The sequence below is a fragment of the Rhizobium sp. C4 genome (assembly GCF_021026315.1).
In the GTDB taxonomy this organism is placed as follows: Bacteria; Pseudomonadota; Alphaproteobacteria; order Rhizobiales; family Rhizobiaceae; genus Ensifer_A.
Window position 1 is genome coordinate 1 of the sequence record NZ_JAJNCX010000011.1, and the last position, 102,917, is coordinate 102,917.

The window sequence follows — 102,917 nt, forward strand, 5'->3', positions numbered from 1 at the left end:
GAAACCCTTCCCGCTCGGCATGGTGCTGTCCGCCTGCCCGGAAATCGTCAATTACGGCCCCGGCGGCCATGTCACCAGCTGGCGAGACCTGATGTCGGCGGCGATCGTGGTCCGCTCCATGCTCGGCGTCTCGCCATCTGCCTATGAGGAGGCCTGCGGCATCCTCGGACCGGAAAACGCCGCCACCGTGATTGCCTGCATTCTCGAACGCGCCGGGCATATCAATTCGGCCGGCGGATACTTGCGTGACCTCTCGCGTCGTGCCGAACGCGGCGAGTTCTCGCTGGGACCGATGCTGATGGCGCAGATGCGAGGCCAGGCGGGGGCGAAGGTGGGGACGACGTCGAAGGCCGGGTGAGGCCGCTGCGGGGGCCGGCGGAACCGTGTTTTCGGCCTGATTGTGGATGGCTTTCCGGACTGGTGGTTGTTCGCATTGCGGCGGCTGCAACGCGGGTGAGGGACGGTGTCCCTTCGGCTGAACGCCGGCTGAATGTGGTCTTCAGCTTCCGTTCCAAGGCGGGGTCCTACAAGGGAGACGTTCAACCGCGGTCCCATCCGCTTCAGGAGATTACGTCATGTTCCGCACGTCTTTCATTGCCACCGCTCTCGTTGCGCTTGTCGGCTTCAATGTTGCCGCTCCCGCCATGGCCAACGATGTCCGTATCGAACAATATGGCTGGAGGAACTCTGCCGGCGGCGCGCAGGAAGGCTATTCGAACCGGATCAGGACCTACCAGAACGGCGACTACAACCGGCTGGTCGGTCGCCAGAATGGCCGGCACAATCTGTCTGCCATCGGCCAGGAAGGCTATAACAACTATGGCGCCACCTATCAGAACGGCAACCGCAACACGGCCGGGATCGGCCAGTTCGGCTCCAACCACACGACCATCCTGACCCAGGACGGCAACGGCAACATCGCCGCCGGTGTTCAGGTCGGCCACGGCTGCAGCGCCAATGTCAGCCAGGGCGGCAATGGCAATGTCGCAGCCTTCGTCCAGGCCTGCCCGTAACGGGTGATGAAACGCGCGACGCGCCAGAAGGGATGACGCCCATGACCAACAATGTCACATTTCCACGACTGATGGCTGCCTGTGCACTGGTCCTCGTTCCGGTGGGCGCCGTCGCCACGATGACCGCCGCCAAGCCGATCGACGGCGCAGGCCTTTGCGAAATCAGCGCAACGCCCTCGGCAGGCATGGTCAGGCTCGATGCGCTTGTCCATGCCGACAAGGCGGTCGCCGGCAGCTACACGTTCCGGGTCGAAAAGACCGGCGGTGGCGGCAGCTCCACCATCAACCAGGGCGGCGATTTCGGCGCCAGGGCCGGGCAGACCGCAACCTTGAGCTCCGTTTCGCTCGCCGCCCGGGGCGCCGCGTACAAGGCAGCGCTTGACGTCACCATCGACGGCAAGACCGTGCGCTGCACGAAGCAGACCGGCGGCAACTGACCGGACCTCGCCCCCAACGGATCGGGCCTTGCCGCCCGCAACCACTGCCCAAGGGGCGCCGGACACCGGCGCCCTTTTTCGTTGTCCGGTCCCCGCGGCTGAACACCAACTGAACGCGTAATTCCGGCTCCGTTCAGCCTGACAATGCGAAGGTTGATCATCGCTCAGGACAGCGTTTTATGGAGAGAGAAATGACCCGCACCGCGATCAAGCTTGTGACTGTTGCCCTTCTGGCCGGCACCGTGGCCATGCCCGCATCGGCCTTTGCGGGTGGTCACATCTCGTTCAACCTCGCACCCGGCAATCAGCGGGATGCGGCGCTGTTTTCGACCGGGCTTCGCGCCTATTCGCTGTTCCGGGGCTTCAGGGATGGCGACATCCGCCAGTCGGGCAATGGCAACATGGCGGGGCTCGCCCAGGGCGGCCGGGGCAATCTCGGCTTCATCCAGCAGCAGGGCAACGGCCATTCGGCAACGCTGCGCCAGAACGGCAACAACAACGCCTATGGCATCTTCCAGTATGGCCGCAACACGGAGGACGACGTCGTGCAGAACGGCGACAACCGCAGCGGCGCCACCTTCAGCTTCGGCTGGTGAGGGACTGTTCCGGGCAGCGCTTGGCGGTTCGATTGGCCGGAGGCGGTGTCTATGGCCGCTTTGCTCCGGCTTTGAGCCGCCCGACGGAGGGCGCAAGATTTGTCACTGTTGCGCAAGGTGCTTGGATGTTGAAACTCGCTGTGGTTCGACGAATTCCAATCGATAGCGATACTCGCAAGTTATCGTGAGTGATCACTTGGAAAACCGGTGATCGATACAGTGAATCGATTTGCCCGCTTGGCTTTCCTTAACGCTCTGTTTACCATGATTTCAAGGGCTTGGCTGTGCAGGCGATCGGCTTTCCCGACAGCCAAAGCCTGCCCGTCAGGCGAGCTTCAGCGTGTGGACGATCTTCCAGTCTTCGATCGGGATCGACTGGGCGGAGTTGACGACGGCGATGGCGTCGAAGCGGATGGGGTGGCCGGAGAAGTCCTGTTCGAGCTTGGCGAGCACCGTCTGTCGCTGCTCCTCGGTCACGCCATAGGCGAGCGATATATGCGGCATGAAGGTCTCGACCGAGCCGGTGCCGAAGGCGTCGACGGCGGTGGCCTTGAGCGCCTTCAGTCGGCCTGCGGGCGCGAAGCCGGCATAGAGCGAGCGGAAGAACTGCGGTAGGCCGTGGATGCCAGTGACGGGGGCGGAGAAGGCCGTCTCGCCGGCAAAATGCGTGTCGAGAACATCGGCCAGGTCTTCCGCCGAGCGTTCCATATCCTCGACGAGCGTCAGATGCGGAATGAAGCGCTGTGTGTGCAGCCGGGCGGAGAGCCGGTCGACGGTCGCCTGAAGCCGCTCAAGATCGGCGGCGGAGGGCTGCAGCCAGATGGAATGCCAGTTCGTCATTTGGGAATACCTTTCGTCCTTCACCCGGCGGAATGTGTCCGGTCGATCTTCATCGCCCGCACCGTGTCGCGCATGATCAGCGGCACGTCGAGCTGGGAAATGATCGGCGGGGAGGCGGGGTTGTCGAGCCGCTGGTCGAGAATGCGCAGGATCTCGCGGGCCTGTTTTTCGGCGCTCTGCTGGAAGGTGGTGAGCCTGTAGGCGCCCCAGTTTGCCTCGGGGATATCGTCGAAGCCGATGACGGAGAGGTCGTCGGGAATGCGAAGCCCCAGCATGTTGCGCGCATAGTCCATGAGGCCGAGCGCCATCAGGTCGTTGACGCAGAAGACGCCCTCGACCCGCCGCGCCGGCGAGAGCAGCAGCGAGGCGGCGAGGCTGCCGCCCTCGTAGTCGGTGCGCTCCGCCCGCTCGACGAAAACCTCAAGGCCGGCATTCCGCGCCGCCTCGACATAGGCCTGTTCGCGCTCCAGCAGGTTGGGGCTGCCGACGGCGGAAGTGACCATGCCGATGCGGCTCATGCCGCGCGCGGCAAAGACCTGCACGGCGGTGGCGGCGGCGAGCGCATTGTTGACGCGGATATGGTCCGGGCCTTCCTCGTTGCGGCCGATGGCAATCAGCGGCTGGCCGTTGCGCTGGGCAAGTTCGATGAAGGCGCGCGATGGCATGCCCGAAAGCACGATGGTCGCCTGGGCGCGGTAGCGCAGGAGGTTGGCGTGGGAGGCCTGACCCGCAGCCGTGCCGTCCGTGGTGATGAGAACCGGCACGCGGCCGCTTTCGACCAGCAGCCGGGAAAGGGTCGAGATCTGCAGCGAGCGGAAGGGTGTCTCGGGATCGGAGGCGATCATGCCGACGAGCTGGCTGCGGTTTGCGAGCAGCCCGCGCGCCAGGTCGTTGACCTGATAGCCGAGCTCTTCCGCCGCCCGCAGCACCTTTTCCCGCGTCGCTTCCGAGACGCTGGCGCCATGGGTGAAGGTGCGCGACACGGCCGAGCGGGAGACGCCGGCGCGTTCTGCCACTTCATGCGCGCTGATATAGCGCGGCGATGCGTCTGTCTCGCCCTTGTCCCGCATCAGCGCCCCACCTTGGAAAGCACGTCGGCCCTGAGAAACCGTTCGATGACGAGCATGAAGGCAATCGACGGCACGAGCAGGATGAGGGCGGTGATCGAGGCGATCTGGTAATTGCCGCCGGAGCCGGCGGTGTAGAGCAGCAGCGGCAGCGTCGAGATATCCGGCGCGCCGACGAAATAGGTGCCGGTGAATTCGTCGAGCGATTCCAGGAAAACGAAGACGGCGCTGGCGAGCAGGCCGGGGGCGGCGATCGGCAGCGTCACGTCGCGGAACGTGCGGAAGGCCGAGGCGCCCATGGAGCGGGCGGCCTCCTCAAGCTCGCGGTCGATGGCCGAGAAGGCAGCCGTTGCGATCCAGACTGCATAGACGAGACCGTGCGTCACATGGACGAGGACGACGCCGACGACGGTGCCGTTGAGGCCTATCTGGTAGAAGAGGCGGGCGATGTTCACATAGACCGGCAGGTTGGGAAAGGCCTGCGGGATGAGGAGGACGAGCAGGATCGCGCCGCGGAAGGGCAGCTTCAGCCGGGCCAGCGCATAGCCGGCGGGGACGGCAAGGCCGATCGAAAAAATGACGGTGAGGCAGGCGATGATCACGCTCATCGTCAGCGAGGTCGTGGCATTGCCGCGCGGCGAAAACACGCTCACCCAGTAGGAGAAGCCGTATTGCAGCGGCAGGGCGTGTGGGAAATACCACTTTTCCGCCACGGCCCAGAGGACGAGATTGGTCAGCGGGCCGAAGATGGCGAAGGCGAGCAGGCCGAGACCGAGCGCCCGGGGTATCCACTTGAGGTCGATCATGGTCGTTCTCATCGATGTTCCCTCATCGTCTGGCGCAGATAGACCCATGCGACGAGGCTGGTCGTCAACAGCGATATGACGCCGAGCGCATTGGCGACGCCGTAATCCCCATAGGCATTGATGCGGAAGGCCATGCTGGCGGTGATCATGGTCGGCGATTGCGCGTTGATCATCAGCGGCACGGAAAGCACCGACATCATCGTCACGAAGCTGAGGATGAGGCCGACAAGCAGGGTGGGCAGCACCTGCGGCAGGATGATCTCGATGAGAATGCGCAGGCGGCTTGCGCCCAGATTGCGGGCGGATTCGATCATCGAACGGTCGAGCGAGGCCATGGCGCCGGCGAGAAGCAGGGTCACGAAGGGCGTCTGCTTCCAGACAAAGGCAATGACGATGCCACGCCAGTCGAGAAAGCTGGTCGTCTGCATGGGCGTCAGAATGCCCAGCTGCATGAGCATGCTGTTCATCAGACCGTTCTTGGCGAGGAAGGTGCGCAGGATCTGGCCGACCACGATGAAGGGCACGAAGAGCGGCCAGCGATAGAGCCAGCGCAGGATGGCGACGGCGCGCGGATTGGAGCCCAGCGTCAGGTAACCGCCGATGGCGATGGAGAGAAGCGCGATGAGGACAGCTGAAAGACTGATAATGACGATCGTGAAGACGATGTCGCTGCTGTAGAGCTCGAAGGCCTTGTGGAAATTGGCAAAGCCGAACTTGCCGTCAACCGCGAAAGCCCCGGTGATGGAACTCACCAGAGGTACGACGAAGAGAGCGAGCACGATGACCAGTGCCGGCGTGACGAGCAAAAGGCCTAGGAGCGGTATCGGCATGGGGGTTCACCCGGTTTCCGTGTTTCCTGAAATCCTGCCGCCGGTGGCGGAGGAGGGTGCCGGGCGCAGGCGTCAGCCCCCGCCCGGCGATGGGATCGATCAGTTGCCGACCTGGCGCTCATAGGCTTCCAGGATCGCCTTGTTGTAGGGCGCGATCGGGAAGGCCTTGCCGTTCTTGGCGAGGTCAGCCGGGCCGATATCGGTGAAGAGCTTGTCCCAGGTTGCCTTGTCGAGCTTCGCCTGGACGTGCTGGGCGTCGATGCCCGGATACCAGTTGAAGCGCTCGACGATGCCCTTGGCCTGGACTTCCGGGCTGGTGGCGAGGTTGACGAACTTCTCGGCCAGATCCTTGTGGGCAGCCTTTTCCGGGATCGTGTAATGCATCGGCTGGCCGGGCATGCCGGGCGCGGGGAGAACAAGCTTCATGTCCGGCGGCAGCTTGCCGGTGGCCTTCCAGCTGTAGAACATGTCCACCCAGACCGGGCCGATGGCGATTTCGCCGCGGCTCAAGAGGTCGAGCGTGCCGGCGTTGCCGGGCGTCAGCGTCGCATTGGTGGTGAATTCCTTCAGCTTGGCGAAGGCGGGCGTCCACTTTTCAGCTTCCGCGGCGTCGAACGGACCCTGCTGCAGCTTGTCGCCATCGCCGGCAAAGGCATAGATCCAGCCCATGACGAAGCTGACGCCGGAGGCGCCGCCCTTGATGCCGTTATAGCCGAACTGCTTCGGATGTTCCTTCGCCCAGGCGACGAGCTCTTCGTAGCTCTTCGGCGGAGTGGCAACGAGCGCCGGGTTGTAGGCAAGCGCCGTCTGGCTGTTGAACATCGGCATGACATAGCCGTCGACATTGGTGCCGAGCGCCATCTTGGCGTTCTCGCGCGTCACCAGCTTGCCGCTTTCGATCTTGTCGCGATACTTTTCGAGATAGTGCTTCTCGACCATCGGGCCGACGAACTTCTCGTGCACGACGGCAACGTCCGTGTCCCAGGTGGGAACATTGGCGCCGGCCTGCGCGTCGAAACGCTCGAGGATCTTCTGCGAGCCGGCGTCGCCGGGGCCCGTGCCGACGGCGCGAACCTTGACGCCCGGGTTCTGCTTTTCAAACAGCGGCCCGAGATAGTCGTTGATGTAATCGACCATGTTCTGGTCGCCGGCCGTCATGACGGTCAGCTCTTCAGCCATGAGCGGCGAGGTTGTCAGCCCGAGGGCGATCAGGGAGTAGGCGAGGGTTTTCATGTCATCTGTCCTTTTTGAGGTGATTACACACATCTGTTGAAGGGCATGCGGGGTATTGAACGAGTGATGCGGAAAGCCCGGAGAGGCTTTCCCGGTGGCAAGGCGCGCCACGCTCCTTTCGGAGGCGACGCGGCCCGCCGGCCGTCATGGGTGGGGGAAGATGTAGAGCGCCGTTTCCGGAACCGTGATCTCGACGGCCGAGCCCTCGTCGAAGCGGGTTGCGCTGTCGACAATCAGGCTGACCTCGCCGAGATGCACGACATGACGCCAGAGCCCGCCCGGATAGCTGACCTGCGCCACCGTGCCGGTGAGGACGAGCCCATCCTGAATGGAGGCGGGCGGAGCGCCGGCCGCCGCCATCTGCACCGCTTCGCTGCGGAAACGGGCAATGGCCTTGCCGGAGGAGAGCGTGCGATCGCCGCGGTTGATCACGGCCTTGCGGTTGTTGGGGCCTTCCGAAATGCCGATGCTGCTGCCGAAGACGTTGATGTTGATCTCGACAACATTCTCCGCGCCCATGAAGGCGGCGACGAAGTCGGAATTCGGCTTGTTGTAGACCTCCTGCGGGGAGCCGGCCTGGGCGATCTCGCCGCCATTCATGATGACGATGCGGTCGGCCATCACCATGGCTTCCTCGCGGTCATGCGTGACATGGACGGCGGTGATGCCGAGGCGTCGCTGCAGCGCGCTGATCTCGTGGCGCACGGTGAGGCGGATGCGGGCATCGAGGTTGGACAGCGGCTCGTCAAGCAGCAGGATATCCGGATTGATGGCAAGCGCCCGGCCGAGCGCGACGCGCTGGCGCTGGCCGCCGGAAAGTTCGGCCGGCTTGCGGCTTCCCAGCGCCTGCAGGCCGAGAAGCGCCTTCATCTCGTCGATGCGCTGGCGTGCGGTTGCGGCCTCGACGCGACGAAGCTTCAGGCCATAGCCGATATTCTGGTCGACGCTCATATGCGGCCAGAGCGCATAGGACTGGAAGACCAGTGCCATGCCGCGCTTGTCCGGCGGCTGGCGCGTGACGTCACGGCCGCCGATCGAGATCGTGCCATGGGTCGGCGTGTTGAAGCCGGCAACGGTTCTGAGCAGGGTGGTCTTGCCGCAACCCGACGAGCCGAGAAGGGCGACGAATTCGCCCTTGCGCACGGACAGGTCGATCCCTTTCAGGATTTCATTGTCGCCGTAGCGCACGCGGGTCTGCGATATATCGAGATAGCCTTCCATCGGTCCCTCCAATACCAATGAAATTTGCACAGCTGTGCAAAAGTTTTATGACACCCTTTGCTAAAACAGGATCAAAGGGTGGCTTCACGCATCGGCGCGAAAATCGGAATCGATTTTCGTAAAGCACGATGCGTCCATTCAACGCGCTAGCGCACCTTCTCCCGGGGTGCGGCAAGCGGTATGCGCATGATCTCGCTGATCGGTCCGGCGAGGCCGGGGACCGAGGCAAGCACGGGGCCGCCCTGCAGGATCTTCTCGCTGCCTTCGAAGCTGCAGACCCTCCCGCCTGCCTCCTCGACCATCAGCAATCCCGCAATGCAGTCCCAGGAATTCATATGCCGCTCGGCATAGGCCTCGTTGCGGCCGTCGGCCACGTAGGCGAGGCCCAGCGCGCCGGAGCCGGCGCGGCGGACGTTGAAGCCGAAGTCGAGCAGTCCGCTCATCGTGTCGAGATAATCCTGCTTTGCGATGCGCGACGACCAGCCGAGTTCGATCGTGGCGGCCTGTGCGGCCGAGACGCCGGACACCCGGATCGGCTTGCCGTTGAGCGTCGCGCCGCAGCCGCGCCGGGCAAAATGCAGCTCGCGGAGCACGGGATTGAAGATCGCGCCGAATTCGGCGCGGCCGTTCTCCACATAGGCAATCGCGATGCAGAAATGCGGAATGTTGCGGGCGAAATTGGCCGTGCCGTCGATCGGATCCACGACCCAGAGCGTGGCCGCATCACCGCCGCCGCCTTCCTCGCCGAAGAAACCGTCACCCGGAAAGGCCTCGGCGATGGCGCCGCGCAGGAATTTCTCGCAGCGTCCGTCGAATTCGGTCAGATAGTCCTGCGGCCCCTTCATCTCGACGGCGCGCGCCTGTCCGAAGCCGTCCATGACCAGTTCGCCGGCGCGAACGATGATCTTTCTGCAGAAATCCGCCTTGTCGGTGAGCATGTGCCTCATCCATTGAACCTGAGGCCAGGATGTTTGCACAGCCGTGCAGCGTTGTAAATGCCCGCCGCGCCGGAGCATGTCGGCAAGGCCGGCAGAAGCCCGCCCTGCGGGGCGGCTCCGGTGCTTCTCAGACCGGGGCTTCCCACAATTCGATGTAGACGTGGTCGTTGTCACCGGCCTCGGCCAGTGCGGTGCCGAAATAGACCGCCTTCCCGAGATGGCCGTGCTTGCCTTCCGGCACTTCCAGTTCGGCGCGGGTGCGGCCGAAGAAGCTGCCGTCCGGCTGCGCCACCATGCGCCCGGCATTGGTCACCATGACCGGCGTGCCGTCTTCCAGTTCCAGGCAATAGTGGGCTTCGATCGCATACGATCCATCGGGAAGTGCGCGCGCAAAGTCCGCGCCGCCGGGCAGGATGCGGCCGCTCCAGCCGGCACCCACGGCCTCGCCGCCGATGATCGGGAACATGGCGCGGGTGGTTCCTTCCGTGGTTGCGAATTCCAGCGCCGCGCCAATATCGGCGCGGATGACGCAGGCCTTGCGGAGCGTGGGGACGCCCGGTGTGCGGCTGGCGCCGAGCGTCGTCATGTCGGCAGTGAGCATCTCAGGCTTCATGGGTGATCCTCCCGTCGCAGACGGTCATGCGGATGCCGATCTCCGCGATCTGGTCAACCGGCGTGGCTTCGATATCGGCGGAGAGCAGGACGAGGTCGGCCAGCATGCCGGTGCGGAGCGTCCCCGTCTTCTCCTCCATGTGGCCGGCATAGGCGCCGTTGCAGGTGAAGGCGGCCAGCACCTCGTGGAGCGGCAGGCGCTGGTCGGGCAGGCCCGGCAGATGCGGCTCGCGCGTCAGCGCCGTCTGGATGCCGATGAGCGGATCGATGGCGACGATCGGCCAGTCGGAGGAGAAGGCGATCTTGGCGCCTGCCTCATGCAGCATCCGCCAGGCATAGGCATGAGGCGCACGCTGCGCGCCGATGCTGCGGCTCGTCGGCGTTTCGCCAACGGGAGCATGGAGCGGCTGGACGGAGGCGATGACGCCGAGTTCGGCAAAGCGCGGGATATCGGCGGGATCGATCATCTCGATATGCTCGATGCGGTGGCGGCTGTCGCGCGGCCCGTTGGCCTTGCGGGCCGCCTCGTAACCGTCGAGCGCGATGCGCACGGCAGCATCGCCGATCGCGTGGACGGCGATCTGCATGCCGCGGCGGTCGGCCTCAACGGCCGCTTCGGCAAAGGAGGCGGCATCGAAGATCGGGTTGCCGCGCAGGCCGGGACGGTCGGCATAGTCGTCGAGCATGGCGGCGGTGCCGCTTTCGATCACGCCGTCGATGAAGATCTTGACGCGGCCGCAGGTCAGCGTCTCGCCGGTAAAGTCCCGCGTCATGGCCGAAGCGCGTTCGAGTTCGCCAAGCGGCATGTCGCGCGTCAGGTGGAAGGGCACGGAAATGCGCGCCAGCAGCCCGCCTTCCGCCTCGACATCGCGCAGCAGTTCAAGGAGATGGCGGTTGCCGTCCATGTTGTGCATGGAGGTAATGCCCTTCGAGGCGGCAAACTTCATGCCTTCCTTCAGGATGTCGACGTCGTCGCGCCATTCTTCGGGCGTCGGCGCAACCGGCGGTTCGATGCCGGACATGCCGAGCATTTCGCGGCCGCCGGTGGTGCGCAGATCGAGAACCGGGAGCAGCGCGAACTTTTCGCGCAGTTCGCCGGTCGCCAGACCGTCCGCGCCGATGACGACTTCGTTGCCGACCGGCAGATCGCGGCCGTTGAGCAGGCCGGCAGCTTCCAGCGCTGCCGTGTTGGCGAAAAGCGTGTGGAAATCATAGGCCATGATTGCAATCGGCCGGTCGGGGCAGATGCGGTCGAGCACATGGCGGTCGAGCCGCGTGCCCTTGCCGAGGATTTCATAGTCGGCGCCCTGCGCCAGGAGCAACCCCTCGTCGGGCCTGGAGGCCGCAAAGGCCTGGAAGCCGGCGTTCAGCGCCTCGAAACCATAGATGCCCGGAAGCTGCAGCAGGGTCTGGCCATAGGCACCGGAAAAGAGATGCAGGTGGCTTTCGACAAAGCCCGGCATCAGGGTCGCACCATTGGCGTCGATGAAGCGGGTGTCGGGACCGGCATGGTCCATCACCGCCTCTTCGCTTCCCACCGCGATGATCTGGTTGCCGCCCACCGCGAGCGCCTCGGCATGCGGCATGCGACCGTCCATGGTCAGCACGCGGGCGTTCACGAAGATCAGCGAGGCTTTCATTCAGGTGTTCCTTTACGGATGGGATGGGAGATGCTGGCATCGTCGAAAATCATCTCGACGAGCGGCAGGATGCGGGTGCGCAGTTCCGCCTCGTGTTCGGCGAGCGTCTGATCGGCATTGGTGATCAGGCTGAAGAAGCAGGGCGCCCAGACGTCGTGAAACAGGCGGGCGAAAAAGTCCGGCGTGGCCGTCGTTCCCGACCGGGTCTTGAGCTCCAGACCACCGAAGAAATCCGCCACGACGGAGATCAGCGCCTCGGTGATGTTGCCATATTGCGAGGCAAGCTCGGTTTCCGGGTGGCGCATCGGCGCTGATTCGGCATAGCGCCAGACGCGCTTGTCGGCGATTTCCAGCGTCCGGCCCGACACGCGAACGAAGAGATTAAGGATCAGCGTGCCGAGATCCGTGTCGTCGGCCCAGTGAAGATGGCGGTCCTCTTCGCGTGCCGCCATCGTGCCTTCGCTGATCAGCGCGATCAGCACGCCATCCTTCGAGCCGAAGTAATTGAACACCGTAGGCGTTGAAATCCCGGCGGTTGCGGCGATGTCGGCCATGGTCGTCGAGTCGATCCCCTGGCGTTCGAACAGCATCTGCGCGGCCGCGATGATCTCATCGCGGCGCCTGGCCTTTTGCCGGCTGCGCAGGCCGATCTCTGCCCGGCTGGATGGACTTTGCTGAAGGGTCATATTTTCGTTATTCGCCATAAAATTTTTGTCTCGATAAAAAATTTGGTTGACTAATGTTATTTTGTCAATACGCATATTGAAAACCTATAAGGGAACGAAAAACGATGCTCGACATTCGTGGACTGTCCAAGCGGTTCGGCTATGGCAAGGGCGAGGTGACCGCCTTGCATGAAGTGTCCTTCTCGATTGCAGAAGGCGAATTCTTCACTCTTCTCGGCCCGTCGGGCTGCGGAAAGACGACGCTTCTGAGGCTGATTGCCGGTTTCACCGGCCCGAGTGGCGGCTCTCTGGTGCTCGACGGCAAGGATATCGCGGCGATGCCGCCGAACCAGCGCCCGGTCAACACCGTGTTCCAGAGCTACGCGCTCTTCCCGCACATGACCGTCGGCCAGAACGTGGCCTTCGCGCTCGAGGCGCAGGGGCGTCCCCGCTCCGAGATCGACCCGGCAGTCGACAAGATGCTGACGCTGGTGCAGCTCCTGCACCTGAAGAACCGCAAGAGCTCGGAACTGTCCGGCGGCCAGCAGCAGCGCGTGGCGCTTGCCCGCGCCCTCGTCGCCAAGCCGCGCATCCTGCTGCTCGACGAACCGCTCTCCGCACTCGACATGAAGCTGCGCAAGGACATGCAGATCGAATTGAAGCGCCTGCAGCGCGAGACGGGTCTGACCTTCATCTTCGTCACCCACGACCAGGAAGAAGCGCTCACCATGTCCGACCGCATCGCCGTGATGAGCGGCGGCCATGTGCAGCAGATCGCAACGCCCCGCGAACTCTATGACCGCCCGGCCAACCGCTTCGTGGCGGGTTTCATCGGCGAGTCCAACTTCCTCTCCGCAAAGGCCTCGGCCGGTGTTGTCGAGGTCGGTGAGGGCAGGGTCGCGCTTGCGGATGCCCCCGACGGCCCGGTCACGCTGATGATCCGGCCCGAGCATGTGGTGCTTTCGGCCAATGCGCCCGACGCTCTTGAGCTGCAGGCGACGGTTGCCCAGCTCGTCTTCTTCGGAACGGACACGCATGTGCATCTCGTTCTCGCCGACGGCACCAGGCTCGTCGCCCGCGTGCAGAACGCGCTCCATGGCGGCCAGAGCCTCAACGAAGGCGAGCGGATCACCATCTCGCTTCCCGCCAAGGCGCTGCGCGTCGTCCGGGACGAGGAGGTCGCGGCATGACCGGCGCAGACACGCTGCGCCGCTGGGCGCTCGCACTGCCCGCCGTGGTGGTGATCACGCTGTTCTCGATCCTGCCGCTCGGCGTGGTCCTCGTCTATTCCTTCCTCACGCCCGGCGATTTCGGCAACGTCAAGTGGATCTTCTCGACCGACGGCTGGTTCTCGGTCCTGTTCGAGCGCAACATCTTCGACGACACGATTGCCATTTCCGACGCCAATATCGGCATCCTCGTCCGCTCGATCGTCCTTTCCCTCATCACCACGCTGATCACCGTGATCTTCGGCCTGCCGACCGCCTGGTTCATCGCCACGCGTCCGGTGGCGCAGCGAAATTTCTGGATGTTCCTGATCACCATTCCGTTCTGGACCAACCTTCTGGTCCGCACCATTGCGGTGCAGGAGATGATCCGCTCGGACGGCGTGTTCAACCGCATCCTCCTGGGGCTCGGCATCATCCATGAGCCGATCCAGATGATGTTCAGCAATTTCGCGGTGCTGCTCGGGATGACCTATGTCTTCCTGCCGCTCATGGTCCTGCCGGTCTATGCGGCGATCGAGAAGTTCGATTTCCGCCTCGCCGAAGCCAGCTACGATCTCTACGCCTCGCGGCTCTTCACGCTCCGCCGCGTGATCCTGCCGCTGATCCGGCCGGGCGTCATTGCCGGCTCGATCCTCGTCTTCGTTCCCTCGCTTGGCGCCTATGTGACGCCGCGCATCATGGGCGGCGGCAAGTCGATGATGCTGGGCAACCTGATCGACCTGCAGTTCGGCCAGGGCCGCAACTGGCCGCTGGGCGCGGCGCTTTCGATCACGCTCACCGTCCTCGTTCTGCTGGCACTCATCTGGTACACGCGCCTCACCTCCGGACGCAAGGAGCGCAATCATGGCTAAGCGCAGCTTCGACGTCACCAGGCTGCCGGGAACGGCCGTGCTTGCGGTCGCCTGTTTCGTCATCCTCTACATCCCGATGGCAATCCTCGTCGCCTATTCCTTCAACTCCGGCAAGGTGATCGGGAACTGGGAAGGCTTGTCGCTCAAGTGGTACGGCTCGGCGATCCATAACCAGGCCTTCCTCGATGCAGCGATCAACTCGCTGATCCTGGCGGTCACGGCATCGGTCGTCTCGACGGTTTTCGCGACGATGGCCGCACTGGCCACCACCCGCACCGAAAAGTTCCGCGGCGAGGGGGCGATCCACATCATCCTCAACCAGCCGCTCATGGTGCCGGAAATCGTGCTGGCGATCGCGCTGGTGATCATCATCGGCCAGATCAAGCAGATGACCGGCTATAACGGGCTCGGCTTCCTGATCGCCGCCCACACGACCTTCTGCATCCCCTTTGCCTATCTGCCGATCCGCGCGCGGCTCGAGGGGATGGACCTCAGCCTCGAGACGGCGGCCGCCGATCTCTATGCCGGCCGGTTCTACACCTTCCGGCGGGTGACGCTGCCGCTTCTGGCGCCCGCGATCCTGTCGGGCTTCATGCTGGCCTTCGTCGTCTCGCTCGACGACCTGGTGATGAGCGACTTCCTGAAGTCGCCCGGGCAGGACACCCTGCCGACCTATCTGATGGGAGAATTGCGCCGCAATCTCACATCCGAGATCTATGCCATTTCCTCGCTTCTTCTTCTGCTCAGCGTGCTGATCGTTGCGGGGTCATGGGTAGCAACACGGAAGAAAGACTAGAAGTCCAGAGGAGAATGACATGAAATACGCAACCCGCATGGCCGCCGCCACCGCCATCCTGATGGCCACGGCACTCCCGGCACTCGCTGCCGGCCAGCTCAACATCTACAACTTCGGCCTCTACACGCCGCCGGACCTCGTCAAGAAGTTCGAGCAGGCCTATGACGTGAAGGTGACCGTCACCGAATACGATTCCAACGAAAGCGCGATCGCCAAGATCGAGGCCGGCGGACACGGCTTCGACATCATCATGCCGTCGGCTTACGTGGTCCCGACCTACATCCAGAAGGGCCTGCTCCTGAAGAGCGAGCCGTCCAGCATGTCGAACTTCAAGAATGTCGATCCCAAGTGGGTTGACGTGACCTGGGACAGCGGCCGTCACTACACGGTTCCGTGGGTCTGGGGCACGACCGGCGTGATGGTCAACACGAAGGTCTACAAGGGCGACATCAACACCTCCGCCATCATTCTCGACCCGCCGGCCGAGCTGAAGGGCAAGATCAACGTCGTCCCGGCGATGAACGACGTCATCGACATGGCGGTCGAATATGTCGGCGGCCAGCAGTGCACCACGGACAAGGCCGTCCTGAAGGCAGCCCGCGACAAGCTGATCGCAGCCAAGGCCTCCTGGGCTTCGATCGACTATGCGAGCTTCGAGAAGTTCATCAAGGAAGACCTGAACGCCTCGGTATTCTGGAGCGGTGCCGCCATGCGCATCCGCGCCGAGAACCCCGGCTTTGCCTATGGCTATCCGAAGGAAGGCTTCTCGCTGTGGCAGGACAACGTGGCGATCCTCGCCGACGCCAAGAATGTCGAGAACGCCAAGCTGTTCCTGAACTTCATCATGGCACCGGAAAATGCCGCGCTGATCTCGAACTACACGCGCTATGGCAACGCCATCGTCGGTTCGGAGAAGTTCATGGATCCGGAACTGCCGAACGCGCCTGAAATGAACATCCCGGCCAAGTTCAAGGACGCGGCGCATTTCCAGATCACCTGCCCGCCCGACGTTCAGCAGATCTACACCAAGATCTGGACCGAACTGACCAAGTAATCGCATCGATGGCCCCCAGGGGCCGGCGATCGAAGACGAGTTCACGGCAGCCAGCCCCGCTGGCTGCCGTTTTGCGTTGCGCAAAGCGGCTCAGACCGTATCGAGATAGAGCTGGTAGTCGAGCGGCGAGACATAGGCATCGAAGCGGGCGGCTTCCGCGCGCTTGATGGCCAGGAATACGCGGTGCATCGTCTCGCCCAGAACCTCCTTCAGAAAAGCAGAGGCTTCCGCCGCTTCGATGGCCTGCGCCCAGGTGCGCGGCAGTGCCGGCGCATCGCCGGGCGCCGAACCGTTGCCTTCGGCCGGTGCTCCCGGATCGCGCTGGCCGTCGAGGCCCTTCACCATCGCGGCAAGCGTGACGGCGGCGACGAGGAAGGGGTTCGCATCGACACCGGCGAGCCGCTGTTCCAGATGCCGCCCACCGGGCGAACCGGCGGGGACGCGAACCGCCACACCGCGATTGTTGATGCCCCAGTTCGGCGTGGTGGGCGCATAGCTCTGCGCCGAGAAGCGCCGCCAGGAATTGTTGTGCGGCGCCATGACCAGCATGCTTTCCGACACCGTGTCGAGCAGCCCGCCGATGGCGGCCAGAAGATCGGGCGAAAGCGCGCCGTTACGGTCGGCGAAGAGATTGCGGCCCTGGCTGTCGCAAAGGCTGGCATGCAGATGCATGCCAGAGCCGGCGCGGTCGGCGAAGGGCTTGGCCATGAAACAGGCCTGCATGCCGTGGCGCCGGGCGACGCCGCGCAGGAGGTGCTTGAGCGCCAGCAGGTTTTCCGCGGCTCTCATGACCTCGCCATGGTGCAGCGTCAGCTCGAACTGGCCCGGCGCATATTCGGAGATCAGCGTCTCGACCGGCAGGCCTTGGGCTTCCGCTGCCCGGTAGAGATCGCGGCTGAACGGCTCCAGCCGGTCCAGTTCCTCGACGCAATAGACATTGGTGCCGAAGGGGCGGCGGCCGGTGAGCGGCAGGCGGGCGGGCTCGGGGTCAAGCGATGGCCGTTCCGCGTCGATCAGGTAGAATTCCAGCTCGAAGGCCGCGATGGCGCTGAGGCCGCGGCCGGCGAGCGCGTCGATCTGGCGCTGCAGCACATGGCGCGGATCGGCCCAGACCGGGCGTCCATCCATTTCGTGAAGAGCCACCCGGAACTGGCCGCGCGGCGGATCGGTCCAGAGCGAGGGGGAAAGCGATCCGGCAATCGGCCAGGCGCAGCGGTCGGCATCGCCATCGGACCAGACAAGGCCGGTCTCGTCCACGTCCTCGCCGGTCACGTCGAGCCCGAGGATCGAGCCGGGCAGGTTGCGGCCGTTTTCCCAGATGCCTTCGATTTCGTGGCGGCGGACGATCTTGCCGCGCGCGATCCCGTTCGGATCGACCAGCATGAGATCGAAAGCCTCGATTTCGGGATGCGCGTTCAGGAAATCCTGCAATTCCTCGGCTGAGGCGCGCAGGTCTGGCGCCGTCGGACGGGCGGGCGCTTCAATCTTTCTCATCGGGCAGGCTCCAGCGGCAGGAGGTTGAGGACGTCCGCGAAGGCGGCGAGGAAGGCGGCAATGTCCGCTTCGGTGGTATCGGGGCTGACCAGCATCATGTTGTGGAACGGGGTGAGCAGGAAGCCGCGATTGAGCAGGGACACATGCAGGAAATTCTCGATGAGCACATCTCCCGCCGCCCGCGCTTCGGCGGCGTTGCGGACCGACGTCGGGCTGAAGACGACTTCGAGCCGCGCACCGACGCGCGCCGTGTGCCACGGCAGGCCATGCGTGGCGATCAGCGCCCTGATACCGGCATCCAGCTGCTCGGCGCCGGAGAGCATCCGCGCATAGTTTTCCGGCGTCATCAGCTCTTCGAGCGTCGCGCGCATGCAGGCAAGCTGCAGCGCATTGCCGGCGAGCGTCGTGCCGATGCCGGAATGGCCGTGTTCGGATTCGGGCCGGGCGGCAAAGAGCTTGTCGTTGACGGCCTGGCTCATGCCCCAGACGGCGGCCGGAACGCCACCGGCGACGGGCTTGCCGAGAACGAAGAGATCGGGCTCCAGATCATGCGCCCGGCCATAGCCGCCGGGGCCGGTGGAGATCGTGTGGGTCTCGTCGAGCAGCAGCAGCGTGCCGACCTTGCGGGTCTCGGCGCGCAGGAATTCCCAGAAGCCTTCCTCGGGAAGGATCATGCCGCAATTGGTCATGACAGGTTCTGCGATAACGCAGGCGATGTCGGTCATCGCAAGTTCCGCCAGCAATGCCGCCCGGTCGTTGAAGGGGATCATCACGGTCGTCAGGCTCGGGTCCTGCACCTGTCCGAGCAGGCTGCGGCGGGCGACCGTCTTACCGTCGACGAGATCGACCAGCGTGTCCTCGGCAGTGCCATGATAGCAGCCGTCGAACACGAGGATGCGCTTGCGGCCGGTGGCGGCACGGGCGGCGCGGAGCGCAAAGCGGTTGGCGTCGCTGGCCGTCACCGCCACCTGCCAGCAGGGCAGGCCGAAACGGTCCTGCAGCAGCTCGCCCACCCGCTCGACGTCCTCTGACGGAAGCATGTAGGTCAGGCCGCGCGTCTCCTGCCGGCGCATCGCCTCCATGACGGGGACGGGCGCATGGCCCAACATGGCGCCGGTGTCGCCAAGGCAGAAATCGACGATCTCGTTGCCGTCGATGTCGCGCAGGCGGTTGCCTTGCGCGGCTTCGATCACCATCGGGAAGGGCTGCGGCCAGTCGCGCATCCAGTGCATCGGCACGCCGCCGGAAAACCCGCCCCGGGAATTGCGGGCAGCCCGCGCAGCCGACAGCGGACGCCCAGCGCGATAGGCGGCGTTCTCTTCCGCGAGGCGGGTTTCGAGTGCGGGCCGCACCACGCTGTTGCGCGGGGTAGGGCCCGCCGAAACGGAGGTTGCCATTTTCTGTTCTCCCTTGTCCTGATCAGGCCGCGTCGCCGGACGTGCCGGACTTTCGGCCCGACCTTCCCGCAGACCGGCCCTTCGATAGCAGGCTATCGTTTGCGTCGGTAAAGATGGATTTCCCCAGCAGATCCATGCCGTCGAGGATATCCGCCTCGATGGCCAGCTTCAGCCGCGTGACATCACGCCGCTCGATGGCGTTGATGGCGATTTCGTGCTTGTCGGTCAGCCGCGCCGTGCCGACGAGACCATAGACCTTGCGCATGAACGGGCCGAACTGCATCCAGATGCTTTCCAGAAGGCGGGTCAGCACTTCCGATTGCCCGGCGCGGTAGATCTCGAAATGGAAGGCATAGTTGGCGGCCATGTAGAGCTCGGCGTCGCCGCTCTGGTAGCTGGCATTCATCTGGTCATCATGGGCGCGGATGCGGGCAAGGGCGGCCGTGTCGATGGCGCCGATCGCGCGCATGGCGCAGGCCGGCTCAAGCAGCAGGCGCGCCTGCATGAGCTGGTCGAAGCGGTCCATGGTCATTTCGGGGATGGAAACGCGGCGATTGTCATGCACGGCCAGCGCATTTTCCGCCGAAAGCCGCGCGATCGCCGCGCGCATCGGCATGACGCCGACGCCGAGATCCTCGGCCATCGCGCGCAGGCTGATGCCCTTGCCCGGCGGCAGCTTGCCGACGATGAGCGCATGGCGCAGCGTCTGATAGGCGCGATCCTGCATGGTTTCCGCCGGGGCCTGATCGTCGGTGCGGCTGACGCGCACGGTCAGGCCGGAGTTCTTCACGCTGCGCTCGGAGGGGGTGTTCAACCTGTCGCTCATGGTGATCCGGCATCGAGGAGCCGAAGGGCTCGGTTTCAAATTGTGATCACAATTATTATGAGGCCAGAGGAAATGCAAGCGGGGTGAACTGAGATTGCTCAAGGGGCATCAAGGCACTGGAATACAGGGCATTATGCTTGAAACCGCGCCATAAAGCGGCCTGAAATACATCTTCAGAATGCGGGGACGCGTTGGTTTCGTCGGAGATGAGATCACGTTTGGCCGCGAAAGTCCCGCCAACAGTCAAAATCGTGATCACAATTTTCCGGGCGAGCTGTCTTCCTTCGACCGAGACCGGCGCGACCCAAGGTCCTAGGCCATGCTCAATGCATCATGGGCGCAGGCACCCCATACGCTGATGGCGGACGTCCCGAGAGACATCCGCCATCAAGGTCTTGCGATGGTGCGTTTGCGGCGCGCCCGGATCAGAGCCCCAGCTCGGCGCGGATCGACGCGCCGTGCTCGTCCAGCATGGGCGGGGGAATGATGCCGCGTTCGGCCTCGCCGTCGAAACTGTAGGGCGCGCGCACGGTGGTGAACTGGCCCATCGTGGCATGCGGCACGGTCACGGCGATCTGCAGGTGTTTGGCCTGCGGGTCTTCCAGCGCCTCGTTGCTGTCATAGGCCGGCGAATAGGGGACCTCCGCCGTCTCGAGCCGGGCGCACCATTCGTCGCGCGGACGGGTGCGGAAGACCGGGGTGAGGATGTCGATGAGGTCGTCCTGATGTTTGATGCGTTCCAGCCGTTCGGCAAAGCGCGGATCGGTTGCCAGTTCCGTCTTCTCCGTCGCCTCCAGCAGTCCCTCCCAGAATTTCGGCGGCGAGGAGAGGTGGAAGGCGATCCACTTTCCGTCGGCGCATTCGAATGTGTAGGACTGGCTGACGACGGGGCGCGACAGCGGCCCCATCACTTCGCCTTCCGAGTAGAAATGCGTGAAGCTGTCGAGGTTGAAATGGCTCATCGCCTCCAGCATCGAAATGTCGAGCCGGCGGCCCTTGCCGGTGACGCCGCGTTCCACCAGTGCTGCCAGAATGCCGGTCGCGGCATAGTGGCCGGTGACGGCATCGGCGAGCGCCGGGCCGATGACGCGCGGCTTTTCGGGCGGGGTGACGAGGCGCAGGAAGCCGCTCGCGGCCTGCGCCACGGTGTCATAGGTCGGCCGGTCGCGGGCCGGCCCTGACGTGCCGAAGCCGGAGATGGCGCAATAGATCAGGCGCGGGTTGATGGCATGCAGCGCCTCCTCGCCGGCACCGACCTTTTCGGCGACGCCCGGACGGAAGTTCTGGATGAAGACATCCGCATTCTTGATCAGCGCCTGGAAGACCGCGAGATCGTCCTTGTTGCGCGTATCGAGCGCGATGGAACGCTTGTTGCGGTTATAGGTCTGGAAATGCGGCGAATAGAGCCCGCCCTTGAAGGCGCGGAAGGGGTCGCCTTCGCCCGGCCGCTCCACCTTGATCACGTCGGCGCCAAGGTCTGCGAGCTGCATCGCCGCCGCAGGGCCGGTGATGTAGGTGCCCATTTCGATGACGCGGATGGACTTGAGCGGCTTCATTCGGCGACCTTTCCGTCATAGCTGATCGCAAGATCGGCGTGGTTCGACATGATGAAGCCGATCGACCGCTCGCTTTCCTCGTAGAGATGCGCGGCCAAGCCTGCGGTGCGGGCCAGAAGCGGCACGGCCTTCAGCGCCGCCAGCGGCCAGCCGGCGTCGAGAATAACGGCGGGGATCGCGCCGGACACGTTGATCGGAAGCGGACGGTTCATGACCTTGGGCGCATGCTCGCCGAGATGGCGCAGCGCCGCGACATGGGCGCCGGAAATGCCGAGTTCGTCGGCGATTTCGAGCAGGCGGTTGGCGCGCGGATCGCCGCCTGAATGCTGCGGATGGCCAAGCCCCGGCACCTTCTGGCGCGCGGCCTTCAGCCCTTCGAGCGAGGCAATCGCCGCGCTGGCATCGCCACCGGCGGCCACGACCTCGGCGAGATAGCGCCCCGCGACTTCCGACGAGCCGGCCACGACCGTGCCCATGCCGAGAAGGCCGGCGGACATTGCCCCCTGCCAGGCCTCGGGCGCTGCGGCCAGCGTCATGCGGGCGGCCTGAACGGAAGGGACGAGCCCGTGTTCGGCAATTGCCACGAGGCAGGCATTCATCGCCGCCGTCTGGTGGGCATCCGGACGCACGCCGCAGACCAGCAGCCAGAAATAGTCGGTGAAGTCGATCTTGCCGATCAGGTCGCGGCAAAGATCCTCGCCCCTGACCGTGATCGAGTGTTCGTCCGACGTTGCGATCGCCGTGAAGGCGCCGTCCTGTTTTCCAATCCGCATCGATTTTCCTTTTCGGATAGCGAAAAAAAATTCACTTGCCGAATAGTAAGACCTGTTCTAGCTTGGCGTCAACCCTGATAGGGAGAAGCATGGGAAGCGGAGGACGGGCATGAGCCAAATCAATCAGTTCACGATCACGGACGCGGTGAAGGAAAGTTTCAGGACGGAAGAGGGCAGCCGGTTCAAGTTCCTGCTGGAAACCTTCATCGACCACCTGCACGACTTCACCCGCGAGGTGAACATGACCCATGACGAGTGGATGGGCATGCTGAACTTCCTTTACGACTGCGGGCAGATCTCGACGCCGGAGCGTCACGAGTTCATCCTGCTGTCCGACGTTCTCGGGCTCTCGGCGCTGGTCGACATGATCAACACGCGCGGCGGCGCGACGGAGGGCTCCAACCTCGGCCCGTTCTACCTCGACAACGCCCCGGTTCTGGAGCTCGGCGCGGATCTGGCGCGCGGCCGGGAAGGCACGACGCTGCTGGTCCACGGGATCGTGCGCGATTCGCTCGGCAATCCGCTGCCCGGCGCCATCATCGACACCTGGCAGGCCGACGGTTCGGGTACCTATCCGATCCAGGAGGTGGGCCAGGACAAATACGACCTGCGCGGCAAGATCACCGCCGACGCGCAGGGCCGGTATTATTATACGACCGTGCTGCCGAAGCCCTACACGGTTCCCTATGACGGCCCGGTCGGCCGCTTGCTGAGAGCCGGCGACCGCCACGCCTGGCGCGCGGCGCATCTGCACTACATCATCCGGGCGCCCGGCATGCGGGGGATCACGACCGAGCTGTTCTTCGAGAATACCGAATATGTCGACAACGACGCTGTTTTCGGTGTGCGAAAATCGTTGATTGCCAAACTTGAACCTGTCAAGAGGCAGGAAGAGCTGGCGTACACGCTGGAAAAGAGGCCGGACGCCAAGTGCCGCTTCGATTTCGTGCTGGCGCCGGAAGGCTGACGAGTGCTGGACAGGCTGGACATGGCTGACGATCGCAAACGCCCCGCGGAATATGTCGAAGGGCTGGCGAAGGGGATCGCGGTGATCGAATGTTTCGACGCTGCGCATTCCGAAATGACGCTGAGCGAGATCGCCCGGCGCGTCGGCCTGTCGCCGGCCGCCGCCCGTCGCAGCCTCTTCACGCTTGCCGATCTCGGCTATGTCGGCGTCAGCGGCAAGCGCTATCACCTGCGCCCGAAGGTCATGACGCTTGGCTCCGGCTTCTATTTCGCCGCCCGGATCGACGAGCTTCTGTTGCCGGAACTGCGCGTGATCGTCGAGACCCATGGCGATGCCGCCTCGGTGGCGACGCTCGACGGCCATGATGTCATCTATATCGCGCATCATTCGACGCAGCGCGCCCGCCGGGCGACGGCGGTGGTCGGGGCGCGTTATCCGGCGCATGCCACCTCGCTTGGCCGCGTTCTGCTGGCGGGTCTGGGCGATGCGGAACTCGACGACTATTTCTCCTCGGTCGAGCCGAAGCCTCTGACGTCGCGCACGGTCGTGTCGAAGGAAGAGCTTCGCCGGCTGATCTGGAAGGTCCGCGAACTCGGCTACGCCACCACCGTCGATCAGCTCGACTACGGGATCACCGCGCTTGCCGTACCGATCCGCAATGCAGAGGGCCGCATCACCGCGGCCGTCAACTCGTCCGGCTATTCCGGTCTCGTCAGCGCCGACCAGATGGTGGCCGAACGGCTGGAAGACCTGCGCTCCGTTGCCAGCCGCATCGGGGTTGCCGCCTTGCGTGCGCCGGCGCTCGCAGCCGCCTTGTCGTCAAAGTGAACATGTGAGGCCCGGTTATCCGGAGAGGATGGCTGACGGCCTGAAAAAATTGCGAAATTAATTTCGGTATTCGAAAAAATGGGAGGTCATCATGTGCAAGTTCTGTGATCTGAGGCTACGGGCGCCGGCGGAAGCCGGGGGAGGCCACGCGCCGTCATTCTCGGCAAGGCGCGAGGCCGGGCCCGCTCCGGCGGGCATCGGGCAGGCCGGTCGCAAGACGCTGATCAAGGGTGGAACGATCCTGTCGATGGATAGCCAGGTCGGCAACTTCGCCGTCGGCGACGTGCTGATCGAGGGCAGCAAGATCCTCGCCGTCGGCCCGTCGCTCAGCGCTGCGGATGCGGCGGTGATCGACGCCGCCGGCATGATCGTCATGCCCGGCTTCGTCGATACGCATCACCACCAGTTCGAGACGGCGCTGCGCAGCCTGCTGCCCGATGCGATCCTGATCAATGACGGCCGCCCGGAAAGTGCGGCCAACTATTACGAATGGATGCTGCAGAAATTCTCGAACGTCTACCGGCCGGAAGATGTCCATATCTCCGAGCTCTTCGGCGGGATTGCCCAGATCGACGCCGGCGTGACCACGGTCATGGATGTCAGCCAGATCCATCACTCGCCCGAACATTCCGATGCGGCCATTCAGGCGCTGCGCGACACCGGCCGCCGGGCCGTGTTCGGCTATTTCGAGGGCTGGGGCGAGAAGGCGAAATATCCGGGCGACGCGCGCCGCATCAAGGTGGAGCATTTTGCCAGCGACGACCAGCTTCTCTCCATGGTCATGGGCGGCGAGATCTACCTGCCGTTTTATGAGGAGGCCTGGGCGACCGGGCGCGAGCTGAACATCCCGATCGCGCTGCATGTCGTCGGCACGTTCGGCATGCGCCCGACCTTCGATGATCTGGCAAAAGCCGGCAAGTTCGGCTCCGACAACATCTTCATCCATATGACGGGGATGAGCGAATTCGCCTGGAAGACGGCGGCGGATGCCGGCGCGCATATCTCGCTTTCGGTGCCGATCGAAATGCAGATGCGCCATGGCGAGCCGCCGCTGCAGACGGCGCTCGACCTCGGCCTCAAGCCGTCGCTCTCGACCGATGTCGAATGCACGATGACGGCGGACATGTTCACGCAGATGCGCTCGGCCATCACGCTCCAGCGCATGATCGCCAACGAAAAGGCACTGCGCAGCGAAGAGTATCCGAAGCTGCTCTCGGCCATGGACGTCATCGGCTTTGCGACCATCGAGGGCGCCAGGGGTCTGAAACTCGATCACAAGACGGGCAGCCTGACGCCGGGCAAGGAAGCCGACATCATCCTGCTCGACGCCAACGCCATCAACGTCGCGCCGCTGAACCATGCCGCCGGCGCGGTGGTCACGCTGATGGAGCGCAGCAACGTCTCGACCGTGATCTGCGCCGGTCAGGTCCGCAAGTGGCAGGGCCAGCTTCTCGGCCACGATATCGAGAAGCTCCGCCGCGAGCTGGAAGCAAGCCGCGACTATCTCTTCAAGGCGGCGGGTGTCGAACAGGACCTGTTCCGCGACTAAGCATCGGTGACGGGCGGGGCGACATGCGTGTCATCCCGCCCGTCGTCAGCTTTTCTTCAGCTTTATTTTGCCGCTTCCCGATCTATTCGTCGTGGCAAATCCCGCAAACGCGCACGACGCGGCTGCGGGCGTACGCGGCCGTTTCATCCCCAATTCCCGTCTCCTTACGTGTCCCGGTCGGCCATGCGCGCGGCGCGGGTGCGGGCGTTGACCAGTTGCGGATCCATTCGATTTCCAATATGGGCACTTTTCGTGACGTCGACGACGCCTGCGAACTGACGTGCACGTGAGAAGCCAATCTGGAGAGGCGAGACGCCCATGTCCGATGAGACCGTGTCCAATCCCGTTCTGCACTCCATTGTGACGACGGAAAAGCGCATGAAGAAAGACTGGCCGTTTTACTGGGTCTCCCGGGTGAATGCGCGCTACGTTCATGTGCTGGAACGCCGCCTCAAGCCGCTCGATCTCGACATGGCGCGCTGGCGCGTGCTGATGTCGCTCTACGAGGACGAGCATCTGAGCGTGTCCGAGATCGCCGACTATTCCGTCATCAAGCTCAACACCGCCACCAAGATCGTCCAGCGCATGATTGCCGACGGACTTGTCGTCACCCGCGTCCGCCCGACCGATGGCCGCGTGACGGATGTCTGCCTGACGCCCGAGGGCGATCGGCTGCGGCGCCTCGCCCGCAAGGAGGCCGACGAGGTCTTCGCATCAAGCTTCGTCAACATCTCGTCCGACGAGCTGGCCCAGCTGAACGGCCTGCTGGAAAAGGTCTTCCTGCAGCTCGAAGGGGCGTAAGGGCCAGAAGCGAAAACGGCAGCGGCTGCGGCGCGTTTCTTCTCTGTAACGGCGCGCTTCCGCAACTGCCCGCGTCGGCCCGATCGGTTTGCCGTGACCGCAAGCGAAACCGGCGGCAGGCGCGTCCGGATCTCTCTCTCAGCGTGCCCAGCGCGGCGGGGTCTTCGAGAGGAAGGCTTCGATGCCGTGGCTGGCTTCCTCGGTTTCCCAGGTGTCGGCGAGGGCGGCAATCGTTGCCTCGATCACGTCGGGTTCGATGCGCGGTCCGAGCGAGCGGGCGAGCCGCTTGGAGGCTGCGACGGCCCCGGAGGCGACGGTGAGATAGGGCGCAACTTCCGCCTCGATCGCCGCATCGAGTTCGCCGGCCGGGACTGTTCTCGCCAGAAGATCGAGCGCCACGGCTTCCTGCGCCGGGAAAAGCCGCGCCGACATGAAGACGCGCCGCGCCTTGCCTTCGCCCATGCGGGCAATGACGTAGGGGCTGATCGTCGCGGGGATGAGGCCAAGCCGGGTTTCGGTAAAGCCGAACTGGGCGGTTTCCGGCGCAATCGCCACATCGCAGACGCTCATCAGCCCGAGCCCGCCGCCGAAGGCGCTGCCGTTGATGCGGCCGATTAGCGGCTTATCCATCGTGTTGAGCACCTGCAGGGCATCGGCGAGACCGCGCGCCTGTTTCATGCGGGTTGGCCGGTCGGCGTTGATCTGCTGTTTCATCCAGGAGAGATCGCCCCCGGCGCAGAAGAAATCGCCCGCGCCGGTGAGGATGACCACGCGCACCGCCGGATCGGCCGACATCCGGCCGGCCATGTCGATCAGCTCCGAAAGCATCCGGTCGGTCATCGCATTGCGCTTTTCCGGCCGGTTGAGTGTGCAGGTGGCAACGCCACGCGCATCCACGCTCAGCGTCAGGGTTTCATATGTTTGCGTCATCTAGGCTCTGTCTCCCCTCACGCCGGTTCCGGCTGATATCGTGCCAGTTCGCGCTTCGCCAGTTCCTTCTTCAGGATCTTGCCGGTCGCCGTCATCGGCAGCTGCGCCATGAACTCCACCCGGCGCGGATATTTCGTCGCTGCCATGCGGTTTTTCGCCCAGGCGATGAAGTCTTCCTCCGTCAGGCTTGCGCCTGCCTTCAGCACCGCGCAGGCCTTGATCTCCTGACCGTATTTCTCGTCCGGCGAGCCGATGACGGCGACGAGCGAGATGGCGGGATGTTCGGCGAGCATCTTTTCGACCTCGGTCGGATAGACATTCTCGCCGCCGCGAATGATCATCTCCTTCAGCCGGTCGACGATATAGAGATAGCCGTCCTCGTCGAAACGGCCGATATCGCCGGTATGCAGCCAGCCGCCACGTAGCGCTGCGGCGGTCTTTTCCGGCGCGTTGAAATAGCCCTTCATGACATTGTGGCCGCGGCAGATGATTTCACCGGTCTCGCCCTGCGGCACATCGCGATCGTCGGCATCGACGATGCGTACATTGATCCCCCAGAACGGTGTTCCGACCGAGCCGATCTTGCGCGGCATTTCAAGCCGGTTGAAGGTGATGCCGGGCGAGGCTTCCGACATGCCGTAGCCCTCGATGATGGTCGTCGAGAATTTCGCCTCGAAGGCCTTCAGCGTCGGGCCGGGCATGGACTGGCCGGAGGAAATGCAGCAGCGCAGATGCGCGCCGATATGCGCGGGATCCGGCATGGTCGGGCTGTCATGATGGAGAAGCGCCCAATACATGGTCGGCGTGCCGCAGAAGACGCTGACATTCTCCCGCGCCATGGCCTGCAATACCGCTTCGGGATCGAAACGCGGCTGGATGACATGGGTGATGCCCGCAAGAATGCCGGACGACATCTGCACGATGAGCCCGAAGACGTGGAAGAGCGGCAGGACAAGCAGCGACACGTCGCTCGCCTTGTATTGCATCAGATCGCGCAGCAGGAACGTGTTCATCATCACGTTGGAATGCGTCAGTTCCGCGCCCTTCGGGTCGCCCGTCGTGCCGGACGTGTAGATGATGATGGCGGTGTCGTCCGGATGCGTCGCCTCGGGCTCTTGAAGCGGGGCGGCCGCGGCCATGACCTGCCCGAGCGTCGGGCAGCCCTCGAAGGGCGAAGCGGCGGCGGGGTCGGCGGTGATGGCGATCAGCGTGTCGCAGCCGGGCACCATCTCGAAGGCCGCATGGCCCCATGTGCCCATCGGCAGCGCCTCGGTGCCTTCGAAGCATAGAAAGGCCTTCGCCTGGCAATCGCGCAGGTGATAGGCGATTTCCTCGGTCTTCAGCAGGATATTGAGCGGCACATAGACCGCCCCGGCTTTCAGCACGCCGAACATGATCATCGGAATGTAGGGCACGTTCGGGCAGCTGACCGCGACGCGGTCGCCGCGCCCGACACCGAGCGCTTTCAGGCCGGCGGCAATGCGGTTGGCAGCCTGATCGAGTTCCCGATAGCTCCAGCGCTTGTCGCCGAAGATGAAGGCCGTCTTGTCGGGGAGCGTTCGAGCCGCATCCTCCAGAATAACGCTGTAATTGAGCATGTCTCTCCTCCCATTGGTGATGTGCTCAGGGGTCTACGTAAAGATCGAGCGCAAGCTCCTCCACTTGGCGGTCGATGCTGTAGGCGGTGAAATCGGTGACGCCGCGCGCGCGCAAAACGTCCTCGTCGATGGTGCTCTGCCCGGTATAGCCGGCGGCGGGCGAGGTCAGGATTGCGTGCGCCGCATCCGCCATGATGGCGGGCGTGCGCGAACGGGCAAGCAGGCTTGCATCCACCTCATGCTCGACGGCTGCGGTTGCAATCGTCGTCTTCGGCCACAGCGTGTTGACGGCGATACCGTCGGCTCTCAGCTCCTCCGCGAGACCGAGCGACATGATCGTCATGGCATATTTCGTGACCGTGTAGGGGATGTAGGGCTTCAGCCATTGCGTGCCGAAATTCAGCGGCGGCGACAGGCTGAGGATGTGTGGATTGGCGGATTTCTTCAGGTGAGGAAGGGCGGCTCTGGCGGTCACGAAGACCGCCCGCGCGTTGATCTGCATCATCAGGTCGAAGCGCTTGACGCTGGTTTCCGAAAGCGGGGTAAGACTGATCGCGCCGGCATTGTTGATCAGCGCATCGATGCCGCCAAAATGGTTTGCCGCTTCGGCAAGGGCTGCCTCCACCGCATCCGCATCGCGCACGTCCAGCATCAGCGCCAGTCCGCGCCCGCCGGCAGCCTCGATTTCGGCGACGGTGGAATGGATCGTGCCGGGCAGTTTCGGATGCGGCTCGGAAGTCTTGGCGGCGATGACGACATTGGCGCCGTCGGCTGCTGCCCGCAGCGCGATCTCGCGGCCGATGCCACGGCTGCCGCCGGTGATGAAGAGGGTCTTGTCTTTCAGGGATCCGGTCATATTCAATGCGCCGCTGTCTTGAGGGAAAGCTGGGCGGACAGCATCGCGCCGAACCGCCGAACCATGTTTTCCAGATGCGCCGGGTCTTCGACGAAGCGCGCATGGATGATGAGGCCGCGCAGGAAGGTGCGGGCAATCGACCAGAGAAGAGCGGCATCGTCCGCATCGCCGGTAAAGGCGGCAAAGCGCAGGCGGGCGCTTTCGGCGACCTTCGCATCCCAGGTGGTGAAGAGATCCGCCAGCGCCGATTCCAGCGCCTCGTCGGTGCGGCAGGCCACGACAATTTCGATGAAGGCGCGGCCTTCCGGCACGTTCATCACCTGCCGCCAATAGAAGAGCAGCAATTCTTCAAGGCTTTTGGCCCCGTCGCCGCGGCCCGGCCGGCCTTCCCGCGTCGGGCGAAGAGCCGCATCGAGAAGCCGTGAGGCTGTGGCGGCGATCAGGTCCTGCCGGGAGGGATAATGATGCAGGATCGCCCCGCGCGACACGCCGGCGGCATCCTGGATCGCTGAAATCGAGGTGCCGGAATAGCCATAGCGGTCGAGACAGACGACCGTTGCCGCAATCAGCCGGTCCTGCATGTCGCGCACCCGGTCTGCCTGCTTGCGCGGTCCCTTTTCGGCATCTTCGATTGTCGTCATGGCCTCCCCCTTTTCCTCGTCGTCTGCAACGGATGGCTTGACGTCTCCATCCAGCTTGTGGCAAACATACCGTACGAACGGTTTGTTTTCAAGTGCTCGACAGCAGCTTTGAAAAAGAGTTCGCTGAAGACCGGCCGCCGCAAGGCCAGTCGGGGTCAGAGGAGCGACCCCGGCAGTCCGATGAAGGCGGCCCGGATGAGATGGAGGAAGACGTGGCATTTCAAACCCAGATCGATGCCGGAGCACCGGATTTCGAGGTCAATCGCGCCGGCATGCTGGACACGGTGCGCCAGCTTCGCGCGCTCGAAGCCCGCGCCGAGACCGCCTCGGAAAAGCGACGCGCCCGTTTCGAGGAGCGCGGCCAGATCACCCCGCGCGAACGGCTCGCCCGCCTCATCGACCCCGGCCTGCCGTTTCTGAGGCTGCACAGCCTTGCCGGTTATATGGCTGACACGAAGGATGAGGCGACATCGGTTCCGGGCTCGACCTTCATCGGCGGCATCGGCTTTGTCTCCGGTGTGCGGGCCATGATCGTGGTGGACGACAGCGGCATCAATGCCGGCGCGCTCAGCCCCTTCGCGTTGCAGGCCATGCTCTCCATGCAGGAAATTGCGCTGCGCCAGAAACTGCCCTTCATCCATCTGGTGGAAAGCGCCGGCGCGAACCTGATGAACTATGTGGTGGACGACTGGGCACGCGGCGGGGCGGTGTTCCGCAATCTCGCCCGCCTCTCCGCCGCCGGCCTGCCGACCATTGCCGTGCTGCACGGGCCATCCACCGCCGGTGGGGCCTATATGCCCGGCATGTCGGATTATGTGATCGGCGTGCGCAAGAACGGCATGGCCGCACTGGCCGGTGCCGCCCTCGTTTACGCTGCGACCGGCGAAAAGGCCAAGGAGGAGGAACTGGGCGGGGCTGAAATGCACGCCACGGTCTCCGGCCTCGTCGAATATCTCACCGAAGACGATATCCACGCCATTGCCATGGCGCGCGATGTCATGGCCCGGCTCGACTGGAACCGCGACATGAAGCGCGAGGCGCGCGCCTTTGCGCCGCCGCGTCTTTCCGCCGACGAAATTGCCGGTCTCGTGCCGCTCGACATGAAAGTGCCTTATGATGTGCGCGAGCTTGCCGCGCGTCTCGTTGACGGCTCGGAATTCACCGAGTTCAAGCCGGGCTACGGCCCGCAGACGGTCTGCCTTCAGGCCTCGATCCATGGTGTGGCGGTGGGCATTCTCGGCAATAACGGGCCGATCGACCCGGCGGGCGCCACCAAGGCGACGCATTTCATACAGGCCTGCGAACAGGCCGGCACGGCACTCGTCTTCCTCAACAATACGACCGGCTACATGGTCGGCACGGCCTATGAACAGGCGGGCATGATCAAGCATGGCTCGAAGATGATCCAGGCGGTCGCCAATGCCAAGGTGCCGAAGATCACGCTCTATGTCGGCGCGAGCTTCGGGGCGGGCAATTACGGCATGGCCGGCATCGCCTTCGAGCCCGATTTCCTCTTCGCCTGGCCGAGCAGCCAGAGTGGCGTGATGGGTGGCGAACAGGCCGCGCGCACCATGTCCACCGTGGCGCGCGCCGGGGCTGCCCGGCGTGGCGACGCGCTGGACGAGGAAAAGCTCGCCGCGCAGGAAGCGGCGATCAAGTCGCTCTTCGACCGGCAATCCTCGCCCTTCTACACTTCCGGCCGCGTGCTCGACCACGGGCTGATCGACCCGCGCGACAGCCGCAGCGTGATCGCCTTTTGCCTGCTGACCTGCCTTGAGGCGCGCCAGCGCAGCCTTCGTCCTTCCAGCTTCGGGGTTGCACGCCCATGACGATGACCATGACAAACACTCGCTTTTCCTCCATCCTCATCGCCAATCGCGGCGAAATCGCCTGCCGCGTCATCCGCACCGCCCGCGCGTTGGGCTTGCGCACGGTCGCGGTCTATTCGGAAGCCGATTGCGGCGCGCCGCATGTGGCGCTGGCTGACGAGGCCGTGCTGATCGGCCCCGGCCCGGTCGGCGAAAGCTATCTGCGGCCCGAAAAGATCATCGCCGCCGCAAAAGAAAGTGGCGCCGAGGCCATCCATCCGGGCTATGGCTTCCTCTCCGAAAATGCCGCCTTTGCTCAGGCAGTCGCCGACGCCGGCCTCGTTTTCATCGGCCCGCCGATCGAGGCAATCCGCGTCATGGGCGACAAGGCGGGTGCGAAACGCGCCATGATCGCCGCCGGCGTCCCTTGCGTTCCGGGCTATGAGGGACTTGATCAGAATGACGCGACCTTCATCGCCGAGGCTGACAAGATCGGCTTTCCGGTCATGGTCAAGGCCTCTGCCGGTGGCGGTGGTCGCGGAATGCGGCTGGTCGAGGAGCCTGCGGATCTTGCGGACGCGCTGACGCGGGCACGCGCCGAGGCGCTGAGCGCCTTCGGTTCCGGCGATCTCATTCTCGAAAAGGCCGTACGCCGGCCGCGCCATGTCGAAATTCAGGTCTTTGCCGATGCGCATGGCCATGTTCTCCATTTCGGTGAGCGTGACTGCTCTGTCCAGCGCCGCCACCAGAAGGTGGTGGAGGAATCGCCCTCGCCGGTCGTTTCGCCGGAGCTGCGCGCCCGCATGGGTGCGGCGGCGGTGGAAGCCGCGCGCGCGGTGGATTATCGCGGGGCCGGCACGGTCGAATTCCTGCTCGATGCGCAAGGCGCGTTCTATTTCCTTGAAATGAACACCCGGCTTCAGGTCGAGCATCCGGTGACTGAAATGGTGACGGGCCTCGATCTCGTCGCTCTTCAGATCGCGGTTGCGCAAGGCGATCCGCTGCCGCTGACGCAGGACGATGTCCGGCTCGACGGCCACGCCATCGAAGTCCGGCTCTATGCCGAAGACCCGGCGGCGGGCTTCCTGCCGGTGACGGGCGATATCGCGCTCTGGCATCCGGCGAGTGGCGCGGGAGTGCGCATCGATGCCGGTATCGTCACCGGCCAGACCGTGTCGCCCTTCTACGATCCGATGCTCGCCAAGGTTATTGCGCACGGCCCGACGCGCGACATCGCAAGGCGGAGGCTGATCGGCGCGTTGCAGGACACGGCCGTTCTGGGGCTTGCCACCAATGCCGAATTCCTGATCGACATTCTGGAAAGGCCCGACTTTGCCGAAGGTCGCGCCACGACGGCCTTTATCGGGGAGAACTATCCCGATGGCGTGACGGAAACCGAGATTGACAGTCTGAGCCTCGCCATGGGGGCCGCGCTGAAGCTGCATCTGGAAAGCCGCAAGGCGCTCGTCGCCTCGACGCTGCCGGATGAGAGCCTGATTGGCTTCCAGTCTGCCGCACCGCTGGCCACGCGGCTCGATGTCAAACTCGCCGGCAAGCCCCGACGGCTCACCGGTGTCTGCGCCGGCAAGGTCTGGACGGTGGCAGAGGCTGGCGTGTGGCAGCACGCCATCGAGATCTCTCGCGTGGAGGGTCACGAGGCCGTGCTTCTGGCGGAAGGAAAGCGCCGGACGGTGTTGTGGCATGAGACCGGCAACGGCGCCCTGCTGCTCTCCATCGGTCCGCGCCGCTTCTCGCTGGAACCGCATCGCCCGTGGGAGGATGCCGCCGCTGCGGCGGGTTCGGGCCGGGTCGTTGCGCCCATGCCGGGTCTCGTCGTCTCCGTTCTGGTCGAGCCTGGCCAGACGGTCGAGGCCGGCGCGCCGCTGGCCGTGCTGGAGGCGATGAAGATGCAGCACACGCTGAAAGCCGCCACGCGCGGCACCGTCACCGAAGTCCGCATCGCCAAGGGCCAGCAGCTCACTGCCGGCGCGCTCATGGTCGCCATCGAGGAGGAAGCCGCATGAGCCTTGCCGAAGCCGCAGATTTTCTGGAAGAAAGCCGCACGCTGGCTGCCCTGCTCGAGCCGCAGGACGAGGCGGCTTTCGCGCGAGCCACGCAGTTCAAGGGCTGGACGATCAACGATGTCCTCGTCCACCTGCATTTCTGGAACAAGGCCGTCGATCTCGCGGCCTCCGACGAGGCCGCCTTCAAGGCACTGCTCGATCCGCTGATGGCGGCGCTCACCAAGGGCGGGTTGCGCGCTTATGAAAACGCCACGATCCCCGAACGCGGCCGTGCGCTTTTCACGCTGTGGAAAGAGACGGCGGAAGACATTGCCGCGCGCTGGGCCGCTATCGACCCGAAACAGCGCATCCCCTGGGTTGGCCCCAGCATGTCGGCGCGCTCGGCCATCACCGCAAGGCAGATGGAGACCTGGGCGCATGGCTTCGAAATCTTCGATGTGCTGGGTGCCGAACGTCCGGAGAGCGACCGGATCCGCAACCTTGTCGTGCTCGGCATCAACACGTTCGGCTGGTCGCATCAGGTCAATCGCTTGCCGGTTCCCGAAATCATGCCCGAACTGAAGCTGACGGCGCCCTCCGGCGAGGTCTGGACCTTTGGCGATGCGCAGGCCGGGCGGATTTCCGGTCCGGCGACCGATTTCGCCGCCGTCGTCACGCAGACGCGTGCGGTGGCCGATACCGCGCTCGTCATCGAAGGGGCTGTGGCGCGGACCTGGATGGACCACGCGCAATGTTTTGCCGGCCCGCCGGAAAAACCACCCGTTGCCGGCTCGCGCCATCGTGCCGCGAAGGTTTGAGAGAAGATTGGATCGCACCATGACAGTACCTGAGAACACCCCGGAAAAGGCGATCGTCACCTGCGCGCTGAACGGCGTCCTGACCGACCCGAGCCTGCACAACATCGCCGTGACACCAGCCGAATGCGCGGCCTCCGCCCGCGAGGCCTATGATGCCGGCGCGGCGATCATCCATATCCATTTCCGCCGACAGGAACCGGGCAAGGGGCATCTGCCCTCCTGGGAGCCGGCAGTGGCCGGCGAGATCGTGGCCGCCATCCGCGCCGCCTGTCCGGGCATCATCATCAATGCGACGACCGGCGTCGTCGGCCCGGATTATCAGGGGCCGCTCGATGTCGTGCGGGCGCTCAAGCCCGAAATCGCCGCCTGCAATGCCGGCACGCTCAACTACCTGAAAATCCGCTCTAACGGCGAATGGGCCTGGCCGCCCATGGTCTTCGACAATCCGCCCTCCAAGGTGCAGGATTTCCTCGATGTGATGGGCAAGACGGGCACGCTCCCGGAAATGGAGTGTTTCGACACCGGCATTGTCCGCTCGGTCGCCATGTATATCGCCAACGGCATGTTGGAGCGCGCGCAATACAATCTCGTGATGGGCGTGGCATCCGGCATGCCGGTCGATGCCCGGCTGCTGCCGATCCTGAAGGACTATCTGCAGGAGGGCGCGCGCTGGCAGGCGACCCTGATCGGCCGCGAGGAGATCTGGCCGGTCCACGCCGCCGCCGCCCGCCTTGGCGGCATGCTGCGCACCGGGCTTGAGGATACATTCTATTTGCCCGACGGGGCGCGGGCGCGGGGCAATGGCGATCTCATCGAAGCGCTTGTCACGACGGCCCGCCGCGAGGGCCGGGACATCGCCACGCCGGAGGAGGCGCGCGCGATGCTCTTTGGAGGCCGCGCCGGGTAGCGCTGGCGGCCTTCGCCGCGACACGCGGCGAGACAAGATTATCAGACGAGAGGTTTTCACGAGGAGGACGTGACATGCCGATTGCATCGCTCAGCGATATCGAAAGGCTGGAGGAAACGCCTGCGCACGAGGTCTGGGCCAGAGGCTCGGTCTATGAGCAGATCGCCCGCATTGCCGAGCGCAGCCCGCAGAAAGTGGCGATCCGCTCGCTCCTGAGCGGTGCTGCCGATGCGGCGGTGGAGACAGTCACTTATGACGGGCTGCTGAAACGCATTCACGCGATGGCGCATCTCTTCCGCCAATGCGGCGTGGAGCGCGCGGATGCCGTTGCCATGCTGCTGCCGGGTGTTCCGGATGCCTTTGCCGCCATGGTCGGCGCGCATCTGGCTGGCCGGGCCAATCCGGTCAATTTCCTGCAGGAGCCCGGGCATATTGCTGCCTTGCTCAAGGCTGCGGGAGCCAGGGTTCTGCTCGTGCCCGACGCGAGCATCCTTCCCGGCATCATCGACAAATTGCCCGCGGTTCTGGCGGCGTTCGATGCACCGCTGCATGTCTTCCGCATCGGTGGACCGGCAGAGGGCGCGGTGAAGCGCATAGACGAAGCGCTTTCGGGCCTGCCGCAGGAGCGACCGGCTTTCTGGAATGCGCCCGCGCCGCACGAGGCCGCAGCCCTCTTTCACACCGGCGGCACGACCAGCACACCGAAGCTCGCCGTCCACACCCATGGCGGCATCACGCGCCATTGCTGGGCGCTTTCCTCCGCATGGTGCGAAGGCGAAGACGAGGTGATGTTCAACGGCCTGCCGCCCTTCCATGTCGGCGGTGGCTATGCGGCGGGGCTCATGCCTTTGACGCAGGGCGCCGAAGTCGTCCTGATGACACCGGCCGGTTTTCGCAATCGCGATGTGATTGCCAATTTCTGGCGCCATGTCGAGCGCTTCAGACCGACCATCGTCGCCATGGTTCCGACGAGCTGGAGCGCGGTGATGAACGTTCCGCTTGAAGCCGCCGACATTTCGTCCTTGCGCCTGTGTCACGCCGCCGGCGCGGCCATGCCTGTCGAAACGGCCCGGCAGGTGGAGCAGCGGACGGGGCGGCGGATCGTCGAGGGCTGGGGCATGACGGAGCTGCATGGCTTCGGCGCCATGAACCCGGCGAAGGGTGATAGCCGCATCGGATCCGTCGGCTTCCCGCTGCCGTTTACCGAAATCATGGTGGCGAAGGTCGAGGCCGGGGCGATCGCACATGTCTGCGCACCGGAGGAAGTCGGTCATGTTCTCGTCCGTGGCGAGCAGGTCTTCGGCGGCTATCTCGATCCGGCGCATAATGAAAGCGCCTGGTACGACCCGCTGCCAAACGAGACGCGACCCGGCTGGAGCAAGGGCGGCCGCTGGTTCGATACCGGCGATCTCGGGCGCAAGGATGCGGAGGGCTATCTCTGGCTCACCGGCCGGTCGAAGGACATCATCATTCGCGGCGGCCACAATATCGATCCGCTGGCGATCGAGGAGGCGCTTTATCGCCATCCGGCCGTCGAGCTTGCCGCCGCCGTCGGCCAGCCGGATGCCTATGCCGGCGAACTGCCGGTCGCCTTCGTCCAGCTGCGTGCCGGGCAGGAAGCGGATGCCGAGGCGCTGCGGGCCTTCTGCGCCGAGCGGATCGCCGAGCGCGCGGCCGTGCCGGTTGCAGTCCGGATCATCCCCGCCATGCCGCTCACGGCTGTCGGCAAGATCTTCAAGCCGGCCTTGCGGGAGGCGGCTGCTGTCGCGGAGGTGCGGTCATGGGCGGGCGACATGCTCGGCACCGCCGTGACGGTGACGGCCCACCACGACAAGCGCCATGGGCTGCTTCTGACCATCCGGCCACCGGCGGGCACGCCGGCCGCGACGCTTGAAGCGCTCAAGCAGCGGCTGGCGGCCTATCATTTTGCAAGCGAGATCGACAGTCCCGCCTGACGGCTCAGAGCCCCTGCTTGCCTGCAACCATGAAGGCGAGCTTGGACGGGATGTTGAGGAGGCTCGTCGCACGCTCGACACGCTCGGGCGTGTAGTGGTGGGCGACGTCGAGGCAGTTGACGGTCCCCAGCATCTCGCCGCCGATATAGACCGGCAGGTTGATGACGGATTCGCAGCCGAGCGACTTGATCAGTTCGTAGTCGGGGAAGACCTTGGCGATGTCCTCGATCGTGTTGGCGACGAAGGCGCGGCGTTCGCCGTGCACGATGTCGAACCATTCGTTGCGATGCGTCGGCTTTGTGCCGGAGGCGGGGTAGTTCGCCGGATCGGACGTGTAGGCGCGGCGCGCAAGGCCGGCCTTCATGTCGGAGAGCATGACGGTGAAGAGCTTGGCGCCGATCACGTCGCGCACCAGCGTCTGCAGCGCGATCCAGGGCGCATCGCCCGTCGTGTCGTTGGCAATGGCGCGATCGAAGGCCGCAAGCGCGGCGGTGGTGTTGTTGTCCATGGGGGTTCTCCCGAATTGTCAGACGGCTGGAGGGGCAGAGAGCCGCAGGAGCTCCCGGCTGTATTCGTTCTGCAGATGCCCCTGTTTCAGGTTTTCGGCATCGGCGGTTTCCACGATCCGCCCGCCGCGCATGACGGCAAGACGGTCGCAAAGGAAGGAAACGATCGGCAGGTTATGCGTGACCATCAGATAGGTCAGTCCGCGCTCGCGCCGCAGTCGCTTCAGAAGGTTGAGGATTTCCGCCTGCACCGAGACGTCGAGCGCCGAGGTCGGTTCATCCAGCAGCAGCAGCTTCGGCTCGACGATCAGCGCGCGGGCAATCGCCACGCGCTGCCGCTGGCCGCCGGACAGCTGATGCGGATAGCGGAAGCGGAAACGGTTATCGAGGCCGACATCCTTGAGGATGGCGACGATGCGCTCGTTGTGGTCGGAGAGGCCCTGAATGTTCAGCGGCTCCATCAGCGTCGCGTCCACCGTCTTGCGGGGATGCAGCGAACCGTAGGGGTCCTGGAACACCATCTGGCAGGTGCGGGCGAAATCGGCGTCGATGCCGTGGCTGCGCGGCTTGCCGAAGATCTCGATCGTGCCGCGCCATTCGGGTGCCAGGCCGGCAATCGCCTTCAGTACGGTCGACTTGCCCGAGCCGCTTTCGCCGACCAGCGCGAAGCTGCCGCCTTCTTCGACATCGATGGTCACGCCATGGGTGATCTGGGTCTCGCCATAGGAGACGTCGAGGTTTTCGATATGGATTGCGGTCATGCGGCGCTCCAGGTCGTGCGGTCGATGACCGGGAGTTCGTCGCGGGTCTCATCCAGCCGTGGCTGGGCGGCGAGAAGGCCGCGCGTGTAAGGGTGCTGCGCGTTCTTCAGCTCGGATGCGGCGCAATCCTCGACCACGCGGCCGGAATTCATCACCAGAACGCGGTCGCAATAATGGGCGACGAGGTTGAGGTCGTGGCTGATCAGGATGAGGCCCATGCCCTTGTTGCGGACAAGATCATCGATGATGTCGAGCACCTGCGCCTGCACCGAGACGTCGAGCGCCGAGGTCGGCTCGTCGGCGATCAGGATATCGGGCTCGGGTATCAGCATCATCGCGATCATCACGCGCTGGCCCATGCCGCCGGAAATCTCGTGCGGGTAAAGGCCGGCGACGCGGTCGGGGTCGTTGATGCGCACGGCTTCCAGCATGGCGCGGACGCGGGCGGCGATCTCGCGGCGGGGCAGGCGCTTGTGGGCAACGAGCGCTTCGGCGATCTGCTCGCCGACCGTCATGACAGGGTTCAGCGAGAATTTCGGGTCCTGCATGACCATGGAAATGCGGGCGCCGCGGATTTTGCGCATCGCCCTGTCGCCCTGCTTGAGAAGATCGATGCCATCGAATTCCAGCCGCGTGGCGCTGACCTTGCCGGGGGTGCGCACGAGGCCGAGGATTGAGCGGCCGGTCATCGACTTGCCCGAGCCGCTTTCGCCGACAATGCCCAGCCGCTCGCGGCCGAGTTCAAAGGAAATGCCCTTGACCACATCCACCGGGCCGGACGGGCTCGGGAAGGTGACTTTCAGGTTTTCGACGACAAGAAGGGGGGCGCTCAATGCTTTTCTCCGCTCTTGGGGTCGAGAACGTCGCGCAAGCCGTCGCCGAGGAAGCAGAAGCCGAGGCTGACAACGATGATGGCGAAGCCCGGCATGGTGGCAACCCACCACTGATCGAGAATGAAGGTGCGGCCGCGCGCGATCATCGCGCCCCATTCGGGCAGCGGCGGCTGCGCGCCAAGGCCGATGAAGCCGAGACCGGCGGCGGTGAGGATGATGCCAGCCATGTCGAGCGTGACGCGGACGATCATCGAGGAGGTGCAGAGCGGCAGGATATGGCCGACGACGATGCGGAGGCTCGAGGCGCCCTGCAGGCGGCTCGCGGCGATGAAATCGGCATTCTTGAAGGTCAGCGTTTCGGCGCGTGCGATACGGGCATAGCTCGGCCAGGAGGTGATGGCGATGGCGAGAATGGCATTCTCGATGCCGGGGCCAAGGGCGGCGACCAGCGCGAGCGCGAGGATCAGCTTCGGCATCGACAGGAAGATGTCGGTGATGCCCATGAGGACGCGATCCACCCAGCCGCCGAGATAGCCGGCGGCCGCACCGATCAGCAGGCCGGCGGGGGCGGCAAGGACGGCGACCAGAATGACGATGGCGAGCGTGATGCGCGCGCCGAAGACAACGCGGGACCAGATGTCGCGGCCAAGCTCGTCCGTGCCCATCCAGTTTGCAGCGCTCGGCGGGCGAAGGCGCGCATAGGTGTCCTGGGCGATCGGGTCATGGGTGGCAATCCACGGCGCAAAGGCCGCCATGGCGATCAGCGCCAGCACGATGACAAGGCCGACCATGGCCAGCGCATTGCCGCGAAAGGCAAGCGAAATGCGGAAGATGCGGCCCCAGCGGGCCTGCCGGCGCGAGGCGGGGCTTTCGTCGAGAAGCCAGGAGCGCATATCGGTAAAGGCCATCGGATTACCTCGCGCGCGGGTCGAGGACGTTATAAAGCGCGTCGCTCAGCTTGTTGATGAAAATGAAGACCATGCCGATCAGGAGCGTCGCGCCGAGCACGGCGGCCATGTCGGCATTGAGCAGCGCCACGGTCAGGTAATTGCCGATGCCGGGCCAGGAGAAGATCGTCTCGATCATCACCGAGCCTTCGAGAAGGGCGGCATAGGAGAGCGCGCAGACGGTGATCAGCGGCACGAGGATCGGTCGGAAGGCGTGGCGCCAGATGACGATGCGCTCCGGCAGACCCTTGACGCGGGCGGTGGTGATATATTCCTGGGCGAGCTGGTCGAGCATGAAGGAGCGCGTCATGCGGGCGATATAGGCGAGGCTGAAAAAGCCGAGAATGCTGGCCGGCAGGATGAGATGGCCGATGGCATTGAAGAAGATGTCCGTTTCGCCGGCGAGAAGGCTGTCGACCAGCATCAGGCCGGTGACGGGCGTCACGAGGCCATCATAGGCGATGTCGACGCGGCCCGGTCCATCCACCCATTGCAGGCGGGCATAGAAGACGGCGAGCCCGACAAGTCCGAGCCAGAAGGCCGGGATCGCATAGCCGGCAAGACCGACGACGCGGATCACCTGGTCGGTCAGGCTGCCCTGACGGGCTGCGGCATGAACGCCCATGGGGACGCCAAGCGCAATGCCGATCAGGATGCCGAGCGTCGCCATTTCCAGCGTCGCCGGGAAGACTTCCTTCAGGTCCTGCAGCACCGGCCGCCCGGTCGAGACCGACATGCCCAGATCGCCGGTGGCAACCGCCTTCACGTAATTCACGAACTGCACGATCAGCGGCTTGTCGAGGCCGAGCTGCACGCGGGCGGCGTCATAGACGGCCTTCGGCGCCCGGTCGCCGACCACGGCGAGCGCCGGATCGATCGGCACGACGCGGCCGATGAAGAAGGTGATGGCGATGAGGCCAAGCAGGGTGATGACGAGCGAAAGCACGATCCCGCCGAGCCGCAGCGCCGCTTTCCGGCTGCGCACGCCTCCGGAACCACGCTTCGGCGCGGCACGCGGGCTCGCATCAGGGAAGGGGGTGTCAGTCGCCACGCTCAGCCTCCTCGGCTAAAAATTTTTTTAGTTCCAGTAAAATTCTGCTTGGAACATACAAATAATTTTGCTTTCATCAAACAAATTTTACTGGTTCCGGATGATGACTGCTTCACCGCTCGCTTTGACGACACAAGAACCACAGAAGCCGAAGGTCGGCGCGCTGATCCGCGCCCGGCGGCGGCAATTGCAATTGACGCTCCGCGACATCTGCGAGGCGGCGGGCATCACGCCCGGTTATCTCAGCCAGGTGGAACGCGACCTCGCCACGCCCTCGCTCGGCACGCTGGCGCAGATCGCCCACAGCCTCAATGTCGGCGTCGACTATTTCATCGCCTCGCCCGGTTCCGAAGATGCGCTGACACGGCATGGCGAGCGGGAGACCTTTTCGGTGCCCGGTTCCGAAGTGGTCTACGAGCGCGTGGCGGCCGACTTTGCCGGCAACCAGCTCTCCTCCTTCGTGCTGAACATTCCGCCGGGCTTCCATTCCGAAACCGTCAGCCACGAGGGAGAGGAGCTTCTCTTCGTGCTGGAAGGCAAGCTCACCCAGATGCTCGACGGCGCCGAATACATCATGCGGCCGGGCGACAGCCTGCATTTTCGCGGCAACCGCCCGCATGCCTGGTGGAACGACACGAAGGAAACCGTGCGCGTGCTCTGGACCGGCACGGTTCCCGTCTACCGCACCAATCCGCCGAAATCCGGCGGCCAGAAGTCCGACTGACCCCGATCTGACAACAAGAACGCCCTGAGACAGAGGAGAACGAAACCATGAAACATTTCCAAGCAGCCCTTTTCGCCGCCACGGCCCTGATGCCGCTGACGGCGCTGCAGGCCTATGCCGCGACCCCGAAGGACACGCTCGTCGTTGCCGAAAACATCGACGACATCGTCAGCATCGACCCGGCTGAAGCGTATGAATTCTCGTCCGGCGAATATGTCACCCAGACCTATGACCGTCTGGTGCAGTATGACGCCACCGACCTCGAGAAGCTTTCGCCCGGCCTTTCGACCAGCTGGAAGGCCGACGATGCGGCCAAGACGATCACCTTCACGCTGCGCGACCGCGTCAAGTTCTCGTCCGGCAACCCGCTGCGGGCCGAAGACGTCGTCTATTCCTGGAAGCGCGTCATCAAGCTCAACAAGGCGCCCGCCTTCCTTCTGACCCAGCTCGGCTGGACCGCCGACAATTTCGACAGCATGGTCAAGGCCGACGGCAAGACCGTCACCGTCAAGTATACCGGTGACTTCTCCTCTGCCTTCGTGCTCAACGTTCTCGCTTCGCGTCCGGCCTCGGTCGTCGATGGCAAGACGGTGGAAGCCAACGACAAGGGCGGCGATCTCGGCAATGCTTGGCTGAAGGCGAATTCCGCCGGCACCGGCCCGTTCGTGCTCAAGGCGTTCAAGCCCGGCCAGCTCCTCAACCTCGCCGCCAACCCGTCCTATTTCGGCGGTGCGCCGGCCGTGAAGTCGGTTGCCATCCGCCACGTCGCGGAATCGGCCACGCAGCAGCTGATGCTGAAGTCGGGCGACGTCGATATCGCCAAGAACCTGACGCCGGACCAGATCGCAGCCGTGCAGACCAGCGGCTCGTTCAAGATCGAGAGCTATCCGCAGGCCGCCGTCCACTTCCTCAGCCTGAACCAGAAGGACAAGGACCTGACCAACCCGGCCGTCTGGGAAGCCGCGCGCTACCTCGTCGACTACAAGGGCATGACGGACACGATCCTCAAGGGCCAGATGGAAACCCACCAGGCCTTCTGGCCGAAGGGCTTCCCGGGCGCGCTGAACGACACGCCCTACACCTATGATCCCGACAAGGCGAAGAAGATCCTGGCCGACGCCGGCATCAAGACGCCGATCACCGCGACGCTAGACGTCATCAACTCCTCGCCCTTCACCGACATGGCGCAGGCGCTGCAGGCAAGCTTTGCCAAGGGCGGCATCGACTTCAAGATCGTCCCCGGCACGGGCTCGCAGGTCATCACCAAGTATCGCGCCCGCACGCATGAAGCCATGCTGCTCTATTGGGGCCCGGACTTCATGGACCCGGATTCCAACGCGTCCGCCTTCGCCTACAATGCCGACAACAGCGACGGCCACTACCAGTCGACCACGACCTGGCGCAATGCCTGGGCGGTTCCGGACGAGCTGAACAAGGCAACGCTGGCGGCCCGCGCCGAAGCCGACCCGAAGAAGCGCGACGCCATGTATGTCGAGCTGCAGAAGAAGGTGCAGGCAAGCTCGCCGATCATCCTGATGTTCCAGGCCGCCAAGCAGGTTGCCATCGCCAAGAACGTCTCGGGCTATGTCAACGGCGCGCTGCCGGACTACGTCTTCTACCGTCTGGTCAAGAAGGACTGACGATCTCTGATCCGGAGAGGCCGCCGGCATTCGCCCGGCGGCCTTTTCATTTCCTTTTTCCCCCTATTGAATGACAGGAGCGATGCCGATGTTCGAGGCGCGCATGAAACGGCTGACCGTGCGGATGGCCGAAACCGGAACCGACGGCGTCTTCGTTGGCCCGACCTCCAACATGAAATGGCTGGCCGGCTTCGACCCGCATGGGGACGAGCGTCCCGTGATGCTGGTCGTCGGACCGAAATCCGCCGCCTTCCTGATGCCGGCGCTGAATGCCGATAGCGCGCGCCAGCACACGAACCTTCCCTTCGTCACCTGGTCGGATGCCGAAGGCCCGGCCAACGCCTTCGCCCGCGTGCTGGAAGAGACCGGCATTTCCGACATGACGACGCCCACCATCGCGCTCGATGAAACCATGCGCGCCGACTTCGCCATGATGATCGTCGATGCCTTTCCGGGTGCGAAACGCGAGTTTCTGGCCGACACGGTCGGAGCGCTACGCGCCGCCAAGGACGAGAGCGAATACAAGCTTCTGAAGATGAATGCGCTGATCGACGACGAGACGATGCGCGCGGCCTTTGCGGCGCTGAAACCCGGCATGAGCGAGCTGGAAGCCGCCGAAATCATCCGGCAGAAGTTCAAGGCGCAGGGTGCTGCGGCCGAATTCATCATCGTCTGCTTCGGCGAGAACGGCGCGTTTCCGCACCACCATTCCGGCGAGCGCCGGCTGAAGGCGGGCGATGCCATTCTGCTGGATATCGGCGGCCGCAAGGACGGCTATCCGAGCGACATGACCCGTGTCGGCTATTGCGGCACGCCGCCGGAAGGCTTCGAAGAGGTCGTTTCCGTCGTCGAGCGCGCCGTGCAGGCTGCCATTGCGGCAGCGCGCCCCGGCGTCAAGGCCTCCGAGGTTGACCGCGCCGCCCGCGAGACGATCGCGGCTGCCGGCTATGGCGACCGCTTCCTGCACCGGACCGGCCACGGTCTCGGCATCGACGTTCACGAGCGGCCCTATATCACGTCGACCTCGGATGTCGTGCTGCAGGCCGGTAACGTCTTCTCCATCGAGCCCGGCATCTATCTGACCGACCGTTTCGGCGTGCGGCTGGAAGAGATCGTCATCCTGGGCAAGAACGGCGCGGAAGTGTTCTCCGAACTGTCGCGCCAGCCCGTTCGAGTCGAAGGCTGAGGAGCGTCCGCCCATGTCCGGCATCGTGATCCGCAGACCCAAGGCAGAAGACGGCGACGATGTCGCCGCCATCTATGCGTTCGAGGAGGTTGTTGCCTACACGACGCAGCTTCCGCATCGTGACGTCCAGTTCTGGCGGGACTTCTACCGCAGCCGCGATCCCGAGGGCATGGAACTGGTGGCCGAGATCGACGGCCGCGTGGTCGGCCATCTCGGCATGCTGCTCAACCGTGCGCCGCGCCGCAAGCATGTCGGCAGCTTCGGCATCTGCGTCCATCCGGAGTTTCACGGAAAGGGCGTCGGCAGGGCGCTGATGGCGGAGATGATCCATCTGTCCGACAACTGGCTCAATCTCGTCCGCATCGAACTCTCCGTCGCGTCGGAAAACAGCCGCGCGATTGCGCTCTACCGCAGCTTCGGCTTCGAGGTGGAGGGTGAGCTGAAGATGGATCTGTTCCGCAACGGTCGCTACGGCAACACGACCCAGATGGCGCGGCTGCGCCTCCCGGCAGCCGCCTGATCGGCCTGCGCGCCAGCCGGGAAGGCCGGCGCGCAGGAGAGGCTATTGCCGCAGGGTCTTGCCCGATTGCGCATCGAAGAGATGCAGCTTGCCGGCGCGGGGCGCGATCGTGACCTCGTCGCCCGGCTTGAAATCGTGGCGCTCGGCGAAGACGGCGACCAGTTCGCTGTTGCCGTAGCGGAGGAAAACCATGGTTTCGTGGCCGGTCGGTTCCGTCACGTTGACGGTGGCCTTGAGGCCGGTGCCGCCGAGTTCCAGATGTTCCGGCCGCGCGCCGAGAAGCACTGCCTGTCCGTCCGTGGCCGCCGGCGTGAAGCCGAGCGCGATCTCGTCGCCGGTCTCCGACACGAAGATCTGGCCGTCAGCCTTGTACTTGCCTTTCATCAGGTTCATCGACGGCGAGCCGATGAAGGTGGCGACGAAGGTGTTGTTCGGCCAGTCGTAGAGGTCGAGCGGCGTGCCGATCTGCTCGACATGGCCGCCCTGCATGACGACGATCTTGTCGGCCATGGTCATGGCTTCCACCTGATCGTGGGTCACGTAGATGGTCGTGGTGCCCAGCCGCTGGTGCAGCTCCTTGATTTCCTTTCGCATCTGCACGCGCAGCTTGGCGTCGAGGTTCGACAGCGGCTCGTCGAAGAGGAAGACCTGCGGCGAGCGGACAATCGCCCGGCCCATGGCGACGCGCTGGCGCTGGCCGCCGGAGAGCTGGCGCGGATAGCGATCGAGATAGGGGACGAGGTCGAGCGTTTCGGCAGCCGCCTGGAGGCGCTGCTTGATCACGTCTGCGGGAAGCTTCTGCAGGCGCAGCGCGAAGACCATGTTTTCGGCCACCGTCTTGTGCGGATAGAGCGCGTAGCTCTGGAACACCATGGCGATGTCGCGATCCTTGGGCGGCAGGTTGTTGACGACGCGGCTGCCGATCGAAATCGTGCCTCCGGTAATGCTTTCAAGGCCCGCCACCATGCGCAGCAGGGTTGACTTGCCGCAGCCCGACGGGCCGACGAGAACGACAAATTCGCCGTCTTCGATGTCGATATCAATGCCGTGAAGGACCTTCAGCGCACCATAGGCTTTCTGCGCTCCGGTAATCTTGACCTCAGCCATCTCTCTCCCATCTGCCTGACGCGGATGCCCTCTTTCCGAAGACCGGCGCCGTGGCACTCCTTCAATTTTATCCACGGATTTCCGCGCACGGAACGGGCTGAAAATGCACCGATACGTGTCCTGAAACCTCGTGAAAACCTCCTCCATGAAACGTTTCATTATTGGTTGACATTTCGCCGATCCTGTCTAATTCTCGTCGCCGAGACCGAGAGGAGCGGTTTCATGCAAGCGATGAAACGTTTCATTTTCTTGCTTAACAGATAGTTCCGGCCGAGGCCAGAGCAAAAATCTGCAACGGATTTTGCCTGAACCCGCCGGAGAGTTATTCGGGAAACGTGGGAGGAGACCACATGAAAGTCGAGATTTACGATGCATTGATGCGCCGTCAGGCGAGCCGCCGCGACATCTTGCGCGGGACGGCGAGCGCTGCCGCGCTCATGGGCGTATCAACCGCCCTTGGCGGTTTGCCGACGGCTGCATTTGCCGCCGATGACGTCCGGGCCCAGATTCTGAAGATCCCCGGCGTCGGCAAGGGTTCGCCGACGGATGCCGACTGGCAGAAGGTGGGCGAGCTCTGCCTCGGCCCGACCATGGCCAATGTCAAGAAGGGCGAATTCGCCGGCGTCGAGCTGACCTTCATGGGGCTCAACAACCAGAACCTTCACAACTTCCTGTTCCGCGGCTTCCTGAAGCCTTGGGAAGCCTATACCGGCGCCAAGATCAACTGGATCGACCTGGCGCAGGCCGACTATAACGCCCGTCTGCAGCAGTCGATCGCGACCGGCACGGTGGACTTCGACATCCTGGAAATGGGCGCGCCGTTCGAAGGCGACACGGCAGGCCGCGGCCTGCTTGATGAAATGCCGGCCTGGGTGGACAAGCAGATCGAGTCCGACGATCTCGTGGCCTATCTCAAGCCGCCGGTCGGCACCTGGGGCGGCAAGAAGTATCGCGTCACCATCGACGGCGACTGCCACACCTTCGCCTACCGCAAGGACTATTTCGGCGAGGGTTCCGTGACCGGCATGGCAAAGCCGCCGAAGACCTGGCAGGAAGTCAATGCGGCCACCAAGGCCGTCATGGGCAAGAAGGATCCGCTCACCGGCCAGCCGGCCTATGGCTATCTCGACCCGCTGAAGGGCTGGGGCGGCTTCGGCTTCTACTTCCTGGAAAACCGCGCGACGGCCTATGTGAAATATCCGGGCGATCCGGCATGGCTCTTCGATCCGGACAACATGAAGCCGCTCGTCAACAACCCGGGCTGGGTTCAGGCAATCCAGGACGTCATGGATCTGATCGCGGCCAAGGCCTATCCGGCCGACCAGATCAACGCCGATCCGGGCACGACGGCCTTCTCGCAGTTCCTCGCCGGCACCGGCTCGATGCTGACCTGGTGGGGCGACGTCGGCTCCAGCGCCCGCACCTCCGATACGTCGGTGGTCGGCGATGTCGTCGCCTTCGGCATCAACCCCGGCAGCAGCAAGGTCTACAACCGCAAGACCGGCAAGTGGGAAGAAAAGTACAACGAAGCACCGAACATGGCCTATCTCGGCTGGGGCGTCTATGTCACCAAGCGCGTCAGCAGCGACGAGAAGAAGCGCAAGGCCGCATGGTCGGCTGCCGCCCATCTCGGCGGCAAGGACATCTCGCTGTGGACCTCGGCCTATCCGTCCGGCTTCCAGCCCTATCGTCAGTCGAACTTCAACTATGACGAATGGCAGAAGGCGGGCTATGACCGCGCCTATGTCGAGAACTATCTCGGCTCGAACGCGGACAGCTATAACCACAAGAACGCGGCCATCGAACCGCGCATCCCCGGCATCTTCCAGTACTACTCCGTCGCCGAAGACGAACTCGCGAAGGGCTATGCCGGCAAGTACAAGTCGGCGCAGGAAACGGCAGATGCCATTGCCGCAGCCTGGGAGAAGATCACCGACCAGATCGGCCGCGACAGCCAGCTGAAACTGTATCGGGCAAGCCTCGGGCTTTCCTGACACCTGAGTGCGCCGGCGGGGCTTTAGGCTCCGCCGGTCTTTCCATGCCATGGCGGGGACTTCCATGTCGACACTTCAAGGCGACCTGTTGCACACGGTCGAGACCGGCTCCATTTCGGCAGGCCGGCGTTTCTGGGGCCATGCGGCCCTGTGGCTCAGCGCGGCCTGGCTTGTGGCCTCCTTCGTGCTGCAGGCCTCGCATGATCTCGGCTGGACCGAGATCGGTTTCCAGACCTGGCGGCCTGTTCTCTATGCCTATTTCATCTGGGCGGTGTTTCTTTGCGTCACGCGCGTGGTGATCTACGGCGAGTCGGGCAAGAAGGCGCTCTTCGTTCTGCCGGCGGCTTTGTTCGTCGTGTCCATGGTGGTGTTTCCGCTTCTCTTCGCGCTCTGGGTCGGATTTTCGGACTGGAACCTTGCCTCGCCGACGGGCCGGCAGTTCAACGGGATCGACAATCTGCGCCACATGCTGACCGATCCGTTCTATCTCAATGCCCTCATCAACATGGTGTTCTACACGCTGGCGATCGTGGTCGAATATGCCATCGCCTTCGGTCTCGCCCTGCTCCTGAACCAGGAGATCGTCGCCCGCAAGTTCTGGCGCGTCACCTTCCTCCTGCCGCTGATGCTCTCGCCGGTGGCGGTGAGCTGGATGGTCGGCAAGTCGATGCTGGAAACGCGCTTCGGCCCGGTCGCGCGGCTTGCCCGCTGGCTCGGCTGGGAAAATCCGTCCTTCTTCGGTGATCCGCTGACTGCCAAGATCACGATCATGCTGATGGATGCCTGGACCTTCATTCCCTTCATGATGATCATGCTGCTCGCCGGCCTGCAGTCGCTGTCGCGCGAAGTGCTGGAAGCGGCGGAAGTGGATGGCGCCACCAAATGGCAGCGTTTCTGGGAGGTCATCTTCCCGCTGATGCTGCCCGTTTCGGTGACGGCCGTCATGATCCGCATTATCTTCAAGCTGAAGCTCGCCGACATCATCATCACGGTGACGGCCGGTGGGCCGGGCGGGGCGACGGATTCCGTCACCAGCTTCATCTACCGCGAATATCGCGACCGCTCGAATGTCGGTTATGGCACGCTTCTGGCGCTCGTTTATCTGGTGATCATCGTCGTTGGCATGACCGGGCTGATGAACCTTGCCGACCGCATCGTCAAGCGCATGACGGGGAGACTCTGATGGCAGCCATCGATTTCGACAAATTCGCCCGCCGTCAGCGCGCCCGCTGGTGGGCCATGCGCTTCGTCGTGTACGGGCTTCTGATCACCTGGGCTGTGGTCAGCATCTTCCCGCTGTTCTGGACGGTGTCGACCTCGTTCAAGACGGCCCCGGATGTGATGAAGGGCAACATGATCCCCTGGCTCGAATTCGCGCCAAGCTGGCTCGGCTGGCGCTCGCTCGGCCTCTCGCCGGAAGCGCTGTTCCAGACCTCGACCGTGCGCGACGAGTTCATGCATCGCCTGTTCAACAGCGCCATCATTTCCGTGACTGCTTCGGCGCTCGCCGTCTTCTTAGGGTCGCTTGCGGCTTACGGGCTCAGCCGCTTCTCCTACAAGTTCGGCCATATGCGCAATTCCGACATTTCCTTCTTCTTCCTGTCACAGCTCATCATGCCCCCGGTCGTGCTCGCCCTGCCGTTCCTAGTGCTCTACAAGCAGCTGGCGCTGCTTGACACCTATAGCGGCCTGATCGCGGTCTATACGCTGATGGTGCTGCCGATCGTCGTCTGGATCATGCGCGATCAGTTCGCGACGGTTCCGGTGGAACTGGAAGAGGCGGCGCTGGTCGATGGCCTCTCCATCTGGGGTGCGTTCAGCCGCATCATCGTGCCGCTGGTCCTGCCCGGCATGGTTGCCGCCTTCATTCTGGCGCTCATTCTCTGCTGGAACGAATATTTCTTCGCGGCGCTGCTGACCTCGACCAATACCAACACGTTGCCCGTGATGATCGCCAGCCAGACCGGCAGTCAGGGGATCAACTGGTGGTCGATGGCTGCTCTGTCCACAGCCGGCATCCTGCCTCTTGTATTCGTCGGCGTCCTGCTCGAAAAACACATCATCGCAGGCATGACCGCCGGCGCGGTGAAATAGCGGCAGTGAGTGCACATGGACAAGATACCCACAGTCAAGGATGTCGCCCTGCGGGCGGGCGTGTCTGTGGGGACGGTGTCGCGGGTGCTGGCCGGCGAGGTTGCCGTGAAGACGGCGCTGCGCGACAAGGTGAATGACGCGATCAATGCGCTCGGCTACCGGCCGAATGTGATGGCGCGGGCGCTGCGCACCTCGAAGACGGATGTGATCGGCCTGATCGTGCCGGACATCACCAACCCGTTCTTCGCGCAGATGGCGGCAAGCGCCGAGCGGGCCGCGCTCGAACATCGCCATTCGCTGATGCTGGCCAGCTCGCATAACGACCACGAGGCCGAGCAGAACCATATCGCGGCCTTTCTCGACCGTTCGGTGCGCGGCATCATCGTGGTCGCGGCCAATGTCAGCCATGCGTCGCGGGTCAGAACCAAGGTGCCGATCGTCTCGCTCGACCGCCGCTTTGCCGATTTCCCGCTGATCTCGATCAACCATGCCGAGGCGGCAGCGCTTGTCGCCGACCATCTCTACGAACTCGGCCACCGGCGCATCGCCTATATCGCCGGCTCCGCCGATACCGAGGCCGGCCGCGCCCGCCGCGAGGGCTTCGTCAATCGCATCCATGCGCTCGACGAAGCAATTGACGTCGAGATCTTCTCCGGCCGGTTCGACTACGAATCCGGCGAGGTCATTGCCCGCCGGCTGTTGTCGCAGCCGCGCGACAAGCGCCCCACGGCGATTGCAGCGGCCAGCGACCAGCAGGCCATCGGCGCTCTGCGCGCCGCGCGCGACCTGGGTCTCGACGTGCCGGGCGAATTGTCCATCGCCGGCTTCGACGACATCCACCTTGCCAATCTCGTCGTGCCGCGCCTGACGACCGTGCGCCAGCCGACCGACCAGCTGGCGCGCCGCGCGGTCGAACTGCTGCTGGAGAAGGTTGACGAACCGGAAGACGAGGCCATGAGCGCCTCGCTCGTCGTTCGCGGCTCGACCGGGCCGCCTGCCGCAGACCGGACCGCGCATTGAAACATCAAAGGCCGCAAGAGCCGCCAACAGGAGGAAACAGACAATGCTCAAAGGTATCAGGCCGGAACTCAACGGAGATATTCTCCAGGCGCTCTCCAACATGGGCCATGGCGACTATCTCGTCGTTTCGGACACCAATTTCCCGTCCGATTCCGTCGCCCGCCATTCGCTCCTCGGCCGGCTCTTGACGATCGAAAACGTCTCCGCCCCGAAGGCGATCGAGGCGATCCTCTCGGTGTTTCCGCTCGACACGCCGCTGCAGCCCTCCGTCGGGCGCATGGAAGTGATCGGCAAGCCGGACGAGATCCCGGACGTACAGAAGGAAGTGCAGGCCGTTGTCGATCGCGCCGAGGGCAAGTCCGCGCCGATGTATCCGATCGAGCGCATGGCGTTCTACGACATCGCCCGCAAGGCCTATTGCGTGATCTCGACCGGCGAGATGCGCTTCTATGGCTGCTTCATTCTGACGAAGGGCGTCATTCCGGCTGAGGATGTGGCCCGATGAGCGACCGCAAGGCAATTGTCATCCTCGGCATTTTCGCCGCCGACACGGCCTACAAGGCCAAGCGCATGCCGCAGATCGCCGAAACGTTGATCGGCTCCGGCTTCTCGCTCGGGCCGGGCGGCAAGGGTTCCAACCAGGCGATTGCCGCCGCGAAAGCCGGCGGGCAGGTCACCTTCATCTCCCGCGTCGGCAAGGACCCGTTCGGTGACATGGCGCTCTCCGCCTACAAGGACGCCGGCGTCAAAGCCAATGTCATGCGCATGGATGGCGTGTCGACGGGGGCTGCCTTTATTTTCGTCAACGAGGACAATGGCGACAACGCGATCATCGTCGCGCCGGGCGCGGCAGGCCTCATCGGCATCGAGGATGTCGACGCCAATCGCGCCGAGATCGAGGCGGCGGCGATCTTCATGACGCAGCTGGAACAGCCGCTGGAGGCCGCCAGACATGGCCTCGCCATCGCAAGACAAGCCGGCGTCACGACGATCTTCAATCCGGCGCCCGCGCAGGTCATCCCGGATGACATCTATCCGCTTTGCGACTTCATCGTCCCGAACGAGGTCGAGGCCGCTGGCATTGTCGGCCATCCGGTCGATACCGACGAACAGGCGGTGACGGCGGCGGAAACGCTGCTGCAGCGTGGCGCGAAGACGGTGATCATCACGCTGGGCGGCCGCGGCTCGCTCTACCACACGGCAGGTCACAGCGAGTTCGTCCCCGCCGTTGCCGCCGGCAAGGTGATCGACACGACCGGCGCCGGCGATGCCTTCCTCGGCGGCTTCTCCGCAGCCCTCGCCGAAGGCCGTGCGCCCATCGACGCCGTCCGCTTTGCCGCCGTCACGGCCGGCATTGCGGTTACCCGTCCCGGCACCGCGCCGGCCATGCCGTCGCGGGCGGAAATCGATGCGCTTCTGGGGTCGGCATGACGGAGCCGGCGGCGAGCATAACGGGCGCTGACGCCGGTCGCTTCGTGATCGGCGTCGATGTCGGCACGGGCAGCGTCCGCGCCGGTGTCTTCGATCTTGGCGGAAGGCTGTTCGGCGTCGCCAGGCGCGACATCGCGCTCTTTCGCGAGGCCGGAAACCTGGTCGAGCAATCGAGCCGCGACATCTGGTCGGCGGTCTGCGCGACAGTGCGCGAGGCCGTCAGCGCCAGCGGCCGCCCGGCCTCGTCCGCTGTCGGGATCGGCTTCGACGCCACCTGCTCGCTCGTCGTGCTGGGAGAGGGCGGCGAACCGCTCGCCGTCGGGCCGTCGAACGACCCCGACCGCAACATCATCGTCTGGATGGATCACCGCGCCGTCGGTCAGGCGGAGCGGATCAATGCGCGCGGCCATGCGGTTCTCGACTATGTCGGCGGCCGCATCTCGCCGGAAATGCAGACGCCGAAGCTGCTGTGGCTGAAGGAGAACCGGCCCCATGTCTTCAACGCCGCCTGGCAGTTCTTCGACCTGCCGGATTTCCTGACCTGGAAGGCGACGGGCGATCTCGCCCGCTCCACCTGCACCGTCACCTGCAAATGGACCTATCTGGCGCATGAGAAGCGCTGGGCGGCTGACTATTTCGAGGAGATCGGCCTTGGCGATCTGGCGCGCGAGGATTTCCGCCGCATCGGCCAGACCATCGTCGATCCCGGCACGGCGCTGGGCGCGGGCCTCACCGAGGCGACTGCCCGGGAGCTCGGGCTTCCGGCCGGCCTGCCGGTCAGCGCGGCACTCATCGACGCCCATGCCGGCGGCGTCGGTTCGGTGGGCGTGGGCGAGGGGGCCTTGAGCAATCTCGGCTATGTCTTCGGCACCTCCTCCTGCACCATGACCTCGACGCGCGCGCCGGTCTTCGTGCCGGGCGTCTGGGGTCCCTATTATTCGGCCATGGTGCCGGGCATGTGGCTGAGCGAAGGCGGGCAAAGTGCGGCGGGTGCGGCCATTGACCAGCTCCTGTCGTTCCACCCGCATGCCAGGCAGGCGCAGACACTTGCGGACGCGGCGGGCAAGTCGCTGCCGGTGTTTCTGGCGGATCTGGCGATCGAAAAGGCGGGCTCCGCCTCGGCGGCGGTCACGCTGGCGCGTGGGCTGCATGTCGTGCCGGAGTTCCTGGGCAATCGTGCGCCCTTTGCCGAGCCGCATGCGCGCGGGCTGATTGCCGGGCTGGGCATGGACCGCGATCTGGAGAGCCTGCTTTCGCTCTATATCGCCGGCCTCTGCGGCATCGGCTACGGCCTGCGCCAGATCATCGACGCCCAGCGGGCGGCGGGGATTTCAACCGGGAGCATCGCGATCAGCGGCGGGGCGGGGCAGCATGCCCTGACCCGGCAATTGCTCGCCGATGCCTGCGGCCTGACCGTCATTGCGCCGGCAGGTCCTGAACCGGTCCTGCTGGGCTCGGCGATGCTGGGCGCTGTTGCCGGTGGGGCGATGGAAAATCTGGAGCGCGCGATGCAGAGGATGAGCCGGGCCGAAAAGGCCTATGCGCCATCAGAGGCCACGCTTGATCTGCATGACAGGCGCTACGAGGCCTTCAGGCATCTGCAGGCGTCGGCGAGGGCTCTGCGCGAAATCTGACCGCCCGATGGGGGCGGTCCGGACGGGGCGGCTCAGGCGGTTGCTCTTCAGCCGAGGCGAAGTGCCGGGGCCTTGCCGCCAAAATGGGTGACCGTGTTGGCCGCAAAGAGATTGCCGCTGATCTGGCGAACCACCAGCTCGCGCCGCAGGCTGTCGACGACAGCCTCGCCCGAACCGGTCTGGACGACCAGCAGGTTCCGGATCCGCGCATCATAGGTCAGCAGGAAGGTGCGGCCGCGGTGGCAGCCGTCGGCGCTCTCGGCGCAGGCAATGTCCGACTGCCTGGCCTGGACCTGGACGGCGACCGGCTTAGGCGCAATCATGCGGGCGGCCGAAGCAAGGCCGAAGGCATTGGCTTCGGTGCCGGCCGAAAACGTGACGGCGGCGGCGGTCGAAAGGGCGATCAGAACAGACTTGAGCATCTCTGCCTCGTTTCTGGATGCCTCGGAGAGCATCGCTTGGGTAACCAGGGTTTCTGTGTTGAGAAGACCCTAGCAAGGACAGTTTGAATGCGGCTTAAGCCGTTTGTTAAAATTCGAACGATCGCGCAGTTTCTGTCTCAAAAGAGGCCAGCGTGCCGAGCGGCGAAGCGGCGCGGCAAGCGGCTCGCTTCATCACGACACACCACGAAATCCTCCCTGTGGCACATGCCGTACGATCTGCCGGTCGCTTTCTCTGCAGGCATGAAAGCGGTGTTGAAAGCCCAAGAGTTCAGTCAGTCTCCAGAAGATGGAGAAATGTTCCATAATACATCTTTCGAAACCTGGGCATGCGGTTGGGTGGGTTCAAGGATGAACTGCGACTTGCGAATGATGGTACATCTGCTTCCAATTTGCGCTGAGAGGCCTGCGCAGACCCGATTGTCTGGTCGAGCAGGCGGTGGATGCCTGCCTGGACGGAACGATGCAGGAGGCGGAGGCCCTGCTGCTCAAGCGCTTCGGCACGATCACGGTGGCCGATATCGCTGATGACTTCGACCTGAGGCTGGCGAGCCATCTCGCCGGGTTGGACGTGGTCCGCAGCTGCACGCAATAGCGGGCGCCATTCTGTCCGCACGTCTTTCCGCCATCCCTGGATTTCCGGCGGACCTGCGACATTTCGCGCGGGTGCGGATGGGGGCTTCAAATCCGAATGTCCGGATTGTATGCATCGTGTATGGATATCAATGCATACAATATCGGCTAGGGCCATGTGGAATGCGCGCATTGTCGGCGATGGCCGGCTGAAATATGTTGGTCTGGCAGATGCTCTGGAAGAGGACATCCGGGCGGGCAGGCTTGCCTCGGGCGAGCGCTTGCCGCCGCAACGTTCTATTGCCGAGGCGCTTGGCGTCGACCTGACGACGGTGACCCGGGCCTTCAACGAGGCACACCGCCGCGGGCTGATCGAAGCGCAGATCGGCCGGGGGACCTTCGTCAGGGACCACGCGGGCCCGCGCGCTTCGAAGGCGCGCCCCGCCGCACTCGATCTCGGCATGAACATTCCCTGCCAGCCGCAGATCATCGATTTTCAGCGGCTGATCCCCAAGGGCGTCGCTGAGGTGCTGGCGAGCAGCAAGGGGTTGATGAACCTGCATTATCAGGACAGTGCAGGTGCCGAGCCCGACCGGCAGGCGGGAACCCGTTGGCTCCGGCAGCGGATCGAGACCGTGGATTTCGATCGCGTCGTCGTGGCGGCCGGCGCCCAGAGTGCGCTTTATGCGGTCTGCGAGCTCCTGCTGTCGCGCGGTGAGGCCATCGCCGCCGGCGAATTCACCTATCCCGGGTTGAAGGCGGTCGCAGCCCAGATGCGCCTCGTCGTCGATCCGATCGCCATGGATGACGAGGGGCTGATCCCCGAGGATTTCGAGCGCAGCTGCCGGGTCAGGCCGCCGAAGCTGCTCTACGTGATCCCCAATATCGACAACCCGACGGCTGCAACGATGCCTGAAGCCCGGCGGGTGGCGATCGTCGACATTGCGCGCCGCTACGGCGTGACGATCGTGGAAGACGATCCCTACGGTCCCCTTCTCGATGCGCCACTCCGCAGCTTTGCCGATCTCATGCCCGAGGCGACCTGGCATATTGCGACACTCTCCAAATGTGCGACGCCGGCGCTGCGGGTCGCCTATGTCCTCGTGCCGAAGGCTGTCGACGCGCTTAAGCTCGCCTCCGTGACCAGAGCCATGATGCTGATGGCCCCTCCCCTCATGTCGGCACTCGCCAGCAGCTGGATCATGGATGGGACGATGGCGGAGGTGACGGCGGCGATCCGGCAGGAGGCGCGGGCACGGCAGACACTTGCGTCTTCGCGGCTCGGCGCCTTCGGTCGGTCTGCCGGCACGGCCGGCCACCATCTCTGGCTCCGCCTGCCCGGCGGCCAGCGCGCGGACGATCTGGTCGAGGCGGCGTTGCGCGCGGGCCTGCTGATCGTCGCAAGCTCCGCCTTTGCCGTCGGGACGTGCCCGACGGAGGCGGTCAGGATCTCCCTTGGCGTTGCCTCCGACCGCGCCGAGCTGGAGGACGGATTGAACCAGCTTGCCGCTCTTGTCATGCAGCCCGCCGCGCTTGCGCGGGCGATCGTCTAAACAGCCGTGTCCGACGACATGGCGTCAATCAAGAACCAGGAATAGTCAAAGCGATGGATTGGGTCCCGATAGTCCTCATTGTGTTCAAGGTCGCCGTGCTGGCCGTGGGCATGTTCTTTTCCATCAAGTGGCATTACGACCAGGACAAGTCGCGAAAGCCCGTCAATATCCTCAGGGTCGTGCTGGAGGTCGCGGTCTATGTCCTGATGATCGTGATCCTCTTCTCGCTGGTCTATGCGCTCTTCCGCCATTTCCATCTGCTGCCCGCCGGTCTCGACTTCTTCTGAGAAGGAGACGGGCAAGGCCTGATGTCAGGCGTTGCGCGGGCGGGACGTCGGCATCAGCGGCAGGCCATAGAAGCGGCTGCTGGCGATCCAGAAGGCGCTGACGAGGACGAGCGACACGTCGCCGTCGACGGCATAGTGCCAGCCGCTATAGATCGCGCCGTACTGGATGATGAGGGCATGGGTCCAGCCGAGCACGGCGCATCGGCGTCCGAAGCTGGTGAGGAACCAGGCCGACAGCGTCGCCACGGCCACATGCACGCTGGGGAAGGCGGAGATGCCTGACGCGAACATGTAGTCCTTGTGGCGATAGGCATCGAGCAGATAATCCGCATAGTCCGTGATGTTGGAGATGTAGGGGTTGCTGAGGATCGCCGGCTTGATATGGGTGAACTGCTCCGTGCCGGGATAGAACTCCTTGTAGAAGATCGGGCCGACGGACGAGAACAGGGTTGCCACCAGCGTCCCCATGACGGCGTAGACGAAGAACAGGCCCCAGGCATAGCGCTGCAGCCGCGCGCCTTCGATGAACATCAGCCCGACCAGCACGCCGAAAAGCAGAACGGCCGGCCAGACGCGCGTATAGAAGAAATCGACGATCAGCCCGGCCTGCAATGGCATTTCATGCATCGCCCGCCATGCGTTGCGGCCATAGAAGAAGCGGTCGATACCGGCGAGATAGGGATCGGCGTAAAACGGAACGATATCCGGAATATTGATCTTGTAGGTCGTATAGGCGCTCAGTCCTAGGATGAACAGCATGAGGCCGCCGGCCATGAACCGTCCCCTCTCCCGCAGCTTGCACCGCACCTCGCCCAGCGGTCGATGCGGCGCCTTCAGCAAGCTTTCCACACAGAGCACCAGCACGATGAAGGCCAGCGAAAGGACAAGCGTTTGCGACGAGGTTGCAAGCACGAAGTGCCAATAGGCGTTCGGATCAAGAACGCCGGCGCCCAGCGTGTAAAGATTGATCGCAATCAGCAGGGGAAGCCATGACCGATCGGTCGTGCTGCGCGCCGGTGATCGCCTGGTGCCGGTTGTAGAAGCCGCCCTGAAAAACCCGGCCTCCAGCATCTTTCTTCCTGAAATATATAAGTCTTTTGGTTCCTCAAAATGGCGTTGCAACCCTTACGATTATATGAACGAAAGCGCGCGAAAACTCCCATAGGTTGAAATTTGTCGCTGAAACGAAAAGAGGCCGGCGCGGGAGCCCGCGTCGGCCTCTGTCTTGTCCGGATGGCTGTGGGTACACTTATTCCGGGAAAATCCCGGTTTCGGTGGCAACGCGCCGATAGGCGGCACCGGCGGTGAAGCCGCCGTCGATGACGAAATCCTCGCCGGTGATGAAGCTCGAGGCATCGGACGACAGGAAGAAGACGAGATCGGCGATCTCTTCCGGCTTGCCGGCGCGCTTCAGCGGCGTGATCCCGATCATCGGCTTCAGATGCGGGCTGGATGCATTGAGCCCGGTAACGACGAGGCCGGGGCAGACAGCGTTGACGCGGATATTCTTCGGCGCCAGCTCCATGGCTGCACTCTTGGTCAGCCCGCGAAGGCCCCATTTGCTGGCCGTGTAGGCCGGGTCGTAATGGCCGGAATAGCCGCTGTTGGACGAGATGTTGACGATCGCGCCGCCGCCGCTTTCAGCCATCAGGGCGCTTGCCGCCTGGATGCCGAGGAAGGAGCCGGTGAGGTTGACGCGCAGGACCCGTTCCCAGGCTTCAAGCGATGTCGTCTCGACCAGCGTGCGGTTGATGATGCCGGCATTGTTGACCAGCACATCGAGCCGGCCCTTCCACGACTTCGCCAGATCGATCACAGCCGCCCAGCTTGCCGGGTCGGTGACGTCGAGGCGGATGAAGCGGGCCTCGCGGCCTTCCTTCGTCAGTTCGGCTGCCAGCGCCTCGCCCTCGTCCACGAGAACATCGGCGATGATGACAGCGGCACCCCTGGAGGCGAAGAGGCGGATTTCCGCCTCGCCCTGTCCGCGTGCGCCGCCGGTGACGATGACCAGCTTGCCTTCAAAATTGCTCATGGCTCAGTCCCTTGCTGCAATCGTGTGTTGCGTCTGGTCGCCAAGACCCTCGATGCCGAGCGTCATGACCTGGCCCACCTTGAGGAAGACCGGCTCCGGCTTGATGCCGAGACCGACACCCGGCGGCGTGCCGGTGGCGATGATGTCGCCCGGCTCCAGCGTCATGAACTGGCTGATATAGCTCACCAGATGGCGCACACCGAAGATCATGTTGGCGGTCGTGCCGGTCTGGCGGCGCACGCCGTCGACATCGAGCCAGAGCTTGAGGTTCTGCGGGTCCGGCACCTCGTCGCGTGTCACCAGCCAGGGGCCGATGGGGCCGAACGTGTCGTGGCTCTTGCCCTTGGTCCATTGGCCGCCGCGCTCCGACTGGAAGGCGCGTTCGGAGACGTCGTTGACGACGCAATAGCCGGCGACATGGTCGAGGGCCTTGTCTTCGCTGACATATTTAGCCCGCGTGCCGATGACGATGCCGAGTTCGACTTCCCAGTCGGCCTTGACCGAGTTGCGCGGAATTTCCACGTCGTCATTCGGGCCGATGATGGCGCTGGTCGCCTTCATGAACAGGATCGGCTCTTCGGGCGGGGCCTTGCCGGTTTCCTTGGCATGGTCGCTGTAGTTGAGGCCGACGCAGATGAACTTGCGCGTGCCGGCAATGCAGGGACCGATCCTGCCGGGGGAAACCTCCGGCAGGCTCTTCGGGTCGATGGCGGCGATGCGGGCGAGGCCGGCATCCGACAGGGCCTCGCCGCCGAGATCGGCGACGATGCCCGACAGGTCGCGGACCTTGCCGTCGTTGTCGAGAAGGGCGGGCTTCTCGGCGCCCGCCGGACCATGACGCAGGAGTTTCATCAGGCGCGCCGGTAACCGACGAGGATGGAATCGTCCACGTCCGGCAGGTTGATGACGATATTGTCCGGCGTACGCGTGGTCATCCAGACCAGCTCTTCCGTCGTCGACATGTTGACTTCGATATGCGGCCAGTAGGGCGGCACGAAGATGAAGTCGCCTTCTTCCATGTCGAGATATTCCTGCCAGTTCTCGCCGAAATAGATGCGGGCCTTGCCCTTCAGCACATAGCCGCCGGTTTCGGCTTCGCCATGGTGATGCGGATAGGAGCGGTAGCCCGGATCGTTGGACACCTTGCCGAACCAGATCTTGGTGGCGGGCGTGTGCTGCGGGCCGACGCCCGAGATGCGGATGCAGCCGCCGGACTGGCCGGTGTTCTTGTCTTCCTGACCCTTGCGGGTGATGACGGGCATGACGGTATTGGACATGGTTTCCTCCTGGGATTTGAGTGGTTTATGCACTTCCACGGGGATGGATGTATTTCTCAATCAGGAACGACGGCGAGCGCCTGGATCTCGATTTTCGCGCGGTCTTCCATCAGCGCGACCACCTGAACGGCGGCCATCGGCGGGAAGTGGCGGCCGATGATCTCGCGATAGGCTGCACCGATTTCGCGCATGCCCGACTTGTAGGCGTCACGGTCGGTGAAATACCAGGTCATCTGGATCAGGTGCTCGGGCTTGGCGCCGGCCTTTTCCAGAACGCTGACGATATTGATCAGCGTCTGGCGGACCTGGTCGACGAAATTGTCGGAATGGAACTGGCAGTTTTCGTCCCAGCCGATCTGGCCGCCGACCTGCACAATGCGGCCGCGTGCCGAGATGCCGTTGGAATAGCCGACGGGCTTGGCCCAGCCATCGGGTTGAATGATTTCATGCCGCATTTTCTTGCTCCAGATAACGGGTCAGGCCAGCGCGGATATCGTCCGGCCAGGCGCGGGATTTGTGGTCTTCGGTGGAGGTCAGCACGATGCGCTGGCGCACCGTCCAGATGATGTCCTGGCCGACGCGGACATCGGTTTCCAGATCGAGCGACGAGCGGCCGATGTTGCGGACATGAACGGAGAAATCGAGCACGTCGCCATAGACGGCCGGCTTGATGAACTGCAGGCTCATCGTCACGGTCGGCAGGCCGAGCCGGCGCTCGAACATGATTTCCTTCCAGGTGATGCCGAAGGAGGCAAACATCGCCTCGTTCACATCGACCAGATAGGACAGATAGGCCGGGTGATAGGCGATCCCGGTCAGGTCGCAATCGCCGAAGCGCATCGGCTTGGATATCTTGAATGGCATCTGGTTCCCTCTCAGGTTTCTTGTCTGTCAGCCCGCCAGCACTTCGCCGCCGGCGACCGCAATGGCCTGACCGTTGATCGATTGTGCGCCCGGACCCGCAAGCCATGCGACCGTGTCGGCCACCTCGTCGGGCTGTACGAGCCGTTGTTGCGGATTGTGTTTGGTGAATTCGGACAGCGCCGCTTCCGCCGTCCGGCCGGTCTTGGCGACGATCGCCTCGATCGAGCGGGCGATGATCGGCGTATCGGTAAAGCCGGGGCAGACGGCATTCACCGTCACGCCGGTCTTGGCAAGTTCCAGCGCCAGCGCCCGCGTCAGGCCGACCACGCCATGCTTGGCGGCGCAATAGGCAGACACATAGGCATAGCCGGTCAGGCCAGCCGTGGAGGCGATGTTGATGATGCGCGCGCCATGGCCAAAGGCCTTGAGATCCGAAAGCGCCGCCTTCGTCACATTGAACACGCCCGTCAGGTCGACGCCGATGACCTTTTCCCAAAGGTCGAGCTCGGTCTTCTCGAAAGGCGCGCTCGGGGCCTCGCCGGCATTGTTGACGAGGATGGAGACGGGGCCGAATTTCGCCCGCGCCGCATCGAGCCCGCGCACAATCGCCGCAGGATTGGTTACGTCGACGCCGGAGACGGCGAGCGTCCGGTCAAGGCCGAGCTCGTTTGCCAGAGCCTCAAGCGGTTCGGCGCGCCGTCCGGCGAGCGTCAGCAGCGCGCCCTCGCCCGCAAGCCTGCGGGCAATGGCCGCCCCGATGCCGCTGCCGGCACCGGTGACGAGAACATGCCTGTCTTTCAGCGGCTGTGCCACGTCAGCCTCACTTCGCCGGTGTTGCCGAACGGGCGAGGTTCGCCTCGTACTGATACTTGCCCGACACGTACTGCTTCGGCCACGCCACGTTCTTCAGGCCGATCTTGGCCGCCTCGTGCAGCGCCCAGGCCGGGTCTGCCAGATGCGGACGCGCCACGGCGCAGAGATCGGCACGGCCGGCGGCGATGACCGAGTTCGCATGGTCGGCTTCCGAGATCGCGCCGACTGCGATGGTCGGGACATGGATCTCGTTGCGGATCTTGTCGGAGAATGGCGTCTGGAAGAGACGGCCATAGACCGGCTGTTCTTCCTTCCACACCTGACCCGACGAGCAGTCGATGAGGTCGGCGCCGGCATCCTTGAACATCTGGGCAAAGATAGCCGCATCTTCCGGCGTGTTGCCGCCTTCGAACCAGTCATGGCAGGAGAGGCGCACGGAGATCGGCTTGTCGGCCGGCCAGGCTTCGCGCACCGCCTTGAACACTTCCAGCGGATAGCGTGCGCGGTTCTCGTGGCTGCCGCCATATTCGTCCTCGCGCCGGTTGGTCAGCGGCGACAGGAAGCTGGACATCAGATAGCCGTGGGCGGCATGGAATTCGAGCCAGTCAACGCCGGCTTCCGCAGCGCGCTTGGTGGCGGCAACGAAATCGGCCTTGACGCGGTCCATGTCGGCCCGGTCCATCGCCTTCGGCACCTTGCTATGCTTGAGGTAAGGCAGCGCCGAGGCCGAAAGAAGCGGCCAGTCGCCGCTTTCCAGTGGCTGGTCGATGCCTTCCCAGGCAACCTTGGTTGCCCCTTTTCGTCCGGCGTGACCGAGCTGCATGGCGACCTTGGCATTGGAATTGCCATGGACAAAGGCGACAAGCCGCTTCCAGCCTTCCAGCTGTTCGTCGTTCCAGAGACCGAGGCAGCCGGGGGTGATGCGCGCATCGGGCGACACGCAGGTCATTTCGGCAAAGACGAGGCCGGCACCGCCCAGCGCACGGCTGCCGAGATGGACCATGTGGAAGTCATCGAGCAGGCCGTCCTTGGCCGAATACATGGCCATGGGCGAGACGACGATGCGGTTCGGCAGCGTCAGGCCGCGCACCTTGTAGGGCGTGAACATCGGCGGCAGGCAGCGTTCGCCATCCTTGACATTGAGGCCCTGCTTGGCGGCAAACCAGCGTTCGTAGCCTTCCAGCCACGTCTTGTCGCGCAGGCGCAGGTTCTCGTGGCTGATGCGCTGCGAGCGGGTCAGCATGGAATACATGAACTGTTCCGGCTCCAGCGTGTCGGCATAGCGATGGCCGACGACCTCGAACCACTCCATGGCGTTGCGCGCCGCATTCTGGATGCGGGCGACGTCGACGCGGCGGATTTCCTCGTAGGTGGCCAGAACGCCCGGAATGGCATCCTTGCCGTGGCCGGCGATCTTGAACTGGTTGGCAAGCTCGATCGCGTCATCGATGGCGAGCTTGGTGCCCGAACCGATGGCGAAATGGGCGGTGTGGGCAGCGTCACCCATCAGCACGACATGCGAATTGCCGTTGAAATGGCTCCACTTGCCGCAGATGAGGCGGGTGAAGTTCAGCCAGGCAGAGCCGCGCAGATGCCGCGCATTGGTCATCAGCGACGAACCTTCGAGGCATTCGGAGAAGAGGCCTTCGCAGAACTTGATCGACTCGTCCTGCGACATCTCGCCGAGCTTGTGGGCCTGATAGGCCTCTTCGGTCGTCTCGACGATGAAGGTCGAGGTCTTGTCGTCGAACTTGTAGATATGCGCCTGGAACCAGCCGTGATCCGTCTTGCGGAAATCGAAGGTGAAGGCGTCGAACAGCTTGTTGGTGCCGAGCCAGATATAGCGGTTCGGGCGAACCAGCATGTCGGGCTGGAAGATGTCGGCATATTTGTTGCGGACCTTCGAATTCAACCCGTCGGAGGCGATGATGAGATCGGCATCGGGGAAGTCGAGATCGCTGTCGACATCCGTCTCGAACTTGAGTTCGACGCCGAGCGCTTCGCAGCGGGCCTGAAGGATGTTCAGGAGCTTCTTGCGGCCGATGCCGACGAAGCCGTGGCCCGAGGTGCGCTGGCGCGTGCCCTTGAAGAGGAGTTCGATATCGTCCCAATGGTTGAACGAGTCTTCGATCTCGGCGGCACTTTCCGGGTCCCAGATGCGCATGGACTGCATGGTCGCATCCGAGAAGACGACGCCCCAGCCGAATGTGTCATAGGGCTTGTTCCGCTCGACCACGGTGATGTCGTGCTCGGGATGAAGCTTCTTCATCAGAAGTCCGAAATAGAGGCCAGCCGGGCCTCCGCCGATACAAACGATGCGCATGTGCCGTTCCCTTCATTCCAGAAATTATTTTAAGTTTAAAGTATCGAGAGATGTTTTAAGCGTCAAGTAAAAAATGCCGCCCTGTCATCCTGTCGCACTGATTTCTTTAAACACTTGAGAAGCCGAGATTTTCCGCCACCAGCGGGCGATAGTCCCCCTGCCAGTAGACGAGCGCCGCACTGGCATCGCCGATCTCCACGGAACGCACCCGGCCGATCAGAATCGAGTGGGTTGTCCACTCGATCATGTCCTCGATGGCGCAGTCGATTGCGACCGCCGCGCCTTGAAGCAGCGGCGCGCCGGTTTCGCCCGCGCGCCACTTGCCCAGCGCATACCGATCCGCCCCCTTCACCCCGCCCTTGCCGCTGAAGCGCTCGGCAATCGGCTTCTGGTCGGGCCGCAGCGCATTGACGCCGAAATGGCGATAGCGTGCAAAAAGCGGCCACGAAGACGCGCTGCGATTGACGCAGACGAGCATCATCGCCGGCTCGACGGAAAGCGAGACGGTGGAGGTTGCGACAAGGCCGGAGCGCTCCTCGCCCTCGCCCACCGTAATGACGCTGACATTGCCGGCAAAGCTGCGCATGGCCTGCCGGAAGGCGAGGCTCATGTCCTGGTCGTTGATTGTCATGATTGTTCCCCTTTTGTAATGGGCGTAAAGCTGGGCTCCCTCTTCTCCCCTCGGGGAGAAGATGTCCGAAGGACAGATGAGGGGTTTTGGTGCGACGCATAGTCGGGGGAAAGAAAGTCCCCCTCTGGCCTGCCGGCCATCTCCCCCACAAGGGGGGGAGAGGACTCGCGGTCGCCGCCTGCCCCACAGCAGCATTGAAGGACGAGGCACTCTCAAACGTGTCGCGTGGCACCCGGAAGCACGACGGTCACTCCCCCTCCCCCTTGTGGGGAGGGTTGGGGAGGGGTCTTTGCCCCACGCTCAGAGTAAGAGTGGGGCAAATCAGCCCGCCTCAAGCCGCCTTCGCTGCCTTGGTGACTGCGCGGCGGATGCCGGCGCTTTCCAGGATCGGCAGGACCGTGTCGCGGAAATAGGGGAATTCCTCGGCATAATCGACGAAGGAAAGCGTCGTGCCGTTGAAGCCCGCCTTGTGGAGCGCGATCAGCCCTTCGGCCACCTGTTCCGGCGTGCCGACCAGCGGGAAGCCGCCATGGCCTGCGGCCATGCGGTCGCGGATCAGCGCGAGCAGATCATGCGGGAAGGAATGCGCGTGCGCGAACTGCAGCCGCACGAGATTGTCCACCGCCGCCCAGTCCGCATTGTCCTGGCCGAAATGCTGCAGATAGTCTTTCGCTTCCTTCTCCGTCGGGCGGCAGACGACATGGCTGAAGGTGAGCACGCCGACCTTCTTGCCGACGTCGCGGGCCTGCTGCTTGAGAGCGGCGATTTCCTCGCCGGAACGGGAAAGATCGATGGCGGGGGTGAAGAGGAAATCGGCATTCTTGACGGCAAAGGCCCTGCCCTCGCCGGAGCCCGCGGCATTGAGGATCGGCACTTTGCGCGAGGGGCGCGGATCGCCGAGGATGCCCTTCAGCTTGAAGAAGGCGCCATCCCAGTCGAAGGTTTCGGTGCGGGTCCACAGCGCCTTGATGACGTCGAACCATTCCTGCGCATAGGCATAGCGCTCTTCATGGCCGGCGGGCAGATCGAGCCCCAGCGCCTTGTATTCCGGCTCGTTCCAGCCGGCGACGATGTTGAGGCCGATGCGGCCACGGCTGATCTGGTCGATCGTGGCGATCTGCTTGGCAACGACGGCCGGGTGGTTGGCGGCCGTGTGGATGGTCGCAAACACATTGATGTTCTGCGTGCTGGCCAGAAGACCGGCCGCCCAGGTCATGGTTTCGAGCACGCCACCATGGAAATTGGTCTCGCCGCCATAGCCGATCCAGCGGGCAATCGGCAGCATGAAGTCGATGCCGGCATCGTCCAGAAGACGCGCAAGCTTGAGATTGTTGTCCCAGGAATTGACCCAGCGCTCGGGTACTTTGGTGACGGACATGCCGCCGGAGCAGTTGGACGCGAAGGTTCCGAGCACGAATTGGCCTTCAGCGAACATTGAGTTCTCTGTCATGGTAGTTCCCCAGAAGATTTGTTAGAATTTACGATAGAAAGTTTATTTGAAGTCTAAACTTTGTCAACGGTCAAATTCGTGAAATGTTAAGTCTGGCGAGACGCCAGAGCGCGTTTGAGCGCGGGCCGCGCCGCGGCTAGTGTAGCTACGGACGAGTCGCGTGAAGGAGTGGGACATGCAAGGCAAGGACGGAACCGGTTCGGAGAAGGACAATGGCCTCGACCGCCACTGGCATCTGGCGCGCACGCCCGTCGAGATGGATGTCGCCGAGATCGAATATGCGCTGATGCGCGCCTTCGAGGCCTTTGGCCGCTGGCAGACGGAGTGCCTGGCCACCGTGCTCGACCTGACCGCAAGCGGCCCGGAAAACGCCATGCTGCACATCATCCGCATGAACGACCGGCCGAAGACGATCAAGGACATCGCCCGCCTCTCCAACCGCGAAGACATTCCCAACATGCAATACAGCCTGCGCAAGCTGATCGGCGCAGGGCTGGTGGAGCGCACCGGCAGCGGCCGCTCCGGCGTCACCTACACCGTCACCGAGGCCGGCCGCGACGTCACCGACCGCTACGCCGACATCCGCGCCTCGCTCCTCGTCAAGGCCGTGCAATCCGTCCCCAACCTCGCCCAGAGACTGGAAGAGGCAACGGAAACGCTGGACCTGATGACGGGGATCTACGAGCAGGTGGCGCGCACGGCGGCGACGCATCGAAGGCTGCCGCGCTAGCGGCAGTCCGGGGGCACCGGAGATCGTCCCGTCACCCGCGGCCTCAGGCAGCAATCCTCAACCGATCGCCGGCTCGCGGCTCAGCCAGTCGGTCCGCGCCTCATAGGCGGCGGCGACCTGCAGCACGGCGCGGTCGGCCTGGGGCCGGCCGATGATCTGGATGCCGGCGGGCAGGCCCGCCGCGCCGAAACCGGCCGGCATGGCCGCCACCGGCAGGCCCGCCATGGTCGGGCCGATCACCACTTCCATCCAGCGGTGATAGGTGTCCATGGTCCGCCCGGCAATCTCCCTGGGCCAGGCAAGGTCGGCGGCAAAGGGAAACACCTGCGCGGAGGGCAGGATCAGGACGTCATACGTCTCGAACAGCCCGAGCAGGAAGCGGTACCAGTCGCTGCGGATCACCGATGCCGCGTAGATGTCGTTCGACGCCAGACGCTGGCCGTTTTCGATCTCCCAGATCATCTCCGGTTTCATCTGCGCGCGTCTTACCGGGTCGGCATAGTCCTTGGCCTGCCCGCCGGAGACGAAGAAATGCCTCAGCACCCGCCATCCCTGCCACAGCCGGTCCATGTCAAATCGGCTGCGAACCGCCTCGACCCTTGCGCCCATGGCGGAAAACGTGTCGAGCGATGCGGCGGCAAGGTCCAGCACGCCGGGTTCGAACGGCAGATAGCCGTCGAAGTCGCCGAGCCAGCCGACGCGCAGGCCGGATGTGTCGATCGCTTCGCCCACCGAAAGATCCTCGGCGAGCAGCGATTGCGGGTCGCGCGGATCATGCCCGGCCTGGATTGCCAGCAGCGCGGCGACGTCCGCCACCGTCCGGCCCATCGGACCGTTCACCGCCAGCTGGCTCATGAAAATCTCGGTGCCGAGCGAGGGCACGCGCCCGAAGGACGGCCTAAAGCCGACCACATTGTTGAAGCCTGCCGGATTGCGCAGCGATCCCATCATGTCGCTGCCGTCGGCAACCGGCAGCAGCCGAGCGGCGAGCGCCGCCGCCGCACCCCCGCTGGAGCCGCCGGCGCTTCGCGTCAGGTCATAAGGGTTGCGGGTGGTTCCGAAAACGGGATTGTAGGTATGCGAGCCCAGGCCCATTTCCGGCGCATTGGTCTTGCCGATGATGATGGCGCCGGCGGCGCGAATGCGCCCGACATGGATGTCGTCGAAATCCGGCACGAAATCCGCATAGATCGGCGAGCCGAATGTGCAGGGCACGCCCTTCGCCTCCGACAGATCCTTGACCGCAAACGGAAAGCCATGAAGAAAGCCACGCGTCCGGCCGGCCTCGAGTTCCCGGTCCGCAGCTGCCGCCTCCTCCATCAGCGCGCCGGCGTCCCGCAGGCTGACGATGGCATTGATCTTCGGATTGATCGCCGCGATGCGCTCCAGATAGGCCGCCATGACGGACCGGCACGATATCTCGCGGGACTGGATGGCCGCCGACAGTTCGACGGCGGACAGATGTGTAATGCCTGACAAAGCGCTTCCCTTTGATCGTTTGCGGCCAGCCTAAGGCCTGCCTGCGGCTTTGCAAATCCCGCTTTGGCTTTATCGGTTTGCGAGTACAAGAATTTGGGGTGGCTGCTTTCTTCACTCTCCGTCATGCCGGACCTGATCCGGCATCCAGCCGCGCGGAAGACTGGGCGACGTGTCTGCGCTTGACGATTCGCATCTCCTGATGCTGATCTTGCACCCGAGATCGACGTTGCGACCCGGCCCCATCGGGTGTATTCGCCGCTCATCCTTTGAAGCCGCCCGGAAAGAACAGCGCATGCTAGTGCAACAAGGTGATGCCCGTAATGAACGCATTGATCTCAATCTCGCCTGCACGCTGGCGGGCGTTGCCGGGGCGCTCAATGCGGCCGCATTCTATTCGGTTGGCTTCTTTTCGGCGAACATGACGGGCAATGTCTCGACGCTGTCGGACCATATCGCCATCGGCCAATGGCAGTCGGCGCTGTTTTATTTCAGCATCGTTTTTGCGTTTATCCTCGGGGCGGGCGTCTCGACGCTCCTGATCAACACCGGTCGGCGCCGACACATCCACGGCATTTACGCCTACAGTATTCTGACGGAAGCCATTCTCCTTGCCATGCTCGGTTTCATCGACCTCTGGCTGTTCGGGTCCTGGCGAATACCGGTGGTGGTGCTGGGCCTGGCTTTCCTGATGGGGCTGCAGAATGCGGTCGTGACGCGGATTTCCGAAGCCCGTGTCCGGACAACCCATGTGTCCGGCATGGCGACCGATATCGGGATCGAACTCGGGATCGCGTTCGATATCCTGCGCGGCCGCGATCGCGAGACCGACGCGGGAAAAAATCGCTCAAAGCTGCGCCTGCATCTTTATACGATCACGGCGTTCCTGCTGGGCGGCATTCTCGGTGTCGTTGCCTATCAGACCATCGGCGGCTGGCTGTTTGTCGCCGCCGCCGGCCTCCTGTTCGTGATTGCCTCGACCGGGATTTCGCGGTCACGGCGCATCACCGGCCCCATCGGGTCAGTCGATCTGGCGGCAGAGGCCAAGGATCCGACGCCCGTCGTTTGACGCGTCTCCTTGTTGTCCGGCAACGGAGAGAACAAAAAAGGCCGCGTCGAAACGCGGCCAGGAGGGCATTGCTGCCTTGGGAGGAAAGTCTTACGCGGCAAGCCGCGTGAGATAGGCGTCTGCCTCTTCCGGCACCGCGAACCAGGGGAAGAAGTCGCGCGGATCGTTGAAGCCGTTGGCGATGCGCTTGGCGAGCGCCGGATAGGCCTGGGCCGAACCCATGATGTTGAGCACATGCGGCGGCGGCGGCATCAGGAGCGCGTTGGTCCAGCCGACGACGAACTGGGCGTAAGACCAGTAAGCCTCGAAGGTGGCGACCATGAAGGCCTCGTCGAAGGCATTGTTTCCATGGGCGAGGATCGCGTCCATGTAGACCTTGGCGCATTTCGAGGCGTTGTTGGAGCCCTGGCCGGTGATCGGGTCGTTGAGGCAGACGGCGTCCGCCATGCCGAGAACGATCGCGCCGGAGGGCAGACGGCCAACGGGCTTGCGCACCGTGGGAGGAAACGCGCCGGCGAGAATGCCGTTGTCGTCGGTCAGTTCGATGTCCTTGCAGCGCTCGGCTTCCCAGGGCGTGAATGTTTCCAGCACCCACTTGGACTTCGCCAGATGTTCTTCCGGCGACTTGACGTCCTTCCAGCAGTCCATCGGGCCGCCGGGAATGCCTTCGAACACCATGATGTCGCAGGGGCCGGTGGTCGTCAGCGCCGGGAAGGTGAAATATTCGCCGACGGTCGGGATCAGGTTGAAGTTGACGGCCGAATGGTCGGGACGCTTTTCCATGCCCTTGACATAGGTGAGCGCGAGTGCGCGCTGCGGCTTGTCGAAGGGCGAGCGGGTGGCGTCGCGCTCGAACATCTTCGCAATGTCGCCCTTGCCGGCGGCGACAATCACCAGATCGCTCTGCTTCGAATAGGTTTCGAGGTCTTCAATGCTGGCGTCATGGATGACCATCTCGCCGCCCTGACGGACAAATTCCTTCATCCATTGCGGGATCTTGACGCGCTGGTCGACGCTCTGGGCCGGCTTGTCGAGCTTGCCGTTCCAGTCGATCGCCTTGGCGCCATTGCCTTCCGGCGACGGTACAGTGAAGCTGATGGAGTCGACCGTCGGGCAGTCGGCTTCCCAGAAATTGATGCCGAGGTCGCGCTCGTTCTGCAGTGCCTGATCGAACATGCACTGGCTGGACATTACCCTGCCCTTTTCGATGTCCTCGCCCGTGCGGTTCTGCACGATGCGCACTTCATGGCCGGCCTTCAGCAGGCCGATGCCGAGCTGCAGGCCCGACTGGCCGCCGCCGACGATGGTGAAATGTCTGGATTTCGTCATGTCATTCCCCTTTGCTGAGTTTTCTCGATTGGTCCGGATTTCAGTCCATCAGGCGCGGGATTGCGGGAACGTTGGTTTCCGGTCCCATGGCCGTGTAGCCGCCATCGACGCGGATATCCGTGCCGGTAATGAAGCTTGCATTGTCGGAAAGCAGGAAGGCGATCGCCTCGCCCACTTCGCTCGGGCTGCCGGTGCGGCCGAGCAGATGGAAATCCTTGGCCACCGCGTCTGCCTTGGCGCGCGTGTCATGCGTCAGTTCCTGCATGATGTTCGACCAGGTCCAGCCGGGCGAAACGGCGTTGACGCGAATGCCTTCGGGGGCCAGGTCCATGGCCTGGTTGCGCGTCAGCTGCAGGATCGCGGCCTTGGAGACCGGATAGACCCAGCGGCCGGTCTGCGCCACGCGGGCCGAGATCGAGCCAAAATTGACGATGGCGCCCTTGTTGGCGGCCAGATGCGGGCGCGCAGCCTGCATCAGCATGACGGAGCCGACAATGTTGACGTCGAGCGCCTTCAGCCAGTCGGTGCGGGTGGTCTCGGCGCCATTGTCGAGATAGGTGCAGGCGACGTTGACGAGGAAGTCGAGCCGGCCGGTCTTTTCGACGGTCGCCTTCACCAGCGCCTCGATCTCGGCGTCACTCGTGATGTCGGTGGCGATGAAATGCGTGTTGCCGCCAACCTTGGCCGCGGCCTTCTCGCCGGCCTCTTTATTGATGTCGGCAATGACCACCGTCACGCCGTAATTCTTCAGCACCTCGGCGATCCCTTGGCCGATCAGCGTCGCGCCGCCGGAAATGATCGCAGTTTTCCCGTTCAGTCCATTCATGATGGCTTCCCCTTGTGGTTCTATCGATGTCTTTTCTGAATGCCGGCGCGGCTCAGGCCGCAGCTTGCGCCGGCTTTTTTGCTATGCCGCAGCTTGCGCTGCCAGGCGGGCCGTCAGGAACGCCCCGTCGCCATAGATCAGCGGCGGCGTTTCGCCGTCCGCGCAGCGGGTCGAAACGACCTCGCCGATGAGGATCATATGGGTGCCGAATTCGTGGATTTCGGCGAGCTTGCAGTCGAAGGAGACGGAAGCATCGGCCAGAACCGGCGCGCCGGTGCCGTCATCGATCCATTCGCCGATGGCGAAGCGGTCTTCGCGGGCATGGCCGGTGCGGCCGGCAAAGGTTTCGGCGACCGGGCGCTGGTCTTCCGCCAGAACGTTGACGGCGAAGACGCCGCGATGTTCGACGACGGCCGCAATGGAGGTCGAGCGGTTGACGCAGGCAATCAGCGACGGTGGCTCGGTCGAGAGCGAACAGACGGCGGTTGCCGTGATGCCGCAACGGCGGCCTTCGGCGTCCAGCGAGGTGATGATGGTGACACCGCCTGCAAGACGGCGCATTCCGGCACGGAAGAGATCGCTACCCATAGTCATGTTCCCGTTTTTTAGGCGAATGGATTTTCCATTCATTTTATGTTTAAAGTAATCATGAACCGAAGTTGACAATCGGCAATCCACTTTGCGCGAGGCCTTGTCCACTTTCGGCAGATGTGGTTTGATTTCGGCTCGTCACGGGGAAACCGCCGATGTTCGATGCGCATGAGAAGCCTCTTCAGCATCACGGTCTGGTCGACACCCGCGCCGTGGACGAGGCGCGTGATGCGATCGGCCGCATCTTCTGTCCGCATTTCCTCAATGTCCGCGACCGCACCGGCAACGGTTTTCACGCCGTGCACAATGCCGTCGAGCAGCCGGGCTATTCGGTCAATTTCGTCGCTTACGGCGCGGAAGTGGAGATCGATCCGGGCGAATTGTCCGACTTCTTCCTGCTGCAATTGCCGATGCGCGGGGCAGCCAGCGTCCGCTGCGGCACCAGCGCCGTCGATGTCGCGGCCGGTCAGCGCGCCTCGCTGCTGTCGCCGACGCTCGCCTCGCGCATGGTCTGGCAGGACGATTGCGAGAAGCTGATCGTACTGATGCGCCGCCGCATGGTGGAGGATTTCTTCGAGACGCTGACGCACCGCCCGCGCGCGGCCATCGAGTTCACGCCCTCCGTTGACCTGACAACGCCCGTCGGCCGCAGCCTGCTCTCGCATGCCCGCATGATGGTCGAGGCGGCGGAAGGCGGGGCGGGTCTGCCGGACGCCTATCGCAGCATGCTGCGCGACGGGCTGATTTCGCTGCTTCTGAATGGTCTCGACAGCAATTACGCCGCACTTCTGCACCAGCCCGCGGCCGATGCCGGCTCGGCTGCCGTGCGCAAGGCCGAAGAGTTCATCCGCGCCCGCGCCGCAGACAACATCTCCATGGCCGACATCGCATCCGCCGCCGGCATTCCGCTGCGCACATTGCAGGACGCCTATCGGAAGGCCTTCGGCCGCACGCTCTCGGATGGCGTCCAGCAGGCGCGCCTGGAAAACCTGCGCAACGCGCTGCTCAAGCCCACCCCGTCACTGAATGTAGCCGACGCGGTATTGGCCTCCGGTTTCGGCCATCTGGGACGCGCGGCATCGGCCTATCGCGATGTGTATGGGGAGAGCCCGTCGGAGACGCTGAAAAGGGTGCGGGGGCGGTGAGGCGTCATGCGCGGAGATGTTTTCGCGCAGCAACTGCTGAGGTCAGTTTACACGGTCGACAGTCCCTCCCTTCCGTCATCCCGGACTTGATCCGGGATCCAGCCAGCCCGCGTCTGCGGGCTGAAAGGACTCATCAGAGTGCGTTCATTGTAAAAGAGTCTCCCGCGCGATGGACATCGCGCACTGGATCCCGGATCAAGTCCGGGATGACGGTGGGTGGGATTTGCGCCTTCGCTAAGCAAATCAGTTTGTGGGTGAGGAGCTGTTATTGAGCTTGCTGACTCACTCTTCTACACTCTCACACCCCCGGCTTCTCCGGGTTCCACAACAACACAGGGCTCGTCGCCTCATAGGCCATGCCCTTGGGATAGCTGATCGCCTCGAACTGCAAGCCCCAGGGGGCCTGGAAGTAGAGGATGGACTGGCCGGCGATCGGGCCGTCCTCGATGGGGAGCGGCCCGAGGCGGGTTTCGACGCCCATGTCGTCCAGATAGGCTTTGGCGGCGGCAATGTCGCGGACATAGAAGGCGATGTGGAAGGCGCCGATATCGCTGTTCTTCTGCTTCAGATCCCGCTGGTCGGGGGCGGAATATTCGAAGAGTTCGAGGTTGGAACCATTACCGCAGCGGATCATGGCGACGCGCTCGATGCGGGCGCGCGGATGAACGCCGAGCGCATCCGTCATGAAACTGCCTTCCTCGTCGCCGATCGGCCCGAAGGTGAGCACATGGGTGCAGCCGAGCACGCGGTCGAAGAAGTCGATCGCTTCATCGAGGTTCGGAACGGTGAGCCCGGTATGGTCGTGGCCGACGAGGCCGGGAAGGCCCTTGGTGGGTTGAGCGGTCATGGCAGGTCCTCCGATCAGGCAGCAGTTTCGAGGGATGGCGCCGGCCGCGTCAGCCAGCCGTCGTCGATTTCCGGCAGCGGAATGGCGTCGAGCAGCAGGCGCGTATAGGGCGATTGCGGGGCGTCGAAGACGGTTTCGCACGGTCCCTCCTCCACCACTTCGCCGAAGCGCATGACGGTGACGCGGTCGCAGACGGCGCGGATGACGGAAAGGTCGTGGCTGATGAAGGCCATGGATAGCCCCATTTCCTTCGACAGCGCCTTGAGAATATTGAGCACCTGCGCCTGCGTCGAAACGTCGAGGCCGGAGACGATCTCGTCGGCGAGCACGAAATCCGGCTTCATCAGCACGGCTCGCGCAATGCCGACGCGCTGGCGCTGGCCGCCGGAAAGCTCATGCGGGGCGCGGTCCAGCGTGACGGGGGCAAGCGAGACGCGGTCGAGGATCGCCCGCACCTGCCGCTCGGCATCGCGCCGGTCGGTGGCAAGACCGTGCAGGAAGAGCGGTTCGGTGAGGATCTGGCGGATCGTATGCCGCGGGTTGAGCGAGGCCATCGGGTCCTGGAAGATCATCTGCATGCGCCGGCGCAAGGGTCGCATGGCGTCCGGCGAAAGACCGGTAATGTCCTGCCCGTCAAAACGGATCGTGCCGCCGGAGACCGGAACGAGTTTCAGCAGCGCGCGGCCGAGCGTCGTCTTGCCCGAGCCGGATTCACCGACAATGCCCACCGTCTCGCCACGTTTGATGGAGAGATCGACGCCGTGCAGCACGCGCACGCCCGGCCGGCCATGGCCGAACATGCCCTTGCTCATGCCATAGGTGACTTCGACGCCCTTGGCTTCAAAGAGAAGGTCGCTCATCTCTAGATCCCTCTTTCTGCAAGGCCGACTTCGGCGCGCAATTGGCGGAAGACGGCTTCCGGAACCGGCTCCAGCCCGGCATTCGGCCGGTCATAGCGGGGACCGGCAGCAATCAGCGCGCGGGTATAGACATGTCTCGGTGCGGTCAGCATGTCGACGGTCGCGCCATGCTCGATCACCTTGCCGGCATAAAGCAACGTCACGCGGTCGCAGATCTTGGCGACCACGCCGAGATCGTGGGTGACGAAGATGACGGCGGTGCCGTGCGCCTCCTGCATGCGGCGGATCAGCCGCAGGATTTCCTTCTGCACGGTCACATCCAGCGCCGTTGTCGGCTCGTCGGCCACAACAAGCTTGGGGTTCAGCGCAAAGGCCGAGGCGATCAGGATGCGCTGGCGCATGCCGCCGGAGAGCTCATGCGGATAGGCGGCAAGCACGCGGTCCGGATTGCGGATCTGCACCTCGTCGAGAAGCTGCAAAGCCCGTTGATGCGCGTCCTTCTTGCTCATCCCGAGCTTCAGCCGAAGACCATCGGTCAGCTGCGCCTCGATGCGCCGCGCCGGGTTCAGCGCCGTCTGCGGGTCCTGCGGGATCAGGGTGATGTCGCGGCCCATGATGTCGGAAAGCTCGCGGCGCGGCATGGTAAGCAGGTCGCGCCCCTCGAAGCGGATGAAGCCGCCGGTGACTTTCACCGTGGAGGGCAGGATGCCGAGCAGCGCCTTGGCGATGGTGGATTTGCCGGCGCCGGATTCCCCGACGAGGCCGCGGACCTCGCCCTTTTCGAGCGTCAGCGAGACATCGCGCAGAACCGGCGCACCACCGTCGCGGGTGGAAATGGCGCTCAGGCCTTCGATAGCAACAAGTGGTTGGGTCATCGGCGCATCACCGGGTCCAGCGCCTTGCGCAGGCCGTTGCCAAGCTGGTTGAAGGCCAGAACGGTCGCAAAGAGCGCAATGAGAGGAAAGACGAAAACCCACCAGCCCTGATGGATCATCTGGCGGCCCTGCGCGATCATGCCGCCCCAGGTCGGGATGTCGGAGGACAGCGACAGGCCGACGAAGGAGAGGATCGCCTCGACGATGACGGCGATGCCCATTTCCAGGCTGACAAGGGCGATGAGAACGGGCGCGACATTCGGCAGGATCTCGCGCCACAGAATGTGGCTGCGCGAAAAGCCGATGGTCTCGGCGGCCATCACATAATCAAGCTGCGCCTGCGCCATGGTCTCGGCGCGCACCACGCGACAGAAGCGCGTCCAGTCGATGATGACAATGGCGGCGATCACCGAATGGAGCCCCGAGCCGAGGACGGCGACGAGCAGGACCGAGAGCAGGACCGGCGGAAAGGCCATCCAGATATCGACAAGCCGCGAAATCAGGCGATCCGCCCAGCCGCCATACCAGCCGGCGGCGAGGCCGAGAAGCGTGCCGATGATGGCCGAGAGGCTGGCGGCGACAAAGGCGACGGTGAGTGCGATCCGCGAGCCATAAAGCACGCGCGACAGCACATCGCGGCCGAGATCGTCCGTGCCGAGCCAGAAACCGGGTTCGGCGCCGGGGTAGTTGGCGGGCGGCATGTTGCCGAGCATCAGGTCCTGCTCCAGCGGGTCCTTCGGCGCGACATAGGGCGCGAAGATCGCAATCAGCAGCAGGAGGAGCAGGAAGCCGCCGGCAATCACCACCCGCGGTTCACGCAAAAGCGGTTTGAAGTTCTTCATCGGCAGGCTCCAGAGGGGGACGGGGGCGTCCGTGGTGGTGACAATCTCAGCCATGGGCATTTCTCGGGTTCAGCCAGGCGGCGATGAGATCGACAAGAATGTTCACGAGAATGAAGATCGCGCCGAAGGTCAGCACGATGCCCTGGATCAGCGGCAGGTCGCGGTTGATCACCGCGTCGATCGCCATGTTGCCGAGACCGGGATAGGAGAAGATGCGCTCCACGATGACGGTGCCGCCGATCATGAAGGTGAATTGCACGCCGGTCAGCGTCAGCGTCGGGCCGACGGCATTGCGCAGCGCCTCCTGCAGCACGAGCCGCAGCGGCGACATGCCCTTCAGCCGCGCCAGCAGGACGTAATCCTGCACCATGGCTTCGGCGAGCGCTTCCTTCAGCGTCCGCACGACAATGGCGGCGAGCGGCAGGCCCAGCGCCAGCATCGGCATGACCATGTGGGCGATGAGATCGCCGAAGGCTGAGAACTTGAAGGTCACCAGGCTTTCAATCAGATAGAAATCCGTATGAAAATACGTCGAAAGCGTCGGGTCGATGCGGCCAGACAAGGGGAAGACCGGCCAGAACACGCCGAGCAGCAGCACGAGCGCCAGCGCCCAGACGAAATCGGGAACGGCGAGAAACAGGCCGTTGATGAAGTCCAGCGCCGGATCGAGCGCAGTGCGGCGGGCGAGTGTTCCGAGCGTCGCGATCACGCCCCCGGCCAGCACGCCGAAGACGAGGGCGGCAAAGGCCAGTTCCAGTGTCGCCGGCAGGCGCTCGCCGATCAGCTCCATCACGTCGCGACGTTGCGAGATCGATGTGCCGAAATTGCCCTTCAGGACATCGGTAAACCAGATGCCGAATTGCTGCGGCAGGCCGAGATCGAGGCCGTAATGGGCGCGCAATGCGGCGATGTCTGCCGGCGTCGCGCTCGGCGAGATCATCATGGCGATCGGATCGCCCGGCACGATGCGCAACAGACAGAAGACGATGACGGCGACGCCGGCAAGCGTCAGCACCGCCATGAAAAGACGATTGAGAAGATCGGAAGCGGTCATGATGAAACCTTCCTGTTGCCGTCAGCGCCGGGGATTGACCGGGCGCACGGGTCTGCGAACAGGGGCAAGCCACGCCGTGCCCCAAGATCGGGCACGGCGCGGCTTTAATGTCAGGCCTTGGAGACCAGCGTCGGCTGCAGCGCGCTCGACACGTTCGGCGTCACCTTCAGCGAGGACTTGAAGACGATCGGCTGCACATACTGCAGGAGCGGGATCACATAGCCCTGCTCGGCAATATACTTGTCGACGGCCTTCCAGCCGGCAATGCGCTTGGCCTCGTCCTTTTCGCCCCAGAGCGGACCGATCAGGGCGTCGACATCGTCGGTCTTCCAGCCGGAATGCGGCGACTTGGAGAACATGGCAAAGCCGGTCGAGGTCGTCGGATCGCCGATTGCGTTGCCCCAGTTGTAGAAGGCAGCGGGCGCGAGCTTGTGGCCGGCGCGCAGTTCGTAATGCTTGGCGATTTCGTAGACTTCGATCTCGGCGTCGATGCCGACCTTGCGCCACATGCCGACAATCGCCTGGATCATTTCATAATCCTTGGGCTTCAGGCCGCGCGTGGTCTGGATCTTGAACTTGACCGGCTTGTCCTTGGAATAGCCCGAGGCCTTGAGAAGGGCCACGGCCTTGTCCGGGTCATAAGGAACCTTGATCGACGGATCGAAGGCGACATATTCCGGGGCTTCCAGCGTGTCGATCGGCAGGCCATAGCCACGCAGCAGCTTCTTGACGATGCCGGCCTTGTCGATGGCGTGATGGGCGGCAAGCCGCACATTCTTGTCCAGCATCGGCTCGACATTGGTGATGAAGATCATGCCGATGTCGGAGATCGGCGAGGAGACGCCGGCAAAGCCCTTCTTCGCCTTCAGGCGGTCGAATTCCTCGTAAGGAATTTCGAGCGTCACGTCGGACGAGCCGCTCTCGATTTCGGCGACACGGCTCGTCGGATCGGTCACGAACTTGAAGATGACCGTTTCAAACGCCGGCTTGCCGCCCCAGTAATGCGGGTTGGCCTTGAGACGCAGGAAGGAATTGCCTTCGTAAGCGTCGAACATGTAGGGGCCGGTGCCGATCGGCTTCTTTTCGAAACCTTCCGCGCCGACCTTTTCATAATAGGCCTTGGGCAGCACGAAGCCGGTGAGGAAGGCCATCCACTTGAAGATGGTGGGGTCGAAGTTGAGAACATCGGCGGTGATCCGCTTGCCCTCGACCTTGTAGTTGCCGATGCTGGCCCAGACGCTGGCAACCGGGTTGCCGGTTTCGGGCTTGCCGGCGCGGGTCAGCGACCAGACGATGTCTTCGGGCGTGAAGTCCGAGCCGTCATGCCACTTTACGCCTTCGCGCACATCCATCCAGACCTTGGTCTTGTCGTCGTTCCAGCCCCAGGCCGTCAGCAGGCCGGGCTCGAAGGACAGGTCCGGCTTCTGGCCGATATATTGATCGTAGATGGAGCGATAGATTGCCTGGATTGCCGGGTTCACGCCCGACAGGCCGACCGTGCCGTCGAAGGACGGCAGGTTCGAGTTGAAGGCAATCGTCAGAGTGTTCGTTTCTGCGGCCATAACCGGGATCCGGCCGGCGAGAATGCCGGTCAGAACGGTAACCGCACCCAGTCCCAGTACGCCACGACGCGTCATGTCAGTCATTTTGGACTCCTATGTTCCCCTTGACGGAATTCCGGTGGTTTCCGGATTTTGTGATTGTTTGAAACTTAAAATGAAAATCCGGATTTTGACAAGGGTCGTTTGGGCAGTTTCGCAAAAATAATATGAAATGGAATATTTCCTCGCCGCGACATATAAAGGCAATCACGCGCGTGACCGGCTGAGATTTATGCAATTGACACAATCCAAGAGATGAAATATGCATTTGCATATAACTTGCCAACAAGATGGGGAACGTCATGGCAGAGCGATCATTTGCGCGTGAAGTCGAAGACCTGAAGCTCAAGGAAGGCGATATTTTCCGAGGTGAAGGCATTCTCGCCATCACCAAGGCGCTTCTCCAGTCAGGGGTCTCCTATGTCGGTGGCTATCAGGGCTCGCCGATTTCGCATCTCATGGATGTTCTGGCCGATGCCAAGGATGTCATGGAAGAGCTGGGCATTCACTTCGAGACCTCCGCGTCCGAAGCCGCTGCCGCCGCCATGCTCTCTGCCTCGGTCATGTATCCGGTGCGCGGCGCCGTCACCTGGAAGTCCACCGCCGGCACGAACGTAGCGTCTGATGCCCTCTCCAACCTCTCGTCCGGTGGTGTCACCGGCGGTGCGCTGGTCATCATCGGCGAGGATTTCGGCGAAGGCTCCTCGATCATGCAGGAGCGCAGCCACGCCTTCGCGATGAAGTCGCAGATGTGGCTCATGACGCCCCGCCCGAACCTCCCTTCCATCGTCGAAGCCGTTGAAAAGGGCTTCGAGCTGTCGGAAGCCTCCAACACGCCGGTCATGCTGCAGGTCGGCATCCGCTCCTGCCACGTCCACGGCCATTTCGTCGCCAAGGACAACAAGCGCCCGGAATACACGCTGAAGGAAGCGCTGGAAAATCCGCGCCGCGACGTCAACCGCATCGTGCTGCCGCCGGCCTCCTTCGTGCATGAGAAGGAAAAGCTGGAGAAGCGCTGGCCCGCCGCCGTCGAATTCATCAAGGCCAACAAGCTCAACGAACATTTCGGCCCAGCTGAGGGCGAGATCGGCATCGTGCTGCAGGGTGGCGTCTATAACGGCGCGATGCGTGCGCTCCAGCATCTCGGCCTCGCCGACGTCTACGGCAATTGCCGCGTGCCGCTCTATGTCATGAACGTCTCCTATCCGATGGTCGACGACGAGCTGATCGAATTTGCCGCCGGCAAGAAGGCGATCCTCATGGTCGAGGAAGGCGCGCCGGAATATATCGAGCACACGCTGCACACGCTCTTCCGCCGCAAGGACATCCAGACGAAGGTGTCCGGCAAGGATATCCTGCCGCTCGGCGGCGAATATACGACGCCGGTGCTCATCAAGGGCCTTGGCGCCTTCATCGAGGCCAATGCCCCCGGCCTGCTCGGCAACCGCCCGCCGGTGCCGAACCCCGATCCGATCCTCACCGACCCCAAGGTCAAGGCGCTGGCCGAAGTCGTGCCGCCGCGCCCTGCCGGCTTCTGCACCGGCTGTCCGGAACGCCCGATCTTCGCCGCCATGAAGCTGGTCGAAAAGGAACTCGGCGAACACCACGTCTCGGCCGATATCGGCTGTCACCTCTTCTCCATCCTGCCGCCCTTCAATATCGGCGGCACGACGATGGGCTATGGTCTTGGCCCCGCGTCCGCCTCGGCCTTCAATGTCGAGGCCGACAAGCGCTCCATCTCGGTCATGGGCGATGGCGGCTTCTGGCATAACGGCCTTGCGACTTCGGTCGGCAACGCCGTCTTCAACAAGCAGGATGGCGTCATCCTCGTCGTCGACAACTACTATTCGGCAGCAACCGGCGGTCAGGACATCATGTCGTCGCGTGCGCTCAACCCGCGCCGCAAGACCAACAATTCCATCGTCAATGCGGTGAAGGGCATCGGCGCCACCTGGGTCCGCCAGATCGACCGCACCTATGATGTCGCCAAGATGCGCGACACGCTGAAAGAGGCGCTGACGACCAAGGAGCCGGGGCCGAAGATCATCGTCGCCTCTTCCGAATGCATGCTCAACAAGCAGCGCCGCGTGAAGCCGCAATTCGCCAAGGCGGTGAAGGACGGCAAGCGCATGGTCAAGGAGCGCTTCGGCGTGGATGAGGATGTCTGCACGGGCGATCACGCCTGCATCCGCCTCTCCGGCTGTCCCTCGCTCTCGGTCAAGCATACGGATGATCCGCTGAAGGACGATCCGGTCGCGGCGATCGACAATTCCTGCGTCGGCTGCGGCAATTGCGGCGAAGTCTCGGAAGCGGCAGTCCTCTGCCCCTCCTTCTATCGCGCCGATGTCATCCACAATCCCACCGGCTGGGACCGCTTTGCGCATCGCGTGCGCAACGCCGTCATCGGCTGGCTCCAGAAGCGCCGCGCTTCCGGCCGCGTCGTCTTTGCTGATTGAGAGGGATGAGAACCATGAACGTTCATGTTGATAATGCATTTGCCGCTCTCTCGCACGACAAGCCGCTGTCGCTGGCGATCCTCGCCATGGGCGGCCAGGGCGGCGGGGTTCTCGCCGATTGGATCGTCGATCTGGCCGAGTCTCAAGGATGGGTCGCGCAGACCACCTCCGTGCCGGGCGTTGCCCAGCGCACGGGTGCGACGATCTACTATCTCGAACTGCTGAAGGCCCGCGAAGGCGTCGAGCCGGTTCTGGCGCTGATGCCCACACCCGGCGATGTCGATATCGTTCTCGCCGCCGAGCTGATGGAAGCCGGCCGCTCCGTGCTGCGCGGTCTGGTCACGCCGGACAAGACGATGCTGATTGCCTCCACCCACCGCTCCTATGCGGTTGGCGAAAAGGAAAAGCCCGGCGACGGCACCGGCAACCCGACCGTGGTCGTGGACGCCACCGATTTCGCCGCGAAGAAGACCATCACCTTCGACATGGACACGCTGGCGACGAAGAACGGCAGCGTCATTTCCTCCTCCATGTTCGGTGCGCTTGCCGCCTCCGGCGCGCTGCCTTTCTCGAAAGAGGCTTTCGAGGCGACCGTCCGCAAGGGCGGCAAGGGTGTCGAGGCCAGCCTTCGCGCCTTCAACGCGGCCTATGACCGCGTGCTGCGCGGCGGCAATGACAAGGTCTCGGCCACATCGCCCAAGACCTTCGCCGCCATCCCGACTTCCGCCGGACACCCGGCGCTCGACAAGCTGATTGCCCGCATCAGGAATGAATTCCCGGAAAGCGTCCAGCCCATGCTCTATGCGGGCGTGAAGAAGCTGACCGATTTCCAGGATCCCGCCTATGCGGACGAATACCTGACCGAAGTCGCCAGGCTCCACGCCGCCGACAAGGCGCATGGCGGGGCGGAGAAGGAATTCGCCTTCACGGCACAGGCGGCGAAGTATGTCGCTGTTGCCATGGCCTATGACGACGTGATCCGCGTCGCCGATCTCAAGACGCGCGGCACCCGTTTCGACCGGGTGAAGAAGGAAGTCGGCGTCAAGGGCGACCAGATCCTCTACACGACCGAATATATGCATCCGCGCATGGAAGAGGTCTGCGGCACGCTGCCCAAGGGTCTCGGCAGCTTCATCGAAAACCGCCCCGGCCTCTTCAACTGGCTGAACCGCCGCATCGACAAGGGCCGCCGCGTCCAGACCGGCACGCTCTTCTGGTTCGCCGGCCTCTATTTCGTCTCGTCGCTCCGCCGCTTCCGCCGCGGCAGCCTGCGCCATTCGATCGAGACCGCGCATCGCAATGCCTGGATCGCCGAGGCGCTGAAGGTCCTGCCGCTGAACTACGACCTCGCCGCCGAAGTCCTCGGCAACCGTCGCCTCGTGAAGGGCTATTCGGACACCCATGTCCGCGGCCTTTCCAAGTTCGACCGCGTCATGTCGGCCCTGCCGATGCTGATCGGTCGCGACGATGGCGCCGCCTGGATGCGCCGGCTGCGTCAGGCCGCGCTCCTGGATGAGGGCGGCATTGCGCTCGATGGCGCGCTGAAGACGGTGGCGACGCTCTGATTGGATTTTCGCAACCGGCAGCGCCAGCAGCACCCCCCTCTGGCCTGCCGGCCATCTCCCCCGCATGGGGGGAGATCGGAAAAAGGCACCCGCCCGTTCCAACTTCAAGCACAGACCGCGGTAGACGTGCGCCAACTCACCCTGGGCGCTCAACATCTGCGAGGTGAGCGCCACAGCCAATCTCCCCCCTTGCGGGGGAGATGCCCGGCAGGGCAGAGGGGGGTTCCCCAAGACCGCCGCCCGCGAATATCGCACGGCAGCGCCGCCTCCCCTTCAGCCAGCCTTGCTCTGCTCCACAAACTCCGCCGCCGGCTTCGGCTTGCTGAACAGATAGCCCTGCCCCTTGTCGACGCCGAGGTCGCGCAGCGTCGTTTCCTCTTCCGCCGTCTCCACCCCCTCGGCCACGACCACCGTTCCCGTCCGCCTTGCATATTCCGTCAGTGCGCTGATCATGGCGATGCGCAGCGGGTCGGTGTCGATGTCGCGGGTGAGGCTCGTGTCGAACTTGATGATATCCGGCTGCAGCTTGAGAATGTGGTGCAGGCTGGCATAGCCGGCGCCGGCGTCGTCGATGGCGATCCTGACGCCCTGCGCCCGGGCGCTCTTCAGCGCGGTCTGCAGCTCGGCATAGTCGTCGACGGCGGCGTGCTCGGTGATCTCGATGACCAGCGACGCCGGATCCACGAGCGCCAGAAGCGGCTGCAGGTTGCCGGTCAGGATCGTCTTGGGCGACAGGTTGATGTTGATCGAACAATCCGCCGGCAGCGTGCGGCCTTGCGTCAGCGCGCGCTCGGCGGCCAGGAGCTCCAGCCGGCTTCCGAGCCCGGCCAGTTCCGCATCGGCAAACCACTTGTCGGGGCTGCGCGGCGGCTCGCTTGCAAAGCGCGACAGCGCCTCGAAGCCGGTGATGGCGCGGGTCCTGAGGTTGACGATCGGCTGGAAGACGATTGCCGGGTCGCCGGCGGCAATCGCCGCCTCGACCAGCTTGCGGGTGCGGCGGCGCTTCTTCTGCGCGCTGATGTCACCGGCGAGCATCCGCGCCATCAGGTCGGCAAGCTGGCGCAGCAGTACCAGCTGCGTTTCGCCGAGATCGGGACGCGGCGTGAAGGCAAAGCAGCAGAGCGTGCCGTAGATCTGCCCGTCCTCGAGTTTCAGCGGAACGCTCAGATGCGCGCCGATCGGCACCTCCGCCGTCTCGGGAATTTCGGCCGTCGCCGGCACATCGGCGGTGTTGGGGATCAGCTGCGGCAACGCGCCTTCGACCACCTTGCGACAATAGCCGGCGCCGATCGGGTGAATGTCGCCGGCGCGGATTGGCGGGTTTTCGACGAGCGAGGAGACGCCCTGAAAGATGCGGACGGCGTCGGAAAATTCCGCCAGAAACGCGACATCCATGTTCATCTGCGTGCGGATCGTATCGAGGATGAGATTGATATTGCTGGCAACAGGGGCCGACAACGGCGTCGGGCCTCTGCCGGTATCATGAAGATTGCTCACATTTCCCCCCGGAACTCGGCTTTCCCTCGACACCCCGCTCGGCAAGAGAGGCGCAAGACTTGCAAAGGCTTGTCAGACTGCGGCGGCGTCAATGCGTGGACAGGCTTCCCGGTCGCCAGAGTAATATGGTTCATATATTAGAGAAGACTTTCTGAATTCTTCTCTGGATTGCAGAATATGCCTGTGTGTCGCGATCTTTTCAACCATGACGTCTGGGGATCCTGCTTTCGATTTTGCCGGTTATCCTGTGGTGATGCGTGCAGTTGGGCTTCATCTCCGCCCGCGTGCGACTCAGGCATTCGGCCTGTCGCCGCGGCATGGTCGGCGAAGGCCGGGGCGACGAAACGGACGCTCCGGGCTTGACCGGCAGGAGGAGATTGCGATCACGCGCAAAGAGAAATTGCAGCCCTTTGGCCTTCAGTGCGCATAGGGGATCCCGTAGCGCTCGGCGAGCAGTTCGCAGAGGCGGTCGATATCGCTGACGAAGCGCGTTTCGCCAAAGCGCAGCGCATCGGCCGGCGCGGTGGCGGGGTCCGCGAAGATCAGCACCGGCAGCCCCTGGTTCTCCTCGCCGATCCGCTCGATGACGGCCGGGCGCGGGCGGGCGAAGTCGACGCGCATGACATCGACGCGGTCGTTCAGCTCGGGAAAGGTCGCGAGCAGCCCTTCGACCATATTGCATTGCGGGCAGTAATAGAGCCTGTCCGGCGAAAGCTTCGTATCCGGAAAGCCGGGCGTGATGAGAATGAGAAGATCGCGGGCCATGACATGCCTTTTTGGAAGATGAGAGGCCCGTGTCTTAGAAAGCATGGCCGAGCAAGGCAAGGGTTTGTCGTCTCCCGCGCCCGCAATGAGCGATAGCCGGCCTTTCTATAACTCACAAAATGCTGTAATCATGAGTTATAGAAACGGGTCCTATAGCTCATGCGCTGGAACTGGCAGTATCCCGATTGGCCGAATTTCACCTATGACGCGGCCGCCCTTGCGCCGCTGGAGGCGCGGTTTCGCCAGTCGTCCGGCGAGGTGATCGGCGCTGTCCGGCATTTCGGCGATGACGACCGGAGCCAGCTGCGCATCGAACTCTTGAGCGACGAGGCCGTCAAGACATCGCAGATCGAGGGCGAGTTTCTCGACCGGGCGAGCGTGCAATCCTCGCTGCGCCGGCAGTTCGGGCTCGATGCGGACAACAATCCGGTCCGGCGGGTGACGCCGCAGGAACGCGGCATCGCCGAAATGATGGCCGATGTCTATCTCAACTGGGAAGCGCCCCTTGAGCATGAAGAGCTGTTCCGCTGGCATGCCATGCTGATGGCCGGCAACCGCCATATCGAGACGGTCGGCGCCTATCGGCGGCATGACGACGCGATGCAGATCGTCTCGGGGTCGGTGGACCGGCCGGTGATCCATTTCGAGGCGCCGCCGTCGGCCCGGGTGCCGGACGAGATGGCGCGCTTCATCGACTGGTTCAACCGCACCGGCCCCGGCGGGGCGGCCCCCCTCCCCCCGCTCGCCCGTGCAGCGATCGGCCATCTCTATTTCGAAAGCATCCATCCCTTCGAGGACGGCAATGGTCGTCTGGGACGGGCATTGGCGGAAAAGTCGCTGGCCCAGACGATCGGCCAGCCGAGCCTGATCTCGCTCGCCTTCACCATCGAGCGCAACCGCAAGGCCTATTATGCCGAACTGGAGCGCCATCAGCGCCGGCTCGACATTACCGACTGGATCGTCTGGTTTGCCGAAACCGTTCTCGACGCCCAGCAGACGACGCTCGCCCGCATCGCCTTCTTCATCGCCAAGGCACGCTTCTACGACCGCTTTCGCGGGCGGCTCAACACGCGGCAGGACAAGGTCGTCGCCCGCCTCTTCCGCGAGGGCATCGGCGGGTTCGTGGGGGGCCTGAGCGCCGAAAACTACATCGCCATCACCGGCACCTCCCGCGCCACCGCGACCCGCGACCTGCAGCAGCTGGTCGAGATCGGCGCGCTTTCCCGCACCGGCGAGCGGCGCCATACGCGCTATGCGCTGCTGCTGTGAGCGATCGGAAAGGTGATACCTTTGTATTGTCCGTGAGTTACGTGGTTGCGTCGGTGGGCGGGCGCTGTATTCTCGCAGGCCGGAGGATGAGGCATGGCAGTGGAGGCATTCGATTACATCATCGTGGGCGCGGGTTCGGCGGGCTGCCTGCTCGCCAATCGCCTGAGCCGCGATAAGTCCCGCCGCGTGCTGCTGCTGGAGGCCGGCCGCAAGGATGATTACCACTGGATCCACATCCCCGTCGGCTATCTCTACTGCATCGGCAATCCGCGCACCGACTGGCTTTACAGGACCGAATCCGAAGCCGGGCTCAATGGCCGCAGCCTCGTCTATCCGCGCGGCAAGACGCTGGGCGGCTGCTCCTCCATCAACGGCATGATCTACATGCGCGGCCAGGCGCGCGACTACGACCACTGGGCCGCCCTCACCGGCGACGACAGCTGGACCTGGGACAATGTGCTTACCCATTTCAAGGCGCATGAAGACCACTATCGCCTCGACAACGGCCGCGATCCCGAAACCGGCGGCAACAGCCGCTTTTCCGATCTGCACGGCCATGGCGGCGAATGGCGGGTGGAAAAGCAGCGGCTGCGCTGGGACCTGCTCGAAGCCTTCGCCGAGGCGGCCGTCGAGGCCGGCGTGCCGAAGAGCGACGATTTCAACACCGGCGACAACGAGGGCGTCGGCTATTTCGACGTCAACCAGCGCGCCGGCTGGCGCTGGAATACCTCCAAGGCGTTTCTCCGCCCCGTCCTGTCGCGCCCCAATCTGACGGTCTGGACGCAGGCGCAGGTCGAGCGGCTGCTGTTCGAGACGGAGGACGATGGCGCGCTGGTCTGCTCCGGCGTCCGCCTTCGCCGCACCGGGGTGCCGGTCGAGGTGCGGGCGCGGCGGGAAGTGATCCTCTCGGCCGGCTCCATCGGCTCGCCGCAGATCCTGCAGCTGAGCGGGCTGGGCGAAGCCGCCTTCCTGCAGAGCCTCGGCATCCAGCCGGTCGCCGATCTTCCCGGTGTCGGCGCCAACCTGCAGGATCATCTGCAGATCCGCACCGTGTTCAAGGTGAATGGCGCCAAGACGCTGAACGCGCTCTCCTCCAGCCTCTTCGGCAAGATGGCGATCGGCATGGAATATGCGCTGAAGCGCAGCGGCCCGATGAGCATGTCGCCCTCGCAGCTCGGCGCGTTTACCCGCTCCGACGCGAGCCAGCCGCATGCCAATCTCGAATATCACGTCCAGCCGCTGAGCCTCGAAGCCTTCGGCCAGCCGCTGCATCGCGAGCCCGCCTTCACCGTCAGCGTCTGCAATCTCAATCCGACGAGCCGCGGCACGGTGCGCATCCGCTCCGGCAATGCGACCGATGCGCCGGCGATTGCGCCCAACTATCTGGCGACGGCTGAGGACCGGCATATCGCGGCTGAGAGCATCCGCCAGGCCCGCCATATCGTTTCGCAGCCGGCGCTTGCCCGCTATCAGCCGATCGAGTGGAAGCCGGGGGTGCAATACCAGAGCGACGAGGAGCTGGCGCGGCTTGCCGGCGATATCGCCAGCACCATCTTCCACCCTGTCGGCACGACGAAGATGGGCCGCGCCGACGATCCGCTCGTCGTCGTCGACAGTCGCCTCCGCGTCTACGGGGTTCGTGGCCTGCGCGTTGTGGACGCCGGCGTGATGCCGACGATCACCAGCGGCAACACCAATTCCCCGACGATCATGATCGCCGAAAAGGCGGCGGGCCATATCCTCGAAGAGGTGGAGCGCCGGACCGAATGGCCGATGAGCCCTAGCGCGCGGGCCTCGGCAGTGGCCTAGAGCGTTTCCGCGTTTCATGGAAACGCGAAGGCGCTCTATCTCTTTGTTTTCACGCAATTCCGGACGCGAAACCGGTTTCCACTTTCGCTGGAATTGCTCTAAAAGATCACCACCTGCCGGATCGCTTCGCCGGTGGCCAGCCGCTCGAAGCCTTCGTTGATCTCGTCGAGCGAGATCCGGTGCGTCATCAGCTTCTCGATCGGCAGCTTGCCGGCCTGCATCATGGCGGCGAAGCGCGGGATGTCGCGCACCGGCACGCAGGAGCCGACATAGGAGCCTTTCAGCGTCTGCTCGCCGACGGTGAGCGACACGGCGGGAATGGTGAATTCGGCCTTCGGGTTCGGCAGGCCGCCGGTCACCGTCGTGCCGCCGCGCCGTGTGATCTCGTAGGCGAATTTCAGCGCCGGCGCAGAGCCCGCCAGCTCGACGGCCAGCTCGACGCCGCCGCCGGTCCACGCCTTCACCTCGGCGACCGCGCCCTCTGCGGTCGGATCGATGGCATGGGTTGCGCCAAGTTCCAGCGCCAGCGCCCGCTTGTGCTCGGCCGGATCGACCGCGACGATCGTCTCCGCACCGGCGGCAATTGCACCCAGAAGCCCCGCAAGCCCGACGCCACCAAGCCCGACGATGGCGCAGCTTTGCCCCATCTTCAGCTCGCCCGAGTTCAGCACCGCGCCGACGCCGGTCAGCACCGCGCAGCCGAGAAGCGCCGCGCGATCGAGCGGCACGGACTTGTCGATCTTGATGCAGGAATTTTCAGACACGACCGCATGGGTCGAAAAGGCTGATACGCCGAGATGATGGTTGAGCGCCTCGCCCCGGTAGCGCAGCCGCCGCTCGCCGGCAAGCAGCGTGCCCTTGCCGGCCGCCGCCGCACCCGGTTCGCAGAGCGCCGGCCGGCCCGACGCGCAGGGCACGCAATGGCCACAGGAGGGAACGAAGACGAGAACGACATGATCGCCCGGGGAAAACCGCGTCACGCCCGGCCCGACGGCCTCGATGACGCCCGAGGCCTCGTGCCCCAGCGCCACCGGCATGTCGCGCGGCCGGTCGCCGTTGATCACCGAAAGGTCGGAATGGCAAAGGCCTGCGGCCGCCATCTTCACCCGCACCTCGCCGAAACCCGGATCCTCGAGATCCACCTCGACAATCTCGAGCGGCCTCGTCTCCTGATAGGGACGCGCCGTCCCCATCGCTCGCAACAGCGCGATCCTGGCTTTCATGCTTGCGGCCTCCCTGCCCTCTTGGGGCTAAGGTATCGCGGCAGGCCTCGCCCAAGTCAATTCGCCGACGCCCTCGGCGTCGATCCGGGGGCGTGATTTAGATATATGAAAGCGGGTGGTGGTGCCGTGTCTTGTGCGCCTCTGCCTCGAAAACCATCGTCTTCAATCGAAACGCAGAGGGACTGCGGGTGAGCGATCACGCAAGGCATCCATGCGGCCGGCTTCGTTTTCACTCAGGCCGCCTGCCTCCCGTGCGATGGATGTCAGCAACGATCCGAGCTTCAACCGCCCTTCCGGCTTGCTAGCCCAAATAAGAATGGTGCTGATTTCGGCCTCCAAGCTTCGACCGCTTGCTGTGGCCCGCACCTGAAGAGCCCGATGGACGCTGTCTGGAAGATTCGTGATGGTAATCGTCGCCATGGGAAGCTCTCAATCGGATGAGTGACGGCATTCTGCAGAATTGCCGTCACTTTCGCAATTGCGAACCGCCCTCAAGCATACCGTCTCGCCGGCTGCTGGTAGCCCTGCTGCAGCTCGAACTTTGCCACGCGGTTCTCGACGTCGCTGACGTCGTCGTTGAGCGCATGGATGGCGGCCACGGTTTCTTCGACCATGGCGGCGTTGCGCTGGGTGACCTGGTCGATCTCGCCGATCATCGTGTTGATCTCGCGGATCGAGACATTCTCGTCCTGCGCGGATTGCTCGATTTCGCCGACAGCGCGGCCGATTTCCTCGACATGGGCGGCGATGCGCGACAGTGCGCCGCCGGTTTCGCCGACGAGGTCGACGCCGTCCTTCACCTGTCGTTCGGACGTGGTCACCAGCTGGCGGATTTCCTTGGCGGCGGAGGCCGAGCGCTGGGCGAGCTCGCGCACTTCCTGGGCAACGACCGCGAAGCCCTTGCCGGCATCACCGGCACGCGCGGCTTCGACGCCGGCGTTCAGCGCCAGCAGGTTTGTCTGGAAGGCAATCTCGTCGATGACGCCGATGATCTTGCCGATTTCCGACGAGGAGCGCGAAATCTGCTCCATCGAGGCGACGGCGCGTTCGACCACGCCGTTGATCGCATGGCTGTCGCCGCGCGCCAGATCGACGAGGCCCTTGGCCTTGCGAGCAAAATCGGCCGTGGCGCTGATGCTCTCGACGATGTGCTTGAGTGAACCTGCGGCTTCCTCCAGGCTGGCGGCCTGCCGTTCGGTGCGGGAGGCCAGGTCCTTGGTGGCCGAGCCGATCTCGCGCGAGCTCTTCGACATCGAGCCGGCGACGGCGGCGATTTCGGAGATTTCCCGGCAGAGCGCCTGCGCCGCCGCGTTGAAATCCTGCCGCAGCGCCTCGGTCTTGGGGTCGAACATCTGGTCGATGGAAACGAAGAGCCTGCCGGCGGCTAGCGCCTTCAGCCCTTCGGCGAGTGCGGTGATCGTCTTCTGGTCCTGCGTGGCCTGATGGTTCATGCGCTCCATCTGCTCGGCCTCGCGGTTGCGCAGTTCGATCACCTCATCGATATCCTGCCAGACGAAGATGAGCAGCGCCTCATCGCCGCGCTGCCAGCGCATCAGTGTCACGTTGACGGAAAACTGGCTGTTGTCGGTGCGGCGGCAGCGCCATTCGAAGCGGTGATGCCCGTCCTTCATCGCCTTCTGGATATGGTCCATGGCAGCCTCGTCCGAGCGACGGCCGTCCAGCTGCATTTCCGGCGAGAAGTCCGGCGGCGTGATCCCCATCAGCGTTTCGCGCGGCTGCCGCATGATCTTGGCAAAGGCGTCGTTGAACTCGACCACCCTGCCCTCGCGCAGCACGCAGACGCAATCCGGCGAATTTTCGAAAATATAGCTCGACAGTTCCTGCCGGAAATTCTCCGGCTTGCTGAAAAGGTTCTTGAACACGCCCGCTCTCCATATGTTCAAAGTGTATTTTGGAGAGATTCTAGGGAGCGCCCGTTAAAATTGCTTTAAATATAAATCGTTAAGCATATGTCCTGTCACATCTCGTTCTTGCGGACATTGCGCAGGATCTTGTGCAGCGTGTTGAGAAACGCCCGATATTCGTCGTCGTCGATGTCGCGGAACATCTGGCGCAGCCCGTCATACATGACCGGCCAGACCTCGTTGAACACGGTGCGGCCTTCCTCGGTGATGGCGACATCGCGCACGCGCAGGTCGTCGGCGCGCGGCGTGCGGCTGATCAGCCCCTGCTCTTCCAGAGAATCCACCGTGCGGCTCATGGTCGACTGTTCGGTGACGCCGAAGACGGAGAGCTCGTTGATGGTGAGCGAGGTCGAGACGGAGAGCACGGCGAGCGCCCGCATCTTGGCGGTCGTGATGTCGCGGGCGCGCAGCTCTTCCGACAGGTTGGCGTTCCAGCGCGCCATGATGCGGTTCATGATATAGGGCGCAAAATGGTTGAGACCCATTTCGCCCAGGCTCGGCATGCGGCCGTCCTCGCTGCCCGGAGGCCCGAGAACTTCGCCGGAAAAGCCGTTCTCCATCCTGTCGTCTCCCGTTCATCGTTCACGCCCGGGGCAGATGCCTCCGGCCGGCATTCATCATTTCAAGGAGGATGCGAGCAGGAAGCCCGATCCACCGCCAAGGCCCGGCCCCGGATGGGTGGATGCTCCGATATGGTAGAGCCCCGGCACATGCGTCATGTGGTTATTCGGTCTCTTGAAGGGACGCCAGAGGAAAAACTGGTCAAGCCCACAGAAACCGCCATAGGGGTCGCCGCCCACGAGGTTCATGTTCATGGCTTCAAGATCGGCCGGCGAATAGACACGGCGGGCGATCACCGCCTCGTCGAAATTCTCGATATGGTGGCGCAGCATCGCCTCGATGCGATCGGCAAAGGCCTCGCGCAGCGCCTCGGTCCAGCGCCCGTCGGCCGGGCAGTCGAGCTGGCCCGCCGCATCGCCCTTGATGAAGCGCGGCGTGTCGGGCAGCTGCAGCCAGAGGATCGACTGGCCTTCCGGCGCGCGGCTTGGATCAAACGAGGCCGGCTGGCCGACGCAGACGGTGGGTTCCGCCGGCAGCAGCCCGCGCTCCGCCTCGTTGGACGAGCGCGACACGCCATCGAGGCCGGGCGTCAGATGCAGCAGCGCCACCTTGCCGAGCGCCTCGCCCGCTTTCCAGCGCGGCGCCGCCTTCAGCGCATAGTGGATCTGCATGTTGCCCTTGCCGTAGCGATAGGCTTTCAGCCCGTCCTTCACATAGTCCGGCAGGGCCGCGGCCCCGCTCTTCAGCAGCCGCTTGTAGATCTGGTCGGGCGTCATCGAGGCGACGACGCCGGCGCCGGCCTTGAAGCTGCGGCCGTCGGTCAGGCGCACGCCGGTGGCCTTGCCGCCCGGCCCGAGCACCACTTCATCGACATCCGCGCCGGTGATGATGTCGCCACCCTGATCGCGGATCAGCTTTTCGAACGCCTTCAGCAGGTTGACTGCGCCGCCCTTGACGATCGGGCAGCCGGCCAGCTCGATGGCAAAACCGATGACCTTGGTCATCTCCGCGCCATAGCTGCTTTCCGGTCCCAGCCCGCAATGCAGCGCCCAGGGCGCCCACAGCGCCTTGATCTCTTCGGATTGATAGGTCGTTTCCAGATAGGACCGGGCAGGCGCCAGCGCCTCGCCGAAGAAGCCGGCGAGACCCTTGAGGCCGCGCGACCACGCTTCCTTCGCCACCAGCTTGGCTGTCGCCATGGACCAGAGATTGCCGCCCAGCAGCCCGAAGACAAAACCGGCATTGCCGCCAAAGCGGTTCATCTCGCGGTCGAAGGCCTGACCGTCGCCGGCGCCGAGCTTTTCGAAATTCGCGATGTTCTCAGCGCGGTTCATGGAAAGGATAGCATGCGATCCATCGGGCCGCAGCACGCCGGTCGGGGTAGCCGTTTGGCAGAACTCCAGCCCGCGCGCTTCCAGGTCCTTGCCGAGCGCTGCAAAGGCCGGCGAGGTGATGAAGAGCACCATGGTGGTCGCCATCACGTCATGGACAAAGCCCGGCGCGGTGATTTCCTCGGTGCGCAGACATCCGCCGATCTGGCCGTTGCGCTCAAGGACCAGAACCTTCTTGCCCTTCTTGCCGAGCATCGCCGCTGCCACCAGCGCATTGATGCCGCTGCCGACGATGATGTAATCCGGATCGCTCATCTGCCTGTCTCCAATGGTGGTGATGCGTGTGTTCTTCGCTGTTCGGTGCGTTTTTGGCGGTGGTCGCGCGGCTTTCACCCTCTTCTCCCCATCGGGGAGAAGGTGGCCCGAAGGGTCGGATGAGGGGGCTTGCCGCAGCGGTCGCTCTTCCTCCCTCTTGTGGGGAGGGTTGGGGAGGGGTCTTTCCCTCCGCTCGCTCAGTGCTTGCGGTAAAGTCCCCCTCTGGCTGCCGCCATCTCCCCCTTGAAGCGAGGGAGACGGATGGGGGCACTGTTCCACTCTCTCCTTCCGTCATCCCGGACTTGATCCGGGATCCAGCCAGCCCGCGTCTGCGGGCTGAGAAGACTCCTTAAAGAGGAGTCCCGCCGCGCGATGGACATCGCGCGACTGGATGCCGGATCAAGTCCGGCATGACGGAGAACGAGGTGGCCGGTTGCGCGAGCCCAATCGGCCCGTGGCACCGCCCCTCACCTCAAGCCGCAGCCCTCAGAAAGCGCCCTGCCCTTACGCAATCAGCGCCAGCGCGCGCACCGGCGAACCCGTGCCGTTGACGAACTTCAGCGGTGCGGCGATCAGGACCGCGCCCTTGGGCGGCAGCTGGTCGAGGTTCGAGAGGCTGGCGAGGCCATACTTGTTGGCCTTGTGCATGAGGTTATGCGCCGGGAAGGGCGGGTTCATGCCACCGGCCATGCCGGCATCGGTGCCGATCGTTTCCTGGCCCCAGCCGATAATGCCCTTGGAGAGCAGATATTCGATCGCTTCCGCCGTCGGGCCGGGCGTGTGCGGGCCGGTTTCGTCGGCATTGAGGAAGGCTTCGGAAGAGCCGTTGCGCTTGTACCAGTCGGTGCGCATGACGACCCAGGTGCCGGCTTCGATCTCGCCGTGCTCGGCTTCCCATTCCTTGATGCTTTCGACCGTCAGCAGATAGTCGTGATTGGCAGCGGCTTCCTTGGAACGGTCGATGACGTTGACCGGAGCGACGAAGTTCTGCGGCGGGATGGTGTCGGTCGTGTTGCCGGGGTGGTCCTTGCCGGTGATCCAGTGGCAGGGGGCATCGAAATGCGTGCCGGTATGCTCGCCCAGTTCCAGCCAGTTCCAGGCCCAGAACGGACCGTTTTCGTCATAGGCCGAAATCTCGTGGACCTTGACGCTCGGCGTGTTCTTGCCGAACTGCGGCGGGAGGTAAAGAACAGGCGTTTCCGGGCCGAGCGGCGCGGTGAGATCAACGACCTTGACCTTGCCGGTCAGAAGATTGGCGGCGAGTTGTGAAAGTGTGCTTGTATCCGTCATGGCGTTCCCCTTTATTGGCGGATGCGCACCCGGCGGAAGCCCGGCCGGGTCCTGCATTGAGGCGACGCTAGATCAGAAAATATGTAAATGCAAGTAATTTTGCGTGCAGCTTTTCGGGCTTTTCCGTTCTCGCCTGGCGGCCTGACGCGCCTGTAACCGCGACAGGCGGGGAAATAGGGTCTGGCGCACCGATTTTCTCCGGTTCCGGAATTATTTTAAGCTTGATGCATTTTCGGGAAAATGTATGCATACAGAAATAAAACCGGAAAATCGGGGGAACGTCATGTCTGAATTCGATGCGGTCATTCTGGGCGCAGGTCACAATGGTCTTGCCGCTGCCGTCCATCTGGCGGCGAAGGGCTGGAAGGTCGCCGTCGTCGAGGCGAAGGGCACGGCCGGGGGTGCCGTGAAGACCGAGGAGCTCGTCGAGCCCGGCTTCCGCCACGACCTTGCCGCCATGAACCTTTCGATGTTCGCCGGCTCCGCCTTCCACCAGACCTATGCCGGCGAGCTTGCCGCCCACGGTCTGAAATTCGTGCCCGCGCCGCATTGCTTCGCCAGCGTCTTTCCGGACGGCACCCATCTCGGCATCGGCACCGATGCGGCGGCCAACAAGGCGGCGATTGCCGCGCTCTCGCCGAAGGATGCCGAAAGCTTTGCCGCCATGTCCGCGGATTTCGGCGCGATGGCTCCGCATCTCTTCGGCCTGCTCGGCGCCCCCATGCCGTCGCTCGGCAGCGTCAGGACAGTGTGGAAGGCCTGGCGCGCCGGCGGCGTTCCGCTGCTCACCGATCTCCTGCGCCTCCTCCTCTCCTCGCCCCGCGGTTTCCTCGACCGGCATTTCGGCAATGAGAAACTGAAGGCGATGATGGCCGCCTGGGGCCTGCATCTCGACTTCCCGCCGGATACGTCCGGTGGTGCACTCTTCCCCTATCTGGAAACGATGACCAACCAGGCTTTCGGCATGGTGATCGGTCAGGGTGGGGCGGATACGATCATCAAGGCGATGACGGGACTGCTGCAAGCCAAGGGTGGGGAACTCTTCCTCAATTCTCCGGTGACGTCCGTGGGCGTGTCCGGTGGTCGTGCAACGTCGGTGACGCTTTCCGATGGCCGCACGCTGACGGCGAAGAAGGCCGTCATCGCCAACATCCATCCGAAGCTTCTCTTCAACGGCATGGTGAAGGACAGCACCCTGCCCCGCCGCTTCGCCGATGGTCTGTCGACCTACCGCCCCGGCCCCGGCGCCATGATGATCCATCTGACGCTCGATGGCCTGCCCGACTGGTCCGCCTCGCCGGATCTGAAATCCTACGCCTATGTCCATATCGCGCCGAACCTCTCGATGATGACCCGCGTCTATGACGAGGCCGTTTCCGGCCTGCTGCCGCGCGAACCCGCCCTTGTCGTCGGCCAGCCGACCGCGCTTGACGCGAGCCGTGCGCCCGACGGCAAGCATGTGCTCTGGGTGCAGGTCCGCGTTCTCCCCGCCGAGATCAAGGGCGATGCGGCGGGCGAGATTGCCGCAACGGATTGGGCCTCGGTGAAGGACGCCTATGCCGATCGCGTTCTCTCGATCATCGAAAATTATGCGCCCGGCCTGCGCTCCAAAATCCGCGGCCGCGCCGTCTGGTCGCCGCTCGATCTGCAGACCGAAAACCCGAACCTCATCGGTGGCGACAGCCTCTCCGGCTCACATCATCTCGACCAGAATTTCCTCTTCCGCCCCGTCGCCGGCTACTCGCGCTACAAGAGCCCGGTGGATGGTCTCTATATGTGCGGCGCGGCGACATGGCCGGGCGCCGGCACGGGGGCGGGGTCCGGTTTCATGCTGGCAAAGATGCTGGCCGGCTGACGGTTGCGAAACCGCAGTGGGCAATTGTTTCAGGCCTCAAGGAAAGTCTTGACGGGGCAGGCGCATTCCCGCAGGTAAGGTCCAGCTCAACTCGAAGCATGACGGACACGCGATGGATCTCGAACTGGTTGCCAGCGACGCCCAGGAGGGCAAGAAGCAGGAGCTGAAGCTCTGGCTGCGCCTGCTTGCCACGACCAAGCTCATGTCGCAGGAAATCCGAAGACGCCTGCGCCGCGAATTCGGTGCGACGCTGCCGCAGTTCGACCTGCTCGCCCAGCTCTATCGCGAGAAGGACGGGCTTCGTCTCGGCGAGCTTTCGAGCCGCACCATGGTCACCAACGGAAACGTCACCGGCCTCGTCGAGCGTCTGGAAGCGGACGGCACGATTCTCCGCGAACGCCTCGAAGACGACAAGCGCGTCACCGTCGCCCGCCTCACCGAGAAGGGCCGCAGCTATTTCGAAGGCATGGCGGAGGCGCATGAGCGCTGGATCAAGGAGATGATGGCGGAGGTCGACCCGACCGTCATTTCCGGACTGCTGACCCATGTCGGCCATGTCAAGGAATCGGCCCAGCGCCACTTGTCCGACGAAGACTGAGGCGAGGGCACTTGCCTCCATTTCCCGAAAAGTTCCCCGCGGGGAACTTTTTGCGTTTCAGGGGGTGGCGGATCGCCCTTGCCCCGCTCGAATTCGCCTTCCCCGATCCTGCAATTTTCCGTGCTGTCCTGATCCGTCCGTGTAAAGTTCCCCGCGGGGAACTTTCGCCAGGCCTCACGCCATTTGCCGACCCTTCCCGAATCGTCGTATCACCTGTTACGCGGATTTCCGAAAATTTCGATTTTTTGCGTAGTCTCGACCCGATCAACATTTCGTTAACCATAGTCTGTAAGATGGTGGCAGTTCAAAAGGAGAGGATCGTCATTTGACTCGGCACCTGAGCAGCCTCGATTTCATGCAGACGTTTTCCGCAAAGCTCGATGTGGCTCTGCGCAACCTGTCGCTTGCCCAATATCCGCCGGATGCCCACCGCACCATGCGCAAGTTCGCCTCCTCGGAAGTCGCCCAGCTTCTCGATGTGACCGAGGCCTATATCCGCCAGATTTCGCTGAAGGGCAAAGGCCCGGAGCCGGAAGTCGCCGCCAATGGAAGGCGCCTCTATTCCGTCGAGCAGATCCTCGAACTGCGTCTTCTCCTCGCCGAAAACGGCCGCAAGAAATGGATCAATCCGCGCCGCGCCGAGGGCGAGGCCTGTCAGGTCATTGCGGTCACCAACTTCAAGGGCGGCTCCTCCAAGACCTCCACGACGATCCATCTCGGCCACTATCTGGCGCTGAAGGGCTATCGCGTTCTCGCCATCGATCTGGATCCGCAGGCTTCGCTGACGGCGCTGCACGGCGCGCTCGAAGGCTTCGATCCGCGCGAGGGCGAGACCTTCTATTCGGCGATCCGCTTCGACGATCCGGTCGCCACCGAAACGCTGATCCACAAGACCCATATTGCCGGCTTCGACGTCATCTGCGCAGGGCTTGAACTCACCGAGTTCGAAACGGCGGTCGCGCTTGAAATGCGCAACACCGGCGGCACCGGCTTCCTGCTCCGGGTCAATCAGGCGATCGAGCAGATCGCCGATCGCTACGACGTGATCCTGATGGATTCGGCCCCGTCGCTCAACTTCCTGACGCTCTCGTCGCTGACGGCTGCGACCGGCGTGCTCATCCCGGTTCCGGCCCATATGCTGGACGTGGATTCGACGGCGAAATTCCTGGAGCTCGCCGGCTCCTACATGCAGATCCTCGCCGATATCGGGGCGCCGGCGCAGTGGGATTTCGCCAAGTTCCTGATCACCAAATTCGAGCCGAACGACCACCCGCAGGCCAATATGATGGCCCTCATGCGACAGGTTTTCGGCAATGACCTGTTGTTGAACATGGTCATCAAATCCACGGCGGTCGCGGATGCGCTAACATGGAAGCAGAGCCTGTACGAGGTGCAGCGGGCGCGATTCTCCGCGCCCAAGACCTATGACCGGGCGATCGAGTCGATCAATGCGGCGAATGCCGAGATCGAGCAACTGCTGTGGAACGCGTGGGGGCGCCAATGAGCCGCAAGGATTCGAAGGGCATGTTTGCCAATGTGCTAGGCAAGCTGGGGGAGGGGGCGGCTGACGCTCCACCATCCGCTTCTGCCGGCGCGCCTGCCGGTTCCCCGGCCGCAACGGTGGCCCCCCGGCCGCTTGCCTCGCCGCATCTGATGAAGGTCGCCGCCGGCGTTCGCCAGATCCAGGAGCGCGGCGAACTCATCGACAAACTGATGAAAGAGGGGGGCCAGGTCGTCGAGCTTGACCCGGATACGGTTCTGCCGTCCGCGCTCGCCGACCGTTTCGAAGGCGCCTATGACGACACGGCGATCTCGGAGCTCGTCATCAGCATGGCTGATCGCGGCCAGATCGTTCCCGGTCTCGTGCGCCCCGCGCCCGGCGAGCCGCAGCGCTACCAGATCGTCTATGGCCGCCGGCGACTGGCCGCGGCCAAGAAGCTCGGGCTCAAGTTCAAGGCGGTGGTGCGCGAGCTTTCAGACGAGCAGGCCGTCATCTACCAGGGCGAGGAAAACACCGCCCGCAACGATCTGACCTTCATCGAGAAATGCGCCTTTGCGCTGACGATGGAAAAGGCCGGCTATTCGCGCAACACGATCGCTGCGTCGCTGTCGACCGGCAAGTCGCATATTTCGGAGATGATCCGGCTGGCCAACACGCTGCCCGACAAGCTGGTGCGCACCATCGGCCCGGCGCCCGAAATCGGCCGGCGGCGCTGGATCGAGCTGATGGAGAAGTGGATCACGCATCAGCATTCGCATGTCATGGTGCAGGAAGTGCTGGATTTCGCCGGCAAGAACATGACGAGCGAGGAGCGCTTTGCGCTGGCCATGTCGTCCATGTTCGTCAAGGCAACGAAGCCCGCGCCCAAGGACCCCGGCCCGCTGGAAGTCGTCTCGCGCGGCATCAAGCTGGTGGATGTCGCCTATGGCAAGGCGGGCGGCAGGATGGTGTTCAGCAAGTCGGTTCCGGCCGATTTCGTTGCCTATCTGGCCGAGCGCATGGAAGAACTTCACGACGCCTACCACAAGGACGCGTCGCGCAGGACGGAACAGAAACGGAGTTAAACAGAGACCCGCAAAAGAAAAAGGCCCCCAAACGGCGAACCGTGGAAGCCCTTCTCGTGTCTAGCAGCTAGAGAATCGCATTTCCCCGAATCGCAGTCAAGATGTTTCACCGTCATTTTTGGCGGGCGGCTTTCTTTTGCCTTTTGAAAGGTGAGAGCTGAGATGCAGCTGGACCATGTGACGACGCCCTTCGGGCGGCGGCCGCTGACCTATGCCATGTTGAAAGACCAGATGGCATCGGCGGAGATCGAGGAGGGCGCCCGCGCCGACAAGTGGAAGCTTTACCGGGCGCTCTGCGAAGCGCGCGAACGGCTGGGCGTCACCGACCGGGCGCTTGCGATCCTCAACGCGCTGCTCAGCTTCTATCCGAAGACCGAACTTTCGGCGGAAGACACGATGATCGTGTTTCCCTCCAATGCGCAGCTGTCGCTGAGGGCCCATGGCATGGCCGAGCAGACCATCCGCCGCCATATCGCCAGCCTCATCGACGCCGGCCTCCTGACCCGCCGCGACAGCGCCAATGGCAAGCGCTTCGTCCGCCGCGACCGCGAAGGCCAGATCGACGAGGCGTTTGGCTTTTCGCTTGCGCCGCTGCTCGCCCGGGCAGACGAGATCGAGCGCCTGGCGGCCGAGGTCGAGGCGGAGCGCCTGCATCTACAGCGCCTGAAGGAACGGCTCACCATCTGCCGGCGCGATGTCGCCAAGCTGATTGCGACCGCGATCGAAGAGGGTGCTTCCGGTGACTGGCAGGCCGCAGAGGCCGAATATCGGGCGATCCTCGCCGACTATCCGAGGAAGCCGAGCGCGCCGATGGTGACTCGAACGCTCGATGCGATGACGTTCCTGCGGGAAAACATCCTCAACCAGCTGGAAATGCAGCTGAAAACCCAAAATCAAAGCGGCAATGCCCATCACAACGAGCGGCATATACAGAATTCAAATCCCGACTCTTATTCTGAACTTGAACCGCGCTTTGAAAAGACGCAGGGGCAAAATCGGGATGAAGCCGGGCGGGATTGGGCCGAAGTGAGGGAAACGGCTGAAGGCCAGGGAACCGGGGAGGTGGGTGGCGATGCCGACCGGCGCGCGGCAGGCGAGGAAATTGCTGGGGCGGGCGCAATCCGGACGGGCCGCGGGCCCGGCGGAGAGGTCGACGACGCAGCCGCGGCTGAAATCGCCCGCCGGCGCCGTCAGGCTGCAAGAATAGCCGCAGGGCTGGCCGCAAACGGAGCAAAATCCACCGCAGGGGAGGGGGGGCCCGCCGGTTTTGCGGGCGAGACCGCGCCGGATCAGGCTGCGAGGCCGGATCTCCGCGCCGTGTCTTCGGGTGGTGCCGCGCCCGAGCGCAAGTCGCTCGACAGCATCGCGGGCCTGAAACCCTTCCCGCTCGGCATGGTGCTGTCCGCCTGCCCGGAAATCGTC

98 protein-coding genes are annotated in these 102,917 nt (G+C 63.9%); 44 read left to right on the forward strand and 54 right to left on the reverse strand.

Annotation, left to right across the window (positions count from 1 at the left end; translation table 11 throughout):
- From repC (LQK84_RS17790) to LQK84_RS17805, 4 genes are all read left to right on the forward strand, one after another.
- Window positions 1-358, forward strand: a 358-nt coding sequence (gene repC, locus LQK84_RS17790) for a plasmid replication protein RepC (protein WP_269072172.1), incomplete at its 5' end; no start/stop codon positions are given.
- Window positions 359-575: 217 nt separating this feature from the next.
- Window positions 576-1,013 carry a curlin gene (locus tag LQK84_RS17795; protein WP_230830077.1) on the forward strand — a complete coding sequence of 146 codons (438 nt, stop codon included), beginning with the start codon at window positions 576-578 and terminating at the stop codon, window positions 1,011-1,013.
- A gap of 41 nt (window positions 1,014-1,054) precedes the next feature.
- Window positions 1,055-1,450, forward strand: a complete 396-nt coding sequence (gene csgH / locus LQK84_RS17800) for a curli-like amyloid fiber formation chaperone CsgH (protein ID WP_230830078.1) — start codon at window positions 1,055-1,057, stop codon at window positions 1,448-1,450.
- A 191-nt stretch (window positions 1,451-1,641) separates the two neighbouring features.
- Window positions 1,642-2,046, forward strand: a complete 405-nt coding sequence (locus tag LQK84_RS17805; protein WP_230830079.1) for a curlin — start codon at window positions 1,642-1,644, stop codon at window positions 2,044-2,046.
- A 324-nt stretch (window positions 2,047-2,370) separates the two neighbouring features.
- Here the strand turns inward: LQK84_RS17805 and LQK84_RS17810 are convergent, their stop codons facing one another.
- From LQK84_RS17810 to LQK84_RS17855, 10 genes are all read right to left on the reverse strand, one after another.
- Window positions 2,371-2,886 (reverse strand): 2'-5' RNA ligase family protein, encoded by a 516-nt coding sequence (locus LQK84_RS17810; RefSeq protein ID WP_230830080.1) that lies wholly within the window; start codon window positions 2,884-2,886, stop codon window positions 2,371-2,373.
- A gap of 20 nt (window positions 2,887-2,906) precedes the next feature.
- On the reverse strand, window positions 2,907-3,956 hold the full coding sequence (locus tag LQK84_RS17815) for a LacI family DNA-binding transcriptional regulator (RefSeq protein WP_230830081.1): 1,050 nt from the start codon (window positions 3,954-3,956) through the stop codon (window positions 2,907-2,909).
- Window positions 3,956-4,771, reverse strand: coding sequence for an ABC transporter permease (locus LQK84_RS17820; protein ID WP_230830082.1), 816 nt, complete (start codon window positions 4,769-4,771; stop codon window positions 3,956-3,958). The genes LQK84_RS17815 and LQK84_RS17820 overlap by 1 nt, the downstream gene beginning before the upstream one ends.
- Complete coding sequence (locus tag LQK84_RS17825; protein WP_230830083.1) at window positions 4,768-5,589, reverse strand: ABC transporter permease; 822 nt, start codon at window positions 5,587-5,589, stop codon at window positions 4,768-4,770. Before LQK84_RS17825 ends, LQK84_RS17820 begins: the two co-directional genes overlap by 4 nt.
- Before the next feature lie 99 nt (window positions 5,590-5,688).
- The gene (locus LQK84_RS17830) at window positions 5,689-6,822 is read right to left on the reverse strand and encodes an ABC transporter substrate-binding protein (RefSeq protein WP_230830084.1); all 1,134 of its coding nucleotides are present in this window, start codon (window positions 6,820-6,822) and stop codon (window positions 5,689-5,691) included.
- Between the two features lie 144 nt (window positions 6,823-6,966).
- Window positions 6,967-8,043, reverse strand: coding sequence for an ABC transporter ATP-binding protein (locus tag LQK84_RS17835; RefSeq protein ID WP_230830085.1), 1,077 nt, complete (start codon window positions 8,041-8,043; stop codon window positions 6,967-6,969).
- A gap of 146 nt (window positions 8,044-8,189) precedes the next feature.
- Window positions 8,190-8,981, reverse strand: a complete 792-nt coding sequence (locus tag LQK84_RS17840; protein ID WP_230830086.1) for an inositol monophosphatase family protein — start codon at window positions 8,979-8,981, stop codon at window positions 8,190-8,192.
- Window positions 8,982-9,108: 127 nt separating this feature from the next.
- Window positions 9,109-9,594 carry a DUF3237 family protein gene (locus LQK84_RS17845; protein WP_230830087.1) on the reverse strand — a complete coding sequence of 162 codons (486 nt, stop codon included), beginning with the start codon at window positions 9,592-9,594 and terminating at the stop codon, window positions 9,109-9,111.
- The gene (locus tag LQK84_RS17850) at window positions 9,584-11,233 is read right to left on the reverse strand and encodes an amidohydrolase (RefSeq protein WP_230830088.1); all 1,650 of its coding nucleotides are present in this window, start codon (window positions 11,231-11,233) and stop codon (window positions 9,584-9,586) included. The genes LQK84_RS17845 and LQK84_RS17850 overlap by 11 nt, the downstream gene beginning before the upstream one ends.
- Window positions 11,230-11,994, reverse strand: coding sequence for a TetR/AcrR family transcriptional regulator (locus LQK84_RS17855; protein WP_230830089.1), 765 nt, complete (start codon window positions 11,992-11,994; stop codon window positions 11,230-11,232). Before LQK84_RS17855 ends, LQK84_RS17850 begins: the two co-directional genes overlap by 4 nt.
- A gap of 29 nt (window positions 11,995-12,023) precedes the next feature.
- Here LQK84_RS17855 and LQK84_RS17860 point away from each other — a divergent pair, with 29 nt between their 5' ends.
- Genes LQK84_RS17860 through LQK84_RS17875 form a run of 4 tightly spaced genes read left to right on the forward strand, consistent with a single transcriptional unit; the run spans window position 12,024 to window position 15,828 of the window.
- A complete protein-coding gene (locus LQK84_RS17860; RefSeq protein WP_230830090.1) occupies window positions 12,024-13,088 on the forward strand; it encodes an ABC transporter ATP-binding protein in 1,065 nt (354 codons plus the stop codon).
- Window positions 13,085-13,978 carry an ABC transporter permease gene (locus LQK84_RS17865; RefSeq protein ID WP_230830091.1) on the forward strand — a complete coding sequence of 298 codons (894 nt, stop codon included), beginning with the start codon at window positions 13,085-13,087 and terminating at the stop codon, window positions 13,976-13,978. The genes LQK84_RS17860 and LQK84_RS17865 overlap by 4 nt, the downstream gene beginning before the upstream one ends.
- Complete coding sequence (locus LQK84_RS17870; protein ID WP_230830092.1) at window positions 13,971-14,774, forward strand: ABC transporter permease; 804 nt, start codon at window positions 13,971-13,973, stop codon at window positions 14,772-14,774. The genes LQK84_RS17865 and LQK84_RS17870 overlap by 8 nt, the downstream gene beginning before the upstream one ends.
- A 19-nt stretch (window positions 14,775-14,793) precedes the next feature.
- Window positions 14,794-15,828 carry an extracellular solute-binding protein gene (locus LQK84_RS17875; protein ID WP_230830093.1) on the forward strand — a complete coding sequence of 345 codons (1,035 nt, stop codon included), beginning with the start codon at window positions 14,794-14,796 and terminating at the stop codon, window positions 15,826-15,828.
- A gap of 90 nt (window positions 15,829-15,918) precedes the next feature.
- Here LQK84_RS17875 and LQK84_RS17880 read toward each other — a convergent pair whose 3' ends face one another.
- The 5 genes from LQK84_RS17880 to LQK84_RS17900 form a co-directional block, all read right to left on the reverse strand.
- Window positions 15,919-17,322, reverse strand: coding sequence for a glutamine synthetase family protein (locus tag LQK84_RS17880; protein ID WP_230830094.1), 1,404 nt, complete (start codon window positions 17,320-17,322; stop codon window positions 15,919-15,921).
- Window positions 17,319-18,719, reverse strand: a complete 1,401-nt coding sequence (locus LQK84_RS17885) for a transaminase (RefSeq protein WP_230830095.1) — start codon at window positions 18,717-18,719, stop codon at window positions 17,319-17,321. Before LQK84_RS17885 ends, LQK84_RS17880 begins: the two co-directional genes overlap by 4 nt.
- Window positions 18,720-18,741: 22 nt before the next feature.
- Window positions 18,742-19,545 carry a GntR family transcriptional regulator gene (locus LQK84_RS17890; RefSeq protein ID WP_230830096.1) on the reverse strand — a complete coding sequence of 268 codons (804 nt, stop codon included), beginning with the start codon at window positions 19,543-19,545 and terminating at the stop codon, window positions 18,742-18,744.
- 425 nt (window positions 19,546-19,970) lie between these two features.
- On the reverse strand, window positions 19,971-21,101 hold the full coding sequence (locus LQK84_RS17895; RefSeq protein WP_230830097.1) for a CaiB/BaiF CoA transferase family protein: 1,131 nt from the start codon (window positions 21,099-21,101) through the stop codon (window positions 19,971-19,973).
- Entirely contained in the window at window positions 21,098-21,874 is a 777-nt protein-coding gene (locus LQK84_RS17900) for a citryl-CoA lyase (protein ID WP_230830098.1), read from the reverse strand. Before LQK84_RS17900 ends, LQK84_RS17895 begins: the two co-directional genes overlap by 4 nt.
- A gap of 109 nt (window positions 21,875-21,983) precedes the next feature.
- On the opposite strand from LQK84_RS17900, the gene LQK84_RS17905 reads away from it, so the two are divergent.
- The 5 genes from LQK84_RS17905 to LQK84_RS17925 all read left to right on the forward strand — a co-directional run bounded on the left by LQK84_RS17905 (window position 21,984) and on the right by LQK84_RS17925 (window position 26,019).
- The gene (locus LQK84_RS17905; RefSeq protein ID WP_230830099.1) at window positions 21,984-22,841 is read left to right on the forward strand and encodes a dioxygenase family protein; all 858 of its coding nucleotides are present in this window, start codon (window positions 21,984-21,986) and stop codon (window positions 22,839-22,841) included.
- A 21-nt stretch (window positions 22,842-22,862) separates the two neighbouring features.
- Window positions 22,863-23,669 carry an IclR family transcriptional regulator domain-containing protein gene (locus LQK84_RS17910; protein WP_230830100.1) on the forward strand — a complete coding sequence of 269 codons (807 nt, stop codon included), beginning with the start codon at window positions 22,863-22,865 and terminating at the stop codon, window positions 23,667-23,669.
- 91 nt (window positions 23,670-23,760) lie between these two features.
- Window positions 23,761-25,218, forward strand: a complete 1,458-nt coding sequence (locus LQK84_RS17915; RefSeq protein WP_230830101.1) for an amidohydrolase family protein — start codon at window positions 23,761-23,763, stop codon at window positions 25,216-25,218.
- Window positions 25,219-25,241: 23 nt separating this feature from the next.
- Window positions 25,242-25,508 carry a hypothetical protein gene (locus LQK84_RS17920; RefSeq protein WP_230830102.1) on the forward strand — a complete coding sequence of 89 codons (267 nt, stop codon included), beginning with the start codon at window positions 25,242-25,244 and terminating at the stop codon, window positions 25,506-25,508.
- A gap of 28 nt (window positions 25,509-25,536) precedes the next feature.
- Window positions 25,537-26,019, forward strand: a complete 483-nt coding sequence (locus LQK84_RS17925) for a MarR family winged helix-turn-helix transcriptional regulator (protein ID WP_230830103.1) — start codon at window positions 25,537-25,539, stop codon at window positions 26,017-26,019.
- A 138-nt stretch (window positions 26,020-26,157) separates the two neighbouring features.
- Here LQK84_RS17925 and LQK84_RS17930 read toward each other — a convergent pair whose 3' ends face one another.
- The 4 genes from LQK84_RS17930 to LQK84_RS17945 are packed head-to-tail and all read right to left on the reverse strand — an operon-like array spanning window position 26,158 to window position 30,044.
- Entirely contained in the window at window positions 26,158-26,949 is a 792-nt protein-coding gene (locus LQK84_RS17930; protein ID WP_230830104.1) for a crotonase/enoyl-CoA hydratase family protein, read from the reverse strand.
- A 17-nt stretch (window positions 26,950-26,966) separates the two neighbouring features.
- A complete protein-coding gene (locus tag LQK84_RS17935; protein ID WP_230830105.1) occupies window positions 26,967-28,547 on the reverse strand; it encodes a long-chain-fatty-acid--CoA ligase in 1,581 nt (526 codons plus the stop codon).
- A 25-nt stretch (window positions 28,548-28,572) separates the two neighbouring features.
- On the reverse strand, window positions 28,573-29,403 hold the full coding sequence (locus LQK84_RS17940) for an SDR family oxidoreductase (RefSeq protein WP_230830106.1): 831 nt from the start codon (window positions 29,401-29,403) through the stop codon (window positions 28,573-28,575).
- 2 nt (window positions 29,404-29,405) lie between these two features.
- Window positions 29,406-30,044, reverse strand: coding sequence for a TetR/AcrR family transcriptional regulator (locus LQK84_RS17945; protein ID WP_230830107.1), 639 nt, complete (start codon window positions 30,042-30,044; stop codon window positions 29,406-29,408).
- Between the two features lie 272 nt (window positions 30,045-30,316).
- On the opposite strand from LQK84_RS17945, the gene LQK84_RS17950 reads away from it, so the two are divergent.
- From LQK84_RS17950 to LQK84_RS17970, 5 genes are all read left to right on the forward strand, one after another.
- Complete coding sequence (locus tag LQK84_RS17950) at window positions 30,317-31,873, forward strand: carboxyl transferase domain-containing protein (protein WP_269072178.1); 1,557 nt, start codon at window positions 30,317-30,319, stop codon at window positions 31,871-31,873.
- Window positions 31,874-31,881: 8 nt separating this feature from the next.
- Window positions 31,882-33,876 (forward strand): acetyl/propionyl/methylcrotonyl-CoA carboxylase subunit alpha, encoded by a 1,995-nt coding sequence (locus tag LQK84_RS17955; RefSeq protein ID WP_230830109.1) that lies wholly within the window; start codon window positions 31,882-31,884, stop codon window positions 33,874-33,876.
- The gene (locus tag LQK84_RS17960) at window positions 33,873-34,673 is read left to right on the forward strand and encodes a TIGR03084 family metal-binding protein (RefSeq protein ID WP_230830110.1); all 801 of its coding nucleotides are present in this window, start codon (window positions 33,873-33,875) and stop codon (window positions 34,671-34,673) included. The genes LQK84_RS17955 and LQK84_RS17960 overlap by 4 nt, the downstream gene beginning before the upstream one ends.
- A 19-nt stretch (window positions 34,674-34,692) precedes the next feature.
- Window positions 34,693-35,580 carry a 3-keto-5-aminohexanoate cleavage protein gene (locus LQK84_RS17965; RefSeq protein WP_230830111.1) on the forward strand — a complete coding sequence of 296 codons (888 nt, stop codon included), beginning with the start codon at window positions 34,693-34,695 and terminating at the stop codon, window positions 35,578-35,580.
- Between the two features lie 74 nt (window positions 35,581-35,654).
- Window positions 35,655-37,535, forward strand: a complete 1,881-nt coding sequence (locus LQK84_RS17970) for an AMP-binding protein (RefSeq protein WP_230830112.1) — start codon at window positions 35,655-35,657, stop codon at window positions 37,533-37,535.
- 4 nt (window positions 37,536-37,539) lie between these two features.
- On the opposite strand, the gene LQK84_RS17975 is transcribed toward LQK84_RS17970, so the two are convergent.
- From LQK84_RS17975 to LQK84_RS17995, 5 genes are read right to left on the reverse strand one after another with little or no spacing between them, the layout of a single operon-like run.
- The gene (locus tag LQK84_RS17975; RefSeq protein ID WP_230830114.1) at window positions 37,540-38,043 is read right to left on the reverse strand and encodes a GAF domain-containing protein; all 504 of its coding nucleotides are present in this window, start codon (window positions 38,041-38,043) and stop codon (window positions 37,540-37,542) included.
- Window positions 38,044-38,061: 18 nt separating this feature from the next.
- Window positions 38,062-38,802 (reverse strand): ABC transporter ATP-binding protein, encoded by a 741-nt coding sequence (locus tag LQK84_RS17980; protein WP_230830115.1) that lies wholly within the window; start codon window positions 38,800-38,802, stop codon window positions 38,062-38,064.
- Entirely contained in the window at window positions 38,799-39,635 is an 837-nt protein-coding gene (locus tag LQK84_RS17985; protein ID WP_230830116.1) for an ABC transporter ATP-binding protein, read from the reverse strand. The genes LQK84_RS17980 and LQK84_RS17985 overlap by 4 nt, the downstream gene beginning before the upstream one ends.
- Window positions 39,632-40,543, reverse strand: a complete 912-nt coding sequence (locus tag LQK84_RS17990; protein WP_230830117.1) for an ABC transporter permease — start codon at window positions 40,541-40,543, stop codon at window positions 39,632-39,634. The genes LQK84_RS17985 and LQK84_RS17990 overlap by 4 nt, the downstream gene beginning before the upstream one ends.
- Before the next feature lie 4 nt (window positions 40,544-40,547).
- Window positions 40,548-41,567, reverse strand: coding sequence for an ABC transporter permease (locus tag LQK84_RS17995; protein WP_230830261.1), 1,020 nt, complete (start codon window positions 41,565-41,567; stop codon window positions 40,548-40,550).
- Window positions 41,568-41,733: 166 nt separating this feature from the next.
- Between LQK84_RS17995 and LQK84_RS18000 the strand changes: the two genes are divergently transcribed.
- The 4 genes from LQK84_RS18000 (at window position 41,734) to LQK84_RS18015 (ending at window position 45,703) form a co-directional block, all read left to right on the forward strand.
- The gene (locus tag LQK84_RS18000; protein WP_230830118.1) at window positions 41,734-42,357 is read left to right on the forward strand and encodes a helix-turn-helix domain-containing protein; all 624 of its coding nucleotides are present in this window, start codon (window positions 41,734-41,736) and stop codon (window positions 42,355-42,357) included.
- A gap of 47 nt (window positions 42,358-42,404) precedes the next feature.
- Entirely contained in the window at window positions 42,405-43,997 is a 1,593-nt protein-coding gene (locus LQK84_RS18005) for an ABC transporter substrate-binding protein (RefSeq protein ID WP_230830119.1), read from the forward strand.
- An 88-nt stretch (window positions 43,998-44,085) separates the two neighbouring features.
- Entirely contained in the window at window positions 44,086-45,183 is a 1,098-nt protein-coding gene (locus LQK84_RS18010; RefSeq protein WP_230830120.1) for a M24 family metallopeptidase, read from the forward strand.
- Window positions 45,184-45,196: 13 nt separating this feature from the next.
- Entirely contained in the window at window positions 45,197-45,703 is a 507-nt protein-coding gene (locus LQK84_RS18015) for a GNAT family N-acetyltransferase (protein ID WP_230830121.1), read from the forward strand.
- 42 nt (window positions 45,704-45,745) lie between these two features.
- Here the strand turns inward: LQK84_RS18015 and LQK84_RS18020 are convergent, their stop codons facing one another.
- The gene (locus LQK84_RS18020) at window positions 45,746-46,810 is read right to left on the reverse strand and encodes an ABC transporter ATP-binding protein (protein ID WP_230830122.1); all 1,065 of its coding nucleotides are present in this window, start codon (window positions 46,808-46,810) and stop codon (window positions 45,746-45,748) included.
- A gap of 350 nt (window positions 46,811-47,160) precedes the next feature.
- Here LQK84_RS18020 and LQK84_RS18025 point away from each other — a divergent pair, with 350 nt between their 5' ends.
- From LQK84_RS18025 to LQK84_RS18055, 7 genes are all read left to right on the forward strand, one after another.
- The gene (locus tag LQK84_RS18025) at window positions 47,161-48,804 is read left to right on the forward strand and encodes an extracellular solute-binding protein (RefSeq protein WP_230830123.1); all 1,644 of its coding nucleotides are present in this window, start codon (window positions 47,161-47,163) and stop codon (window positions 48,802-48,804) included.
- A gap of 64 nt (window positions 48,805-48,868) precedes the next feature.
- Window positions 48,869-49,987: a carbohydrate ABC transporter permease gene (locus LQK84_RS18030; RefSeq protein WP_230830124.1), complete on the forward strand. Its 1,119-nt coding sequence runs from the start codon at window positions 48,869-48,871 to the stop codon at window positions 49,985-49,987.
- A complete protein-coding gene (locus tag LQK84_RS18035; RefSeq protein ID WP_230830125.1) occupies window positions 49,987-50,898 on the forward strand; it encodes a carbohydrate ABC transporter permease in 912 nt (303 codons plus the stop codon). Before LQK84_RS18030 ends, LQK84_RS18035 begins: the two co-directional genes overlap by 1 nt.
- 15 nt (window positions 50,899-50,913) lie before the next feature.
- Window positions 50,914-51,918, forward strand: coding sequence for a LacI family DNA-binding transcriptional regulator (locus tag LQK84_RS18040; protein WP_230830126.1), 1,005 nt, complete (start codon window positions 50,914-50,916; stop codon window positions 51,916-51,918).
- 43 nt (window positions 51,919-51,961) lie between these two features.
- The gene (locus LQK84_RS18045) at window positions 51,962-52,423 is read left to right on the forward strand and encodes an RbsD/FucU family protein (RefSeq protein WP_230830127.1); all 462 of its coding nucleotides are present in this window, start codon (window positions 51,962-51,964) and stop codon (window positions 52,421-52,423) included.
- On the forward strand, window positions 52,420-53,349 hold the full coding sequence (rbsK, locus tag LQK84_RS18050; RefSeq protein WP_230830128.1) for a ribokinase: 930 nt from the start codon (window positions 52,420-52,422) through the stop codon (window positions 53,347-53,349). The genes LQK84_RS18045 and rbsK overlap by 4 nt, the downstream gene beginning before the upstream one ends.
- Window positions 53,346-54,983, forward strand: coding sequence for an FGGY-family carbohydrate kinase (locus LQK84_RS18055; RefSeq protein WP_230830129.1), 1,638 nt, complete (start codon window positions 53,346-53,348; stop codon window positions 54,981-54,983). Before rbsK ends, LQK84_RS18055 begins: the two co-directional genes overlap by 4 nt.
- Window positions 54,984-55,030: 47 nt before the next feature.
- On the opposite strand, the gene LQK84_RS18060 is transcribed toward LQK84_RS18055, so the two are convergent.
- A complete protein-coding gene (locus LQK84_RS18060) occupies window positions 55,031-55,405 on the reverse strand; it encodes a hypothetical protein (RefSeq protein WP_230830130.1) in 375 nt (124 codons plus the stop codon).
- Window positions 55,406-55,886: 481 nt separating this feature from the next.
- On the opposite strand from LQK84_RS18060, the gene LQK84_RS18065 reads away from it, so the two are divergent.
- The 3 genes from LQK84_RS18065 (at window position 55,887) to LQK84_RS18075 (ending at window position 57,836) form a co-directional block, all read left to right on the forward strand.
- Window positions 55,887-56,018 (forward strand): hypothetical protein, encoded by a 132-nt coding sequence (locus LQK84_RS18065; RefSeq protein WP_330166421.1) that lies wholly within the window; start codon window positions 55,887-55,889, stop codon window positions 56,016-56,018.
- A gap of 130 nt (window positions 56,019-56,148) precedes the next feature.
- The gene (locus LQK84_RS18070; RefSeq protein ID WP_230830131.1) at window positions 56,149-57,549 is read left to right on the forward strand and encodes an aminotransferase-like domain-containing protein; all 1,401 of its coding nucleotides are present in this window, start codon (window positions 56,149-56,151) and stop codon (window positions 57,547-57,549) included.
- A gap of 53 nt (window positions 57,550-57,602) precedes the next feature.
- Entirely contained in the window at window positions 57,603-57,836 is a 234-nt protein-coding gene (locus tag LQK84_RS18075; RefSeq protein ID WP_230830132.1) for a hypothetical protein, read from the forward strand.
- 24 nt (window positions 57,837-57,860) lie between these two features.
- Here the strand turns inward: LQK84_RS18075 and LQK84_RS18080 are convergent, their stop codons facing one another.
- From LQK84_RS18080 to LQK84_RS18125, 10 genes are all read right to left on the reverse strand, one after another.
- Window positions 57,861-58,907 (reverse strand): phosphatase PAP2 family protein, encoded by a 1,047-nt coding sequence (locus LQK84_RS18080; RefSeq protein ID WP_230830133.1) that lies wholly within the window; start codon window positions 58,905-58,907, stop codon window positions 57,861-57,863.
- 178 nt (window positions 58,908-59,085) lie between these two features.
- Window positions 59,086-59,868, reverse strand: a complete 783-nt coding sequence (locus LQK84_RS18085) for an SDR family NAD(P)-dependent oxidoreductase (protein ID WP_230830134.1) — start codon at window positions 59,866-59,868, stop codon at window positions 59,086-59,088.
- 3 nt (window positions 59,869-59,871) lie between these two features.
- Window positions 59,872-60,720, reverse strand: a complete 849-nt coding sequence (locus LQK84_RS18090; protein ID WP_230830135.1) for a fumarylacetoacetate hydrolase family protein — start codon at window positions 60,718-60,720, stop codon at window positions 59,872-59,874.
- Window positions 60,720-61,145, reverse strand: a complete 426-nt coding sequence (locus tag LQK84_RS18095; RefSeq protein WP_230830136.1) for a cupin domain-containing protein — start codon at window positions 61,143-61,145, stop codon at window positions 60,720-60,722. Before LQK84_RS18095 ends, LQK84_RS18090 begins: the two co-directional genes overlap by 1 nt.
- Window positions 61,146-61,201: 56 nt before the next feature.
- Entirely contained in the window at window positions 61,202-61,600 is a 399-nt protein-coding gene (locus LQK84_RS18100; RefSeq protein WP_230830137.1) for a RidA family protein, read from the reverse strand.
- Window positions 61,590-62,009, reverse strand: a complete 420-nt coding sequence (locus LQK84_RS18105) for an acyl-CoA thioesterase (RefSeq protein WP_230830138.1) — start codon at window positions 62,007-62,009, stop codon at window positions 61,590-61,592. Before LQK84_RS18105 ends, LQK84_RS18100 begins: the two co-directional genes overlap by 11 nt.
- A gap of 27 nt (window positions 62,010-62,036) precedes the next feature.
- Window positions 62,037-62,822 carry an SDR family NAD(P)-dependent oxidoreductase gene (locus LQK84_RS18110; RefSeq protein WP_230830139.1) on the reverse strand — a complete coding sequence of 262 codons (786 nt, stop codon included), beginning with the start codon at window positions 62,820-62,822 and terminating at the stop codon, window positions 62,037-62,039.
- Between the two features lie 7 nt (window positions 62,823-62,829).
- Entirely contained in the window at window positions 62,830-65,145 is a 2,316-nt protein-coding gene (locus LQK84_RS18115; RefSeq protein WP_230830140.1) for a bifunctional salicylyl-CoA 5-hydroxylase/oxidoreductase, read from the reverse strand.
- Between the two features lie 106 nt (window positions 65,146-65,251).
- Entirely contained in the window at window positions 65,252-65,776 is a 525-nt protein-coding gene (locus LQK84_RS18120) for a flavin reductase family protein (protein WP_230830141.1), read from the reverse strand.
- Window positions 65,777-66,107: 331 nt separating this feature from the next.
- Complete coding sequence (locus LQK84_RS18125; RefSeq protein ID WP_230830142.1) at window positions 66,108-67,226, reverse strand: LLM class flavin-dependent oxidoreductase; 1,119 nt, start codon at window positions 67,224-67,226, stop codon at window positions 66,108-66,110.
- 175 nt (window positions 67,227-67,401) lie between these two features.
- On the opposite strand from LQK84_RS18125, the gene LQK84_RS18130 reads away from it, so the two are divergent.
- Window positions 67,402-67,956, forward strand: a complete 555-nt coding sequence (locus LQK84_RS18130) for a winged helix DNA-binding protein (RefSeq protein ID WP_230830143.1) — start codon at window positions 67,402-67,404, stop codon at window positions 67,954-67,956.
- Between the two features lie 57 nt (window positions 67,957-68,013).
- Here the strand turns inward: LQK84_RS18130 and LQK84_RS18135 are convergent, their stop codons facing one another.
- The gene (locus tag LQK84_RS18135) at window positions 68,014-69,435 is read right to left on the reverse strand and encodes an amidase (protein WP_230830144.1); all 1,422 of its coding nucleotides are present in this window, start codon (window positions 69,433-69,435) and stop codon (window positions 68,014-68,016) included.
- A gap of 292 nt (window positions 69,436-69,727) precedes the next feature.
- Here LQK84_RS18135 and LQK84_RS18140 point away from each other — a divergent pair, with 292 nt between their 5' ends.
- Window positions 69,728-70,501: a YoaK family protein gene (locus LQK84_RS18140; protein WP_230830145.1), complete on the forward strand. Its 774-nt coding sequence runs from the start codon at window positions 69,728-69,730 to the stop codon at window positions 70,499-70,501.
- Window positions 70,502-70,591: 90 nt separating this feature from the next.
- Here LQK84_RS18140 and LQK84_RS18145 read toward each other — a convergent pair whose 3' ends face one another.
- The 3 genes from LQK84_RS18145 to LQK84_RS18155 form a co-directional block, all read right to left on the reverse strand.
- A complete protein-coding gene (locus LQK84_RS18145) occupies window positions 70,592-71,830 on the reverse strand; it encodes a styrene monooxygenase/indole monooxygenase family protein (protein ID WP_230830146.1) in 1,239 nt (412 codons plus the stop codon).
- Window positions 71,831-71,870: 40 nt separating this feature from the next.
- The gene (locus tag LQK84_RS18150) at window positions 71,871-72,656 is read right to left on the reverse strand and encodes an SDR family oxidoreductase (protein ID WP_230830147.1); all 786 of its coding nucleotides are present in this window, start codon (window positions 72,654-72,656) and stop codon (window positions 71,871-71,873) included.
- Window positions 72,657-72,737: 81 nt separating this feature from the next.
- A complete protein-coding gene (locus LQK84_RS18155) occupies window positions 72,738-73,250 on the reverse strand; it encodes a flavin reductase family protein (RefSeq protein WP_230830148.1) in 513 nt (170 codons plus the stop codon).
- 152 nt (window positions 73,251-73,402) lie between these two features.
- Between LQK84_RS18155 and LQK84_RS18160 the strand changes: the two genes are divergently transcribed.
- Complete coding sequence (locus LQK84_RS18160) at window positions 73,403-74,392, forward strand: AraC family transcriptional regulator (RefSeq protein ID WP_230830149.1); 990 nt, start codon at window positions 73,403-73,405, stop codon at window positions 74,390-74,392.
- 298 nt (window positions 74,393-74,690) lie between these two features.
- Here LQK84_RS18160 and LQK84_RS18165 read toward each other — a convergent pair whose 3' ends face one another.
- The 6 genes from LQK84_RS18165 to LQK84_RS18190 all read right to left on the reverse strand — a co-directional run bounded on the left by LQK84_RS18165 (window position 74,691) and on the right by LQK84_RS18190 (window position 80,516).
- Complete coding sequence (locus tag LQK84_RS18165; protein ID WP_230830150.1) at window positions 74,691-75,239, reverse strand: VOC family protein; 549 nt, start codon at window positions 75,237-75,239, stop codon at window positions 74,691-74,693.
- A 14-nt stretch (window positions 75,240-75,253) separates the two neighbouring features.
- Window positions 75,254-76,099, reverse strand: a complete 846-nt coding sequence (locus tag LQK84_RS18170) for an ATP-binding cassette domain-containing protein (protein ID WP_230830151.1) — start codon at window positions 76,097-76,099, stop codon at window positions 75,254-75,256.
- Window positions 76,100-76,101: 2 nt separating this feature from the next.
- Window positions 76,102-76,974 (reverse strand): ABC transporter ATP-binding protein, encoded by an 873-nt coding sequence (locus tag LQK84_RS18175; protein WP_230830152.1) that lies wholly within the window; start codon window positions 76,972-76,974, stop codon window positions 76,102-76,104.
- A complete protein-coding gene (locus tag LQK84_RS18180) occupies window positions 76,971-77,816 on the reverse strand; it encodes an ABC transporter permease (protein WP_230830262.1) in 846 nt (281 codons plus the stop codon). Before LQK84_RS18180 ends, LQK84_RS18175 begins: the two co-directional genes overlap by 4 nt.
- A gap of 46 nt (window positions 77,817-77,862) precedes the next feature.
- Window positions 77,863-78,870 carry an ABC transporter permease gene (locus LQK84_RS18185; protein WP_230830153.1) on the reverse strand — a complete coding sequence of 336 codons (1,008 nt, stop codon included), beginning with the start codon at window positions 78,868-78,870 and terminating at the stop codon, window positions 77,863-77,865.
- 110 nt (window positions 78,871-78,980) lie between these two features.
- Window positions 78,981-80,516 carry an ABC transporter substrate-binding protein gene (locus tag LQK84_RS18190; protein ID WP_230830154.1) on the reverse strand — a complete coding sequence of 512 codons (1,536 nt, stop codon included), beginning with the start codon at window positions 80,514-80,516 and terminating at the stop codon, window positions 78,981-78,983.
- Window positions 80,517-80,773: 257 nt separating this feature from the next.
- Between LQK84_RS18190 and LQK84_RS18195 the strand changes: the two genes are divergently transcribed.
- Complete coding sequence (locus tag LQK84_RS18195; RefSeq protein ID WP_230830155.1) at window positions 80,774-82,927, forward strand: indolepyruvate ferredoxin oxidoreductase subunit alpha; 2,154 nt, start codon at window positions 80,774-80,776, stop codon at window positions 82,925-82,927.
- A gap of 14 nt (window positions 82,928-82,941) precedes the next feature.
- Entirely contained in the window at window positions 82,942-84,492 is a 1,551-nt protein-coding gene (locus tag LQK84_RS18200; RefSeq protein WP_230830156.1) for an indolepyruvate oxidoreductase subunit beta family protein, read from the forward strand.
- A gap of 273 nt (window positions 84,493-84,765) precedes the next feature.
- On the opposite strand, the gene LQK84_RS18205 is transcribed toward LQK84_RS18200, so the two are convergent.
- Window positions 84,766-85,989 carry a sensor domain-containing phosphodiesterase gene (locus LQK84_RS18205; protein WP_230830157.1) on the reverse strand — a complete coding sequence of 408 codons (1,224 nt, stop codon included), beginning with the start codon at window positions 85,987-85,989 and terminating at the stop codon, window positions 84,766-84,768.
- Between the two features lie 417 nt (window positions 85,990-86,406).
- A complete protein-coding gene (locus tag LQK84_RS18210; RefSeq protein ID WP_230830158.1) occupies window positions 86,407-86,754 on the reverse strand; it encodes a DUF3088 domain-containing protein in 348 nt (115 codons plus the stop codon).
- A 159-nt stretch (window positions 86,755-86,913) separates the two neighbouring features.
- Here LQK84_RS18210 and LQK84_RS18215 point away from each other — a divergent pair, with 159 nt between their 5' ends.
- Both LQK84_RS18215 and LQK84_RS18220 read left to right on the forward strand, forming a co-directional pair.
- Window positions 86,914-88,023 carry a Fic family protein gene (locus tag LQK84_RS18215; RefSeq protein ID WP_230830159.1) on the forward strand — a complete coding sequence of 370 codons (1,110 nt, stop codon included), beginning with the start codon at window positions 86,914-86,916 and terminating at the stop codon, window positions 88,021-88,023.
- Window positions 88,024-88,116: 93 nt separating this feature from the next.
- A complete protein-coding gene (locus LQK84_RS18220) occupies window positions 88,117-89,832 on the forward strand; it encodes a GMC family oxidoreductase (protein ID WP_230830160.1) in 1,716 nt (571 codons plus the stop codon).
- Window positions 89,833-89,930: 98 nt separating this feature from the next.
- Here the strand turns inward: LQK84_RS18220 and LQK84_RS18225 are convergent, their stop codons facing one another.
- The 6 genes from LQK84_RS18225 to LQK84_RS18250 form a co-directional block, all read right to left on the reverse strand.
- Window positions 89,931-91,055, reverse strand: coding sequence for a zinc-dependent alcohol dehydrogenase family protein (locus LQK84_RS18225; RefSeq protein WP_230830161.1), 1,125 nt, complete (start codon window positions 91,053-91,055; stop codon window positions 89,931-89,933).
- A gap of 162 nt (window positions 91,056-91,217) precedes the next feature.
- A complete protein-coding gene (locus LQK84_RS18230) occupies window positions 91,218-91,475 on the reverse strand; it encodes a FitA-like ribbon-helix-helix domain-containing protein (protein ID WP_230830162.1) in 258 nt (85 codons plus the stop codon).
- Window positions 91,476-91,546: 71 nt separating this feature from the next.
- A complete protein-coding gene (locus LQK84_RS18235) occupies window positions 91,547-92,938 on the reverse strand; it encodes a methyl-accepting chemotaxis protein (RefSeq protein ID WP_230830163.1) in 1,392 nt (463 codons plus the stop codon).
- Between the two features lie 95 nt (window positions 92,939-93,033).
- Window positions 93,034-93,540, reverse strand: coding sequence for a MarR family winged helix-turn-helix transcriptional regulator (locus LQK84_RS18240; RefSeq protein ID WP_230830164.1), 507 nt, complete (start codon window positions 93,538-93,540; stop codon window positions 93,034-93,036).
- Between the two features lie 57 nt (window positions 93,541-93,597).
- Window positions 93,598-95,187 (reverse strand): phytoene desaturase family protein, encoded by a 1,590-nt coding sequence (locus LQK84_RS18245; RefSeq protein ID WP_230830165.1) that lies wholly within the window; start codon window positions 95,185-95,187, stop codon window positions 93,598-93,600.
- A 504-nt stretch (window positions 95,188-95,691) separates the two neighbouring features.
- Entirely contained in the window at window positions 95,692-96,477 is a 786-nt protein-coding gene (locus LQK84_RS18250) for a cyclase family protein (RefSeq protein WP_230830166.1), read from the reverse strand.
- 283 nt (window positions 96,478-96,760) lie between these two features.
- Here LQK84_RS18250 and LQK84_RS18255 point away from each other — a divergent pair, with 283 nt between their 5' ends.
- The 5 genes from LQK84_RS18255 to repC (LQK84_RS18275) form a co-directional block, all read left to right on the forward strand.
- Window positions 96,761-98,332 (forward strand): phytoene desaturase family protein, encoded by a 1,572-nt coding sequence (locus tag LQK84_RS18255; RefSeq protein ID WP_230830167.1) that lies wholly within the window; start codon window positions 96,761-96,763, stop codon window positions 98,330-98,332.
- Between the two features lie 112 nt (window positions 98,333-98,444).
- Entirely contained in the window at window positions 98,445-98,930 is a 486-nt protein-coding gene (locus LQK84_RS18260; RefSeq protein WP_230830168.1) for a MarR family winged helix-turn-helix transcriptional regulator, read from the forward strand.
- A 325-nt stretch (window positions 98,931-99,255) separates the two neighbouring features.
- On the forward strand, window positions 99,256-100,434 hold the full coding sequence (gene repA, locus LQK84_RS18265; protein WP_230830169.1) for a plasmid partitioning protein RepA: 1,179 nt from the start codon (window positions 99,256-99,258) through the stop codon (window positions 100,432-100,434).
- Entirely contained in the window at window positions 100,431-101,495 is a 1,065-nt protein-coding gene (repB, locus tag LQK84_RS18270; protein WP_230830170.1) for a plasmid partitioning protein RepB, read from the forward strand. The genes repA and repB overlap by 4 nt, the downstream gene beginning before the upstream one ends.
- Window positions 101,496-101,657: 162 nt before the next feature.
- The coding region (gene repC, locus LQK84_RS18275) for a plasmid replication protein RepC (protein ID WP_230830171.1) at window positions 101,658-102,917 on the forward strand (1,260 nt) is incomplete at its 3' end.

Bases quoted from the DNA above. Each gene is read 5' to 3' on its own strand.
- LQK84_RS17795 (WP_230830077.1), top strand. From the start codon at position 576: ATGTTCCGCACGTCTTTCATTGCCACCGCTCTCGTTGCGCTTGTCGGC.
- csgH (WP_230830078.1), top strand. From the start codon at position 1,055: ATGACCAACAATGTCACATTTCCACGACTGATGGCTGCCTGTGCACTG.
- LQK84_RS17805 (WP_230830079.1), top strand. From the start codon at position 1,642: ATGACCCGCACCGCGATCAAGCTTGTGACTGTTGCCCTTCTGGCCGGC.
- LQK84_RS17810 (WP_230830080.1), bottom strand. From the start codon at position 2,886: ATGACGAACTGGCATTCCATCTGGCTGCAGCCCTCCGCCGCCGATCTT.
- LQK84_RS17815 (WP_230830081.1), bottom strand. From the start codon at position 3,956: ATGCGGGACAAGGGCGAGACAGACGCATCGCCGCGCTATATCAGCGCG.
- LQK84_RS17820 (WP_230830082.1), bottom strand. From the start codon at position 4,771: ATGAGAACGACCATGATCGACCTCAAGTGGATACCCCGGGCGCTCGGT.
- LQK84_RS17825 (WP_230830083.1), bottom strand. From the start codon at position 5,589: ATGCCGATACCGCTCCTAGGCCTTTTGCTCGTCACGCCGGCACTGGTC.
- LQK84_RS17830 (WP_230830084.1), bottom strand. From the start codon at position 6,822: ATGAAAACCCTCGCCTACTCCCTGATCGCCCTCGGGCTGACAACCTCG.
- LQK84_RS17835 (WP_230830085.1), bottom strand. From the start codon at position 8,043: ATGGAAGGCTATCTCGATATATCGCAGACCCGCGTGCGCTACGGCGAC.
- LQK84_RS17840 (WP_230830086.1), bottom strand. From the start codon at position 8,981: ATGCTCACCGACAAGGCGGATTTCTGCAGAAAGATCATCGTTCGCGCC.
- LQK84_RS17845 (WP_230830087.1), bottom strand. From the start codon at position 9,594: ATGAAGCCTGAGATGCTCACTGCCGACATGACGACGCTCGGCGCCAGC.
- LQK84_RS17850 (WP_230830088.1), bottom strand. From the start codon at position 11,233: ATGAAAGCCTCGCTGATCTTCGTGAACGCCCGCGTGCTGACCATGGAC.
- LQK84_RS17855 (WP_230830089.1), bottom strand. From the start codon at position 11,994: ATGCGTATTGACAAAATAACATTAGTCAACCAAATTTTTTATCGAGAC.
- LQK84_RS17860 (WP_230830090.1), top strand. From the start codon at position 12,024: ATGCTCGACATTCGTGGACTGTCCAAGCGGTTCGGCTATGGCAAGGGC.
- LQK84_RS17865 (WP_230830091.1), top strand. From the start codon at position 13,085: ATGACCGGCGCAGACACGCTGCGCCGCTGGGCGCTCGCACTGCCCGCC.
- LQK84_RS17870 (WP_230830092.1), top strand. From the start codon at position 13,971: ATGGCTAAGCGCAGCTTCGACGTCACCAGGCTGCCGGGAACGGCCGTG.
- LQK84_RS17875 (WP_230830093.1), top strand. From the start codon at position 14,794: ATGAAATACGCAACCCGCATGGCCGCCGCCACCGCCATCCTGATGGCC.
- LQK84_RS17880 (WP_230830094.1), bottom strand. From the start codon at position 17,322: ATGAGAAAGATTGAAGCGCCCGCCCGTCCGACGGCGCCAGACCTGCGC.
- LQK84_RS17885 (WP_230830095.1), bottom strand. From the start codon at position 18,719: ATGGCAACCTCCGTTTCGGCGGGCCCTACCCCGCGCAACAGCGTGGTG.
- LQK84_RS17890 (WP_230830096.1), bottom strand. From the start codon at position 19,545: ATGAGCGACAGGTTGAACACCCCCTCCGAGCGCAGCGTGAAGAACTCC.
- LQK84_RS17895 (WP_230830097.1), bottom strand. From the start codon at position 21,101: ATGAAGCCGCTCAAGTCCATCCGCGTCATCGAAATGGGCACCTACATC.
- LQK84_RS17900 (WP_230830098.1), bottom strand. From the start codon at position 21,874: ATGCGGATTGGAAAACAGGACGGCGCCTTCACGGCGATCGCAACGTCG.
- LQK84_RS17905 (WP_230830099.1), top strand. From the start codon at position 21,984: ATGAGCCAAATCAATCAGTTCACGATCACGGACGCGGTGAAGGAAAGT.
- LQK84_RS17910 (WP_230830100.1), top strand. From the start codon at position 22,863: ATGGCTGACGATCGCAAACGCCCCGCGGAATATGTCGAAGGGCTGGCG.
- LQK84_RS17915 (WP_230830101.1), top strand. From the start codon at position 23,761: ATGTGCAAGTTCTGTGATCTGAGGCTACGGGCGCCGGCGGAAGCCGGG.
- LQK84_RS17920 (WP_230830102.1), top strand. From the start codon at position 25,242: ATGCGTGTCATCCCGCCCGTCGTCAGCTTTTCTTCAGCTTTATTTTGC.
- LQK84_RS17925 (WP_230830103.1), top strand. From the start codon at position 25,537: ATGTCCGATGAGACCGTGTCCAATCCCGTTCTGCACTCCATTGTGACG.
- LQK84_RS17930 (WP_230830104.1), bottom strand. From the start codon at position 26,949: ATGACGCAAACATATGAAACCCTGACGCTGAGCGTGGATGCGCGTGGC.
- LQK84_RS17935 (WP_230830105.1), bottom strand. From the start codon at position 28,547: ATGCTCAATTACAGCGTTATTCTGGAGGATGCGGCTCGAACGCTCCCC.
- LQK84_RS17940 (WP_230830106.1), bottom strand. From the start codon at position 29,403: ATGACCGGATCCCTGAAAGACAAGACCCTCTTCATCACCGGCGGCAGC.
- LQK84_RS17945 (WP_230830107.1), bottom strand. From the start codon at position 30,044: ATGACGACAATCGAAGATGCCGAAAAGGGACCGCGCAAGCAGGCAGAC.
- LQK84_RS17950 (WP_269072178.1), top strand. From the start codon at position 30,317: ATGCTGGACACGGTGCGCCAGCTTCGCGCGCTCGAAGCCCGCGCCGAG.
- LQK84_RS17955 (WP_230830109.1), top strand. From the start codon at position 31,882: ATGACAAACACTCGCTTTTCCTCCATCCTCATCGCCAATCGCGGCGAA.
- LQK84_RS17960 (WP_230830110.1), top strand. From the start codon at position 33,873: ATGAGCCTTGCCGAAGCCGCAGATTTTCTGGAAGAAAGCCGCACGCTG.
- LQK84_RS17965 (WP_230830111.1), top strand. From the start codon at position 34,693: ATGACAGTACCTGAGAACACCCCGGAAAAGGCGATCGTCACCTGCGCG.
- LQK84_RS17970 (WP_230830112.1), top strand. From the start codon at position 35,655: ATGCCGATTGCATCGCTCAGCGATATCGAAAGGCTGGAGGAAACGCCT.
- LQK84_RS17975 (WP_230830114.1), bottom strand. From the start codon at position 38,043: ATGGACAACAACACCACCGCCGCGCTTGCGGCCTTCGATCGCGCCATT.
- LQK84_RS17980 (WP_230830115.1), bottom strand. From the start codon at position 38,802: ATGACCGCAATCCATATCGAAAACCTCGACGTCTCCTATGGCGAGACC.
- LQK84_RS17990 (WP_230830117.1), bottom strand. From the start codon at position 40,543: ATGGCCTTTACCGATATGCGCTCCTGGCTTCTCGACGAAAGCCCCGCC.
- LQK84_RS18000 (WP_230830118.1), top strand. From the start codon at position 41,734: ATGATGACTGCTTCACCGCTCGCTTTGACGACACAAGAACCACAGAAG.
- LQK84_RS18005 (WP_230830119.1), top strand. From the start codon at position 42,405: ATGAAACATTTCCAAGCAGCCCTTTTCGCCGCCACGGCCCTGATGCCG.
- LQK84_RS18010 (WP_230830120.1), top strand. From the start codon at position 44,086: ATGTTCGAGGCGCGCATGAAACGGCTGACCGTGCGGATGGCCGAAACC.
- LQK84_RS18015 (WP_230830121.1), top strand. From the start codon at position 45,197: ATGTCCGGCATCGTGATCCGCAGACCCAAGGCAGAAGACGGCGACGAT.
- LQK84_RS18020 (WP_230830122.1), bottom strand. From the start codon at position 46,810: ATGGCTGAGGTCAAGATTACCGGAGCGCAGAAAGCCTATGGTGCGCTG.
- LQK84_RS18025 (WP_230830123.1), top strand. From the start codon at position 47,161: ATGAAAGTCGAGATTTACGATGCATTGATGCGCCGTCAGGCGAGCCGC.
- LQK84_RS18030 (WP_230830124.1), top strand. From the start codon at position 48,869: ATGTCGACACTTCAAGGCGACCTGTTGCACACGGTCGAGACCGGCTCC.
- LQK84_RS18035 (WP_230830125.1), top strand. From the start codon at position 49,987: ATGGCAGCCATCGATTTCGACAAATTCGCCCGCCGTCAGCGCGCCCGC.
- LQK84_RS18040 (WP_230830126.1), top strand. From the start codon at position 50,914: ATGGACAAGATACCCACAGTCAAGGATGTCGCCCTGCGGGCGGGCGTG.
- LQK84_RS18045 (WP_230830127.1), top strand. From the start codon at position 51,962: ATGCTCAAAGGTATCAGGCCGGAACTCAACGGAGATATTCTCCAGGCG.
- rbsK (WP_230830128.1), top strand. From the start codon at position 52,420: ATGAGCGACCGCAAGGCAATTGTCATCCTCGGCATTTTCGCCGCCGAC.
- LQK84_RS18055 (WP_230830129.1), top strand. From the start codon at position 53,346: ATGACGGAGCCGGCGGCGAGCATAACGGGCGCTGACGCCGGTCGCTTC.
- LQK84_RS18060 (WP_230830130.1), bottom strand. From the start codon at position 55,405: ATGCTCAAGTCTGTTCTGATCGCCCTTTCGACCGCCGCCGCCGTCACG.
- LQK84_RS18065 (WP_330166421.1), top strand. From the start codon at position 55,887: ATGCAGGAGGCGGAGGCCCTGCTGCTCAAGCGCTTCGGCACGATCACG.
- LQK84_RS18070 (WP_230830131.1), top strand. From the start codon at position 56,149: ATGCATACAATATCGGCTAGGGCCATGTGGAATGCGCGCATTGTCGGC.
- LQK84_RS18075 (WP_230830132.1), top strand. From the start codon at position 57,603: ATGGATTGGGTCCCGATAGTCCTCATTGTGTTCAAGGTCGCCGTGCTG.
- LQK84_RS18080 (WP_230830133.1), bottom strand. From the start codon at position 58,907: ATGCTGGAGGCCGGGTTTTTCAGGGCGGCTTCTACAACCGGCACCAGG.
- LQK84_RS18085 (WP_230830134.1), bottom strand. From the start codon at position 59,868: ATGAGCAATTTTGAAGGCAAGCTGGTCATCGTCACCGGCGGCGCACGC.
- LQK84_RS18090 (WP_230830135.1), bottom strand. From the start codon at position 60,720: ATGAAACTCCTGCGTCATGGTCCGGCGGGCGCCGAGAAGCCCGCCCTT.
- LQK84_RS18095 (WP_230830136.1), bottom strand. From the start codon at position 61,145: ATGTCCAATACCGTCATGCCCGTCATCACCCGCAAGGGTCAGGAAGAC.
- LQK84_RS18100 (WP_230830137.1), bottom strand. From the start codon at position 61,600: ATGCGGCATGAAATCATTCAACCCGATGGCTGGGCCAAGCCCGTCGGC.
- LQK84_RS18105 (WP_230830138.1), bottom strand. From the start codon at position 62,009: ATGCCATTCAAGATATCCAAGCCGATGCGCTTCGGCGATTGCGACCTG.
- LQK84_RS18115 (WP_230830140.1), bottom strand. From the start codon at position 65,145: ATGCGCATCGTTTGTATCGGCGGAGGCCCGGCTGGCCTCTATTTCGGA.
- LQK84_RS18120 (WP_230830141.1), bottom strand. From the start codon at position 65,776: ATGACAATCAACGACCAGGACATGAGCCTCGCCTTCCGGCAGGCCATG.
- LQK84_RS18125 (WP_230830142.1), bottom strand. From the start codon at position 67,226: ATGACAGAGAACTCAATGTTCGCTGAAGGCCAATTCGTGCTCGGAACC.
- LQK84_RS18130 (WP_230830143.1), top strand. From the start codon at position 67,402: ATGCAAGGCAAGGACGGAACCGGTTCGGAGAAGGACAATGGCCTCGAC.
- LQK84_RS18140 (WP_230830145.1), top strand. From the start codon at position 69,728: ATGCTAGTGCAACAAGGTGATGCCCGTAATGAACGCATTGATCTCAAT.
- LQK84_RS18145 (WP_230830146.1), bottom strand. From the start codon at position 71,830: ATGACGAAATCCAGACATTTCACCATCGTCGGCGGCGGCCAGTCGGGC.
- LQK84_RS18150 (WP_230830147.1), bottom strand. From the start codon at position 72,656: ATGAATGGACTGAACGGGAAAACTGCGATCATTTCCGGCGGCGCGACG.
- LQK84_RS18155 (WP_230830148.1), bottom strand. From the start codon at position 73,250: ATGACTATGGGTAGCGATCTCTTCCGTGCCGGAATGCGCCGTCTTGCA.
- LQK84_RS18160 (WP_230830149.1), top strand. From the start codon at position 73,403: ATGTTCGATGCGCATGAGAAGCCTCTTCAGCATCACGGTCTGGTCGAC.
- LQK84_RS18165 (WP_230830150.1), bottom strand. From the start codon at position 75,239: ATGACCGCTCAACCCACCAAGGGCCTTCCCGGCCTCGTCGGCCACGAC.
- LQK84_RS18170 (WP_230830151.1), bottom strand. From the start codon at position 76,099: ATGAGCGACCTTCTCTTTGAAGCCAAGGGCGTCGAAGTCACCTATGGC.
- LQK84_RS18175 (WP_230830152.1), bottom strand. From the start codon at position 76,974: ATGACCCAACCACTTGTTGCTATCGAAGGCCTGAGCGCCATTTCCACC.
- LQK84_RS18180 (WP_230830262.1), bottom strand. From the start codon at position 77,816: ATGAAGAACTTCAAACCGCTTTTGCGTGAACCGCGGGTGGTGATTGCC.
- LQK84_RS18185 (WP_230830153.1), bottom strand. From the start codon at position 78,870: ATGACCGCTTCCGATCTTCTCAATCGTCTTTTCATGGCGGTGCTGACG.
- LQK84_RS18190 (WP_230830154.1), bottom strand. From the start codon at position 80,516: ATGACTGACATGACGCGTCGTGGCGTACTGGGACTGGGTGCGGTTACC.
- LQK84_RS18195 (WP_230830155.1), top strand. From the start codon at position 80,774: ATGGCAGAGCGATCATTTGCGCGTGAAGTCGAAGACCTGAAGCTCAAG.
- LQK84_RS18200 (WP_230830156.1), top strand. From the start codon at position 82,942: ATGAACGTTCATGTTGATAATGCATTTGCCGCTCTCTCGCACGACAAG.
- LQK84_RS18210 (WP_230830158.1), bottom strand. From the start codon at position 86,754: ATGGCCCGCGATCTTCTCATTCTCATCACGCCCGGCTTTCCGGATACG.
- LQK84_RS18215 (WP_230830159.1), top strand. From the start codon at position 86,914: ATGCGCTGGAACTGGCAGTATCCCGATTGGCCGAATTTCACCTATGAC.
- LQK84_RS18220 (WP_230830160.1), top strand. From the start codon at position 88,117: ATGGCAGTGGAGGCATTCGATTACATCATCGTGGGCGCGGGTTCGGCG.
- LQK84_RS18225 (WP_230830161.1), bottom strand. From the start codon at position 91,055: ATGAAAGCCAGGATCGCGCTGTTGCGAGCGATGGGGACGGCGCGTCCC.
- LQK84_RS18230 (WP_230830162.1), bottom strand. From the start codon at position 91,475: ATGGCGACGATTACCATCACGAATCTTCCAGACAGCGTCCATCGGGCT.
- LQK84_RS18240 (WP_230830164.1), bottom strand. From the start codon at position 93,540: ATGGAGAACGGCTTTTCCGGCGAAGTTCTCGGGCCTCCGGGCAGCGAG.
- LQK84_RS18245 (WP_230830165.1), bottom strand. From the start codon at position 95,187: ATGAGCGATCCGGATTACATCATCGTCGGCAGCGGCATCAATGCGCTG.
- LQK84_RS18250 (WP_230830166.1), bottom strand. From the start codon at position 96,477: ATGACGGATACAAGCACACTTTCACAACTCGCCGCCAATCTTCTGACC.
- LQK84_RS18255 (WP_230830167.1), top strand. From the start codon at position 96,761: ATGTCTGAATTCGATGCGGTCATTCTGGGCGCAGGTCACAATGGTCTT.
- LQK84_RS18260 (WP_230830168.1), top strand. From the start codon at position 98,445: ATGGATCTCGAACTGGTTGCCAGCGACGCCCAGGAGGGCAAGAAGCAG.
- repB (WP_230830170.1), top strand. From the start codon at position 100,431: ATGAGCCGCAAGGATTCGAAGGGCATGTTTGCCAATGTGCTAGGCAAG.